The sequence below is a fragment of the Halorubrum pallidum genome (assembly GCF_055380345.1).
In genome coordinates this window covers 506,532-618,107 of sequence record NZ_AP043945.1, presented here as the reverse complement: position 1 = coordinate 618,107, position 111,576 = coordinate 506,532, and the positions used below count along the sequence as shown (strand labels likewise).

108 protein-coding genes, 2 tRNA genes and 2 pseudogenes (2 of these 112 running past the window's edge) are annotated in these 111,576 nt (G+C 64.9%); 68 read left to right on the top strand and 44 right to left on the bottom strand.

What is annotated here, in order from left to right:
• Positions 1 to 723, bottom strand: the 5' portion of a protein-coding gene (glpR, locus tag ACZ45C_RS04695) for an HTH-type transcriptional regulator GlpR (RefSeq protein ID WP_460559437.1). The gene continues 39 nt to the left of window position 1, outside the view; the window shows 723 of its 762 coding nt (coding positions 1-723); its start codon is at positions 721 to 723; its stop codon lies off the left edge, out of view.
• Between the two features lie 363 nt (positions 724 to 1,086).
• On the opposite strand from glpR, the gene ACZ45C_RS04690 reads away from it, so the two are divergent.
• Genes ACZ45C_RS04690 through ACZ45C_RS04670 form a run of 5 tightly spaced genes read left to right on the top strand, consistent with a single transcriptional unit; the run spans position 1,087 to position 5,179 of the window.
• Positions 1,087 to 2,241 (top strand): PTS fructose transporter subunit IIC, encoded by a 1,155-nt coding sequence (locus ACZ45C_RS04690; RefSeq protein WP_460559435.1) that lies wholly within the window; start codon positions 1,087 to 1,089, stop codon positions 2,239 to 2,241.
• A 53-nt stretch (positions 2,242 to 2,294) separates the two neighbouring features.
• On the top strand, positions 2,295 to 2,762 hold the full coding sequence (locus ACZ45C_RS04685) for a PTS sugar transporter subunit IIA (RefSeq protein WP_460559433.1): 468 nt from the start codon (positions 2,295 to 2,297) through the stop codon (positions 2,760 to 2,762).
• Positions 2,762 to 3,022, top strand: a complete 261-nt coding sequence (gene ptsH1, locus ACZ45C_RS04680; RefSeq protein WP_460559614.1) for a phosphocarrier protein HPr — start codon at positions 2,762 to 2,764, stop codon at positions 3,020 to 3,022. Before ACZ45C_RS04685 ends, ptsH1 begins: the two co-directional genes overlap by 1 nt.
• 4 nt (positions 3,023 to 3,026) lie before the next feature.
• Positions 3,027 to 4,715, top strand: coding sequence for a phosphoenolpyruvate--protein phosphotransferase (gene ptsP, locus ACZ45C_RS04675; RefSeq protein ID WP_460559431.1), 1,689 nt, complete (start codon positions 3,027 to 3,029; stop codon positions 4,713 to 4,715).
• Positions 4,712 to 5,179 carry a PTS fructose transporter subunit IIB gene (locus tag ACZ45C_RS04670; protein WP_460559429.1) on the top strand — a complete coding sequence of 156 codons (468 nt, stop codon included), beginning with the start codon at positions 4,712 to 4,714 and terminating at the stop codon, positions 5,177 to 5,179. Before ptsP ends, ACZ45C_RS04670 begins: the two co-directional genes overlap by 4 nt.
• A 264-nt stretch (positions 5,180 to 5,443) precedes the next feature.
• Here the strand turns inward: ACZ45C_RS04670 and ACZ45C_RS04665 are convergent, their stop codons facing one another.
• The 3 genes from ACZ45C_RS04665 to ACZ45C_RS04655 all read right to left on the bottom strand — a co-directional run bounded on the left by ACZ45C_RS04665 (position 5,444) and on the right by ACZ45C_RS04655 (position 9,168).
• On the bottom strand, positions 5,444 to 7,321 hold the full coding sequence (locus ACZ45C_RS04665; RefSeq protein ID WP_460559427.1) for an acyl-CoA carboxylase subunit beta: 1,878 nt from the start codon (positions 7,319 to 7,321) through the stop codon (positions 5,444 to 5,446).
• A 119-nt stretch (positions 7,322 to 7,440) separates the two neighbouring features.
• Entirely contained in the window at positions 7,441 to 8,361 is a 921-nt protein-coding gene (locus tag ACZ45C_RS04660) for a class 1 fructose-bisphosphatase (RefSeq protein ID WP_460559425.1), read from the bottom strand.
• Between the two features lie 3 nt (positions 8,362 to 8,364).
• The gene (locus ACZ45C_RS04655; protein ID WP_460559423.1) at positions 8,365 to 9,168 is read right to left on the bottom strand and encodes a class I fructose-bisphosphate aldolase; all 804 of its coding nucleotides are present in this window, start codon (positions 9,166 to 9,168) and stop codon (positions 8,365 to 8,367) included.
• Between the two features lie 249 nt (positions 9,169 to 9,417).
• Here ACZ45C_RS04655 and ACZ45C_RS04650 point away from each other — a divergent pair, with 249 nt between their 5' ends.
• The 4 genes from ACZ45C_RS04650 (at position 9,418) to ACZ45C_RS04635 (ending at position 13,540) form a co-directional block, all read left to right on the top strand.
• Positions 9,418 to 10,359, top strand: a complete 942-nt coding sequence (locus ACZ45C_RS04650; protein WP_460559421.1) for a UbiA family prenyltransferase — start codon at positions 9,418 to 9,420, stop codon at positions 10,357 to 10,359.
• A 103-nt stretch (positions 10,360 to 10,462) separates the two neighbouring features.
• Complete coding sequence (locus ACZ45C_RS04645) at positions 10,463 to 12,151, top strand: histidine kinase N-terminal 7TM domain-containing protein (protein ID WP_460559419.1); 1,689 nt, start codon at positions 10,463 to 10,465, stop codon at positions 12,149 to 12,151.
• 147 nt (positions 12,152 to 12,298) lie between these two features.
• Complete coding sequence (locus tag ACZ45C_RS04640; RefSeq protein WP_460559417.1) at positions 12,299 to 13,156, top strand: 3-hydroxyacyl-CoA dehydrogenase family protein; 858 nt, start codon at positions 12,299 to 12,301, stop codon at positions 13,154 to 13,156.
• Between the two features lie 123 nt (positions 13,157 to 13,279).
• The gene (locus ACZ45C_RS04635; RefSeq protein ID WP_460559415.1) at positions 13,280 to 13,540 is read left to right on the top strand and encodes a PRC-barrel domain containing protein; all 261 of its coding nucleotides are present in this window, start codon (positions 13,280 to 13,282) and stop codon (positions 13,538 to 13,540) included.
• Between the two features lie 73 nt (positions 13,541 to 13,613).
• Here ACZ45C_RS04635 and ACZ45C_RS04630 read toward each other — a convergent pair whose 3' ends face one another.
• The 4 genes from ACZ45C_RS04630 to ACZ45C_RS04615 form a co-directional block, all read right to left on the bottom strand.
• Positions 13,614 to 14,285, bottom strand: coding sequence for a phosphate ABC transporter permease (locus ACZ45C_RS04630; RefSeq protein WP_460559413.1), 672 nt, complete (start codon positions 14,283 to 14,285; stop codon positions 13,614 to 13,616).
• A gap of 67 nt (positions 14,286 to 14,352) precedes the next feature.
• On the bottom strand, positions 14,353 to 14,631 hold the full coding sequence (locus tag ACZ45C_RS04625) for a zinc ribbon domain-containing protein (protein WP_460559411.1): 279 nt from the start codon (positions 14,629 to 14,631) through the stop codon (positions 14,353 to 14,355).
• A 34-nt stretch (positions 14,632 to 14,665) separates the two neighbouring features.
• Entirely contained in the window at positions 14,666 to 15,979 is a 1,314-nt protein-coding gene (locus ACZ45C_RS04620; RefSeq protein ID WP_460559409.1) for an MFS transporter, read from the bottom strand.
• 157 nt (positions 15,980 to 16,136) lie between these two features.
• Entirely contained in the window at positions 16,137 to 17,939 is a 1,803-nt protein-coding gene (locus tag ACZ45C_RS04615) for a PAS domain-containing protein (protein WP_460559407.1), read from the bottom strand.
• 139 nt (positions 17,940 to 18,078) lie between these two features.
• Between ACZ45C_RS04615 and ACZ45C_RS04610 the strand changes: the two genes are divergently transcribed.
• From ACZ45C_RS04610 to ACZ45C_RS04595, 4 genes are all read left to right on the top strand, one after another.
• On the top strand, positions 18,079 to 19,575 hold the full coding sequence (locus ACZ45C_RS04610) for a DNA polymerase Y family protein (RefSeq protein WP_460559405.1): 1,497 nt from the start codon (positions 18,079 to 18,081) through the stop codon (positions 19,573 to 19,575).
• Between the two features lie 104 nt (positions 19,576 to 19,679).
• The gene (locus ACZ45C_RS04605; protein ID WP_460559403.1) at positions 19,680 to 20,123 is read left to right on the top strand and encodes a hypothetical protein; all 444 of its coding nucleotides are present in this window, start codon (positions 19,680 to 19,682) and stop codon (positions 20,121 to 20,123) included.
• Positions 20,124 to 20,145: 22 nt separating this feature from the next.
• Entirely contained in the window at positions 20,146 to 20,721 is a 576-nt protein-coding gene (locus ACZ45C_RS04600; RefSeq protein ID WP_460559401.1) for an NUDIX hydrolase, read from the top strand.
• 81 nt (positions 20,722 to 20,802) lie between these two features.
• Positions 20,803 to 21,822, top strand: a complete 1,020-nt coding sequence (locus ACZ45C_RS04595; protein ID WP_460559399.1) for a CPBP family glutamic-type intramembrane protease — start codon at positions 20,803 to 20,805, stop codon at positions 21,820 to 21,822.
• A 100-nt stretch (positions 21,823 to 21,922) separates the two neighbouring features.
• Here ACZ45C_RS04595 and sod read toward each other — a convergent pair whose 3' ends face one another.
• A complete protein-coding gene (gene sod / locus ACZ45C_RS04590; RefSeq protein ID WP_460559397.1) occupies positions 21,923 to 22,522 on the bottom strand; it encodes a superoxide dismutase in 600 nt (199 codons plus the stop codon).
• Between the two features lie 203 nt (positions 22,523 to 22,725).
• On the opposite strand from sod, the gene ACZ45C_RS04585 reads away from it, so the two are divergent.
• Complete coding sequence (locus tag ACZ45C_RS04585; RefSeq protein WP_460559395.1) at positions 22,726 to 23,493, top strand: pirin family protein; 768 nt, start codon at positions 22,726 to 22,728, stop codon at positions 23,491 to 23,493.
• Between the two features lie 16 nt (positions 23,494 to 23,509).
• On the opposite strand, the pseudogene ACZ45C_RS04580 reads toward ACZ45C_RS04585, so the two are convergent.
• Positions 23,510 to 23,827: pseudogene (locus ACZ45C_RS04580) on the bottom strand (DoxX family protein); the annotation flags it as partial.
• A gap of 183 nt (positions 23,828 to 24,010) precedes the next feature.
• Between ACZ45C_RS04580 and ACZ45C_RS04575 the strand changes: the two are divergent.
• Together ACZ45C_RS04575 and ACZ45C_RS04570 are read left to right on the top strand one after the other, a co-directional pair.
• Positions 24,011 to 25,021: a tyrosine-type recombinase/integrase gene (locus ACZ45C_RS04575; protein WP_460559393.1), complete on the top strand. Its 1,011-nt coding sequence runs from the start codon at positions 24,011 to 24,013 to the stop codon at positions 25,019 to 25,021.
• Positions 25,022 to 25,041: 20 nt separating this feature from the next.
• A pseudogene (locus ACZ45C_RS04570) lies at positions 25,042 to 25,161 on the top strand (IS5/IS1182 family transposase); the annotation flags it as partial.
• Positions 25,162 to 25,231: 70 nt separating this feature from the next.
• Here ACZ45C_RS04570 and ACZ45C_RS04565 read toward each other — a convergent pair.
• On the bottom strand, positions 25,232 to 26,155 hold the full coding sequence (locus ACZ45C_RS04565; RefSeq protein ID WP_460559391.1) for a hypothetical protein: 924 nt from the start codon (positions 26,153 to 26,155) through the stop codon (positions 25,232 to 25,234).
• Between the two features lie 390 nt (positions 26,156 to 26,545).
• On the opposite strand from ACZ45C_RS04565, the gene ACZ45C_RS04560 reads away from it, so the two are divergent.
• On the top strand, positions 26,546 to 27,178 hold the full coding sequence (locus ACZ45C_RS04560; protein WP_460559389.1) for a hypothetical protein: 633 nt from the start codon (positions 26,546 to 26,548) through the stop codon (positions 27,176 to 27,178).
• A gap of 325 nt (positions 27,179 to 27,503) precedes the next feature.
• On the opposite strand, the gene ACZ45C_RS04555 is transcribed toward ACZ45C_RS04560, so the two are convergent.
• The gene (locus tag ACZ45C_RS04555; RefSeq protein WP_460559387.1) at positions 27,504 to 27,929 is read right to left on the bottom strand and encodes a hypothetical protein; all 426 of its coding nucleotides are present in this window, start codon (positions 27,927 to 27,929) and stop codon (positions 27,504 to 27,506) included.
• Positions 27,930 to 28,292: 363 nt separating this feature from the next.
• Here ACZ45C_RS04555 and ACZ45C_RS04550 point away from each other — a divergent pair, with 363 nt between their 5' ends.
• Positions 28,293 to 29,108, top strand: a complete 816-nt coding sequence (locus tag ACZ45C_RS04550) for an IS5 family transposase (protein ID WP_464374304.1) — start codon at positions 28,293 to 28,295, stop codon at positions 29,106 to 29,108.
• Positions 29,109 to 29,781: 673 nt separating this feature from the next.
• Here ACZ45C_RS04550 and ACZ45C_RS04545 read toward each other — a convergent pair.
• From ACZ45C_RS04545 to ACZ45C_RS04515, 7 genes are all read right to left on the bottom strand, one after another.
• On the bottom strand, positions 29,782 to 30,264 hold the full coding sequence (locus ACZ45C_RS04545; protein ID WP_460561871.1) for a hypothetical protein: 483 nt from the start codon (positions 30,262 to 30,264) through the stop codon (positions 29,782 to 29,784).
• Positions 30,265 to 30,379: 115 nt separating this feature from the next.
• On the bottom strand, positions 30,380 to 31,225 hold the full coding sequence (locus ACZ45C_RS04540) for a DUF6036 family nucleotidyltransferase (protein WP_460561869.1): 846 nt from the start codon (positions 31,223 to 31,225) through the stop codon (positions 30,380 to 30,382).
• The gene (locus tag ACZ45C_RS04535; RefSeq protein WP_460561867.1) at positions 31,222 to 32,172 is read right to left on the bottom strand and encodes a helix-turn-helix domain-containing protein; all 951 of its coding nucleotides are present in this window, start codon (positions 32,170 to 32,172) and stop codon (positions 31,222 to 31,224) included. The genes ACZ45C_RS04540 and ACZ45C_RS04535 overlap by 4 nt, the downstream gene beginning before the upstream one ends.
• Positions 32,173 to 33,090: 918 nt before the next feature.
• A complete protein-coding gene (locus ACZ45C_RS04530; protein WP_460561865.1) occupies positions 33,091 to 33,636 on the bottom strand; it encodes a FliH/SctL family protein in 546 nt (181 codons plus the stop codon).
• A complete protein-coding gene (locus tag ACZ45C_RS04525) occupies positions 33,633 to 34,157 on the bottom strand; it encodes a DUF7437 domain-containing protein (RefSeq protein WP_460561863.1) in 525 nt (174 codons plus the stop codon). The genes ACZ45C_RS04530 and ACZ45C_RS04525 overlap by 4 nt, the downstream gene beginning before the upstream one ends.
• A gap of 1,242 nt (positions 34,158 to 35,399) precedes the next feature.
• Positions 35,400 to 36,215: an IS5 family transposase gene (locus ACZ45C_RS04520; RefSeq protein ID WP_128906796.1), complete on the bottom strand. Its 816-nt coding sequence runs from the start codon at positions 36,213 to 36,215 to the stop codon at positions 35,400 to 35,402.
• Between the two features lie 26 nt (positions 36,216 to 36,241).
• Entirely contained in the window at positions 36,242 to 37,324 is a 1,083-nt protein-coding gene (locus ACZ45C_RS04515) for a hypothetical protein (RefSeq protein WP_460561857.1), read from the bottom strand.
• A 119-nt stretch (positions 37,325 to 37,443) separates the two neighbouring features.
• On the opposite strand from ACZ45C_RS04515, the gene ACZ45C_RS04510 reads away from it, so the two are divergent.
• From ACZ45C_RS04510 to ACZ45C_RS04490, 5 genes are all read left to right on the top strand, one after another.
• Complete coding sequence (locus ACZ45C_RS04510) at positions 37,444 to 39,054, top strand: pentapeptide repeat-containing protein (protein WP_460561859.1); 1,611 nt, start codon at positions 37,444 to 37,446, stop codon at positions 39,052 to 39,054.
• A gap of 361 nt (positions 39,055 to 39,415) precedes the next feature.
• Entirely contained in the window at positions 39,416 to 41,326 is a 1,911-nt protein-coding gene (locus ACZ45C_RS04505) for a type I restriction-modification system subunit M (protein WP_460561861.1), read from the top strand.
• A 72-nt stretch (positions 41,327 to 41,398) separates the two neighbouring features.
• Positions 41,399 to 42,214, top strand: a complete 816-nt coding sequence (locus ACZ45C_RS04500; protein ID WP_464374304.1) for an IS5 family transposase — start codon at positions 41,399 to 41,401, stop codon at positions 42,212 to 42,214.
• A 321-nt stretch (positions 42,215 to 42,535) separates the two neighbouring features.
• Complete coding sequence (locus ACZ45C_RS04495; protein ID WP_460559359.1) at positions 42,536 to 43,864, top strand: restriction endonuclease subunit S; 1,329 nt, start codon at positions 42,536 to 42,538, stop codon at positions 43,862 to 43,864.
• Positions 43,864 to 46,824: a type I restriction endonuclease subunit R gene (locus ACZ45C_RS04490; protein WP_460559357.1), complete on the top strand. Its 2,961-nt coding sequence runs from the start codon at positions 43,864 to 43,866 to the stop codon at positions 46,822 to 46,824. Before ACZ45C_RS04495 ends, ACZ45C_RS04490 begins: the two co-directional genes overlap by 1 nt.
• 277 nt (positions 46,825 to 47,101) lie before the next feature.
• Here the strand turns inward: ACZ45C_RS04490 and ACZ45C_RS04485 are convergent.
• A tRNA-Arg gene (locus tag ACZ45C_RS04485) sits at positions 47,102 to 47,174 on the bottom strand.
• Between the two features lie 232 nt (positions 47,175 to 47,406).
• On the opposite strand from ACZ45C_RS04485, the gene ACZ45C_RS04480 reads away from it, so the two are divergent.
• Both ACZ45C_RS04480 and tgtA read left to right on the top strand, forming a co-directional pair.
• Positions 47,407 to 49,074, top strand: coding sequence for a PAS domain-containing protein (locus ACZ45C_RS04480; protein ID WP_460559355.1), 1,668 nt, complete (start codon positions 47,407 to 47,409; stop codon positions 49,072 to 49,074).
• Between the two features lie 123 nt (positions 49,075 to 49,197).
• Positions 49,198 to 50,679, top strand: a complete 1,482-nt coding sequence (tgtA, locus tag ACZ45C_RS04475; protein ID WP_460559353.1) for a tRNA guanosine(15) transglycosylase TgtA — start codon at positions 49,198 to 49,200, stop codon at positions 50,677 to 50,679.
• Between the two features lie 9 nt (positions 50,680 to 50,688).
• Here the strand turns inward: tgtA and ACZ45C_RS04470 are convergent, their stop codons facing one another.
• Positions 50,689 to 51,135: a pyridoxamine 5'-phosphate oxidase family protein gene (locus ACZ45C_RS04470; RefSeq protein ID WP_460559351.1), complete on the bottom strand. Its 447-nt coding sequence runs from the start codon at positions 51,133 to 51,135 to the stop codon at positions 50,689 to 50,691.
• A gap of 201 nt (positions 51,136 to 51,336) precedes the next feature.
• Between ACZ45C_RS04470 and arcS the strand changes: the two genes are divergently transcribed.
• Positions 51,337 to 53,139: an archaeosine synthase subunit alpha gene (gene arcS, locus ACZ45C_RS04465; protein WP_460559349.1), complete on the top strand. Its 1,803-nt coding sequence runs from the start codon at positions 51,337 to 51,339 to the stop codon at positions 53,137 to 53,139.
• 5 nt (positions 53,140 to 53,144) lie between these two features.
• Here the strand turns inward: arcS and ACZ45C_RS04460 are convergent, their stop codons facing one another.
• Positions 53,145 to 54,227 carry a pyridoxal-phosphate-dependent aminotransferase family protein gene (locus ACZ45C_RS04460; protein ID WP_460559347.1) on the bottom strand — a complete coding sequence of 361 codons (1,083 nt, stop codon included), beginning with the start codon at positions 54,225 to 54,227 and terminating at the stop codon, positions 53,145 to 53,147.
• Positions 54,228 to 54,346: 119 nt separating this feature from the next.
• On the opposite strand from ACZ45C_RS04460, the gene ACZ45C_RS04455 reads away from it, so the two are divergent.
• Positions 54,347 to 54,964, top strand: a complete 618-nt coding sequence (locus tag ACZ45C_RS04455; protein WP_460559345.1) for a metal-dependent hydrolase — start codon at positions 54,347 to 54,349, stop codon at positions 54,962 to 54,964.
• Between the two features lie 49 nt (positions 54,965 to 55,013).
• Here the strand turns inward: ACZ45C_RS04455 and ACZ45C_RS04450 are convergent, their stop codons facing one another.
• The 4 genes from ACZ45C_RS04450 to ACZ45C_RS04435 form a co-directional block, all read right to left on the bottom strand.
• A complete protein-coding gene (locus ACZ45C_RS04450; protein WP_460559343.1) occupies positions 55,014 to 55,976 on the bottom strand; it encodes a carbohydrate kinase family protein in 963 nt (320 codons plus the stop codon).
• A gap of 104 nt (positions 55,977 to 56,080) precedes the next feature.
• Complete coding sequence (locus tag ACZ45C_RS04445) at positions 56,081 to 57,364, bottom strand: DHH family phosphoesterase (RefSeq protein WP_460559341.1); 1,284 nt, start codon at positions 57,362 to 57,364, stop codon at positions 56,081 to 56,083.
• Positions 57,365 to 57,435: 71 nt separating this feature from the next.
• Complete coding sequence (locus ACZ45C_RS04440; RefSeq protein WP_460559339.1) at positions 57,436 to 57,900, bottom strand: universal stress protein; 465 nt, start codon at positions 57,898 to 57,900, stop codon at positions 57,436 to 57,438.
• Between the two features lie 136 nt (positions 57,901 to 58,036).
• Positions 58,037 to 59,650, bottom strand: coding sequence for a heme-binding protein (locus ACZ45C_RS04435; protein WP_460559337.1), 1,614 nt, complete (start codon positions 59,648 to 59,650; stop codon positions 58,037 to 58,039).
• A 191-nt stretch (positions 59,651 to 59,841) separates the two neighbouring features.
• On the opposite strand from ACZ45C_RS04435, the gene ACZ45C_RS04430 reads away from it, so the two are divergent.
• Positions 59,842 to 60,051, top strand: a complete 210-nt coding sequence (locus tag ACZ45C_RS04430) for a hypothetical protein (RefSeq protein WP_460559335.1) — start codon at positions 59,842 to 59,844, stop codon at positions 60,049 to 60,051.
• A gap of 58 nt (positions 60,052 to 60,109) precedes the next feature.
• Here ACZ45C_RS04430 and ACZ45C_RS04425 read toward each other — a convergent pair whose 3' ends face one another.
• On the bottom strand, positions 60,110 to 60,340 hold the full coding sequence (locus tag ACZ45C_RS04425) for a hypothetical protein (protein WP_460559333.1): 231 nt from the start codon (positions 60,338 to 60,340) through the stop codon (positions 60,110 to 60,112).
• 100 nt (positions 60,341 to 60,440) lie between these two features.
• Complete coding sequence (locus tag ACZ45C_RS04420) at positions 60,441 to 61,214, bottom strand: GTP cyclohydrolase III (protein ID WP_460559331.1); 774 nt, start codon at positions 61,212 to 61,214, stop codon at positions 60,441 to 60,443.
• 119 nt (positions 61,215 to 61,333) lie between these two features.
• Here ACZ45C_RS04420 and ACZ45C_RS04415 point away from each other — a divergent pair, with 119 nt between their 5' ends.
• From ACZ45C_RS04415 to ACZ45C_RS04390, 6 genes are all read left to right on the top strand, one after another.
• Complete coding sequence (locus ACZ45C_RS04415; RefSeq protein WP_460559329.1) at positions 61,334 to 62,113, top strand: HAD-IIA family hydrolase; 780 nt, start codon at positions 61,334 to 61,336, stop codon at positions 62,111 to 62,113.
• A gap of 321 nt (positions 62,114 to 62,434) precedes the next feature.
• Entirely contained in the window at positions 62,435 to 63,781 is a 1,347-nt protein-coding gene (locus ACZ45C_RS04410; RefSeq protein ID WP_460559327.1) for a DUF92 domain-containing protein, read from the top strand.
• Positions 63,778 to 64,287: a GNAT family N-acetyltransferase gene (locus ACZ45C_RS04405; RefSeq protein ID WP_460559325.1), complete on the top strand. Its 510-nt coding sequence runs from the start codon at positions 63,778 to 63,780 to the stop codon at positions 64,285 to 64,287. The genes ACZ45C_RS04410 and ACZ45C_RS04405 overlap by 4 nt, the downstream gene beginning before the upstream one ends.
• A gap of 115 nt (positions 64,288 to 64,402) precedes the next feature.
• Complete coding sequence (gene hisI / locus ACZ45C_RS04400) at positions 64,403 to 64,819, top strand: phosphoribosyl-AMP cyclohydrolase (protein WP_460559323.1); 417 nt, start codon at positions 64,403 to 64,405, stop codon at positions 64,817 to 64,819.
• Positions 64,820 to 65,995, top strand: a complete 1,176-nt coding sequence (locus tag ACZ45C_RS04395; protein WP_460559321.1) for a DUF7118 family protein — start codon at positions 64,820 to 64,822, stop codon at positions 65,993 to 65,995.
• Between the two features lie 127 nt (positions 65,996 to 66,122).
• The gene (locus ACZ45C_RS04390) at positions 66,123 to 66,521 is read left to right on the top strand and encodes a hypothetical protein (protein WP_460559319.1); all 399 of its coding nucleotides are present in this window, start codon (positions 66,123 to 66,125) and stop codon (positions 66,519 to 66,521) included.
• Positions 66,522 to 66,549: 28 nt separating this feature from the next.
• On the opposite strand, the gene ACZ45C_RS04385 is transcribed toward ACZ45C_RS04390, so the two are convergent.
• Entirely contained in the window at positions 66,550 to 67,902 is a 1,353-nt protein-coding gene (locus tag ACZ45C_RS04385; RefSeq protein WP_460559317.1) for a putative ATP-dependent zinc protease, read from the bottom strand.
• A 110-nt stretch (positions 67,903 to 68,012) separates the two neighbouring features.
• On the opposite strand from ACZ45C_RS04385, the gene ACZ45C_RS04380 reads away from it, so the two are divergent.
• The gene (locus tag ACZ45C_RS04380; protein WP_460559314.1) at positions 68,013 to 69,050 is read left to right on the top strand and encodes a succinylglutamate desuccinylase/aspartoacylase family protein; all 1,038 of its coding nucleotides are present in this window, start codon (positions 68,013 to 68,015) and stop codon (positions 69,048 to 69,050) included.
• A gap of 20 nt (positions 69,051 to 69,070) precedes the next feature.
• On the opposite strand, the gene ACZ45C_RS04375 is transcribed toward ACZ45C_RS04380, so the two are convergent.
• On the bottom strand, positions 69,071 to 69,655 hold the full coding sequence (locus ACZ45C_RS04375) for an NAD(P)/FAD-dependent oxidoreductase (RefSeq protein WP_460559312.1): 585 nt from the start codon (positions 69,653 to 69,655) through the stop codon (positions 69,071 to 69,073).
• A gap of 127 nt (positions 69,656 to 69,782) precedes the next feature.
• Between ACZ45C_RS04375 and ACZ45C_RS04370 the strand changes: the two genes are divergently transcribed.
• Positions 69,783 to 71,585, top strand: coding sequence for a S8 family serine peptidase (locus ACZ45C_RS04370; protein ID WP_460559310.1), 1,803 nt, complete (start codon positions 69,783 to 69,785; stop codon positions 71,583 to 71,585).
• A gap of 42 nt (positions 71,586 to 71,627) precedes the next feature.
• Here the strand turns inward: ACZ45C_RS04370 and ACZ45C_RS04365 are convergent, their stop codons facing one another.
• On the bottom strand, positions 71,628 to 72,515 hold the full coding sequence (locus ACZ45C_RS04365; RefSeq protein ID WP_460559308.1) for a hypothetical protein: 888 nt from the start codon (positions 72,513 to 72,515) through the stop codon (positions 71,628 to 71,630).
• 165 nt (positions 72,516 to 72,680) lie between these two features.
• On the opposite strand from ACZ45C_RS04365, the gene ACZ45C_RS04360 reads away from it, so the two are divergent.
• The 3 genes from ACZ45C_RS04360 (at position 72,681) to ACZ45C_RS04350 (ending at position 73,755) form a co-directional block, all read left to right on the top strand.
• Positions 72,681 to 72,754: transfer RNA gene (locus tag ACZ45C_RS04360), tRNA-Tyr, on the top strand.
• 173 nt (positions 72,755 to 72,927) lie between these two features.
• Complete coding sequence (locus ACZ45C_RS04355) at positions 72,928 to 73,176, top strand: hypothetical protein (protein ID WP_460559306.1); 249 nt, start codon at positions 72,928 to 72,930, stop codon at positions 73,174 to 73,176.
• A 381-nt stretch (positions 73,177 to 73,557) separates the two neighbouring features.
• Positions 73,558 to 73,755 carry a hypothetical protein gene (locus tag ACZ45C_RS04350; RefSeq protein ID WP_460559304.1) on the top strand — a complete coding sequence of 66 codons (198 nt, stop codon included), beginning with the start codon at positions 73,558 to 73,560 and terminating at the stop codon, positions 73,753 to 73,755.
• Here ACZ45C_RS04350 and ACZ45C_RS04345 read toward each other — a convergent pair.
• Positions 73,733 to 73,993 (bottom strand): hypothetical protein, encoded by a 261-nt coding sequence (locus ACZ45C_RS04345; protein ID WP_460559302.1) that lies wholly within the window; start codon positions 73,991 to 73,993, stop codon positions 73,733 to 73,735. The two genes, ACZ45C_RS04350 and ACZ45C_RS04345, sit on opposite strands and share 23 nt — an antisense overlap.
• Positions 73,994 to 74,156: 163 nt before the next feature.
• Here ACZ45C_RS04345 and ACZ45C_RS04340 point away from each other — a divergent pair, with 163 nt between their 5' ends.
• A complete protein-coding gene (locus tag ACZ45C_RS04340) occupies positions 74,157 to 74,636 on the top strand; it encodes a universal stress protein (protein ID WP_460559298.1) in 480 nt (159 codons plus the stop codon).
• 20 nt (positions 74,637 to 74,656) lie between these two features.
• On the opposite strand, the gene ACZ45C_RS04335 is transcribed toward ACZ45C_RS04340, so the two are convergent.
• Complete coding sequence (locus ACZ45C_RS04335) at positions 74,657 to 75,343, bottom strand: DJ-1/PfpI family protein (protein WP_460559296.1); 687 nt, start codon at positions 75,341 to 75,343, stop codon at positions 74,657 to 74,659.
• Between the two features lie 543 nt (positions 75,344 to 75,886).
• Between ACZ45C_RS04335 and ACZ45C_RS04330 the strand changes: the two genes are divergently transcribed.
• Positions 75,887 to 76,315, top strand: coding sequence for a desampylase (locus tag ACZ45C_RS04330; protein WP_460559294.1), 429 nt, complete (start codon positions 75,887 to 75,889; stop codon positions 76,313 to 76,315).
• 122 nt (positions 76,316 to 76,437) lie between these two features.
• Here ACZ45C_RS04330 and ubaA read toward each other — a convergent pair whose 3' ends face one another.
• Positions 76,438 to 77,292 (bottom strand): SAMP-activating enzyme E1, encoded by an 855-nt coding sequence (ubaA, locus tag ACZ45C_RS04325; protein WP_460559292.1) that lies wholly within the window; start codon positions 77,290 to 77,292, stop codon positions 76,438 to 76,440.
• A 229-nt stretch (positions 77,293 to 77,521) separates the two neighbouring features.
• On the opposite strand from ubaA, the gene ACZ45C_RS04320 reads away from it, so the two are divergent.
• Positions 77,522 to 77,785, top strand: coding sequence for a MoaD/ThiS family protein (locus tag ACZ45C_RS04320; RefSeq protein WP_460559290.1), 264 nt, complete (start codon positions 77,522 to 77,524; stop codon positions 77,783 to 77,785).
• Between the two features lie 37 nt (positions 77,786 to 77,822).
• Here ACZ45C_RS04320 and ACZ45C_RS04315 read toward each other — a convergent pair whose 3' ends face one another.
• Positions 77,823 to 78,842, bottom strand: a complete 1,020-nt coding sequence (locus ACZ45C_RS04315) for a PLP-dependent cysteine synthase family protein (RefSeq protein ID WP_460559288.1) — start codon at positions 78,840 to 78,842, stop codon at positions 77,823 to 77,825.
• Between the two features lie 151 nt (positions 78,843 to 78,993).
• Here ACZ45C_RS04315 and ACZ45C_RS04310 point away from each other — a divergent pair, with 151 nt between their 5' ends.
• The 8 genes from ACZ45C_RS04310 (at position 78,994) to ACZ45C_RS04275 (ending at position 84,749) form a co-directional block, all read left to right on the top strand.
• The gene (locus tag ACZ45C_RS04310; protein WP_460559286.1) at positions 78,994 to 79,293 is read left to right on the top strand and encodes a sulfurtransferase TusA family protein; all 300 of its coding nucleotides are present in this window, start codon (positions 78,994 to 78,996) and stop codon (positions 79,291 to 79,293) included.
• Between the two features lie 2 nt (positions 79,294 to 79,295).
• A complete protein-coding gene (locus tag ACZ45C_RS04305) occupies positions 79,296 to 79,631 on the top strand; it encodes a rhodanese-like domain-containing protein (RefSeq protein ID WP_460559284.1) in 336 nt (111 codons plus the stop codon).
• 95 nt (positions 79,632 to 79,726) lie between these two features.
• Positions 79,727 to 80,749: a beta-ribofuranosylaminobenzene 5'-phosphate synthase family protein gene (locus tag ACZ45C_RS04300; protein ID WP_460559282.1), complete on the top strand. Its 1,023-nt coding sequence runs from the start codon at positions 79,727 to 79,729 to the stop codon at positions 80,747 to 80,749.
• A gap of 82 nt (positions 80,750 to 80,831) precedes the next feature.
• The gene (locus ACZ45C_RS04295; protein WP_460559280.1) at positions 80,832 to 81,668 is read left to right on the top strand and encodes an RAD55 family ATPase; all 837 of its coding nucleotides are present in this window, start codon (positions 80,832 to 80,834) and stop codon (positions 81,666 to 81,668) included.
• A gap of 85 nt (positions 81,669 to 81,753) precedes the next feature.
• Complete coding sequence (locus tag ACZ45C_RS04290) at positions 81,754 to 82,659, top strand: hypothetical protein (protein WP_460559278.1); 906 nt, start codon at positions 81,754 to 81,756, stop codon at positions 82,657 to 82,659.
• Complete coding sequence (locus ACZ45C_RS04285) at positions 82,656 to 83,201, top strand: hypothetical protein (protein WP_460559276.1); 546 nt, start codon at positions 82,656 to 82,658, stop codon at positions 83,199 to 83,201. The genes ACZ45C_RS04290 and ACZ45C_RS04285 overlap by 4 nt, the downstream gene beginning before the upstream one ends.
• A 90-nt stretch (positions 83,202 to 83,291) precedes the next feature.
• Positions 83,292 to 84,377: a putative sulfate/molybdate transporter gene (locus tag ACZ45C_RS04280; protein ID WP_460559274.1), complete on the top strand. Its 1,086-nt coding sequence runs from the start codon at positions 83,292 to 83,294 to the stop codon at positions 84,375 to 84,377.
• Between the two features lie 42 nt (positions 84,378 to 84,419).
• Positions 84,420 to 84,749 carry a transcription factor S gene (locus ACZ45C_RS04275; RefSeq protein ID WP_460559272.1) on the top strand — a complete coding sequence of 110 codons (330 nt, stop codon included), beginning with the start codon at positions 84,420 to 84,422 and terminating at the stop codon, positions 84,747 to 84,749.
• 6 nt (positions 84,750 to 84,755) lie between these two features.
• Here the strand turns inward: ACZ45C_RS04275 and ACZ45C_RS04270 are convergent, their stop codons facing one another.
• Both ACZ45C_RS04270 and ACZ45C_RS04265 read right to left on the bottom strand, forming a co-directional pair.
• A complete protein-coding gene (locus ACZ45C_RS04270; protein WP_460559270.1) occupies positions 84,756 to 85,382 on the bottom strand; it encodes a CocE/NonD family hydrolase in 627 nt (208 codons plus the stop codon).
• Between the two features lie 34 nt (positions 85,383 to 85,416).
• A complete protein-coding gene (locus ACZ45C_RS04265; protein ID WP_460559268.1) occupies positions 85,417 to 85,815 on the bottom strand; it encodes a DUF5778 family protein in 399 nt (132 codons plus the stop codon).
• Between the two features lie 581 nt (positions 85,816 to 86,396).
• On the opposite strand from ACZ45C_RS04265, the gene ACZ45C_RS04260 reads away from it, so the two are divergent.
• From ACZ45C_RS04260 to ACZ45C_RS04250, 3 genes are all read left to right on the top strand, one after another.
• Positions 86,397 to 87,164, top strand: coding sequence for an IclR family transcriptional regulator (locus ACZ45C_RS04260; protein ID WP_460559266.1), 768 nt, complete (start codon positions 86,397 to 86,399; stop codon positions 87,162 to 87,164).
• Positions 87,165 to 87,332: 168 nt separating this feature from the next.
• Positions 87,333 to 89,060, top strand: a complete 1,728-nt coding sequence (locus ACZ45C_RS04255; RefSeq protein WP_460559264.1) for a Na+/H+ antiporter NhaC family protein — start codon at positions 87,333 to 87,335, stop codon at positions 89,058 to 89,060.
• A gap of 103 nt (positions 89,061 to 89,163) precedes the next feature.
• A complete protein-coding gene (locus ACZ45C_RS04250; RefSeq protein ID WP_460559262.1) occupies positions 89,164 to 90,165 on the top strand; it encodes an asparaginase in 1,002 nt (333 codons plus the stop codon).
• A 272-nt stretch (positions 90,166 to 90,437) separates the two neighbouring features.
• On the opposite strand, the gene ACZ45C_RS04245 is transcribed toward ACZ45C_RS04250, so the two are convergent.
• Positions 90,438 to 91,034 (bottom strand): methyltransferase family protein, encoded by a 597-nt coding sequence (locus tag ACZ45C_RS04245; RefSeq protein ID WP_460559260.1) that lies wholly within the window; start codon positions 91,032 to 91,034, stop codon positions 90,438 to 90,440.
• Positions 91,035 to 91,118: 84 nt separating this feature from the next.
• Here ACZ45C_RS04245 and ACZ45C_RS04240 point away from each other — a divergent pair, with 84 nt between their 5' ends.
• The 7 genes from ACZ45C_RS04240 (at position 91,119) to ACZ45C_RS04210 (ending at position 96,978) form a co-directional block, all read left to right on the top strand.
• Positions 91,119 to 91,778 carry a helix-turn-helix domain-containing protein gene (locus tag ACZ45C_RS04240; RefSeq protein WP_460559258.1) on the top strand — a complete coding sequence of 220 codons (660 nt, stop codon included), beginning with the start codon at positions 91,119 to 91,121 and terminating at the stop codon, positions 91,776 to 91,778.
• 90 nt (positions 91,779 to 91,868) lie between these two features.
• Entirely contained in the window at positions 91,869 to 92,927 is a 1,059-nt protein-coding gene (locus tag ACZ45C_RS04235; RefSeq protein WP_460559256.1) for an MBL fold metallo-hydrolase, read from the top strand.
• Positions 92,928 to 93,032: 105 nt separating this feature from the next.
• Entirely contained in the window at positions 93,033 to 93,374 is a 342-nt protein-coding gene (gene trxA, locus ACZ45C_RS04230) for a thioredoxin (protein WP_460559254.1), read from the top strand.
• Positions 93,375 to 93,404: 30 nt separating this feature from the next.
• Positions 93,405 to 94,517, top strand: coding sequence for an aminotransferase class V-fold PLP-dependent enzyme (locus tag ACZ45C_RS04225; protein WP_460559252.1), 1,113 nt, complete (start codon positions 93,405 to 93,407; stop codon positions 94,515 to 94,517).
• A 41-nt stretch (positions 94,518 to 94,558) separates the two neighbouring features.
• Positions 94,559 to 95,119: a class I SAM-dependent methyltransferase gene (locus ACZ45C_RS04220; protein WP_460559250.1), complete on the top strand. Its 561-nt coding sequence runs from the start codon at positions 94,559 to 94,561 to the stop codon at positions 95,117 to 95,119.
• A 78-nt stretch (positions 95,120 to 95,197) separates the two neighbouring features.
• Positions 95,198 to 95,704, top strand: coding sequence for a DUF5813 family protein (locus ACZ45C_RS04215; RefSeq protein ID WP_460559248.1), 507 nt, complete (start codon positions 95,198 to 95,200; stop codon positions 95,702 to 95,704).
• The gene (locus tag ACZ45C_RS04210; protein ID WP_464374330.1) at positions 95,701 to 96,978 is read left to right on the top strand and encodes an AGE family epimerase/isomerase; all 1,278 of its coding nucleotides are present in this window, start codon (positions 95,701 to 95,703) and stop codon (positions 96,976 to 96,978) included. The genes ACZ45C_RS04215 and ACZ45C_RS04210 overlap by 4 nt, the downstream gene beginning before the upstream one ends.
• Positions 96,979 to 97,188: 210 nt before the next feature.
• Here ACZ45C_RS04210 and ACZ45C_RS04205 read toward each other — a convergent pair whose 3' ends face one another.
• The gene (locus ACZ45C_RS04205; protein WP_460559244.1) at positions 97,189 to 97,785 is read right to left on the bottom strand and encodes a DNA-3-methyladenine glycosylase family protein; all 597 of its coding nucleotides are present in this window, start codon (positions 97,783 to 97,785) and stop codon (positions 97,189 to 97,191) included.
• Between the two features lie 73 nt (positions 97,786 to 97,858).
• Between ACZ45C_RS04205 and ACZ45C_RS04200 the strand changes: the two genes are divergently transcribed.
• Complete coding sequence (locus ACZ45C_RS04200) at positions 97,859 to 98,635, top strand: Nif3-like dinuclear metal center hexameric protein (protein ID WP_460559242.1); 777 nt, start codon at positions 97,859 to 97,861, stop codon at positions 98,633 to 98,635.
• A gap of 15 nt (positions 98,636 to 98,650) precedes the next feature.
• Here ACZ45C_RS04200 and mutL read toward each other — a convergent pair whose 3' ends face one another.
• The gene (gene mutL / locus ACZ45C_RS04195) at positions 98,651 to 100,384 is read right to left on the bottom strand and encodes a DNA mismatch repair endonuclease MutL (protein ID WP_460559240.1); all 1,734 of its coding nucleotides are present in this window, start codon (positions 100,382 to 100,384) and stop codon (positions 98,651 to 98,653) included.
• Positions 100,374 to 103,241 (bottom strand): DNA mismatch repair protein MutS, encoded by a 2,868-nt coding sequence (mutS, locus tag ACZ45C_RS04190; protein WP_460559238.1) that lies wholly within the window; start codon positions 103,239 to 103,241, stop codon positions 100,374 to 100,376. Before mutS ends, mutL begins: the two co-directional genes overlap by 11 nt.
• Positions 103,242 to 103,344: 103 nt before the next feature.
• On the opposite strand from mutS, the gene ACZ45C_RS04185 reads away from it, so the two are divergent.
• Entirely contained in the window at positions 103,345 to 103,944 is a 600-nt protein-coding gene (locus tag ACZ45C_RS04185; protein ID WP_460559236.1) for a J domain-containing protein, read from the top strand.
• A 135-nt stretch (positions 103,945 to 104,079) separates the two neighbouring features.
• On the top strand, positions 104,080 to 104,988 hold the full coding sequence (pdxS, locus tag ACZ45C_RS04180; RefSeq protein ID WP_460559234.1) for a pyridoxal 5'-phosphate synthase lyase subunit PdxS: 909 nt from the start codon (positions 104,080 to 104,082) through the stop codon (positions 104,986 to 104,988).
• A 4-nt stretch (positions 104,989 to 104,992) separates the two neighbouring features.
• Here pdxS and ACZ45C_RS04175 read toward each other — a convergent pair whose 3' ends face one another.
• Both ACZ45C_RS04175 and ACZ45C_RS04170 read right to left on the bottom strand, forming a co-directional pair.
• Positions 104,993 to 107,455, bottom strand: a complete 2,463-nt coding sequence (locus ACZ45C_RS04175) for a heavy metal translocating P-type ATPase (protein ID WP_460559232.1) — start codon at positions 107,453 to 107,455, stop codon at positions 104,993 to 104,995.
• 123 nt (positions 107,456 to 107,578) lie between these two features.
• Positions 107,579 to 107,776, bottom strand: coding sequence for a hypothetical protein (locus ACZ45C_RS04170; protein ID WP_460559230.1), 198 nt, complete (start codon positions 107,774 to 107,776; stop codon positions 107,579 to 107,581).
• A gap of 98 nt (positions 107,777 to 107,874) precedes the next feature.
• Here ACZ45C_RS04170 and ACZ45C_RS04165 point away from each other — a divergent pair, with 98 nt between their 5' ends.
• The 5 genes from ACZ45C_RS04165 to ACZ45C_RS04145 all read left to right on the top strand — a co-directional run bounded on the left by ACZ45C_RS04165 (position 107,875) and on the right by ACZ45C_RS04145 (position 110,911).
• Positions 107,875 to 108,048: a hypothetical protein gene (locus ACZ45C_RS04165; protein ID WP_460559228.1), complete on the top strand. Its 174-nt coding sequence runs from the start codon at positions 107,875 to 107,877 to the stop codon at positions 108,046 to 108,048.
• Between the two features lie 6 nt (positions 108,049 to 108,054).
• Positions 108,055 to 108,567 carry a cytochrome c oxidase subunit II gene (locus tag ACZ45C_RS04160; RefSeq protein WP_460559226.1) on the top strand — a complete coding sequence of 171 codons (513 nt, stop codon included), beginning with the start codon at positions 108,055 to 108,057 and terminating at the stop codon, positions 108,565 to 108,567.
• A complete protein-coding gene (locus ACZ45C_RS04155) occupies positions 108,564 to 110,357 on the top strand; it encodes a b(o/a)3-type cytochrome-c oxidase subunit 1 (protein ID WP_460559224.1) in 1,794 nt (597 codons plus the stop codon). The genes ACZ45C_RS04160 and ACZ45C_RS04155 overlap by 4 nt, the downstream gene beginning before the upstream one ends.
• Entirely contained in the window at positions 110,354 to 110,566 is a 213-nt protein-coding gene (locus ACZ45C_RS04150) for a CbaC protein (protein ID WP_460559222.1), read from the top strand. The genes ACZ45C_RS04155 and ACZ45C_RS04150 overlap by 4 nt, the downstream gene beginning before the upstream one ends.
• Before the next feature lie 78 nt (positions 110,567 to 110,644).
• On the top strand, positions 110,645 to 110,911 hold the full coding sequence (locus ACZ45C_RS04145; RefSeq protein ID WP_460559220.1) for a DUF7542 family protein: 267 nt from the start codon (positions 110,645 to 110,647) through the stop codon (positions 110,909 to 110,911).
• 28 nt (positions 110,912 to 110,939) lie between these two features.
• Here the strand turns inward: ACZ45C_RS04145 and glmM are convergent, their stop codons facing one another.
• On the bottom strand, positions 110,940 to 111,576 hold the 3' portion of the coding sequence (gene glmM, locus ACZ45C_RS04140; RefSeq protein ID WP_460559218.1) for a phosphoglucosamine mutase. 728 nt of this gene lie beyond the right edge of the window; the window shows 637 of its 1,365 coding nt (coding positions 729-1,365); its start codon lies beyond the right edge, outside the window — the gene reads right to left on this strand; it ends in the stop codon at positions 110,940 to 110,942.

Below are 111,576 nucleotides of genomic sequence, written 5' to 3'. Positions count from 1 at the left end.
CTGTTCGGCGAGGTCGGTCGGGACGTCGACATCGGTGACGAACACGTCGATGTCGGAGATGTCTGCGAAGCTGATGAAGCTCTGCTCACCCAGCTTCGATCCGTCGGCGACCAGCACGACCCGGTGTGATTTCTCGATCATCAGCTCTTTGATCCGTGCTTCATCCTCGTTAGGCGTCATGAGGCCCCCCTCCGCGTTGATGGCGTTCGTTCCCAAGAAGAGTACGTCGAACGTCATCCGCTCCATGAACCGCTCGGCGCTCGGCCCCACGAGCGCGCGAGTCGGGCGACGCAGAGACCCCCCGGTGAGCTTCACTTCGGTGCCATCGTCATCGAGTTGTATCGCCTGTAACGGGGAGTTCGTGACCGCCAGTACCGTGTCGTTGGCGGGCAGTTGCTTTGCGACCTGCATCGTCGTCGATCCGGCATCGAAGAACACCACCTGATTGTCGTGGACCTCCTCGACTGCTCGCTCGGCAATTTTGATCTTGGCGTCGAGGTTCTGGACCTCTTTCTGGCGGTAGGACTGTTCCTGACCTACCGAGGTCGCAGGGACGGCACCGCCGTGGGAGCGCTCAAGAAGTTGGCGGTCCGCGAGCTCATTGAGATCTCGCCGGATCGTCGCCTTCGAGCAGTCCATCTTCTCGGAGAGTTCTTCGACCGAACAGCCGTCCCGCTCGGAGACGAGTTCGACGATCTTTCGCTGGCGTACTTCCGGTAGCATGGGTTGTCCGCTCGTTCGACACGTTGGTACCCACTGCTATAACTGTTTATCACACTTTTCGACCGAATATGATTGGAATAAAATATCATCTGAACAAAGGGTGCTCAAATCGGATTATATGGGAACTGAACTGTCGATATAGCGTATGAGAGTGGTTGATTTTGCAGACTATGTCACATGGTATCTCTCCACTAGCATACAAACACTGCTCCCAGTCGGTCGAATAGCGTTCAAAACGTCATTTTAGAGGTTGGCGTGTCTCCACAATGATTGTTATCGCGCTGAACGGCCCCATTCCAGTAGAAAACAAGCACATTCGAAAATACTTTTTCACATGTGGAAGTAGTAGTGTTCAGAGCGACAATGGCAACAAAAGATCAGGCAGAAAGCAAGCTCCGTTCACACGTCACCTCGGTGAAGGAGGATCTCATGACAGGGGTTTCCTTCATGATTCCGTTCGTCACAATCGGCGGGATCTTCACCGCGTTGGCGTTCCTCGTGGAATCGCGCTTCGGACTTGTTGCGAGCAATATCGAGACCGCAGACGCGTTCGCGTCCGGCTCACTAGCATGGTACTTTGCTGAAATCGGAGGACTCGGCCTCACGATCATGATACCCGTTCTGGGCGCGTACATCGCGTACGCCATCGCCGATAGGCCCGGACTTGCACCGGGGTTCATCCTCTCGTATGCGATCCAACAACCCGCGATCATCGATGCCGCGGGCTCAACGGTCGGTATTTCCTCTGAGGGGGCCGTCGCAGGGTTCCTCGGGTCCATCGTGGCCGGGTTACTTGCCGGTTACGTGGCGAAGTGGATCAAAGGCTGGTCCGTCCCGTCGTCGCTCCAGCCAATGATGCCGATCCTCGTCATACCCGTGTTTACGACCGCGTTGCTCGCGCCCCTGGTCATCTTCGTGCTCGGCGTTCCCATCGCGCTAGTCGATTCCGCGCTGACCAATACACTCGAGGGGATGCAGGGAACCAACGCCGTTCTGCTCGGCCTGATCCTCGGCTCGATGATGGCCTTTGACATGGGCGGTCCCGTGAACAAAGTCGCGTACGTCTTCGGCACCGTACTAGTTGCAGACGGCATCTACGGCCCGATGGCCGCCGTGATGATCGGTGGGATGACGCCCCCGCTGGGACTGGCGCTGGCGAATTTCGTTGTGCCTCACAAGTTCGCGCCCGAGATGAAAGAAAACGCCGTCGCCGCCGTGCCGATGGGTCTCTCGTTCATCACTGAGGGCGCGATTCCTTACGCCGCCGCTGACCCGCTACGCGTGATCCCGAGCATCATGGCTGGAAGCGCGGTCGCCGCCGGTACCGCGATGGGCCTCGGCGTCGGGATGCCCGCACCCCATGGCGGCATCTTCGTGATTTTCGTCGCTGGGAACATCGTCGGCTTCCTCGCGTGCATCGCGCTGGGAACGCTCGTGACCGCGGGTGTCGTCGCGATACTCAAGCCCGATCACGAAGATGACGTTGCAGACGAACCGGAGGTCGACACTGCCGCCTGATCGAGACCATCTACCACAGTCCTATTTACACCATAACAACCCAGCACACACGTATGAACTCTAACTCGGAACACACCCCACTGACGACAGACCTGATCGCTCTCGAGGGCGCTCCCGCTGACAAGCGCGGTGTCATCGAATTCCTGCTTGATCTCGCGGTCGACGCCGATCGCGTTTCTGACCGTGATCAAGCCGTTGAGGACGTGCTCGCCCGCGAAGAGGAATCGACGACCGGCGTCGGTATGGGGATCGGAATTCCCCACGCGAAAAGCGGTGCAGTCCGCTCGCCGACGATCGTATTTACCCGCGTCTCGGACGGAGTCGACTTCGACGCCATGGACGGCGAGCCGGCGACACTGATCTTCATGCTTCTGGTCCCCGAAGAGGGCGGAGAGGCGCACCTCCAAATGCTCAGTTCGCTCTCTCGTTCACTGATGCATGAGGAAACGCGCGAGAACCTCCACGAAGCCGAATCGGAGGATCGCGTCCGAGATATCGTACTGGAGGCGGTCGAACAATGATCGAACGGACCGTTACGGTCGTCCCAGAAGACGGCCTGCACGCCCGTCCGGCCTCGAAGTTCGTCGAGACGGCAAACGACTACGACAGCGAGATAACCGTCGGTGCGAACGGCGATGACCCCGTCAACGCTGCGAGCATGCTCGCGGTTACCGGGTTGGGAGTCAAATCCGGCGAGGACGTCTTGCTCACGGCTGACGGCCCTGACGAGAAAGCCGCGATCGAGGCGCTCGAAGACGTCCTTACGACACCGGAGGAGTAAGAACATGAACCGGACCCTAGACGGCGTCGGTGCCACGCCCCTGTCTGGACTGGGAACCGCGCGCTGGTATCGCCCCAGCGATCATCCCGATCCGGAGGACGTGGCCGGCGCTGACCCCGAAACCGAATACGAACGGTTCGACGAGGCCCGCGCCGCGGCTCGCGAAGAGCTCGAAGCCGAGCGCGAGCGCACTGCCGAGCGCGTCGGCGAAGAAGAGGCCGCCGTGTTCGACGCTCACTTGCAGTTCCTCGACGACCCCCAGATTATCGACGGTGTCGAGGACGCGATAGAGGACGGCGCCGCGGCCGAAGCCGGTGTCGCCCGCTCGTTCGACGCCGCCATCGAGCAGTTCGAAGGGATGGAGGGAATGATGGCCGAACGCGCCGACGACATGCGAGATATCCGCGACCGGCTCCTCCGACTCCTCTCGGGCGGCGAGCGCGTTGACCTCGCGGAACTCCCGGAAGGCACCGTGTTGCTAGCCGAGCGGCTCACGCCCAGCGACACGGCTCGGCTCGACCCTGATACCTGCGCCGGCTTCGCGACGATGACCGGCGGGCGTACCTCTCATGCGGCGATCTTCGCGCGCTCGCTGGGCATCCCAGCCGTCGTCGGCGTCGGCGGCGACCTCGCGGAGATAGAGGGCGGCGCTGAGGTCGCCGTCGACGCCAATAACGACGCCGTGGTCGTTGATCCCGACGAGGGAACGCGCTCGCGCGTCTCGGCATCACGCGACGTTGAGGTCACAACCGAGCGCGTCGAGACGGCCGACGGTCGCGAGATAGAAGTTGCCGCCAACCTCGGAACCCCCGCCGAACTGGAGGGGGCCGACGCTCAGGGGGCCGACGGCGTCGGCCTCTACCGCACCGAGTTCCTCTTCCTCGATCGTGAGTCGCCACCCGACGAGAGCGAACAGGTCGAGACGTACGTGGAGGCGCTTGATGCCTTTCCCGAGGGTCGGGTCGTCGTCCGTACGCTGGATGTGGGAGGAGACAAGCCCGTTCAGTACCTCGATTTGCCCGACGAAGAGAACCCGTTCTTGGGCAACCGCGGCGTCAGGCGGTCGCTGAGCGATGACGACGATCTGTTTGAGACGCAACTGCGCGCGCTGCTCCGGGCTGCTGCCGAGGGAACCGGCACACTTTCGGTGATGTTCCCACTCGTCGCGACCGTCGAAGAACTCGACGCCGCGCTTGAACGGGTCGACGAGGTAGCGAGCGATCTCGACGACGAGGGGGTTCCCCACGCACGACCAGAACTCGGTGTCATGGTCGAGACGCCCGCAGCCGCGCTACTGGCCGATGAGTTCGCCTCGCGCGTGGACTTCCTCAGCATCGGGACCAACGACCTCGCACAGTACGTGATGGCCGCAGCGCGCGAGAACGACGCCGTGGCCCACCTCCATGACCCGCGCCATCCGCCCGTCCTGCGGGCGATCAACCGCAGTATCGAAGCCGCCCACGACAACGACGCTTGGATCGGTATGTGTGGAGAGATGGCCGGTGATCCCGAGCTGACGGAACTGCTTGTTGGGCTCGGTCTCGATGAACTGAGCATGAGTGCCGTAACGATTCCGGACGTGAAGACACGAATTGAGGCTATCGACACTGCCGACGCCCGCGATAGTGCCGACCGGGCCCTCGCGGCAAGCACTAAAGAGGAAGTACGCCGTATACTTGATCAAGAACCATGAACTTCGCAGCAGTCACCGCCTGTCCCACGGGCATCGCGCACAGCCAGATGGCCGCAGAAAATCTGAAGACCACCGCCGAGGAGCGCGGTCACGAGATCCACGTTGAGGTTCAAGGTGCGATGGGGACCGAAAACGAGATTCCCCCAGATGTAATTGCCGGGGCCGACGCCGTGATCATTGCGGCCGACACGTCGGTCCAGACCGACCGCTTCGACGGCAAGATCGTTGTCAAGGGCTCGGTGAAAGACGGTGTCAACGACGCCGGCGGGATGATTGACGAAGCCGTCGAGCGTGCGGAAAGCGAGGACGACGCCAGCGCCGGAACGAGCGACTCCGTCAGTGAAGCGGATACTTCCACAGTCGACACATCCGATACAGACGGATCGACTGCGGACTCGCAGTCCACCGATCGATCCTCGTCGGACGGCGGTCTTGTTGCCAGACTGAAGAGGTTATTCTCTTAACAGTCCAACCGATCGGTGACAAATCGAACGCGATCGGGACTTGGTAACTACCCAATCCTAAGCGCCTTCGACGGCTTGAGGGTGGCGTCGTCAATCGTCAATCTCTATTCGTCAATCTCTAAGTCTAAGTCTCCGGGTACGCGGGCGCGCGGGACCGGCGGTCGGAGTCGCGGTGGCATCGGGATCGGCGGCACAGTCGAGACTTCCGATACCGACGGTTCGCGGCGCTGGACGGCGGGACGCGTCCGCTTCCTTCGGATCGATTCAGAGGATCGTTCCGTGTTTCTTCTCCGGGAGATCCTTTTTTACGTCTGCATAGAAGGCGAACCGCGCTGCGACCTCGGCGCGAAGTTCCGAGGGTGGGACGATCTCGTCGATGACGACCTCGCTCGCCGCGCGGTGGATGTCGATGTCCTCGCGGTACGCCTCGCGGAGTCGCGCCTCGGTCTCGGCGCGCTCCTCCGGGTCGTCTATCGCGGCGAGCTTCCGGGCGTATACGGCGTTTATCGCGGCCTCCGGTCCCATGATCCCGATCTCGCCGGACGGGAGTCCGATCACGCTCTCGGGGTCGTAGGCGGGGCCGCCCATCGCGTAGATGCCCGCACCGTACGCCTTGCGGACGACGACGGTCTGTTTCGGGACCGTGGCCGAGGAGGTGGCGTAGATCAGCTTCTTGCCCTTCTCTAATATCCCGTCCCTCTCAACTTGGCTTCCGGCCATGAAGCCGGGCGTGTCACAGAGGTACAACAGAGGGATCTCGTAGGCGTCGCAGGTCCAGACGAACTCGGCCGCTTTCTCCGCGGCGTCCGGGAAGATCGCGCCAGACCGCTCGGTCGGCTGGTTGGCGACGACGCCGACGGGACGGCCGTCGATCCGACAGAACGCGGTGACGATCTCGGGACCGTACCTCGATTTTAGCTCGAAGACGGACTCGGCGTCCGCGATCCGATCGAGGAGGTCGCGCACGTCGTAGGGGCGGGTCGGCGACGCGGGGATCAGCTCGTCGATGCCCTCGGGCGAGAGTTTCGGCGGTTTGGTCTCGGATTCGGGCGGCTTCTCGCCGGCGTGGTCCGGGAGATAGGAGATCAGGTCGGCGACGAGATCGCGAGCGTGTTCCTCGTCGCGAGCGACGAGGTCGGCCGAGCCGGACTCCTCGGCGTGGACGCGCGGGCCGCCGAGATCGTCCATCTCGATCTCTTCGCCGGTGACCATCCGCACCATCCGCGGCGAGGCGATCGCCATCGCGGACATCCCTTCGACCATCACCGTGAAATCGGCGAACACGGGGGTGTAGGCCGCCCCGGCGATGCAGGGTCCGTAGAGGACGCAGATCTGCGGCACCGCCCCCGAGAGCATCGAGTGGTTGTAGTAGAACTTCCCGATCCCCTCGCGGTTGGCGAAAAAGCCCGACTGCTGGTCGATCCGTCCGCCGGAAGAGTCCATCAGGTAGAACACCGGCTTGCCGGTCTTCAGCGCGCGCTGTTGCATCCGGAGGAACTTCTCGACGCCCTTCGCCGCCATCGACCCCGCCTTCACGGTGAAGTCGTTGGCCATGAAGTGCACGTCGCGCCCCTCGAACTCGGCCGCACCGGTGATCAGGCCGTCTGCGGGGAGGCGGTCGGCGGGCTCATCCGGAACGGCGTCGGCGCTGTCGTCCGGAACGGCGTCGGCGCTGTCGTCGTCGCTGCCGACCTCAGCACCGTGATCCGGCGCGTTCGGGTGCCAGTCGTCGAAGGCGGCAAATCGTCCGTCTTCGAAGTGCACGCCTGCGGGGCCGTCGCGGTCGGTACCGTCCTCGGCGGCGCTCGCGTCGTCCGCGCCGCGAGTACTTCTTTCGCCCCCGAACCAGAGGTCGAGCCGGTCGCGGACGAACATCTTTCCCTGTTCGGCAAGCCGGTCGCGGTACTCCTCGGGGCCGCCCTCACGGATGTCGTCGATCTCCGCGCGGAGGTCGCGCTCGCGGTCGGTGGGTCCCAGATCGTCGTCCAGCGGGTACTCGGTGTCCGGCGGGTCGGCGCTCGCGGCGGGCTCAGTGGCGTCGCCCACGTGTACGTCGACGGCCACGCCGAGGTGGTCCGCGAGCGACCGGGCTATCGCCTCGGCCTCCGCTGCCGTCGCCGCCGCGCCGACAGTAACTCTCATGTGTGCAATACTTGCGGTAGAACCTAAACCATTTTCCATGAGAGATTCGGCCACTCTAGCCGGTTCCCGACGACTCGGGACGAGCCGAGCGTGCAAAACGAGACCGTCGCCGAGCGGTGTCAGCCGTCGAGTGATTCTTCCAGCCGCTTGATCAGCGTCTCGTTGCCGACGTGGAGCGGAACGCGGTCGTGGAGGCCCTTCGGTTCGACGTCGAGGATGTCGGACGCGCCGTCGGAGGCCGCACCGCCTGCGCGCTCGACGATGTACGCGATCGGGTTCGCCTCGAACTGGAGCCGGAGCTTCCCGTCCGGCGAGTCGGTCAGGGCGGGGTACGCGAACACGCCGCCGTAGGTGAGCATCTGATTCACGTCGCCGACCATCGCGCCGCCGTACCGCAGCTTCAGTTCGGATTCGATCTCGCGGGCGTAGGCGGTGAAGTCGTCCGGCCAGTCGGGCACGCGGCCGCCGAAACCGTAGACGGTCGGGTCGTCGGGGAGTCGGAGGTCGGCTTCGACGACCGTGCGAGTGGCCCTCTCTCCGTCGTCGCCCGGTTCGACCACTTCCTCGCGCACGCCCGATTCGTCGGCGACGACCATCGTCGTGATCGGGCCGTAGAGCACGTAGCCGGCGGCGACGAGATCTCGTCCGGTCGCCGGGAGCGGCGCGTCGTAGACGCCCACGACGGTCCCCATGGCGTTGTTCGACCGGAGGTTCGAGGAGCCGTCGAGGGGGTCTATCGCGACCGCGTACGCCCCGTCACTTCCGACCGCACCGCCGGCGTCGACGGCGGTCTCGCGCTCCTCGCTGACGAACGAGCCGACGCCGTCGACCGCGATGATCGCCTCGCCGAGCAGTTCGTCGGCGTACAGGTCCCCGGCCATCACGCTCTCGCCGGAGGCGTTCTCCGTGCCGCTCTTGACGCGGCGACCGGGGAGGGCGGCGCGTATCTCGGGGGCGGCGGCCGCGACCGCGTCGAAGACCGCGTCGACGACCGGGTCGTCCGGTTCGGCACCGCTCTCGGCGTCGCGAGCGTCGCCCATCGGTCACGCTCCCGCGTCGGTCTCGGCGATCGCCTCTTCGGTGGACGCGCCCTCGAAGACGACGAGTTCCAGCGCGTCGAGGATCGCCGTCGGGTTGTCGCGCTGGAACACGTTCCGTCCCACCGCGAGCCCGGACGCGCCCGCGTTCATCGCGGACTCGACCGTGCGGAGGAACGACTCGTCGTTCGTCTTCGACCCACCGGACATGACGACGTCCGTTCGCCCCGACATTCGGACCGTCTCGGCCATCGCGTCCGGCGATCCCGGGTACTTCACCTTCGCGATGTCCGCACCGAGCTCGTGTGCGATCCGGGCGGAGTAGGCGATCGTCCGATCGGCGGTGTCGTTGCGGACGCCCTGGCCGCGGGGGTACGCCCACATGACGACGCCCATGTCGTTTTCGCGTGCCCCCTCGTGTATCTCCCGGAACTCCTCTGCCATCTCGATCTCGTTGTTCGATCCGCCGTAAAGGGTGAATCCGACGGCGTCGGCTCCGAGTTCGGCGGCGTACTCGGGCGAGCAGTTGACCGGCGTGTCCGGCTCGCCCATCCAGAGGTTCGAGGTGCCGTTCATCTTCAAAAGCAGCGATACCGCGTCCTCGTAGTCCGGGTAGTACGCCTCCGCGATCCCCTTCTGTACGGCGATCGCGGTAACCGCGTCGTGCGTCGCCAGCTCGAACACCCGTTCCGGATCGGCGGTCGCCGGGTTCGGATCGAAATCGACCGGGCCGTGTTCGAGCCCGTGGTCGTACGCGAGAATGAGCGATTTCCCGTCTCGTGAGATGGGGTCGGCGGCGGTTGGAAGCATCACTCGTAGTTCCAGTCACGTTATCAAAAAGACCTATGGTCGATTCGAACAGGCCACGGACCTCGTCCGAGCCGTCCCCCGTGACGTCGATTCCGGCCGCGGTATCACGACCCGGATCGACGGACCTCTGCCGAACGGTCGACATATCGGCGTGTTCGGTGCTCGAACGGCGAAATCGACCCATCCATTGAGGATTTTTCGGGCGCAGGATCGACACGGCGGCCCTCCGAACCGGTCGCCGTCGAACCCATGGCTAGCAAAACGAACGATCCGGCGGCGCACGCGAACGATATCGCCTCGCGGCGCGACGAGGTGCTCTCGTCGATCGCGTCCGCCACCTCCCGGATCAAAGACGTTCTGACGTACAGTTCGGCCTACCTCGTGTTCATCGCGATGGTCGAGGTGTTGACCGTTCACGTGGTGTTATCGCTCCCGTTGAATCCGGCACCCGTCGTCGTCGGCCTCGTCACCTTCTCGGTGTACGCCGGCGACAGGGTCGCCGACGCCGACAGCGACGCGCTGTCGACCCCGGAGCGGAGCGCGTTCGTGACGCGCCACCGCGAGGCGCTGTCACTCCTCACCGCCGGTGCCTACGGGGTCGCGATCGCGCTCGCGATCACCGGGGGCCCGATCGCGCTCGCGATCACCCTGCTTCCCGGCGGGTTCTGGATCCTCTACGCCTCAGACTGGTTCCCGACCCTCGGTCGGCGGTTCAAGCGGCTGAAGCAGATCCTCGTGGTAAACTCGGCGATGGTTGCCTCGGCGTGGGCGATCGCGGTCGTCGGACTGCCGCTCGCGTTCGCCGAGGCCGCGGTCACGCCGCTGTCCGCAGTGGTGTTCGTGTACTTCCTCGTCGACACGTTCGTCAACACGGAGATCCCGAACGTGCGGGACGTGGAGGCCGACACCGCCGACGGCGTCTCGACGCTTCCGGTCGTCTTCGGGATTCGCCGGACGCGACACGCCCTGTACGGGCTGGATCTGTTCCTCGTCGCGTTCGTCGCCCTGACGCTCGCGTTCGGTCCGCTCACGGTCGCGCTCGCGGGAGCGATCCTCGTCGGACTCGGCTACGCGCTGGTCCTCGCGTGGTTCGTCGGGCGAACGAACGAGCCCGGACGGCTCGCCATCGCCGGCGAAGCGAAACACCTCGTGGTGTTCGCGCTGCTACTCGTCTCCACGACGGGGCTCTGAACGCGCGATCCAGCGACCCGGGCGGTCACACGAGGCTCCGCACCCGCTTTTTTGCTGTCGCTCGTCGGGTGATTCATATACTCCGGTGCCGTGTACACGTGACGTGTTGCCTCCGACGTCGATCGTCGTCCCGCTCCTGTTCGGCTCGGTCGCCATCGGGAGCGGTGCCGCGATCCTCGCCTGGCGGGAGCGGCCGAACCCCGGCGCGACTCCTCTCGTGTGGCTGCTCGGCGGCCAGTCGGTGTGGGCGACGTGTATCATCTTCAGTCTCTCCGCCGAGTCGGTCAGCGGAACGCTGACCTGGACGAAACTCGGCTGGATCGGCGTCATGACGGTCCCCGTCGCGTGGATCCTATTTTCGCTGGAGTACACGGGACGGGACCAGTACATCACGCGCCGAAACGTCGCGCTGTTGTCCGTCGTCCCCGTCCTCACCGTGTGTCTCGCCGTTACCGAGCAGTACCACGGGCTCCTCTACGTCCGGGTCGCGGGCGTCACCGCGGACGGCGCGCTCGTCGCGCAACAGGGCGGACCTTGGTACGGGGTCACCGCGGCGTACACCTACCTGCTCGGCGTGCTCGGAGTCGTCCCGATACTCGGGCTCGTGTCGAGCCGCGCGACCGCGTTCCGGGGCCAGAGCGCGGCGCTGCTCGTCGGAATCGTGACGCCGTGGACCACGAACATACTCTATAACGCGGGGGCGCTTCCCTCCGCGGGCATCGACCCGACGCCGATCGCCTTCGCAGTCTCCGGCGTCGCGTACCTCGGTGCGATCAGGCGGTTCAGAATGTTCGGGGCCAACCCGGCCCCCACGTGGCGCGCCAAGGAGTTCCTGTTCGATCACATCCACGAGGGCGCGATCGTCGTGGACGGTCACGACACGATAGTGGAGATCAACCAGACCGGTGCCGCGATCCTCGGCGTCGACGCGGATCGCGCGCTCGGCTCCGCGGCGTCCGAGCTGCTCCCCGTGAGCGGCCCGATACAGGCCGACGGCGGCCGCGACTTCCTGACCGTGGGGACAGAGTCGACGGCGCAGTCGTACGACGTGACCGTGACCGAACTCACCGACCGCCGCGATCGCACGCTGGGATACGTGTTCACTCTCCACAACGTCACGCGGTACCTCCAGCAACAACAGCGGCTGAAGGTGCTCAACCGGGTTCTCAGACACAACATCCGGACGGAGGCGAACATCATTCAGGGGTACGCCGAACGCACCACCGGCGAGACGGCCGAGACGATCAAACGGCGGACGATGCGGATCGTCGAACTCAGCGAGAAGGGTCGCGACGCGATCGGCCTGTTCGAGGACGCCGCCGGCGAGTGGACACGGTCTCCGCTCGATTCGCTCGTCGAGGACAGCCTCGCCGACGCTCGCGACGCGTTCCCGGACGTCACATTCGAGGTGAAACGGCCCGACGAGAACGCGATGGTCCCGAGCGGCGTCGCGATCGTGGTGAACAACCTGATCGAGAACGCGGCAGTTCACAACGACGGGATCGACCGGCGCGTGGCCGTCGCCGCGTGGGTCGACGGTGACTACGCCGTGGTGCGAATCGTCGACAACGGCCCCGGGATCGACGAATACGAAATCGAGATACTCGATTCGGGCACCGAAACCGCGCTTCGACACGGAAGCGGGCTCGGGCTCTGGCTCGTGAAGTGGGGCACGGAGATGATCGGCGGCTCGGTCGACTTCGAGTCCGCCGATCCGACCGGAACGATCGTCACGGTGACGGTCCCGTTGAGCGATTCTGACGGGAGGACGCCCGCACCGAGAGACGGGTGACGACCGGAGAGAGAAGGCGGGCGAGAGCGAGAGGCCACCAAGGCACGCGTGGTCCGGTCTCGCGGCGTCCGGATCGGCGCACCCGCCGCGCCGCACGCGTCAGTGCACCCCGCAACGCTTACGGCGGCGAGCGGGGCAGTGGGTCACATGCGAACGCTCTCCGAGATCGACGTCGTCGGCGTCGTCGGCGCGGGCACGATGGGCAACGGGATCGCGCAGGTCGCCGCGACGGCCGGCTACGAGGTCGTGATGCGGGACATCGAGACCGAGTACGTCGAACGCGGACTCGACGACATCGACGACAGCCTGTCGCGGCTCGACGCGAAGGACGCGCTCGATGAGGGAGCGGCCGCGATCCGCGAGCGCGTCGACGGGACGACGGAACTCGCCGACCTCGCGGCCGCCGATCTCGTGATCGAGGCCGCGGTGGAGGATCTCGACGTGAAACGCGAGATATTCGCGGATCTCGAGGGAGTGACCGACGGTGACGTGGTACTCGCGACGAACACCTCCACGCTGTCGATCACGACCATCGCGAGCGCGACCGACCGCGCGAGCGACGTGGTCGGACTCCACTTCATGAACCCCGTCCCGATCATGGAGGGCGTGGAGGTCGTGGTCGGCGAGCGTACCGATCCGGCGGTCGCCGAGTTCGCGCACGCGTTCGCCGAGGACCTCGACAAGACGACCTGGGAGTCCGACGACAAGCCCGGCTTCGTCACGAACCGCATCCTGATGCCGTGGATCAACGAGGGGATCCGGGCGTACGACGAGGGAGTCGCCGAGAAGCGAGATATCGACCGCGGGATGAAACTGGGCACGAACGTCCCGATGGGGCCGCTCGAACTCGCTGACCACATCGGTCTCGACGTGGTCCTCGACGCCAGCGAGACACTCCACGACGAACTCGGCGACCGCTACACGCCGGCGTACCTCCTGAAGCGCAAGGTCGCCGCCGGCGACCTCGGGAAAAAGTCCGGGCGGGGATTCTACGAGTACGAGTGAGTGATACGCGACTACCAAGCGGGACGTAACTACGTGGCTGCGAACCGAGGCGCACCGATGGCGATTACGCCGGCGATACGGTCATGATAACAACCCGTGGGCGAGGCGATGGTCCGATTCGCAATGGCACGAACACAGCCGACTTCGGCGGACGAAGGCAAGCGAGTGGTCGCGGCGAACAACGAGGCGGTCGGGACGGTGTCGGAGGTGACGGACGACACGGTGTACGTCGAGTCGGACCCGGCGCTCTCCGAACAGACCCGATCGAAACTCGGCGGGGTCGACGCGGACGCGACGGAGTTCCCGCTCCACCCGGACCGGATCGAGGAAGTGACCGACGACGAGGTGCGAGTCGCGGTCGAGTCGCCGGACGAAACGGCCTGACCGGTCGCGCCTACCGATCGTTTGAGTTGACATCACGGCGGCGAGCCGGTTCGCGGTCCGGGAGCGCCGCGGGTCAGGTGCGTTCGCCCTTTTCGGTGCCCGCCGTCCACCGCCGCGCGCCGGGCAGGAGCCCGACCAGCGAGGTCACGTACCCGAACCTGAACAGCCCGAGCTGTGAGAGCCCGCCGAGGACGAACACGGCGAGGAACGCGGGCGCGGTGAGATCGAACAGCAGCGGCTCGACGGTCGGCCCCGCGGCGGCCGTGTCGAGGCTCGCGGGCGTGATCGACCGGGAGGCGAACGCCGCGCCGATGAACGCCGTCGAGACGACGAGCGTCGTTCGACTCGCCACGAATCCGACGAGCGCGCCGACCGCGATCCCGGCCAGCGTCGCGCCGACGAGGAGCAGTGACCCCTCGATGCCGCCCGCGGTAGCCGCGTACGTCGGGCCGGCCGCGAACCGCCCGGCGAAGCCGCCGACGAGCCCGCCGATGGCGACGACCGCAAACGAGAGCCCGGCGTACGCGAGGAAGCCGCCGACCGCGGCACCGACCGCGACGGCCCCGCCGGTCAGGAGGACGCCGTCGACCGCGACGATGCCGAGGAGGCTCGGCGCGGCGACGTAGCCCGCGCCGCCGCCGACGAGGACGCCGGTCAGCGTCACCGCGTACACGGAGACGGCGGCACCGACGAACGCGAGCAGCATCCCGACGAGAACGAGTCCGGCGGTGAGTGGCGTGATCATGGGCGGACGTGGCTCCCGATCGGACTTAAATTGTCGCGGGTCGCCGCCGCTCTGGAGTCCGAGTGGCTCACCGCGCTCGCCTGCCGGCCTGCCGGTCGATGTGACGCGTGTAACCCCCGATGGCGAGACCGAAGCCGACCACGAGTAGGACGAACCCGAGCATGCGCGTCGTCCCGACGGTCATCACCGTGAGGATCACGCCGAACACGAACGCGAAGACGCCGGCGACGACGATGCCGGCGTCGACGAGCGGGGACGGCTGGACCGCCTCGCAGTGCGGACAGATCCGCGCGTCGCTCGGGATCGGCTCCCGGCAGTCGACGCAGTAGACGCGGTCGCGGGACACACGCGCGATTGTCGTCGGCGAGGTATATACTGTGTCAGTCGGCGGCCGCCGCCGCGGCGTCGTCGCTCGCGCCGAGCGTCTCCTCGACCTGCGTCACGACGCCGACGAGCGCGACGGCCGCGAGCACCGCGCCGACCGCGAAGGGGACGACGAACCCGAAGCCGACGAGCCACCCGGACGCGAGCGGGCCGAGCGCGATGCCGAATCCGAAGCCCATCGTGAGCACCGACAGGGTCGTCCCGGACTCGCCCTCTCTCGCGAGGTCGCCGGCGAGCGCCAGCGACGGCGCGAACACGAACGCGACCGCGACCCCCTGCCCGAGCCGGACGAGGGTCATCACGATCGGGTCGGTAACGATCCCCTGTAGGAGCGTCGTCGGGGCGAGAAGCACGAACCCGGCGAGCAGGAACGGCCGCCGCCCGATCCGGTCACTCGCCTGTCCCACGGGCACTTGTAAGAGGACGTTCGCGATCGTGACCGCCCCGAACTGGATCCCGAACCACACCGGTGCCTGGTCGAGACGGACGTTTATCTGGTTCTGGAGCGTGGCGAACATCGCGATACACAGCCCCATCGCGACGGTCGCCAGCCCGAGCGCGAACACAGGGTCGAACAGCCGGTCCTCGCCGCGCACCCGGATCGAGAGGTCGTCGCTCGCCGCGCTCGACTCGGCGGCGTCATGGACGAGCAGGAACACCAGAGCGAAGCTGAGGTACGCCCCCGCGCAGGCCGCCACGAACGCCGCGTCAAACCCGTCGACCGTCGGGAGCCCGACCGGCGAGAGGTCGTACGGTCCGCCCTCGACGACGGCACCGGCGAACACCGGGCCGAAGCCGAACCCGATCAGCCGGAAGGTGTTGTACACGCCGAAGTTCCCCCCGCGGTCGCTGTCGCTCGCGGCGTACTCGTTGACGAGCGCGACCGTCGCCGGGATGATGAGCGCCGCGCCGAACCCCTGTGCCGCCCGTAAGACGACGAGGTGCCAGTACGTCTCCGCGACGACGTAGAGCCCGCTCGCGGTGCCGAGGAGCAGGATTCCGAGCAACACGTACGGCCGCCGGACGCCCGACCGGTCGGAGAGCCGGCCGGTCAGCGGCTGGGAGACGCTGTTGAGAAAGCCGAAAAGCGAGAGCACGATCCCGATGAGGAGCGGTTCGGTCAGCGTCACCTCCGCAGCGCCGAACCCGACCGCGGAACCGATCAGGGCGTCGACGTCGATCAGGTCGCTCGCGATGTACAGCGGCAACACGACGATGAGAAACGAGTTCCCGGCCGCTCCGACCATCCGCGCGAGCGCCAACACGATGACGCGGCGATCGGTCGCTGCGGCCCGCGAGAGTAGCCCCATTCACTCGCGGTTCGGGAAGCTCGGCAAAGGCGTTTATGGCCTCCCGAGAATCGATCCGGTTTCGGGGGTGACGAGCGCGCAGCTGTCCGATCCGGTAGCCCGCGTGATCCGACAGACCGCGTGGTCGTGGTCCAACAGACCCCGATATCGGGGACTGTCAGGCGGCGTCACTGCGCTGTGTCACGCCGCGGACCTCGAACCGAGCACCGCCGCCGTCGGCGTCCGTCGCCGCCACGTCCCACCCGTGTGCGGTGGCGATCTCGCGGACGATCGCGAGACCGAACCCGGTGTTTCCGTCGACGCCGCTTTCCCCCGGCTCGAAGAGGTCGCCGCGAACCGACTCCGGGATACCCCGCCCGTCGTCTTCGACGTAGAACCCGTCGGAGAGGTCGCCGATGCGGATCGTGACGCCGTCGCTCCCGTTGCCGTCGGTCGCGTGTTCCACCGCGTTGCGGATCAGGTTCTCGAACAGGTTTCGCAGGCGGTCGGGGTCGGCACGCACCTCGCGGTCCGTCTCGACGTCGAGCGACGAGTTCCCGGTGTCGACCGTGCCCCAGCTGTCGGCGGCGACGGCGGCGAGCGAGATCGCTTCCGGGTCGCCGACGGACTCGCCCTCGCGGGCCAGCGTGAGCGTGTGATCGATGATGGTCTCGATGCGGTCGAGGGCGTCGGCCGCGACCGCGAGGTGCTCTGCGTCGCCGTCGCGGGTCTCCGCGGCGAGGTCGACGCGTCCCCGCGCGACGTTGAGCGGGTTCCGGAGGTCGTGACTCACGATTCCCGCGAACGAGTCGAGCCGATCGTTCTGTCGCTTCAGCGCCGCCTCGCGTTCCTTGAACGCGGTGATGTCCTCTTGGAATCCGACCCACTCCGTGACTCGTCCGTCGTCGTCTCGGATCGGCGCGATGCTGACGCGGTTCCAGAACTCGGTGCCGTCCTTGCGGTAGTTCAACAGTTCGACGCTCTCGGGCTCGCCGGCGTCGATCGCTCGCCGGAGCCGCGCGACTGACTCCCCGTCGGTGTCGTCGCCCTGCAGGAACCGACAGTTGACGCCGACGGCCTCCTCGCGGTCGTAGCCGGTCATCTCGACGAACCGGTCGTTGACGTACACCATCGGATTGTCGGGCAGGTCCGGATCGGTGATCGTGATACCGACCGGGGCCTCGTCGAGCGCGCGGGTCTTCGTCTCCAGTTCCTCGCGCCGCTCGTGTTCGTCGGAGACGTCCCGCAGAATGCCGACGCTCCCCTCGAAACACTCGCCCTCGTACGGGAGCGCGGCCATGTGATCGCGACACGGGATGGACTCACTCTCCTTGGGGACGATGTCGACGCCGAAGTGCTCGACGTCCGGGCCGGCGCTCGACAGGACGTTCCCCAGCCGGTTCTCGGCCTCGGCGACCGCCTCGGGGCCCTTTATCAGATCGGGCGTGCTGCCGAGTATCTCCTCGCGGTCGTACTCGGTGAGCGCCGCGAACGGCTCGTTGACGAACGTGAACACGCCAGTCTCGTCGACGACGTACACCGGGTAGCCGAGCGCGTCGATGACGGTCGAGTAGCGGTCGGCGACCTCACGCGTCCGATGTTCCTCGACCGCCTGTTCGACGCGGTTCGCGAGCCGCCGGAGCTGCTCGGGGCCGCCTTTCTGGAAGTAGCCCGTGACCCCGGCATTGAGCGCTTGGCTCGCGATCTCCTCCGATCCCTTCCCCGTGTAGAGCACGAACGGGACACGGCGGTCGCGCTCGCGGAGCGCGTCGAAGAACGTCAGCCCGTCCATGCCGGGCATGTCGTAGTCGCTGACGACGCAGTCGAACGCGCCCTCGGTCAGCCGGTCGAGCGCGGCCTCCGGGTCCGTGACGCTCGTCACCGCCACCGCCGCGGTCAGTTCGCGATCGAGGTACGCCGCCGTCAGGTCCAGCACGGACGGGTCGTCGTCGACGTGCAACACGTCGATCTGCTCGGACATACGGATCGATAGTGCGGCCGGTGATAAACGAATACCGGCCGGAGTATCGGTTCTGGACCGGACACGAGCAGGTCGGGCGAAGACCGCGTTCGCCGCGCGTGGCCGGTTCTTAAGGTCGACGAGCGCGGAGGGGCCCTCGATGGGTGGTGAGACGCTCCCCGGAACGGCCGCGGCCGCCGACGACGACGGGAGCGACCGCGTCGTGTGCCACGTGGACATGGACTGTTTTTACGCCTCCTGCGAGCGCCTGCGGCGGCCCGAACTTGCCGACGAGCCCGTGGTCGTCGGGATGGGATACGAGGACGGCGAGACCGTCGGCGCGGTCGCGACCGCGAGCTACGAGGCCCGCGCGTTCGGCGTCGAGAGCGCGATGCCGATTTCGGAGGCGCTGGAGCGACTCCCGCGCCGCGCCGACGCTGACCCCGACGATCCGGACGCGCCTGGCCCCGAGGAGACCGGCCGGTACCTCCCCGTCGACCTCGACTTCTACGCGGACGTCGCCGGCGAGGTGAAAGAGGTCATCCGCGACTGCGCCGACACCCGGCGCGAGGTGAGCATCGACGAGGCGTATCTAGACGTCACCGACCGTACCTCGTGGGCGGTCGCCGGCGGCGAGAGTGAGTCCGATACGGGGGATGACGACGGCGATAGTGGAGAGGTGGCCGGCGACGGCAATGGCGGAGGGGTGGCCGGCGACAGCGGTCCGCCGCCGAGCGCCGCGGCCGGTCCCGCGGACGCCCGGACGCTCGCCGAGGGGTACGCCCGCCACGTCAAATCGCGGATCGAGCGCGAGGCGGGGGTGCCGGCGAGCGTCGGCGTTGCTCCCAACATGTCGGCCGCGAAGGTCGCGAGCGACGCCGACAAGCCCGACGGACTCGTCGTCGTCCCGCCCGGGTCGGTCGCCGACTTCCTCGCGCCGCTGCCGACCGCCGACGTCCACGGCGTCGGGCCCGTGACGGAGCGGACACTCGCCGACATGGGGATCGAGACCGCGGGCGACCTCGCCGCCGCCGACCCCGACAGACTCGACGCGGAACTCGGCGACCGCGGCCGGGCGCTGTATCGGCGCGCCCGCGGGGACGACGACCGGGACGTGACGCCCACCGGCCTCCCGAAGAGTCTCTCGCGCGAGTCGTCGCTACCGGCCACCGCCGACGACGAGACGAAGCGGGAGACGGTGTCGGCGCTGGCGGCGGACGTGGCCCGCCGCGCCCGCGAGCGGGGCTGTCTGTACCGTACCATCGGTATCAAGGCCGTCGAGCCGCCGTTCGAGGTGAACACCCGCGCACGAAGCCTCCCCGGCCCCGTCGACGACCCCGATCTCGTCGAGGAGGTGGCGCTCGACCTCCTCGGCGAGTTCGCCGAGGTGCGGGTCCGCAAGCTCGGCGTGCGCGTCTCGAAGCTCGACTTCGCAGAGAGCGATCAGGCGACGCTCTCGGGGTTCGAGACGGCTGCTCGGTCCGACGACGGAGCGTCCGAGTCGACCGCCTTCCGATCGACCGCCGAGAGCGATGGTAGCAAGCTCACCGAATGGGTGGGCGCGGAGCCGACGGACGAGGAGCGCGGAGACGGCGGAAGCGCCAGTCGGCCGCGAGGCGTCGAAGAGGAGCAGGCGTCGCTCAGCGACTGGGACTGACCCCGGCCGACGGTCGACACGGCGGCCACTCGACCGCGGCTCGCCGACCCGCGGACCAGCCCGACGGGACGATATTTTTTGTGCCGCCGAGGAGATCTCCGAGTATGCCCTCCCTCCGCACGCTCCTCCTCGGTCCCCCGCGTGATCGCCCGCGTCCAGACCCGCGGCTCGCCGTGCCGCCGGCGTGTTTCGCGCTCGTCTTCACCGCCTACGCGGTCGGCGCATTCGAGATCTCGGGCGGCGTCGTGTTCCTCGCGGGGCACGCGGCCGCCGTCGGCGTCCTCGGGGCCGCGGGACTCGCGGTTCGCCGAGAAGGCCTGATCGCCGCGTGGGCGACCGTCTACGCCGCGCTGCTCGGATACAGCGCGAACCACTACCTCCTCGGCCTGTCCGGGAGGTCCCTCGTGGAGCGGATCGTCGCTCTGCTTGGCCTCGACGGGCTGGTCTACCTCGGCGTGCAGGCGCTCGTCTTCGGGACGCTCGCGTGGGCGATAGGGGTCGGTGGGGCGCTGGCGGTCGGGCGGCTCCGCGAGCGTGCGGCTATTTAGCCCCGAGCGCCGATCGCGACTCATGGACGAGTCCGCTGCCGATCTGTCGTGGGAGACGCTCGACACCGAGATCGACTACCGCTGTCCCGGGTTCGACGTGCGCCGCGACGAGGTTCGGTTCCCGGACGGCGAGACCGACGGGTTTCACTACGTCGACGAGCCGCCGGCGGTCGTGGTCCTTCCCTTTACCCCCGACGGCGACGTGGTCGTGATCGACGAGTGGCGACAGGCGGTCGGGCGGGTGAACCGCGGGCTCCCCGCGGGGACGGTCGAGCCCGAGGACGACGGAGACCCCGGCGACTCCACCGACCTCGAACGCGCGGCCGCCCGCGAACTCGCGGAGGAGACCGGCTACGAGGCGGCCGCGTTCGAGCGGCTGACAACTGTCGAGCCGACGAACGGGATGGCGAACGCGGTCCACCACCACTTCCTCGCGACGGGCTGTGAACCGACCGCCGACCGCGACCTCGACCACAACGAATCGATCGCGGTGGAGACGGTGCCCTACGACGACCTCCTCGAAGCCGTCGTCGACGACGGGCTCCGAGACGGCCGCGCCGTGACCGCCGTGTTGTGGTACGAACTGCTGCGACGGTGAGCGGGCGGCTCCCCCACCCCGCGGGCGCGGGATGCCGTATCGACGAACAGGCCTATGCGTGACCGGTTCCTATCCCGGGTAATGACCGATCCCTCCAGCGGCGATCCGGACGACCCGGCCGCCGAGACGGGCGGCGGATCGTCGACCGACGGCGGATCGCCGTCTGACGGCGGATCATCGACCGACGGCGGATCACCGACCGACGGCGGATCACCGACCGACGGTACCGCACCGCCCGGCGGCGGCTCCGACGGCACCGTTTCGACCGGCGGTACCGCGTCGACCGACCGCGCCGTGCCGAGCGATGACGGTCCGGCGATCGGTGGCGATTCCCTCGCGAGGACTGTCGGCTCCGCGGTCGGCGTGGGCGTGCTCGGAGTCCTCGCGTACGTCGCCGTCTCGATCGTCTTCGCGCAGGTCGGCCAGTTGATCGGCGGCTTCTCGCTCGGAGTCTCTCTCGCGCTCTCGCTCGTCGTGGGGCAGTACGTCGCGTTCGTCGGGACCGGGCTCGCGTACCTGCGACTCCGCGGGTTCGGCCGGGAGCGGATCGTCGCGTACCTCGGAATCGAACGTCCGAGCCTCCTCGGACTCGTGATCGCCGTCGTCGGGGCGGTGGCGACGTTCGCGGTCGCGCTGACGCTGTCGGCGGTCGTGGCGTCCTCGGGCGTCGAGCCCGCGCAGAATCAGGGCGCGGCGGTGGCGATGCAGAACCCGGCTATCATCCCCGCGATCGTCCTCGCGATGTTCCTCGTCGTCGGCCCCTGTGAAGAGTTCCTCTTCCGCGGGGTCGTCCAGAGCCGCCTGCGCGAGGCGCTGCCGGCCGCCCCGGCCATCGTCGTCGCGAGCGCGGTGTTCGCTCCCGCGCACGTCATCTCGCTGTCCGGCGGCGGCGCGTCCGGCGTGTTGATCGCCATCGGTCTCCTCGTGTTCCCGAGCCTCCTGTTCGGCGTGGTGTACGAATACACCGGGAACCTCGTCGTCGTCGCCCTGATGCACGCGCTGTACAACAGCATCCTGCTGTCTCTCCTGTACATCGTCATCGCGTACGGCCCGGAGCTGGAGAGCGCGGCCGCCGGCGGGGCGGCGGTGCTGCCGGTCTGAGCGAGGCAACGAGGTCGAAATACGAGGCGGTCCCCGCTCGGAACGGACCGAGCCGCCCACGGGAGAATACCTGAACCACGGCCGTCCGGGGGGTCCCCGATTACTCGAAGCGTTCGACGGCCTGTTCGTAGCGTGCGGCGGGCTCGGCCCAGTCGACGACGTCGAAGAAGTTGTCGACGAACTCGCCGCGGGCGGGGCCGTAGTCGTGGTAGTAGGAGTGTTCCCACACGTCGAGCGCGAGGATGGGATGGCCGCCCCAGATCGCCCCCTGGTCGTGTTTGTCCACTACCACGTTGCGCAGTTGGTTCGAGAACGTGTCGTATACGAGCAGCGCCCAGCCGCCCGCTCCGGAGACCGCGGCCTCGAACTCGCCTTTCCACGCGTCATACGAGCCGAAGTCCTCCTCGATCCGGTCTGCCAGAGCGCCCGAGGGTTCGTCGCCGCCCTCGGGACTCATGTTCTGCCAGAACAGGTCGTGCAGAATGTGCCCCGACGAGTTGTGCGTCACGTTCCGAATCGCGCCCGCGGACGACGAGAAGTCCCCCGCCTCGCGGTTCGCCTCCAGCGTCTCCTCCGCGGAATTCCAGCCGTTCACGTACCCCTGATGATGGGTGTCGTGATGCCATTCGAGCACCTGCTCGGAAATGTGCGGCTCCAGCGCGTCGTACTCGTACGGTAACGGATCGAGTTCGTAGCTCATGTCGACATCGCATCGTATGGCCCCGGCCGATATGAACGTTCTCTGTAGCGGATTTCAGTAAGGATAGACACCTATCTCGAAATACCACCTAACGTCTCTTGGTGGCTACTTTATCGAATATTTCAAAGAAATCATGCTTATTCTGATATATCTTCACTACCGGCTCCACGGGACTTATCAGTCGCTGAACCCTCAGATGAGCTATGACATCTGACGCGGCGTCCGACGAGCGGTCCGCGGGCGAGGGCGACGGGCCGGTGGCCGGCCAGCCGGTGCGACACGGGACCGGCGTGAACTCGACCCGGGCGTTCCCGACCGAGGCGCATCCGAGCAGCCTCGACCCGTTCGTGCTGTTCGAGCGGTTCTACATCGACCCGGACACCGGGTTCCCGATGCACGAACACCGCGGGTTCGAGATCGTTTCGTACATGCTGGAGGGCGGGATGGACCACGCCGACTCGCTCGGCGTCGAACACACCGCTCACGAGGGCGAGGCCATGCGAATCACAGCCGGCGACGGGATCCGCCACTCCGAGTTCCCCGCCGACGGCGACGCCTGTAGCGGCCTCCAGCTCTGGGTGAACCTCCCGCAGAGCGAGAAGGAGGCCGAGGCGGACTACGTCGACGCGAGCGCCACCGAACTGCCCACGGAGTCGCTCGACGGCGCGACGGTCACCACCGTCGTCGGGGACGGCTCGCCGATCGATCTCCGGACGCCGATGACGTACCTCGATGCCCGCGTCGACGGCGTGTGGACGTGGTCGGTCCCGGACGGCTGGTCCGGCTTCCTCTACGGCGTCTCCGGGGCGGGGACCGTCGGCGGCGACGCGTTCGCTGAGGGCGACGTGCTCCCCGTCACCGAGGCGCGGGACGTGCGGGTCGAAGCCGGCGAGGACGCCCTCCGCGTCGTCGCGGTCGCCGGCCGCCCGCACGACGAACCGATCCAGTTGCGCGGGCCGTACGTGTTGTAGGCGGCCGATTCCGCGATCAGTCGTCGCCGTCCCGTCGATTCTCTGCGCTGCGGTCGGCCGCGTCGAGGAACACGAGCGCGCCGCCCAACAGCGCGAGGTTCTTCAGGAAGTTGATCTTGTTGCCCTGTCGCTCTTTGCCCTCCATCGTCCAGAAGTCGTGGATGGCGGGCGTCGTCCCGAGGAAGAAGACGACGAGCGCGCCCGCGGCCGCTCGCGGCAGCTTCCAGAGGACGATCCCGAGGTTGGCGACGACCAGCATCCCGGTGACGAGCGGGACGGCGACCTCCGGCATCGGGACGCCCTTTTCCTCGGCGATCTCGACGCGCTTGTTGTCACAGATCACGGTCGTTCTTTATAAGGAACGTACCGCCGTCTAGCGGATTTGAATCGTTATGAATTGGAACGGGCGCGACGAGCGCGCGTTCCCGCTCGTAACGAATCGACCTTTCGGGGCTGTACGGCCTGATTTCGGGGACTTCAGATCGGGGGTCTAATCGCGGTTCGCGCTAGCAAGCCGATGAACCTCGAACCAATCGACCCGGAAACAGCTGTAGAACTGTACCTCGCCGACCGCGAAACAGAGGTGGCCAAGGCAACGCTGTACTCGCACAGCTCTCGCCTCGGTCACTTCGTTCGCTGGTGCGACGAGGAGGACATAGAGAACCTGAACGAGCTGAGTGGACGGACCTTACACGAGTACCGCCTGTGGCGGCGTCGCGAGGGCGACCTTGCACCCGCCACGGAGAAGACTCAGATGGACACGATTCGTGTCTTCGTGAAGTGGTTAGAGAGCATCGACGCCGTCGTCGACGACCTCCACACGAAGGTGCGGTCGCCCGTGTTGCGAGACGGGCAGAACGTACGCGACGTGATGCTCGAGTCCGACCGTGCTGAAGAGATTCTCGAATATCTCTCAAAGTACGAGTACGCGTCACGCCCTCACGTCGTGCTCACACTGATGTGGCACACGATGATGCGGACCGGTGCGGTACACTCGCTTGACGTCGACGATTACGATCCGGAAGGGCGGTACATCGCCGTCGTCCACCGTCCTGAGACGGGAACGACGATCAAGAACGGGACCGATGGAGAACGGTTGATCGCGTTATCGAACACGGTGTGCGGGCTTATCGACGACTGGATAGCGAATCGGCGGCCCGATGTTGACGACGAGTTCGGCAGGCGACCACTCGTGTCGACATCGAACGGGCGTGCACATCGATCAACGCTTCGAGGAGATTGTTACAGGAACACAAGGCCTTGCGTTTCTACTGGAGAGTGTCCCCACGATCGTGATCCAGACGATTGTGATGCGATGGAATATACCGCTGCATTCGACTGTCCCTCAAGCGTGAGTCCACACGCTCTCCGGCGTGGTGGGATCACTCACCATTTGAACAGTGATGTTCCGAAAGAGGTTGTTAGTGACCGTGCAAATGTGACAGCAGGCGTTCTCGACGAACACTACGACCGGCGGAGTCAGCACGAAAGGATGGAACAGCGACGGGGGTATCTCGACAACATCTAAGACGTACTCAGTAACTGCCACTGGTCGTCGCCAAGCCGATCTGGATAATCGGTGTCAACACCTACGACATGCTTGATATCGAGTATAGGGTCGAAGACGGTCCCGATAACCACAGCGAAGATACCCTGTTGAAATCCTCAGCGGGTGTCACATTTTGACTTGCTGTGGTCAATACAGGAAATTCACGTATCAATCTGTCCGTGAGGCTGATTAGTCGTTATCCAATTTCACTCTATTTGCTTCGTATGTATCCTTCATCCATTTCCATAGCTTCTTTGATGGTGTGTTGTATGGGCAGTTCTCGGAGAAATCCTGATCTCCAATATCATCTATAGTTTCCTTGATAGTCTCGTTGGCAGATCGAGCTTTTTGTAAGTCCTGTTCTGCGCTTACTATACGCTTATCTCCTAAATTATTTTGTACTGCATCTTCTAATAAAATACTGTAGGCGTTTCTTACGGCGTTGTTCTCGGGACTTTCGAACCCGATATAATAATGGCCACATCCATAGCTTTCTAGATCGGCTATGAATTGAGTATAATCGTTCTCTTCCTTTTTTAGTATACTATTTGGGTCTATGGAACTATTTCTCAAATTCCTGTTCAATGTAACGAGATCAAATACCACATTAGCAATTGGTCCTTCTTTCATGGACTTATGTGCTGTAGGACGGTTTCCTGTTTCATAATCTCTCAAATCAAAATCGTCAATAAATTCCTGCCTTTTTTGTCTCCAAGACCTATTTGAATCAATAACAGTTTGGCATTCATCTTCTAAAAACAGATGGTTTTTGATAAGGTCAATATACATTTTCGTTGTATCCTCTACAATTCCAGAGTCAACAGGAAAAGGATAATCTTGGTTACGTTTTTTATCATATTCTAGAGAAATATGGCAATTGGATATAATTGTGCTGTCCGAGTTCTTCCACAAATCAACTAAAGAATTGAGCTGTTGAGCGTGGATTGCCGAAGATGTACCAATTTTTTTATTAGCCAAAATTCCCATATCGGGGAATATTTTAAATGTGATTTTGATAACTAGAATAGCAATAGATGCAGCGAGTGTAGCTAAAAAGGGCCATATAAATGCACTCGGTAATTGATGCCAATAATCGATCAGCCATCCGACCATAGCCTCACTTACAATCAAATTGGATTTAAAAATGAGGATGTAATTCATCGATCAACTGCATAGCTACAACTGAGGACATATTGGCTCTTTTGAAATCCTTCAATAGAGATATATCCTGACCGGTCGCGTTCAATATTGGTTACACAATTACCGCGCCCACCGACTACTTCTCAGAAGTCTATTAGGAACGCCGTGCAAGATACAGAGTGTGGGTTCAGCAGTCGGCCCTCGTTGGTTTCAAACCGACTTGGATGGATCAGTCGGTCAGTAGACTTGGGCACTTTTCATAGGATTCACCCTGTAGCAGTGGATTCATGATTCTGTAGACTCCCTAGACCCTCTGGCTACGACCCCCTTCAATCATATGTCTATAGACCTAAGTCATCGCCTATGTCCACAGATGAGAGGTCAATTAAGGAGTTTAACGCCAACCGATCCCTTGGCGACCGAACCCTTGGAGGGACCCTCACCATCACTTCCGAAGCCATCGAATTTACCCCGAATAAAGTCGACGAATCTCAGGGAAAACACGTTGTCAACATCCCCTTCGACGAAATTCTAGACGTGGATGTTGAGGAGAAGTTCAGTGGCGGATTCCGAGAGACAGTGTTTGGTGGTGGTCTCCGAGATCGGTTGCGGATTGAGATGGAAGATGGTACAGAAGAATTGTTCGTCGTGAACAACCTTGGCGAGGTGGTGAGCGAACTGGAGATACTTGCTGACGAGGATGATAGGGCGTCGGCTGCGGAGATGGTGAGGCAAAAGAACCAATCGAAAACTCTCGTAGATAAACTTGCAACTGGCGTGGCGTACGTCCTTGGTGCTATAGCTCTTCTCCTCGGGATTTCGTATCTCGTCACAGCGGATATCGCCGTGGCTGCTCTCCTTCTCATATCTGGGGTGATTGGTTTTCCACTGACAAGGTCTCTCATAGGGGACTGGTTTGGAGCGAAGATTGGACGATGGGTTGCTACGGCCGTATTCGTGGTTTGTTGGTTGTCCGCGTCGGCACTTCTCGGGTAGCTGTGATTCGTGGGTAGTGTCGTGGGAGTCTATTTTATTCACACAATTTGCGGTTAATTAAATTCTTTGGGGTTCACCTACATCGGCTGATTCCAACAGCACTGATTCCGACCCTCATGGTGACCGATACGCGTCCTGCATCTCGCACGGCTATCAGGACATCTCTCTGAACTGGTAGGAAATCCGATAGTCAATACGCAGTTCTCATCGACCGGCTGTTTCAGGCGAGAATCTGTCTGAAGAATAGGATTTCAACAGAGTCGAGATATTCGGAACGGTTCCCAAAGTGTACTCGCTGGAGGAGTCGTTATATCTCTATTTTTTCTCAGCTACAGGCGATTGGGTCGGAGAAAAATCGCCGTAACGCAAACGCAACAGTAAATGATACAGTCCCTATTGGGACGCCATACAAAATTGCTGTCCCCACACCGGTAAAAAGTCCATAGTCAGGTTGGGGATGAGTAAGAGCGGTGACACCGTACAGGGAATAGCCGCTCATGATGATCACGGCGACGGCGATACTCAGCAGTATTCCGTCGTTGCGATATGTGTGTATCCCTGCCAGAATCATCGCTGCTACTGTAACTCCAAGTGGACTCATAAGCAAACCAGATGAGTTTCCCATCTCGGCATTTCCAACAAGATAGAGTTGAGCGAATAATAAGACCATGAGAATGACGGAGTACCCCAGATACCGAAGCGATAGGTTCAACGACTTCCCTAGAAGGAACGATTCTAACCGCGATTCCATATATCTCGATGGGTCACTGATTGTATAAGCTTTTCATCGAGAAGGATCTCGAGAAATTAGACATATAGATAGTAGAGGCTCTGTTACAATCTACAGCAGTTGATATTTTTACACTCACAACGCTCAGTACAGAAGGAATACTTAATGTTTCACAGTCATATTTCAGTTCCCAGTCACCGTGATGGCATATTCGTAGTCATCTGAGTTCCGATCGCCGATCGTCTCCCTAACGCTAAAACCGTATTCGTAAGTGCCGGTTTCGGCATCAGGATGCCTTGTTTTGCCGCCTAGTGACGACGTTCTCAGACGCTCTTACTGTAATATTCCGTTAGATTAACCCGGAAATGGACGCCGTCTGGCGATATGGCATCGCTCAGACGGCTTGCTTGGATGTGTCGAGATCTTGCCAAACAGCATGTTGATGATCCGGACGTACCCGCCGCGCCGGACGGCGCGGACGGGTACGCCGAGTGGGTGCAGATCGCGTTGATCCTGTACCGCGTCGAACTGGAGAAGAGTCTCCGTGAGACCGAAGACTACCTCAACGAAATGCCCGGCGTCCTCGCCGTGTTTGATCTTGACGACGCACCGCACTACAGCTCGTTTTGTCGGTGGGAAAAGGAGTACCGAATGCGTGAACTCCGCCGCCTGCTCCGCGCTTCGGCGGAGCAGGCGGGCTGGAGTGGTGAAGCCGCAATTGACGCAAGCGGCTTTCAACGCGATCAAACCAGCTACCACTACCGCGACCGCGCAGACTTCTCGTTTCAGTCGATGAAGACGACGATTTTGATCGACGTGAATTCGCTAGCGATCAAGGACGTTCATTTCACGACGCAGAAGGCATGGGACGGTCATATTGGGATGCAGGTCTTCCGCCGGAACGCGGAAGACCTGCGCGTGTTATCTGCCGACGCAAACTACTCATGGAGCGATCTCCGTGAGGAGTGTCGCTCCAACTCAACGCGACCACTGATCAAGCACAGAGAGCAAACACCGCTACAGAAGGCTCACAACGCCCGGATGAATGAGGATTACAACCAGCGCTGGATGAGTGAAACGGGCTTCTCGCAGTTGAAGGAAGACGACGGCGAGAAGCTACGCTCCCGGAGCTGGCACGGCCAGTTCCGGGAGCTCACGCGGAAGTGCATCATCCATAACCTAACGCAGGCGGCGAGTTAGGGCTCGCCGCCTGCTCCCCCTTCTCCGGACATATTTGGGAGAGGCATCGCCATCGTCATCTGATCAAGGGAGTAAGATGGCATAGTTTTGACTCTTCGAGCAACACCGTCAGCGGCAGCTACTACATCTTCTGAGTGTAAGAACCGTGCTTTAACGCCGTGAAACCGTGAGTTACCGACCCTACCCCGACGCTGTCTTGCGTTCAACAAGGCACATCAGGATCAACTTGAACTGGCACATCTATCGTCACACGTGTACAGTCATCCCAGATCCATATTGGCGGGCAGGAGTCAAGTTGAGCATCTATCGCTGGTGAGGTGTCGACATCCCCAAATCTGACTGGCGCATCCGTACCGCATGAATACAACCGTGGGTCGAACGAGAATCCAGTAATGCCGTCTACCTGTATCTCGAAGGATGCTGAGTCGCCCGGTTTGAGTTCCAATTCCTCCACTTGGACATTCGGTGGCCAGTTATCCTCTCCCGAACAAGACGGACCGCTCCCAAGGCATCCGCCCAAACCTACGGATGCCGTGGGTACAGTTCCGGCGAGGAATTGGCGTCTTTTCATTGGGTCAGAATGACTTGACTGAGAATAAGTGTTTTCGGGTGAGACAGTGTTGCAAAATGGACAGACACTCTACGACTGTACTCAGTAGAGGCTGTTCAGTAATCAAGCCGACCGTATGCGCGTCGCCATCCATTGGATAACAGACCCCGCAACGTAGCCGGTCGTTCCGACGATGACTGCAAGCGCCAGCCCAAAATTAACACTTGTTTCGAGTCCCCCGAGTAATTCGGCGCGGGCAGACCCGTATGCGAACCCCAGCATTCTCGGCGAGGTGTACCGGCCTGCCCCCATCCACTCACCGGTGAGATACCCGACGAGTGGTGGAAAGACGTACCCCCAGAGGCTAATCAGCCACAGCGAGCCGACAGTTGGGACGAAGCCCGCACCGAGAATCCCCGCAATGACAGCAGTTCCCGGAACAATCACAAGCCAGCCCCAGAACTCATAGAGGCGAACACCCATCCCGAGGAGGAACCCGACAGACGCGAGAGCCAAGAGACTGACAACAGAACCGATAACAGTCCAACGAGGAAGACGATCACCGAAGAGATACCTCCAGACCTGACCATCGCCGATATATTCCATACCTGTTATTTGCCTACCGTATTGTTAGTTGCTCGGCCAACTACGCAGTCTTTAGCGAACTGGTGTTTCAGACGACAATCTATCCGAAATATAGGATTTCAACAGAACTATCTGCTTACGATCGTGTAAATTCATCGTGCTTGCCAGTATCCCGAATTCCTTCAGAAGTTCTCTCAGCGAATCCGTACTGATTGAGATACTCGTATCGACGTTCGATCTCTTCGTCTGAAACTCCCAACTCAGCGGCTAGTTCGCTCACGGATTTGGGTGTTTCCTCGTCCAACTGTATTCGGAGTTCGTATCCCTTCATATACTGCTGATAGTACTCTCGAACGACATCATCAAGTGGCGTTTGGATACCTTCGCTCTCATCGAGCCGCTCTAGAGACTCAGAGACAGCCGTGACGAAGAACTCTCCACCCAAGAGCTCTACCTGACGTTCGAGTTCGTTTGAGATGACGTCGAAGTCGAGATCCGTTTGCACGAGCGTAGCCATGTCACCGATGTCGTCCGGACGCTCTGCGACGGCCTTGAAAAGAAAAATGTCCTCGAAGGAAACGAGGCCGACGGAGAAGTATTCCGAAGAAAGAAACTGTTGGCTCCGTGCTTGCATTCCATTGCTGAAGAACAGCTTATCGGCAATCTGTCGATAAAAGACGTCGAACTGGCACCCGGCATCGTTCCGTACGCAATGGCGTGCCCCCAGCCGATCGTACTCGTCACCGAGATCGGTAACCTCCTCATAGCCAAGCTCGTCGAGTACACCCATCAGACGGCTGAGGGCCGTCTCATCCACGACAACGAGATCGATGTCCTTGGTCGTGTCCTTGAGAGACGGTTGGTGAAGTGCCATCGCCCCACCACCGATGAGATACGCCTCGACCTCTGTCTGGAGATGATCCGAAATCTTCCGAAGTTCAGCCTCAATATAACCACCGTCGAATCGCTTCCGAGAACTCATAGAGTGACCTCATACTCTGTGGCTGTTTGTTTGAACTCTTCCCATTCGGGGAGCTGCTCAGCCGTCGTTTCCCCATTTGTCTCCAAGTATTCAATGAGTCCGTCGACGATAGCGCGTAGATCGATCGTCGCCTCAGGATGATAGTATTCAGCGCGGTCTCGTAATGCCGTTCGATCGATATCCTGCTTCTGTATCAGTAACAGACAGTACGTTCTGTACCGAGAGCCATCATCGATCAAGAGGGCATGACAGACCAACTCGACAGGGTCGACCTCGGTGAGTCGATCGGTTCGGAAGTAGTGCCGGCGGTCACGAGTGAGCAGTGGAACCCCAAACTCACCGAACAGCGCTGGTCCGGTTAGATGAAACCCTTCAGCGCTGATGTCGCTGTCACACGCAAAGAGATACTCGTCGTGTGTTTCCCAGAGAAAATTGAGCCCAACAGCGTGTTCTCCTGCTTCACGACGATGTTTCTGATGGAACAGTCCTCGTGCGATTGAGACCAATACGGTAAATGGCTCGTTGAGGCGATACCGGGACTTCGATTTCCCGATGACACCAACCAGCTGGAGATCGTCTAACCGGCGGTATACTGTTGCCTGACTCACGCCACTTCGCTCGGCTAATTCGGTTGCGGTCCGTCCTTGATCGAGATAATAGAGGATCTGTAGCCCAGAGCCGGCGATGAGGGCCGGTAGGTCCATGTGGCGATATTCCGTGAGAAGTGCCTCGAGTTGCTCTATCGGTTCGATTTCCGTAAGAGAAACCAGCTTTTCTCGACCGTTTTGGTTGGTTTGGACGCAGCCGTAGGCTTCTAATTCGGAGACGATGCGTGAGGCATGGCTGGTGCTCCATTCGAGTTGAGCGGCGAGCGCACTAACACTCAGCTCCGGATCACACCCATCTATGAGATGAGAAATCACCTGAAAATGGCTTTTTGATATCATGTTGTCTCAAATAGCGCAATGGTTTTATAAAACACTTTCGAGAATTGAGACGAAAGATAATATTTCCAATGATATGATCACTGTAGTATGTTGGGAGGCGGTCCCATAGTGCTGATCTCGGCGGTCAGTGAGCGTTTCCGCCATCTCCGTCGCTGGGCGCTCAAAGTTATCGCCCTTCGGCGTGGTGGGATCATTCACTTCACCAGTCTGCATGGGATTTTAATAGAATCAGATCGGCAGAAAGCAGTCAGATATTGTATGAACCCCACCCACGATCTGAAGCTTCTTGACAAAGTTCCGCTGAAATGTTAACCGTTTCATGGTCACTAATACACGAAATGACTGCAGCCCCTTGTTCAGTCTCCTTAAGATCGTGTACTGATTCAAGATGTTGGATGATACCCATCCGAAGTCTGGCCTCACCCAATTTTGCTCCCTTTGCACCACAGTACGGACGTTGACGACCGCAGATGGGGCATATTAGTAGGACTGCTTCTCTGTGATATTCTTTGTTCTTTTCAGCTTCAAACTCATTTGGATTACACGATTTACACTTCCACTCTGAACCAATTTTGACCATCATTGAGCCACATTCATTACAAAATTCCATATGATTCTACCACTCAAATTCGCTTTGCGCAGGCAATATCACTTGGAATTACTCGAAGTTGCCCGTCTCTCGTCTGAATTTTAAGCAGATCGCTCTGATTGCGGCTATTGATATCTACTACTTCTCCCTCCCCACGAAAAAATGAGACGTCGTCCCCGATCTCGACATGACATTCAGACATATTGAGACAGTAATATCCCTTCTGTGAAAAACATTATTCAACTTTCAAGAGTGCATGGCTCATCTGTGTTTGGGGGTTTCGGTATTAGTGTAGAAATCTTTTACAACATCCAAGGAATGTAGCTGACTCAGTCAAATTCGGGGACGAAATCCTCGCCGAGTTCATCAGCGAACTCGCCACCACGAAGCCACGTGATTTGCTCGTTGTCGACTCCATATTGAGGAAGTAGCGATTCAGCTGCTTTGCCGAGTGGGATATCGTTCGTTACCAGTATAACCCGACCTGCGGTATCAGTAAGAAGGAATTCGAGCGCCAATCCAACCATTTCTGTATCCGCTTTTTCGATGATATCTTCCGACCGGCCGCTGGCACTGGCAATGAAGCTCCGTGCCTGATCCATCACCGTTGAGATATCCGAGTCAGAATAGGACGGGCTTTCTGTGACCTTCATCCATCCCTCTTGGAGTGCTTTTTCAACAGCAGAATCACTGGTTGTGTACTCGTCGAGAGATGAGTCTCCAGCCACCTCTGCATACACCTGCGGCGAAATTCGAAAGACTGTATCACGCTGGCGAGCTTCCCGAGCAAGCGCCTGAAACCGTGTGCTCTCACGCCGGCCACAACTGATGAGGACAGACGAGTCGATGAAAACGACGGTATCGTCGTGTGTCATTCCGAGCTAGTCTCAACGACAGGTCGGAGTGCGTCCAGAATAACGCCTGCTTCGAGCGGTGAGAGCTCTTGCTCCCGGGCCATGATCTGATGCGTGACAGATCCATCAACGTATTCACGGGCGTATTCCAGCGCGACGGCGAGCCCGTCCAAGCCATGTCGATCGATGTACGTATCGATATCTTCGTCCCGAGTTCGTCGAGCAACCGCTTCAACTAACTCAGGTGTGATCTGCCGTTTGGTGTCACCGTCTGTCAACTGGAGATTGATATCACGAGCCGTGTATTCTGCAGGGCGGCCATCGTTTGGCTGATGAATAAAGTCTGCACCTTCGAGATCGTCGATATAATCGTAGACCGTTCGCTGCGGAAGATCAAGGGCCTCAACTAGATCTTGAATTGTTGACGATGGATGGTGGCGAATGTATGTATAGATCCATGCTTTACGGGCGTTTTCGAGGAGTTCGAATACCTCACCGCCCGTGCCGAGGGGAGTGCCCCAGTTTGCTTCTTTGGTTGCCATTGTCACAAGCAGATTGTGTACAACTCGCAATAAAGGTTGTTGAGACAATGATACCACGTTAACTTACCGAGCCGCGGTAAATACGGGGAGGGGTGATTTATTCGATCTCTTCGATTGTTTCCTTCGTAAATATCCTTTTCAAATTTTCTTTACTATACAATTCTAAGAGTGGTTCTGCGATATCAGTGTGGTTCGATTCGTGTGTCTCATCTAAAATAGCGGTACACACCGTCCACCAGTTTGCACCTTCGGTGGACTTCTCAATTGACTTGACTTGTCTTTTGAACTCATCTCTACCGATTTTGTCAAGTGAATAATCGGTGACTGGGTCCGACAATCTGTAACCTATATCGACCATATATTCCCTATTGATATTCTATCCATATTCCCTTTACTGCTACCAGCACGCGATCTATAATTTGAACACGCAAGTTAACTATACAGTATCTGTCTTAGTGGTTACACAGATTGGTGAATGTATTGAGTTAAATTAAAAACATTTTTTCGATACATCAGGATCGTTTGCGATCTCGACATACTTCCGCCAAACATGCCTAGATGTAACCTCGCTTTCTGTGTCATCTATTTTATTAATTAAAGAATTGAGAGAGTAATTTTCTCCTTGGGATTTAACAATACGATCAAAATGCTTTGAGAACAGATTGAAGGCCTCATCCTCTCGGTCAAAATCTCTTACAACGGTATTACCACACCCTGAGCTAGGACATTTCCAGCGATATTGGGTTTTAGATCTTCCTCCACCACCCATTGCGGCACTATTACGGGAGCGAGCAGATGAGATGCCGCTTACCTTAGTTTCATCTCGATTCATAGGCGATTGACATTCAATACAAAGTGGTTCATTAGATACACTGATTCCATTTATCTCGCCACTTCTGACTTCAGCAGTACCTTTCCAGAGAGTACCTCTTACTTCTACACAACCTTCGAGCGAACTGAATGTAGTAGAAGAACCGGTTGATGTATATCTGATGTGAGCATACCATCCGATCAAAAGACCAAGCAGAATGCCTTGTTGAACGCAAGACTGCGTCGGGGTAGGGTCGATAACTCACGGTTTCACGATGTCAGAGACTGGTTCTTACACTCAGAAGATGTAGTAGCCGCCGCTGGCGGTGGTCGTCAAAGGGTCAAAACTATGGTATCTTACTTCCTTGATCAGGTGACGACGGCGATGCCTCTCCCAAATACGTCCGGAGAAGGGAGAGCAGGCGGCGAGCCCTAACTCGCCGCCTGCGTCAGGTTATGGATGATGCACTTCCGCGTGAGCTCCCGGAACTGGCCGTGCCAGCTCCGGGAGCGGAGCTTCTCGCCGTCGTCTTCCTTCAACTGCGAGAAGCCGGTTTCACTCATCCAGCGCTGGTTGTAATCCTCGTTCATCCGGGCGTTGTGAGCCTTCTGTAGCGGTGTTTGCTCTCTGTGCTTGATCAGTGGTCGCGTTGAGTTGGAGCGACACTCCTCACGGAGTTCGCTCCATGAGTAGTTCGCGTCGGCAGATAACACACGCAGGTCTTCCGCGTTCCGGCGGAAGACCTGCATCCCAATGTGGCCGTCCCACGCCTTCTGCGTCGTGAAATGAACGTCCTTGATCGCTAGCGAATTCACGTCGATCAAGATCGTCGTCTTCATCGACTGAAACGAGAAGTCTGCGCGATCGCGGTAGTGGTAGCTGGTTTGGTCGCGTTGAAAGCCGCTTGCGTCAATTGCGGCTTCACCACTCCAGCCCGCCTGCTCCGCCGAAGTGCGGAGCAGGCGGCGGAGTTCACGCATCCGATACTCGTTTTCCCACCGACAAAACGAACTGTAGTGCGGTGCGTCGTCGAGATCAAACACGGCGAGGACGCCGGGCATCTCGTTGAGGTAGTCTTCGGTCTCACGGAGACTCTTTTCGAGTTCGACGCGATACAGGATCAACGCGATCTGTACCCACTCAGCGTACCCGTCCGCGCCGTCCGGCGCGGCGGGTACGTCCGGATCATCAACATGCTGTTTGGCAAGATCTCGACACATCCAAGCAAGCCGTCTGAGCGATGCCATATCGCCAGACGGCGTCCATTTCCGGGTTAATCTGGCGGAATATTACAGTAAAAGCGTCCCAGACCGTCGTCACTAGGCGGCAAAACAAGGCATTTGGGCAAGTAGATACGCATCCAATCGGGACAAACCTCGAAGTCAATCTTATCTCCCGTGTGCATATCAACTCCCGCAATTGTATAGTAGTCCTCTTCCATTTCGTCAACGACCCCCCAGAGACGGAATGGATTCGTAGAGGAGAATAGTTCATCAACGAACTCTCTAAGGTTCTCAATCCGACGATTGAAATCAATCAAGAGCGGATGACCATCAATATGAGTCCCACTTCCCCTCTGCTCAGTGTACATACTGTACTCATTTTCGACTTTATCTAATATGTTATAGTATTTCTCCATCACGTCGTGGACTTGGCTAAAGTGACCTTCGACTGACTCACCTCTTGCAGTGAACTTTGACTGGTATGTGATATCGCTCAAAAGAACGCGCTCCCCGTACTCTTTCTTAATCCCGACGTTAGAGAGAGAGGTAGACCCGCTAATATTCTCGTTCGTTCTTAGCGTATCCAATACTTCGTCGGCACTATTTCCCCACAAGCGCATAGAGAGACCCTCAACTCCACCTTCATTAGCCATTATGTCGTGGAATTCGTCTTCAAACTTAACTGAGAACGCTCGGAAGATCGCCTCTGGTTGCTTACCGATATCCTCGAGGAATCCGTTTGAGAGCCAAGGATAGTCTAGTTCCGTGAACCTAGGGAAAATAATTCGTTTGATTATCTTGTCGCTCACTGTTGCCTTCGCAATCGTATGGATAGACCAGAACCGGTCGTTCAGTTTATCAATGAAAAAGTAAATCCGTCCGTCATCAGTTTGAGCACTTGCACGCACAAACCCTCTCTCCTGAGTATCAGAGATATACAGTTGCTGATCTCCAAGAGAGACCGTCCCCTCAGTAAATGCGTCTCTGTTCGATTCAATCAGATATGACTTCAAATACGTCTGTCCGTCATCAAGTTCTTGATTTTCAGCAATAGAGTCGTATGATTCGACCATCCGCTCTCGAAGTACTTCTTTTAGTTCCCGTCTGGTATCGACGTACTCGAAAGCGGGCACGATGAAGTAGACTTCTTGGCACTCTCTCTTAAAACTTCATACGTAGATTTAGAAAACCGGCTGACGACGGCTGTAGAAAGATATGTAAAGGCGTGATGAGGTGTTTGGTTTGTCCCTGTATGACAAACAATCAGTGTCAGTATCGGTTTACTTGGTCCGACGAGAAAGAGCGATCTTTCAGCCAGTATGGGGACATAGAGCGCAACGGAAGACCCGGAACATCTGCTCAGGTAGTCGGCGTAATTGACAATCAGCGGATTCTAGAACATTCCTGTTCCAGAGAGGCGGAAGGCGGGACGAACCTCTGTATCTGGCACAGTGAGCGAGAAGATAAGACTACAGATGAACTTAAGGCGGCACTCTCGGAGAATGGCGAAACAATCTGTGAGCCATATCTAAGCGATGCCACGCTCGAAGATCTTGATTTCTCAGAATACATCATTCTTTGGGGAAGATTTGAAGACTCAAACTTAACTCGGATTGATTTGTCGTTCACTACCCTTTGTTTGTCTAATTTTGACGATGCAACCCTCAAAGAGGTGAATTTCACAGGGACGAATCTCTCAGGAACACGCTTTGTCGATGCAACATTCAAAAAACCTAGCTCTGGCAATCGGAATACCACGTTTTCCGATTCAAACTGTGCCGGTACCAACTTCATTGATGCAGACTTCGACACACCACCCATATTCGAAGGAACTCAATTTGACCGCTCAACTCAATTATGCAGAAATCTAATTGATGCGAGGCTAAATAACGCGGACCTGAGTGAAACAGAGTTCACAGACTTGATCCTCACGGGGGCAAACCTCAAAGAAGCAAATCTCTCTAGTGCAGAAATAGAAGCGGATTTCACTAATGCTGACTTGAGTAATATCTACGCGTTCGATGCAGACCTGAGCAATTCGAGACTTGAACGTACTGTGCTTGATGGAGCGAACCTCCAAAGTGCGGACTTGCGAGGAGCAAAAATTCATTCTGCCGTAATTTCAGACGCCGTCATTGACCACGATACTACATTTGATAGAATATCTCCGTATGAAGAAATGGGACGAGAAGAACGGGATTTAGATTCTAAGATTGAGCATATCAACCGAGCGATTTGGTCGTATAACTCTCTCTCAAGACTGAGTAAAGAAAATGCGCTTTCGAAACAAGCACAGCAGTACTATATTAAAGAAAAAGATCTGAAACGGAAGCTCAGTTGGTTAGAGCTGTGTGGGCCTGTTTCATCTAGCTCCGACGGGCGTGTCGGTACAATAAAGGCGAAAATGGGCCAGTTTCAGAATCTCCTCGCAATTTCGAACACACCCGAGAAGCAATTTCGAACACGGTTTGTGAATCAATTCCGACTGTTACTCAAGTCACTCAAAGCGGAAATCTCCCGCCGTACAATCAGATACGGCGAAGGTCACTGGAATGTTTTGTTCTCATTGGGCGTCGTAACGCTACTCTATTCGCTTATTTACCCGATATGGGGCATTCAACAAGGGGATAAGGTGCTGAGATATTCAGTGACTCTGAATGGCATACTTTCTGGGGATCTCTATATCGACTGGGAGATCTGGGTCAATAGCATATATTTCAGCGTGGTCACTTTCACTACTCTCGGATACGGTGATATCCAACCGGTCGGGTTTGCAAAATACATTGCTGCAAGTGAGGCCGTTATTGGAGCTTCGCTAATGGCTCTTCTCGTGTTTGTTTTAGGGAGAAGAGCAACTTGGTAATAAAAAGACTAAGACGGTCTACTCTCTATGACTTATATTACAGCAAAGAAAATGAAGGGTCGGTGATAGTTCAGCCTCGGCATTCGGAGGCCTAGCTAGCAGCTAGAATCGTCTCTGCCTTCTCGTTCCCTATCCCGTCTATTTGCATCAGGAATTCTTTATCAACATTCAGGTCAGCAGGTTTTTTATGACTCCTTCAACCAGTGAGTCGGCGATAGTCTCACCAATACCATTGACGTCTTGGAGAGCTTTCTCACACCTCTGCCGGAACAATTCGGGTTGATCAACTAATCCGCGGTAATTATCCACGCACGCGTCGGTCCAAACTATTATTCAGACGTGGTTTCTCGTCTCGACATAGATGGTCGACAACTTCAATGAGAAGGCGGATTTTATTTGGTCGATTGCCGACCTCCTCAGAGGAGATTATAAGCAGTCGGAGTATCAGAAGGTCGTTCTCCCGCTGACGGTACTCCGTCGTCTTGACTGTGTAACTGAACGGAACAAAGATGAAGTCTTAGAGCGCCACGATCAGCTTCAAGAGCAAGGTATCGAGAACGTTGCGCCGTCGCTCAAGAAGGCGGCCGATGCCGAGGTGTACAACACCAGCGAGTACACGTTCGAGTCACTCTGCAACGACCCAGACAACATCGCGGAGAACCTCCAGTACTACATCAACCAGTACGACGACGAGACGAGAGAGATATTCGAGAAGTTCGACTTCGATCACCAGATTCAGCGACTCGACGACGCCGACCTCCTCTACAAGGTCGTCCGCCAGTTTGCGGAGATCGACCTCCATCCCGACGAGGTCGCGAACGAAGAGATGGGGTACATCTACGAGGAACTCATCCGGAAATTCAACGAGCTCAGCAATGAGACCGCTGGTGAGCACTTCACTCCCCGCGAAGTCATCGAGCTGATGGTGAACCTCATCTTCCAAGAGGACGACGAGGCGCTGTCCGAGCAGGGCGCGGTTCGAACTGTTTTCGACCCGGCGTGCGGGACCGGCGGGATGCTCAGCGTCGCCGAGGAGTACGTCCGCCAGCTCAACAACGACGCGCGGCTTCACGTCTTCGGGCAGGAACTGAACCCCGAGTCCTACGCGGTCTGTAACTCGGACATGCTCATCAAGGGGCAAGAGCCCAACAACATCGTCTACGGCAACTCCTTCACTCAGGACGGGTTCAAAGGCCGGCAGTTCGACTACATGCTTTCGAATCCGCCGTTCGGGGTCTCGTGGAAGAAGGTGAAAGAGAAGATAGAGAACGAACACGATGAAGAGGGGTACGCCGGACGGTTCGGCGCTGGGACGCCCCGGACTAACGACGGAGCGTTTCTCTTCCTCCAGCACATGATCAGCAAGATGAAGCCGCCCGAGAAAGGGGGCTCTCGGATCGCGATCGTGTTCAACGGCTCGCCGCTGTTCAACGGCGGTCCGAACAGCGGCGAGTCGGCGATCCGGCGGTGGATCCTCGAAAACGACTGGCTGGAGGCGATCGTCGGCCTGCCGGAGAACCTCTTCTACAACACGGGTATCCGCACCTACATCTGGGTGCTCTCGAACGACAAGCCCGAATCTCGCGAGGACAAGGTCCAGTTGATCGACGCGCAGGACCTCTACGCGGAGATGGACGAGAGCCTCGGGGAGAAGCGTCACGAACTCGGGCAAGAGCACATCGACGAGATCTCACGTATCTTCGGCGACTTGGAGGCGAACGGGCGCTCGAAGGTCGTTCCCACGGAGGAATTCGGCTATCGGCGGATCGTCATCGACCGCCCGCTCCGGATGAGTTTCAGGGCGACGGAAGAGCGCATCGAGAGCCTCGACGACGAGCGTGCGTTCACGAACCGCGACGAAGAGACACAGGAAGCGGTGAAGGAAGCGCTGCGGACGCTTGACGACGAGAAGCAGTGGATGGACCGTGACGAGTTTATAAATGACGTGGAGTTGGCTTTCAACATGCAGAGCGTCGACGTGCGCAACAGCGTCTATAATGCGATCGAGCGTGCCCTAGGCGAGCAGAACGACGACGCGGAGATCGTGACTGACGGAAACGGTAATCCTGAGCACGATACCGATCTGCGGGAACGGGAGCGGGTACCACTAGGTACAGACCCCCGAGAGTACTTTGAGAGGGAGGTAGAGCCGTATCTCAAGAACGCGTGGATCAACGAGAGCAAAAAATACCACGACGACAAGGATGGAGAGCTTGGGGTTGTTGGGTACGAAATAAATTTTGATAGTAGATTGCCTTGTTTTGCCGCCTAGTGACGACGGTCTGGGACGCTCTTACTGTAATATTCCGCCAGATTAACCCGGAAATGGACGCCGTCTGGCGATATGGCATCGCTCAGACGGCTTGCTTGGATGTGTCGAGACCTTGCCAAACAGCATGTTGATGATCCGGACGTACCCGCCGCGCCGGACGGCGCGGACGGGTACGCCGAGTGGGTGCAGATCGCGTTGATCCTGTACCGCGTCGAACTGGAGAAGAGTCTCCGTGAGACCGAAGACTACCTCAACGAAATGCCCGGCGTCCTCGCCGTGTTTGATCTTGACGACGCACCGCACTACAGCTCGTTTTGTCGGTGGGAAAAGGAGTACCGAATGCGTGAACTCCGCCGCCTGCTCCGCGCTTCGGCGGAGCAGGCGGGCTGGAGTGGTGAAGCCGCAATTGACGCAAGCGGCTTTCAACGCGATCAAACCAGCTACCACTACCGCGACCGCGCAGACTTCTCGTTTCAGTCGATGAAGACGACGATTTTGATCGACGTGAATTCGCTAGCGATCAAGGACGTTCATTTCACGACGCAGAAGGCATGGGACGGTCATATTGGGATGCAGGTCTTCCGCCGGAACGCGGAAGACCTGCGCGTGTTATCTGCCGACGCAAACTACTCATGGAGCGATCTCCGTGAGGAGTGTCGCTCCAACTCAACGCGACCACTGATCAAGCACAGAGAGCAAACACCGCTACAGAAGGCTCACAACGCCCGGATGAATGAGGATTACAACCAGCGCTGGATGAGTGAAACGGGCTTCTCGCAGTTGAAGGAAGACGACGGCGAGAAGCTACGCTCCCGGAGCTGGCACGGCCAGTTCCGGGAGCTCACGCGGAAGTGCATCATCCATAACCTAACGCAGGCGGCGAGTTAGGGCTCGCCGCCTGCTCCCCCTTCTCCGGACATATTTGGGAGAGGCATCGCCATCGTCATCTGATCAAGGGAGTAAGATGGCATAGTTTTGACTCTTCGAGCAACACCGTCAGCGGCAGCTACTACATCTTCTGAGTGTAAGAACCGTGCTTTAACGCCGTGAAACCGTGAGTTACCGACCCTACCCCGACGCTGTCTTGCGTTCAACAAGGCATAGTAGATTCTACCAGTATGAATCGCCTAGAGACCCTGAAGTAGTCTCTAAAGAGATTGAAGAGATCTCCGAAGAGATTGAAAGCTTGATCTCTGGAGCTTCATGGTAATGAGATCTAAATCAAAACCTGAGTGGATAGCGGGACTGCCAGAGGATTGGGAATTGAGTAAGGTCCTCTGGCATTACGATGTGCAACTGGGAAAGCAATTAAAAGAGGATGAAATAGAGGGCGATCATCTTGCACCATATCTGAGAAACCAAGATGTACAGTGGTGGGAGGTGAATACCGAGGACCTACCTAAAATGGATTTCCATCCTCGCGAGCGGAGTAAATATGAATTACATCAGGGGGATGTGTTGGTATGTGAGGGTGGAGAGGTCGGCCGAAGCGCGGTTTGGGATGAAGAGAATATGGAGTGTTATTTCCAGAAGGCTCTCCACAGAGTACGACCACATTCGAGTGAATACGACCCGCGTTTTTTCTGCTATTTCATGGAGTTCGGCAAAAAGTCGGGTCTGTTCTCCGCAGGTACCAATCAGAGTACTATTGAGCATCTAACCGCGGAAAAATTGAAACGCCAAGTCATACCGATACCGCCTGTTGACGAGCAAGAGCAGCTTGCGGACTATCTTGATGAAGAACGTGAAACAATAAATCGGCTCCAGTCAAATTATGAAGAACTGATTTCTAGAGTATTAGAGCTAATAAATGTCAAAATCAGAGACACAGTCACTGGCGGTATCAACCACTCAAATAAAAAAGAATCCGGAGAAACATGGATCGGGGAAATCCCCGAACACTGGGACGTAGTCCGTACCCGCTTCGTCGCTGAACTCCACTCTGGCCACACGCCTGACCGCTCCAACGACGAGTACTGGGAAGACACCGATATCCCATGGGTCACCACCTCCGACATCAAGCCGTTCCGCGAAGGTCGAAAGCGCTACCTCCACGAAACCGATAATCAGATCAGCGAGATTGGGATGGAGAACTCCGGAGCGCACCTCCTCCCGGAGAGAACGGTGTTCCTCTCACGTACTGCATCAGTTGGCTTCTCCGGCATCATGAGTAAGCCGATGGCGACCTCACAAGACTTCGCGAATTGGGTCTGCGGCGAGGAAATCATTCCCGAATATCTACTCTATGTATTCCGCTCTATGGATCAGGAGTTTGATCGACTGATGCAAGGATCCACCCACAAAACCATCTACATGCCGGATATCAAGTCGTTCAAAACCCCGCTCCCGCCGATTGAGGAGCAGCGCGAGATCGTCGAGCACATCGAAACCGAGACCGAACAGCTCTGGGAATTGATCGATCGCGTCGACGAGGCGATCGACCTCCTCGAAGAGAAACGCCAAGCTCTCATCACCGCCGCAGTTACGGGTCAGATTGATATATCTAAGGAGAAAGGTGTCATTCAAGGCGACGATTAATGAGCAAGCCCTACGACGAGAAGGCCTTCGAGAACGAGATCGCGGCTGCCCTCCTTGAGCGCGACTACGTTCGCGTTCCGAGCGATCGATTCGACGCCGAACGCGGCCTCTTTCCGCAGCAGATCGTCTCGTTCGTGAAGGAGACGCAGCCGGAGGCGTGGGACAAACTAGAAACCGCCCACAAGGGCAACACCCGCCAGCGCTTCCTGCAAGAACTCACCAGCGCACTCGAACGGCAGGGAACGCTCGAATTGCTGCGACACGGCCTCCGAACCACCGGGACGAAGATCGACCTCGCGACGTTCCAGCCCAACACGGGAATCAACCCCGAACTCCAGCGGAAGTACGACGCCAACGTCCTCGGTGTCACCCAGCAACTCCACCATTCTGCGACGAATCCGGACCGGAGCGTCGACCTCGCGTTGAGTCTCAACGGGATCCCGGTCGCGACCGCGGAACTGAAAAACACTTTCACCGATCAGACGACGCAAGACGCCCGCGAACAGTACAAGAACCGCGACCCGAGCGAGCCGGTCCTCCGGTTCAAACGCGGCGCACTCGTCCACTTCGCGATCGACCAGAACGAGGTGTACTACACGACTGAACTCGACGGCGACGACACGAAGTTCCTCCCGTTCAATAAGGGCCACGAGAAGGGCGGTGGCAACCCTCCCCGGGAGGACGACCACCGGACCGCCTACCTCTGGAAGGAAGTCTGGGAGAAAGACAGTTGGATGGACATCATCCAGCGGTTCATTCACATCGATACTGAGGAGATCAAGAAGGACGGAATCACCGTCGAGGAAGACGAGACGCTGATCTTCCCGCGGTACCACCAGCTGGAGTGCGTCCGTCAACTCGTCGACAGCGCGAAACGCGATGGGTCCGGTGAGGACTACCTCATACAGCACTCCACCGGAAGCGGGAAGAGCAAGTCCATCGCGTGGCTTGTGCATCGCCTCGTCTCGCTTCACAACGACGACGATGAGGCAGTCTTCGACGGCGTCGTCGTCGTCACCGACCGGACGATTCTGGACGAACAGCTCCGGAACACGATCTACGAACTCGACCACAAGACGGGAGTCGTCCACGGAATCACCGGCGAGAAGGGACCGAAGTCGGAGGAGCTCGCGGACGCGCTCGAAGCCGGTAAGCCGGTCATCATCACGACCCTCCAGACGTTCCCGTACGTCATCGAACACACGCAGTCGCTCCCCGAGCGGGACTACGCGGTCGTCGTCGACGAGGCGCACAGCAGCCAGACGGGCGAGATGTCGGCCGAAATGAAGGGGATCCTCTCCGGTGTGGACGAGCAGGAGATCGACGACGCCGAAGACGCGATCGTCGCCAGCGCCGAAGCCCGAAGCAAACAGCCGAACCTCAGCTTCTTCGCGTTCACGGCCACGCCCAAGGCGAAGACGCTCCAGATGTTCGGCGAACCCGACGGCGACGGCGGCTACGAGCCCTTCCACCTCTACTCGATGCAGCAGGCCATCGACGAGAGGTTCATCCTCGACGTGCTCAGGAACTACACGACTTACAAGACGTTCTACAACGTCGCGAAGATCGTCGAGGAGGACCCGCAAGTGCCCGAAAAGAAAGCAGTGAAAGCCATCTCGCGGTTCCTGAAGCTTCATCCCCACAACGTTTCACAGAAGGTCGAGATCATCGTCGAGCACTTCCGGAACAGCACGCAGCACAAGATCGGTGGAAAGGCGAAGGCCATGATAGTCACCTCCTCACGCTCTCACGCGGTCCGATACAAGAAGGCCCTCGACGAGTACATCGAGGAGAATGGCTACGATCTCAGCGCGCTTGTAGCGTTCTCAGGGACTGTCGAGGACGACGGCCAGAGCTACACCGAGGAAGGGATGAACGACGGGATCAAGGAGTCAGAACTTCCGAACGCCTTCGACAGCCAAGCCCACCAGATCCTCGTCGTTGCCGACAAGTACCAGACCGGCTTCGATCAGCCGCTACTCCACACAATGTACGTGGATAAGAAGCTCTCAGGGATTCAGGCGGTCCAGACGCTCTCCCGTCTCAACCGGACCCACCCGGGGAAAGAAGACACCTTCGTCCTTGACTTCGAAAACGAGCAGTCGGAGATTAAGGAGGCGTTCGAGCCGTTCTACGGCAAGACAACTGTCACAGAGGAGACCGACCCGCAACACCTCCAGCAGCTTGCAAGCGAGCTGAAAGCGTTTCGCATCTATGACCAGAGTGACGTAGATCGGTTTGCTGAGGTGTTCTTTGACCCTGAGAACACAGGGACTGAGGGCGCACACGCAAAATTGAGCAGTTTGGTGCAGCCGGCCCGTGACGAGTTCATGGTTTCGAACGAAGAGACCCAAGAGGAGTTCCGGTCGACACTTCGCTCGTTCCTCCGTCTCTACAAGTTCCAGTCCCAGATTGTCAGCTATGCGGATACACACCTCGAAAAGCTGTACACCTTCGGCCGGTTCCTCTACAAGGAACTCCCCAAGGGATCAGGCCAGTCTGCTGTTGAGTTCGACGACGAACTTGCACTACAGTACTACCGGCTCGAAAAGTCGGAGGAAGGAGAGATCAAACTGAACGAGACCAACGGAGAGGTACAGGGACCAACAGAGACGGGAACTGGCGGGGGAAGTGAGGACGATGAAGTTGAACTCTCGACCATCGTCGAGAAAATCAACGAGAAGCTGGGAACCGACTTTACCGAGGCTGACCAGCTATTTCTCGAACAGCTGAAGGAGGATGCACTCGAAGACGATCACCTACGACGGTCTGCGAGGGTCAATAGTCGCGAGAACTTCGCTCTGGAGTTCGATAGTGTGCTCACCGAGATGTTCATCGATCGGATGGACCAGAATCAAGAGTTGTTTGCCGAGTTCATGGATAACGATGAAGTGCAGGAAGTGATCACAGAACACCTTCGGCACCAAGTGTATCAAGAAAGCCAACAAGCCGAAGGATGATTCTAAGCAAGGCATTCCGAAATCGGTAGTTCCCATAGCCGGTCCACCGTGGTCATAGTAGACGACGGTGTCCGTACAGAAACGAGAATTCTGAATTAATTCTCACGTAGGAACCAACCGACCAATTCAATACCTCTCACCACCGTTTGGATGTACGCGAATCGCAGGAAGGCTTCGACCCCCGTTACGCGACGTAACGAAATCACTTGCAGATCGCAGTACCCCTTTATAGGGAACGTACTGCCGTCTGTCGGATTTGAATCGTTACGAAATGGAACGGGCGCGACGAGATTTGAACTCGCGGCATCTTGGTCCGGAACCAAGTGCTCTGTCCACTGAGCTACGCGCCCACACGACCGGATACCAGTGGCGGGCGTTTAACCTTTCTGACTCCGAATCTTTGCTAGGCGGGAGTGACACGCAGAAGACATTCACCGTCTGTTGAGTTCGGACATGTCCGATGAAGTGTCATTGGTGCGATCTACGTTCCGCGGTACGTCTGCCAAATGTCCTCGATGATTATCAGATATGATTTTCAAGACGTGCGGATTTATCTATCACAGATCGTAGTCCGTGGCAAGCGTGACCTCCCGACCGACCGACGAAACGCGAGGCAGAGGACCGTATAGCGGTACCGGACGCCTCCATGCGGACGGATCGCGGAAGGATCGGGACGCCGACGAGACGGTCGTCGCCCACAGTCGGCGCGAACCTCCGACAACGAACGGTTCGACCGCCGGTGGCGGTCCGATCGCTTCCGACGCCGATCGGTTCGTCACCGCGGTCGCGGTCGACGGCGAGGTGCTGTTCGCGGGGCCGTCCGTTCCGGCGGTGCTCGGCGTCGAGCGGGGAACTCTGACCGGTGATGACCTGTTGGCGTACGTTCATCCGAACGACCGCGACGCCGTCTCGGACGCGCTCTCCGCGGTCGCGACCGACCGGACCGTCACCCATCGTATCCGACACGCGAACGGCGGGTTCGTCTGGGTCGAGTCGGTCGTCGACGAGGAACTGGCACCCGAGTTCGGCGGTCGTGTCGTCACCGCGCGTCGCGTCGATGTCGACCGGGCGTTTCCGGAGCGGTTCCGGCAGTTTCTGGAGTACGGTACCGACCTCGTGACCGTCGTCGACGGGGACGGCCGAGTCAGGTATGAGAGCCCGTCGATCGAGGAGGTGCTTGGGTACGAACAGGGATCGACCGTCGGGCGATCCCCACTCGGCTACGTCCACCCGGACGACCGCGAGCGCGTGACCGAACAGTTCTATCACGCGCTCGCCGACCCCGACGCGGCCCCGACGCTGGAGTATCGGTACCGCACCGCCGACGGCGACTGGGTCTGGCTGGAGTCGCAGACCCGGTCTCTTCCGGGCGATGATGTCGACGGGCGGCTCCTCCTCAATTCGCGAGACGTTAGCGACCGCAAGGCGCGAGAGCGTCGACTCACCGACCGCAACGAGCGTCTCGACCGATTCGCGAGCATCGTCTCGCACGACCTGCGGAACCCGCTGTCCGTGATCCGCGCGTCGATGGAGATGGCACAGCTCAAAGACGACACGACGCCGCTCGCTCGCGGCGAGCGCGCAGTCGACCGAATCGACCAGCTCGTCTCCGAGCTGTTGACGCTCGCGCGACAGGGGTCGGGGATCGACGAGCCGACCGAGTTCGCGCTCGACGGGGTCGTCCGCGACGCGTGGGGGACCGCCGGACGCTCGGACGCGACCCTTCTCGTCGACGCGGACGCGCGGGTCCGAGGCGACCGTAGCCGCCTGCGGCAGGTGTTCGAGAACCTGTTCCGGAACTGCATCGAGCACGGCTCGGCGGAGAGTCAGACGGGAGCGATCGCCGACGGTCCCGCGGCCGCAGAAGCGGGACAGAGCGAACGCGGGACGGACCGAACTGGCCCCATCGTCGTCGTGGCCACGACTGAGACGGGGTTTCTCGTCGCTGACGACGGGCCGGGCGTCGATCCCGAATACCGCGAGCGCGTGTTCGATCCGGGCGTCACCACCCGAGTGGACGGAACGGGGTACGGTCTCGATATCGTCCGAGAGATAGTGGAATCACACGGCTGGGAGGTCGTGCTCCGAGAGGGTCCGATCGATATCGGGAGAACGCGCGACGCGAATGACCGTGAGGTGACCGACGGCGAGAGCGCCGTGATGGTGGACGACATTGACGGCGCGTGCTTCGAGATCCGCGCACCGAGACCCGCTGATGTCGCCGAGACCGACCCGTGGATCGATCGGTGAGCCGGCCCGCCAGACCGCGGATCGGATGGAAATTCCCGTGCGCGACGTCCCGTCCGTGAGCGACGATACGACCGAACCGACTCCGAACGCAACTCTTACCGCCCGTCTTCCCGCAGGTCGGATATGCGCGACCACTTCGAGATTCGGGACCACGACGCGGCCGGGCGGATCGGTCGGCTGTCGGTCCCGAACGCGGGCGTCACGGTCGAGACGCCGGCGCTCCTGCCCGTCGTCAATCCCAACGTGCTCACGATCGAGCCGCAGCGGCTCCGCGAGGAGTTCGGCGCTGAGATGCTGATCACGAACTCCTACATCATCCGGAGCACGGACCGGATCCGCGATCGCGTGCTTGAAGAGGGACTTCACGACTTTCTGGACTTCGACGGCGCGATCATGACCGACTCCGGCTCGTTCCAGCTCGCCGAGTACGGCGACATCGACGTGACCACGGCCGAGATACTCGACTTCCAGCGTCGGATCGGCAGCGACGTGGCGACTCCTGTCGACGTGCCCACGCCGCCGGACGTCGACCGCGACCGCGCGGAACGGGAGCTTTCGACCACGAGACAGGCGCTCGCCGACGCCGAGACCGCGGACACCGGAGAGATGCTAGTGAACGCGCCCGTACAGGGGTCGACGTTCCCGGAACTGCGGGAGACCGCGGGTCGGCACGCGTCCGCGACCGATCTCGACGTGTTCCCCGTCGGCGCGATGGTTCCCCTCCTCAACGCCTACCGGTACGCCGACGTGGTCGAGCAGGTCCGGGCGGCGAAACGCGGGCTCGCCCCCGACGCACCGGTGCACCTGTTCGGCGCGGGCCACCCGATGATGTTCGCGCTCGCGGTCGCGGCCGGCTGCGACCTGTTCGACTCGGCCGCCTACGCGCTGATGGCCCGCGACGGGCGGTACCTCACCGTTTCGGGGACCGAACACCTCGACGAGATGACGTACTTCCCGTGTTCGTGTCCGGTCTGCGCGGATCACACGCCCGAGGCGGTCCGCGATCGCGACGACGGAGAGACCGAGCGGCTGCTCGCCGAACACAACCTCCACGTCACCTTCGAGGAGATCCGCCGCGTGAAAGCCGCGATCCGCGACGGGACCCTCATGGAACTCGTCGACCGCCGCGCCCGCGGGCACCCCGCCATGCTCGACGGCTACCGCGCGCTGCTCGACCACGCCGACGAACTGGAGCGGACGGACCCGGTCTCGAAGGACGCGTTCTTCTACACCTCCCACGAGGCGGCGCGACGCCCCGAGGTCCACCGGCACCACGACCGGCTCGCACGACTGGCGGTTCCGGACCGGCTGCTGCTCACGGAGTCGAACGCGCCCTCTACGCACGACTACGACGCCGTCTGGCGTGTGAAACCTCCCTTCGGTCCGTTCCCGCGAGCGCTCTCCGAGACGTACCCGCTCACTGCGGAGACTCCGGACAGGCTCGACGACGCGGCGCAGGTCGCGGCCGCAGAGGGAGTCGCTGCCCTCGCCGACGCCAACCCCGAGACGGCGATCACCCTCGGACACGACGGCTGGTGTGCCGAGGCGCTCCGGAGCGTTCCAGACGACGTCGACACGGAGAACCTCCGGACGCTCGGCCGGTGAGACGGCCGGCTATTCGTTTCCCCGTCCCATGCGCTCGCTGTAGTCCCACGCGTGGAGCCGTTCGGGGTCGATCCGGATTCGGACTTCCTCGCGCTCCGGCCGGAGGAGCCGGTCGCCGACGGGGTTGTCGATCCCGTCGAGATATCGGACGAGGAGGGCGGAGAGGAGTTCCTTCTCCTCGTCTGGTGCGACCGACGCGCGTCCGCGGCCTCTGACGCCCTTGTACGGCGGGTCGTTCGTCGACACCTCGAAGGAGACGTGAGCGTCGTATTCGAGAAACTCGACGAGGTCGGCGTTCGCGCTCGTCGCGCAGTGGACCGCGCCGTCCCACGTGAACCACAGCGAGACGATCCACGGCGCGTTACTCGGGGTGCGACAACCGATCCGAACCGGCACGCGTGCGTCGGTCAAGAACTCGTCGACGCGACCCCGATCCCACGGGCCGGTGATCTCCATGCGACCGCTTCGGACGGAATCAGCCTAATGGTTCCGACGGTCTCTCGGCGCGTTCACCGCAGCGGCGGTCCGGGGCGTAGACGCGCCGATCGCGCCGAGCCTCAGGCCGCGGGAACGCCGAGCGTCACCGTCGTTCCGGTCCCGCCGTCTGAGTCATCCTCGGAACACAAGAAAGTTGACCGTCCCCACGCGAGGAGACGTATGACCGAGTATTTCGAGGTCCACGAACGCGACGGCGCGGCCCGGATCGGGGAGCTACGTCTCGCCGAGCCGGTGACGACGCCAGCGCTCGCGGACCCGTTCCTCACGGACGCGGGCAGCCTCTGGGCCGCAGACCGCGAAGTGCCCGACGGTGACGACCACGCGCTCACCCTCCTGCCGCACCGGGCGTTCCCGTCGGGTACCCGCGAGGAGGTCCGCGAGTCGTTCGCGGTGGACCACCCCGACGTCGCGTTTCCGGCGGCGGTCGTCGTCGACAGCGAGAGCGCCCGCGACCTCGGTGCCGACGCATATCTGCTCTCGGACGCAACCGGCTTCGTCGGCCATGGCGAGGGGTTCAGAGACGCGATCGTCCGGGCGAAGTCAGCGCTACCGGACGACACCGCCCTCGGCCTCTCCGGCGTTGCGACCCCCCGGAACGTCGCGCTCCTCGCGTACGCCGGCGTCGACCTCGTGGACGCGACGCTCGCGCGGACGAAAGGGACACAGGGGATGTATCTCACCGGCGACGCCGAGCACTTCCTCGCGGACCTCGACGAGCTACCCTGCGCCTGTCCGGCCTGTGAACAGCCCCGAGAGTCGTTTTCCCGCGCGGACTGCGCCGACCACAACGTGAACGCCCTCCGGGCCGAGCTTCGGCGCGTCCGCGAGCGGATCCGGTCGGGTCGCCTCCGCGATTACATCGAGGGGCAGACCCGCCACGAGCAGTGGCTCACGGCGGCGTTCCGGGAGTTCGACGACCAGTGGTCGTACCTCGAAGAACGGACGCCGCTGATGCGTGACGCGGAGGTGACGGCCGCGAGCGCGGAGACGCTCGACCGCGTCGAGATCCAGCGGTTCGCCGACCGCGTGACGAGCCGGTACCGGAACCGATTCACCGACCAACCGCTCGTATTGGTGCCCTGTTCGGCCGCCAAGCCGTACAGCGACTCCCAGAGTCACCGCCAGTTCCACGACGCGATACAGTGGCGCGGCCACACCGTCTCGATGACCTCGCCGATCGGCGTGGTCCCGCAAGAGTTGGAGACGACCTATCCGGCGCAACACTACGACGCGGTCGTCACCGGGGACTGGTCGGAAGACGAGATCGGGTTCGTCGCGGAGGTCCTCCGGCGGTACCTGGAGCGCAACGACTACGCCCGCGTCGTCGCACACGTCCCCGAGGGCGGCTACCGAGAGATCTGCGAGCGCGTCGAGCGCGACCCCGCGATCGACGTCCCCTTCGAGTACACCTGTGTCGACCACCCGACGACCGACGAGTCACTCGGCGAGCTGAACGCGACCCTCCAGGGCGAACCAGCGTACAGCAAGCGCGAGCGCGAGCACAACACCGTTCGGGCGATCGCCGACTACCTGTTCGGCGACGGCGCGGGCGACGACCTGTTCGGCGGACCGGGCGATGCCGACGTCCGCACCACCGGCCGCTACCCCAAACTCCAGGTGTGGGGCGACGACCCCGACGCCGGCCGCGATGGCGAGCCGGGCGAACAGCTCGCGACGATGGTGCCCCAGTACGGCACCCTCTCTTTCACTCTCGCCGGCGCGCGCCGGTGGGTCGCGAGCGACGCCCCCACGAAACGGGTCGAGATCGACCCGTTCGTCCCGCACGGCTCCGTCTTGGCGCCCGGTGTCGTCGACGCGGACGACGACATCCGCGTCGGCGACGAGGTCGTCATCGAGGGGCCGAAGGCGTTCGCGGTCGGCCGCGCCGAGATGTCCGGCCCGGAGATGGTCGGATCGACGCGTGGCGTCGCGAGCGAGGTCAGACACGTCGACGAGCGCTGAGTAACCTATTCGTCGAGGACGGCGGCGAGCGCGTCCATCGCCTCGTCGACGCGCTCCGTCCGAGCGTTATGGCCCATGTGACCGATCCGCAGGATATTGTCGGCGAACTCGTCGAGTCCCGTCGCGACGGTCACGTCGTGGTCCTCACGGAGCGCGCGCTGAAGCCGCTCGGCCCGTCCGGGGACGTGAAACGCCGTCACGGTCGGCGAACTCCGCGCCGGGTCGGGGTACGGGTCGAGCCCCAGTGCGGCGCCGCGCTCGCGGCAGCGGGCCGCGGCCGCCTCGTGGCGCGCGTACGCGTCGTCGATCCCCTCGTCGAGCAGCAGCGAGAGGGCCGCGTCGAGCGCGACGACGTTCGTGGTGAGGTGGGTGTACGGGAACCCCCCGGACGTGTCGCGCCACGGGAGGAGGTTCGTGTACAGCGAGTCGGGGTCGCGCTCCTCCATCGCGGCCCACGCGCGGTCGCTGATCGCGGCGGTAGCGAGTCCGGGCGGCGCGCTGAAGCACTTCTGGGAGGCACCGAGACAGACGTCGATCCGCTCCGTGGGGACGGGAACGCCGCCGAGCGACGAGACGGCGTCGACGACGGTGATCGTCTCCTCATCTGCCGCCTCTAGGCGGTCGAGCACGGGGCCGAGTTCGTTGAGGGTCCCCGTCGGCGTCTCGCAGTGAACCGTCGTCGCCACGTCGAACGCGTGGTCGCCGTCGTCGAGGACGGCGTCGAGGTCGTCGAGGGGAAGCGGCTCGTCGTACTCCGCCGAGACGAGCGTCGCCTCGCCGCCGTACGACTCGACGAATTCGGCGAACCCGTCGCCGTAGAGTCCGTTCGAGAGGCACAGCACCTCCGTCCCCGGTTCGACCAGCGAGGCGATCGCGGCCTCCAGTCCGAGGATGCCCTCGCCGCCGAGGACGGCGATGTCACGCGGCGCTCGGCCGTCCTCCGCGACGCCGTACACCCGTTCTAACCGGTCGACGAGGTCGGCGTAGATCGCGTCGAACTCCGGGTCGACATCGGGGTTGATCAGCTCGCGGCTCATCGCGTCGCGGACGGGCACGGGGACCGCGGTCGGTCCCGGCGTCATGAGCATACCCGTTCACGCGCGCCGAGCGACATAAGCGCGCCGCGACGGCGGGAGATTTGGTCCGTGACGCCGATCTGTTGTCCGGCGATACGTTCTTGTATTTCCGTTGCTTCGATACGGACACGATGATGCTTCCGACCCACGTGCTCGGCGGGATGCTGCTCGCCGCGCCGCTGGTCCGCGTGGCTCCGGAGTTCGCGACCGTCGGGTTCGTCGCGGGATTTCTCGGCGGGCTCTTCCCGGACCTCGACATGTACGTCGGCCACCGGAAGACGCTTCACTATCCCGTGTACTACACCGCGGCCGCGGGGCTCGCCCTCGTCGCCGCACTGGTGTCTCCGTCCGCGCTCACCGTGGCTCTCGCGCTGTTCCTGCTCGGCGCGGCGGTCCACAGCCTCGCCGACGTGTACGGCGGAGGGCTGGAACTCCGGCCGTGGGAGGGAACCTCGGACCGCGCGGTGTACGACCACTACCGGAAGCGGTGGGTCGCGCCGCGCCGCGGGGTCAGGTACGACGGGGCCGTCGAGGACCTCGCGCTCTCGGTCGGGCTGTCGCTGCCGCTTTTACTCCTCGTCGACGGCCCGCTCCGTCTGGTGGTGGTCGCCACGCTCGCGGTCGCCGGCGTGTACACCGCGCTTCGCCGCCACCTCGCCGAACTGGCGGCGTACGCCGTCTCGTTCGTCCCCGCCGCGGCGACGCCCTACCTCCCCGACCGGTACAGAAACGACGACCCGCCGCGGTGAGGCTCCGCACGGGATCGCGACCGGCGACGGTCGACGCGCGGCCGCGCGGCTACCGCTCGCTCTCGCGGAACGCCTCGACAGTCTCCCGGTTCGGGAGCGCCGTCATCCCGCCGCGGTCCTGCACCGAGAGCGCGGCGGTCGCGTTGGCGAACTCGAGCGCCGCGTCGAGGTCGGTGACGCCCGCGGCGAGTTGGGCGATCAGACCCGAGGTGAACGCGTCGCCGGCTCCCGTTGCATCGACCGCGTCGACGGAGAACCCGTCGTGTCGCGCCGTCACGTCGCCCCACGGGGCGTCCGCCGATCCGACGGCGAGCGCGCCCGCCGCGCCGAGCGTGACCACGACCGTATGCGGACCGAACGCCAGCAGGTCGCGCCCCAGCGCTGCTCCCTCTCGAGAGGAGAGGCCCGCCGGCTCGACGTCCTCGTCGCTCGCGAACGCCACGTCGCTGTCGGCGAGGACGGCTCGGATCGCGTCGCGGACCGCCTCGCGCTCCCCCTCAGACACCAAGTCCGGTCGGTAGTTGACGTCGAACGAGACGGTACAGCCGCGTTCGCTGGCGGCCGCGGCCAGCCTCCGCATGGCCGCGCGCCCGTCAGGGTGCGTCAGACCGACGCCGCCGAGGTGAACCCACGAGCAGTCGTCCAGCGCGGCGGTCGGAATCGCGTCCGCATCGAACCCGAAGGTCACGTCTCGAGAGCCATAAAACCGGAATCGCCGGTCGTCGACGCCCGGCGGGGAGACCACCGCGAGCGTCGTGTTGCCCGCGACGCGCTCGACGTGCGTCGACTCGATTCCCTCGTCGTCGAGGGTGTCGCCGAGGAACCCACCGAAAGGGTCGGTTCCGAGGCGGGTCCAGAACGACGGAGCGGCACCGAGCCGCGAGAGACCGACGGCGACGTTGGCGGGCGCACCGCCGGGGCGGTGACTGAATCCGTCGACGTCGTGGAGCGTCTCGCCCGGGTCGGGGAGCAGATCGACGAGCGTTTCGCCAGCGACGAGGATGTCGGCCATTGGCTACAGGAGGGCTGTCGATCGGTATCAAGGTGCGGTTCTGCGCCGGCCGCAGGGGGAGATCCGGTGTCGCGGTCGACGGTGTCCGATGTCGGAGCCGACGCCTACTTGGCCTCGGCGTCGTCGGACTCGTCTGTCCCGTCAGTTTCGTCGGTTCGTTCCGCAACCTCCTCGGCGACCGCCTCGAACGCCGCGAGGATCACGCGCTTGCAGGCCTGTCCCTCGGTGGTCCAGTGCTGGGCGTAATCCAGCATGTCGTCGTAGATGTCCGGCTTGCAGCCGGCCGCCTGCGGGTGGCCCCCGCCGTTCACCTTCCCGGCGACTTCGTGTGCGTGTCGGAACGTCTCGGAGCCGCGGATCGACGCGGAGCCGGCCGGCTTGACGATCACGGCCGCGTCCGCCCCTCCCTCGCGCAGCGTCTCCGCGACTTCGTTCTGCGAGCACCGGCCGTACGTCACCGCGACGGTCCAGTCCCCGACCGCGTGGGCGACCGCGCGGTCGACGGCGGCGTCGATCCGCGCCTCCTTCTCGACGCGGCGCTCGGCGACGAACGCCTGCACGGTTTCGGGGAGGTCGGCCCCGTAGGCTCCGATGACCGTCGTATACTCCTCGGGGCCGGCCCAGTAGGAGTAGTCGGCCACGTCGTCGGAGCGCGGGTCCTCTTTGATCCAGAGGTCGTGATCGCGGGTGACGGCCGCCAGCTCCGACCAGCGGTCGGCGAACTCGTGGTCGAGCGAGCGCAGAGTCACGTCGGCGGTACACTCCTCGTCGGACTCGCCGACGACGAGGTCGACGCCGACGTCTCGAACGGACTCGGCCGTCTCCGGGTCCCACTGGTGGTGGTCGAACCAGCGGATCGACTCCGTCGTCTCCGCGAGCGCCTCCAGGGGCTCTGCGATCCACTCGTAGTCGTCCGGACAGAGGTCACAGACGAAGAGGTCGATCCCGTCGTCGGCGTACGCGAGCACGCGCTCCAGCGATGTGTCGATCGAGTAGGGACCCGCCGAGACGAGTCCGACCGGCGACTCGGCGTGTGCATCGGCGGTCGGATCGTCGCGGTCGTCCTCGCCGTCGTCCATGTCGTCGACCGCATCGACGCCGTCGTCAGCCTCCGTGTCGTCGCTGCTCTCCAGCCGGGCCGCGATGGCGGCCTCGAAGTCTGCGACGTCGAGCGCGGCGTCGTACGCCTCTCGAATCATCGCCGCACAGGCGAGTCCGTCGGCGTCGCCGTCGGCGATGACGACCGCCTCGCTGCCCTCGATCGCCTCCGCTGCCCGCCGTTCGGCGCGCTCCTCGTCCAGCGAGTCCGGGTAAAAAAATCCCTTGCCGGGCAGGCGAGTGTATCGGGATCGGGGAGTGTCCCCCTCGTCGATGAGGTCGTCGTCCATACCGACGACGCGAGCGGGAGCGGGAAAACTCCGCCGCTCTCGGATCGGACACGCTCGGGGCGCGGCTCCGGTCAGATCGTCGTCCGCCGGGGATCCTCGTCGGTGAGCTGGCGGACGGTGAGGACGGGGACCGGACAGGTCCGGACGACGCGCTCGGCGACGGATCCGATGAGAAAGCGGTTCTCGCCGTGTCGCCCGCGCGTTCCCATCGCGACCACGTCGGCGTCGACCTCCCGGGCGTAGCCGGCGATCTCGGCGGCGGGACGTCCCTCGCGCACGTCGACGGTGACGTCGAGTTCGGGGTCGCGGGCGACCGCGGCGTCTTCCACCTCCGCGAGCGCCGACTCGCCGTGGTCGTCGAGCGCGTCGCGGAGGTCCTCGCGGACCTCGTCGGGCGTGGACTCGACCTCGCCGCTGTCGACGACGTAGACGGCGTGGACCTCCGCTTCGAACCGCGCGGCGACGTCGACCGCGACGTCGACGGCCCGGCGGACGCTGTCGGAACCGTCGGTCGCGACCACGATCGTGTCGAACATAGCCGGCCGTTCGGCGCAACGATACCTAAAACCCGGCGGTCGCTCGCGGCGGTGCACCGGAGACCGCGACCGCAGCGAAGTGGAGGACCGCGACCGCGGCGAAGCGGGGAATGCGACCGCCCGTCGCCGACCCGACTCAGGCCAAGAAGACGTGTCGCGGCCGGTCGGCGAGTACTTCACGACCCCACTCGACCGTCTCGCGGAACTCGTCGGAGCCGAAGAAGGCCATCGCGTCGTCCTTCGCCTCCCACTGGCTGGCGATGAACATGTCGTTTTCGTCCTCGACGTTCGTCATCAGGTCGGTCTCCACGTGGCCGTCCATCCCCGAGAGGATCTCGCCGACGTCGTCGAAGGTGTCGCCGAACTCCTCGCGGTAGTCCGGCTTGACGGTGTAGAACATCCCCATCGTGCCGAAGCCGGACTCCTCGCCCGCGCGGGCGACGATTCCGGGCAGCTCAGAGAGGAAGCCGGCGGCGGTCTCGGCGGCGGAGGCCGTATCCCAGATGGAGACCACCGCGGCGCGGTCGGTCGCGCGCCCCTCGTAGACGGCCGTCTTCACGTGCGTGCCGTAGTGGTCGAAGTTGCCGCGGAGCCCCTCGACCTCGTCGAACAACCCGTCGACGTCGGCCTCGCTGTACAGCACCGTCGCGTACACGTCCTCGCCGTGGGGCTTCCCGGCGTAGATGTCGAGGTCGGCGAGTTCGCCGCGAATGTCCTCGTCTGCATCGCCGTGGTGCTCCCCGTCCTCGTCGCCGTGCGGGTGATCTCCCTCGCCGCCCGCGCCCTCCTCGCCGTGCGGGTGGTCGCCGTGTGCTGAGCCGCCCCCGGCACCGGAGCGGTCGTGGCCCTCGCCGCGACCGCCGTCACCGCCGTGGTGGCCTCCCTCGCCGTGGCCGCCGCCCTCGCCGTGGTGGCCTCCCTCGCCGTGGCCGCCGCCCTCGCCGTGGTGGCCCTGCGCTTCGCCGCCCTCGCCCGTCGGAACCGTCTCACCGGCGAGGAACGCGCCGAGGTCCGCGGGCGGGAACCGCCGCCCGACGTAGAACTCGCCGAACTCGCCGTACCGCGAGGAGGCGGGATCGAAGCGCATCTCGTAGACGATGTCCTTGATGTCCGTGGGGTCGGAGCCGAACAGGGTGACGCCCCACTCGTGGCTGTCGAAGCCGACGGAGGAGGCGATCACCTGCTTGATCTTGCCGGCGTACTCGCGCCCGACGTCGCCGTGGTCGGCCATGAGGTCGGCGCGGTCTGAAAAGGAGAGGTCGTACCAGTTGTACTCCTCGCCCCGGCGCTTGCTCATCGGATAGAAACAGACGTACTCGTCGTCGGGGATCTCGGGCGTGAGCTTCCCCTCGATGTAGCGGCGGAGCCCCTCGTCGACCGATTCGGGATCTTCGAAGTACTCGTCGGAGACGTAGCCGGAGACCTCGGTGACGGAGACGTACGAGGTCGTCCGCTCGGTGAATCGCGCGAGCGCCGTGTCCTCGAACCGCCGCTCGATCGCGGAGAGGTCGTCGAGGCTCGGGCGGAAGTGGACGAAAAGCAGGTCCGCTTTGTGCCCGAGAACGGAGAACAGTCCGGAGTCGCCCTCGGCGGCGTCGGCGACCTGTTCGTGCCGGTTCAGGAAGGATCGTCCCTCCTCGATCGCCCGCCGTCGCTCGCGTTCGGGCGCGTCGCGCCACGCGTCCCAGTCGATCGACCGGAAGTCGTGCAGCGCGAACCAGCCCTCCTCGGTCTGTGGAGCTTCGACCATACGCCGACTTGGGTCGCCGCGACTTAGGGGTTTGTGAGTCGTCTCGGAGGGCGGAAACGCGACGCGGCGCGCGCCGACCGCGACAGAGACGAGCGCTCGGCGCTGCCGCGTCGCAACGTCGCCGTCGTATCGCGTCCCACGACGCCGTCGCTCCCGAAGGTTGATACCGGCCACCCGCGACTACCCGGACGATGGCTAGTGACGACCCGTCCGTCCCGATCGTGTGTACCGAGTGCGAGACGGAAACCCGCGTCCCGCTGTCAGACGTCGAGAGCGCACTCACCAGACACAACGACGGAAAACACGGCGGCGAGGAGGTCGCAGAGGTCGATCCGGCCCTGAAAGATCAGCTCGCCGACCTCGTCGCGGACGACCTCGGACTGTTCGACGAGACGGAGTAGGCGGGTCTCCTCGACGGTCGGATGTCGACGACGGGCCGCGCCTTCGTCGAACCCCGACTCAGTCGTCTTGGGCGAGCGCGCCCCGCGGGTGGCCCTTGTGCTGGAGGTTTCGGTTGTCACGCGACCGAGTCGCCGTCGCCGGAATGACCTCCGTCACCTCGGAGCGCGGACATCCCGTGTAGCCGTGGCCCGGATGCTCCGCGCAGTGGGCCATCGCGTCGTGAGAGCCCTCCCACGGCCCCGCGTCACAGTCGTCTGCGGTACAGACGAACACGATGTGTTCGGACATGTTGTCCGGCCGTTCTCTCGGACCGTATAAAAACGCTACACACCAATTATCAGAACAGATACCCCCAGATCACCGCGTTCGGCGGCCCGCGAGCGTCGTGTCAGTCGCCGAGCGCGGGCGCGCCGAACAGCTCGACGCTCGTTCCGTCGCGCCGACAGTCCTCCAGTGCGTGCTTGGCCGCGAAGCCGGCCTCGTGTGCGGACGCCCCGCTGCCGACGCCGACCTGTAGCTCGACGCCGACGTCGTCTTCGACGTGTGCGACCGCGTCGGTGAAGTCGCGTTCGGGGAGGTCCGGACAGACGGAGATTATGTTATCGCCGCCGACGAAAAACGAGAGCGCTCCGTGTGTCTTCCGGAGGTAGTGCATCAGCGAGGCGTACGCCCGTTCGACGTTGATGAACGTGTCGAACTCGTTGATCTGGTCCGTGTACTTCCCGGTGACGTTGACGACGTCGAAGTGCGCGATCTGAAGGTCGGCGTCCGTCGTCTCCGTGAGGTACTCGCCGGCGAGCACTTCGGTTCGGTTTCTGTCTTGTGCGCTCCCCTCGGTCTGGAGCCGACGGTTCGCCGCCGACAGCGCGTCGACGGGCCGCTCGGCGACCGCGGTGCCGAGGCTGATACTGACCGGATATCGGTTCCCGATCGACTCCTGAAGCGCCGCGTGTGCGGCGTCGTCGACGCCGTTGGTCACCGCGATCATGTTGTCGAAGCGCGTGAAGAAGACGTACGCGTCGCGGTGGCCGACGAACTGCGCGATGTCGGCGAAGAGCCGGGACTGAAGCGTCTGGAGGTCCATCTCCCGACGCGGCTCGGGGGTCACGGTCCACGGCCCGTAGTTGTCGATCTGGACGAGGGTCACCTGGGTCGTCGTCACAGTGGACATCGATACGGAGTCGTGCCGCTTTATGCTTCCGTTATCCCGAACGTGGTACTGGTACCGTATCTGGAACGGTAGGGCGCAATCCATAGGGCCGTGGGGACCCGACGGCGACCATGACACTCAGCGGAGCCGTCCTCGACGTGGACGGGACGGTCGTGCGCGGCGACGACCCGATCCCCGGTGCGCCGGCGGGGTACAGACGGTTGCGGGCGGCCGGAGTCGAGACGTTGTTCGTCTCGAACAACCCGACGAAGACGCCGCCGGCGTACGTCGACCGCCTCGGTACCGCGGGCTACGACGTCGATGCCGAACAGGTGTTCACCGCGGGGACGGTGACGACGCGCTACCTCCGGGACCACCACGCGGCCGACGAGTTGTTGTGTATCGGCGACTCCGGACTGCTCGCCCAGTTCGCCGACGCGGGCCTCACGACCACGGACGACCCCGCGGCCGCGGACGCGCTCGTGGCCTCTATCGACCGCGAGTTCGGCTACGACGACCTCTGTACCGCGCTGTGGACCTTGGATCGCGGCGTCCCGTTCGTCGGGACCGACCCCGATGTCGTCATCCCCGCTCCCGAACGCGACGTTCCCGGGTCCGGAGCCGTGATCAACGCGATCGCCGGCGTCGCCGGGCGCGACCCCGACGTCGTGCTCGGCAAGCCCTCCGACCCCGCGATCGAGATGGTCCGCGAACGCCTCCCCCGTCCGCCCGAGGAGTGTCTCGTCGTCGGCGACCGCCTCGACACCGACGTCGCGCTCGGCGAGCGCGCCGGGATGACGACCGCCCTCGTACTCTCCGGCGTCACCGACGAGGCGGCGGTCGCGGACGCCGCCGTCTCGCCCGACTACGTGCTCGACGACCTCGGCGAGATAGACCGGGTGCTCGACTGAGCGAGGTGGGTTCGACCGATCCACGGTCTGGTCGAGCGGCCCTGCAGCCGACCGCTCACTTTCGCTGTACGGCCAACGTTTATATACCATACCACCGTTCCTCCGCGCATGGGTGTGGGTGACTCGCACGAGAACGGAACCGACGACGACGAGGACCCGGAAGGGTCCGTCCGCCTCATCGAGGGGCACGCGGTGCAGTTCAACGAGTACCGGTACTGAGCCGCACGCGTCAGCCGGTCGCTCTCCTGATTCCGCCGAGCGTCGCCGCGCCGAGCGACCGCTGTCGGGACCGTTAAGTGCGCGTCCCGGGTAGCCGAGAGTGTGACACGGAGGCTCCGACGCGCGGGCGTTTTCGCCGCGGTGGCCGCGCTGGCGGTCCTCGCTCCGACGCTCGGCGACGCCGCGGTCGCGCCGTTTCTCGCCGTCGCCGGTCTCGCCTTCTTCGGCGTCCGAGACGGCGAGTGGTTCGAGACGCTCGCGCTGCCCGGCGACCGGGACGACGACCGACTCTACGGGCTCGTCTCCTTCTCGCTCGCCGCGGCCGGGCTCGCACTGTTCGCCTCCCTCCCTCGGGCTCCGCTCCCCTACGTCTCGTTCGCCGCGGCGACGCTCGCAGTCGGCGGCGGCCGCCTCGGCCGCGAACTCGTCGGCTCCCGCTCGACCGACGAGTTCGCGCTCGTCGCCGGCTACGTCACCGGCGGCACGCTGGGCGCGATCGCCGGACAGTTCGGCGTGCTGGCTCAGACCGGCGGACCGGAGATCACCGGCGCGGCCGGCGGCGTCAGCGCGACGCTCCCCGGCGTCGTCTTTCTCGCCGCGGCCGCCGCGCTGACGGCCGCGCTCGTCCGGTCGCTGGTGTTCGCCCGCGACGCGCACATCACGGTCGCCTTCGTCGCCTTCGCCGTCTGGGGGTTCGTCGCGCTCGACCCGAACGTGACCGTCGCGCTCGTCGCCTTCGGGCTCGGCGTGACCGTCGCGCTCGGGTACGTCTCCGTCGCGCTCGGCACCGCGTCGGTCCCGGGCATGTTGACCGGGGTACTCTCCGCGCTGTTGGCCGTCGTGCTCGGCGGCGTCGGGTGGTTCCTCACGCTCATGTCGTTTTACGCCGTCGGCGGGCTCGCCTCGAAGTACCGGTTCGACGAGAAGGCGGAACGCGGCGTCGCTCAAGAGAACGAGGGGGCTCGCGGCACGGGCAACGTGCTGGCCAACTCCGCCGTCGCGCTCGCCGCGGTGGTCGGATACGCGGCGACCGCGCACGTCGACGTCCCGGCGGCCCCGTTCGCGCTCGCGTTCGCCGGCGCGACCGCGACCGCGATGGCCGACACTCTCTCCTCTGAGATCGGCGGACTGTACGACGGTCCGCGTCTCGTCACGACGCTGCGACCGGTCGATCCGGGGACGGACGGCGCGGTGACGTGGCAGGGCGAACTGGCCGGCGGTGCCGGCGGGCTCCTCGTCGGCGGGCTCGCCGCGGTCGGCATGCCGATCGGCGACCCGGTCACGGGGGGTGCGGTCGTCGTCTGCGCCGGCGTCGTCGGGATGACCGCCGACAGCCTCCTCGGCGCGCTGATCGAGGGCGACGCGGTCGGAAATCAGGCTGTCAACTTCCTCGCGACGCTGTCCGGCGCGGCGGCCGCGGTGGCGCTCTGGGCGGTGGTGCTGCGATGACCGGACAACCCTCGAACCCGGGGAACGAGGGACCGGCAGGCTCCGACCGGCCGCCCGCCTCCCCGACCCCTCGGCTCCGCGATGCCCGGCCGGCCGACGCCGAGCGCATCCGCGAGCTACAGTCGCACCTCCGACAGCCGAATCCGGACCTGCTGGAATACGGGCTCGCGGTGGAGTCCGTCCGGGTGAGCGTCGCCGGCGACGAGGCGGCGAGCGGCTCCGCGCCGACCGGACGGGTCGTCGGATACCTCCTGCCGGTCGACGCACCGGGGCGTCCGGGCGTCCACCTCGCGGAACTCGTCGTCTCCCCCGCCCACCGTCGCGAGGGGCGAGCGAGCGAACTGCTCCGTCGCGTCGTGCGCGACGCGTCCGGCCCGGTGACGCTGCAGGCGCACCCTGACAACGAGGCCGCGCTGGCGCTGTACGACGCCGCCGGCTTCGCGGTCGTCGACCGTCGGCCGGACGCGTACGACGACGGCGACGCACTGGTGTTACGGCTGGGCTGACGGGGACCCCGTCCCGGTCGAGTTCTCGCGTGACGTGCCGACCCGCGATACGCCCGCTGATCCTCGGGCCCGTACAGACAAAAGGCCTATTCGAGTTCCGCGCGTCCGGCGAGACATGAGCGATGTCGATGCGGACGCCGGAGAGGAACGCGGGGACGGGACGGGCGTGGCCGGGCCGATCGACGTCGATTTCGGCGACGACGGCCTCGTGCCCGCGATCGCCCAAGACGCCGAGTCGGGAGAGGTGTTGATGCTCGCGTACGTCTCGCCGGAGGCGCTCGAACGGACCCGCGAGACCGGCGAGGCCCACTACTACTCGCGCTCTCGCGACGAGCTGTGGCACAAGGGCGGGTCGTCGGGACACACGCAAGCGGTTCGCGAGGTGCGCGTCGACTGTGACGCCGACACGCTGTTGTACCTCGTCGACCAGAACGCGGGCGCGTGTCACACGGGCCACCGGTCGTGTTTTCACCGCACTATCGACGGCGAGAACGTCGGTGAGCGCGTGTTCGACCCCGACGAGGTGTACTGAATGGTCGCTCCGGAGGCGAGCGGGACGGACGGCGCTGCGGAGGTCGGCGACGGCCCGGTCGCCGAGGCGGGCGAGGCGGCCGCGACTCTGCGAGAGCGATACGACGAGCTCCGCCGGATCGAATCCCGCATCGACGACCTCGGCCGGGACCGTATCGAGGCCGCCGCGGACGCCTATCGCCGAGCGAATCGCGTCCTCGACCAGTACGAGGAGGACGCCGTCGGAACCGGCGACTTCGGTTCGTACGTCCAGTTCCGCGGGGAGTTCGCAGACGCCGTAGACGTCGGTGACGACGCGCTCGCGGCCGACGCGTTCGCCGCCGCCGACGATGCGGTCGACAAGAAGCGGCTCTCCGAGAGCGACTTCGCGGCCGCTCGCGACGCGCTCGACCCGGCGGGCGAGTACGTCGACCTCCTCGGCGACTACGACGACGCCGTCGACGCGTACCGGGCCGCTCGCAAGGAGGCGAAGGCCGCCCGCAAGGCGCTCGACTCGCGGATCGAGGAGCTTCGCGCGGTCGCGGAGATGACCGACGCCGACCTCGACGCCGACGTCGACCGCCTCCGTGATCCGATCGAGTCGTACAACGGGGCGATACGAGAGGCGTTCGCGTCGTTTTACGCGTCGGCGTCCGCCAGCGAGGTGTTCGCCTTCCTTGAGAGGGCCGACGGGACGCCGTTTGTCGACGTCGACGTACCGCCGACCGACCTGGCCGACTACGTCGCCGACTACGAGGCGGGCGAGGAGCCGCTGCCGACGCTCTTGGAGTACGCCGACTACTCCAACTCGAAGCTCGACCACTACGTCGAGGACCCCGGCGCGCTCCGGACCGCGGTCGCGGTCCATCGCACCTACATCGAGCGGCTCGACGGCGAGCCGCTAACGCTCGACTGGCCGCCGGCCGGCGGCGACGAACTCGGCTACGAGATCGACGAGCTGATCCCGCTCGTCTCGCGGGTTGCCGCTGACGAGACGGTCGCGACGCTGCGGTCGGTTCGGGAGCTCGCTCGCGACGAGGAGTACGAGCGGCTTCGGCGCGCGGCCGAGGTTCGCGACGCGCTCGACGACTCCGCGTTGGATCTCATCGAACGCGGGGTCGTCGACGAGCGCGTGCGGGAGGCGGAGCGGACGCGGTCGATCGTCGAGGACGTGCTGGCGGAGACGGAGCGGTCGTGAGTCTGTCGCGGTCGGTGAGCGATCGGTCGCGTGCGTGAGTGTCGGAGAGATTTGTCGCGTCGTGAGTGTCGGAGAGTCGTCGCGCGTGTGACCGCTTTTTAAGGGACGTCGGGGACGAAGATGGTGCATGACCCGATTCGACGCCGCGACGGAGTCAGAGCGGCTGAAGCTGTTCGCGGACGCCGCGGCCGCACACCGGAGCCGGTCGAGCGACGTCATGACCGTCGACGTCGACCCCGACAGCGACGGGACCGACGGCGGCGAGGTCCCGCCGTGGATCCAGCTCGCGGGCACGGAGGTCGTACTCGACTGCACCGACCCGGAACTGGAGCGGCTGAAGGATCTGCTCGGTGAGTTCCCGGAGTTCCGTATCGACGAACTCGTCAGCCCGGAGGAGGCCGAGGGAACGAACGCGGTGATCACCGCGCGGTCCGACGCGAACCGCGTGGCCGGGTTCATCGAGCGCGCGTTCCGCGAGGTGTACGGACTCGACGACGACTACCGGGCGTGGGTGACAGCGGTCTGACGCGTCGGGCGGAGGCGACCCGACCTCGCTACTCTTCTTCGAGGATCTCGCCGCCTTCCGCGCGTTCGGCCTCGTCGGCGTCCGCGCGCCGGCGCACGTCGACGCGGTAGTCGCTGAGGATGTCGCGGCCCAAGAGCAGCGGGTATTCCATGTGTCCGCGGTCCTCGACGCTCGCGGTGACGGTGTGCTGGTTCCCGCCGATTCCGATGACAAGGTCGACGACCGGGCGCGCTTTCCCGCCCTTCATGCTGCCCGACTTCACGCGCGTCATGCTCTTTATCGGGCCCGCACCGATTTCGGCGGCGAGCTGGGTATCGATGCTTGTCCGCGTCGCGCCCGTGTCAGACTTCGCGAGCGCCTGCGTGGAGCCCGAGGTTCCCGTTACGACGACCTCCTCGATGTAGCCGATGTCGGGCTGCTCGGCGCTGGTCGTCTTCGGAATCGGGGCACAGGAGGGCCGCGAGTCGTCGAGCGTCGCGGAGATGCGCTCGACTGCGTCGTCGTCGACCTCGCCGCCGACCGTCTCGATCGCGAGCTTCGCGATGTGCGGGGCGGGGCTCGTGCCAGTCGCCTCGAACAGGCCCTTGAACCCGGCCGTCGGGTTGACTTCGAGGACGTACCAGCCGTCGTACCCCTCGACGAGGTCGACGCCGGCGTAATCGAGGCCCATCACTTCTGCCGCGTAGAGGGCTGTCTCGGCCGCCTCCTCCGGCATATCGTCGGCCGCGTCTTCGACCGCGCCGCCGAGCGCGACGTTGGTCCGCCAGTCGCCCTCCGGTGCGTAGCGGTACATCGAGCCGACGATCTCGTCGCCGACGATGTACACGCGCAGGTCGCGGTGCTGCTCGTCGTCTCGGTCGATGAGCTTCTGGAGGAACGCCTGCCGATTCCCCACCTTGGGGTTCACCCGTTCGGTGAGGTCGACCTTCCACGTGCCGCCGCCGTGGGTGCCGATCGCGGTCTTGTACACGCCGACCTCGCCGAAGCGCTCGCGCCCCTCGTTGAGCCGGTCGTTCGAGAGCGCGAGCAGGGCGTCCGGCACGCGGATGTTCCAGTCGGCGAGCGTCGCGGCCGTCGCGAACTTGTGGATCGCGGCGAGCACGGCGTCCGGCTCGTTGAGCATCGGCCGAATACGCTCGAAGGTCGTCGCGAGCCCCAGAAGCTCCGCGGGCTGGTCGGTGTTCGAGAGCAGCAGCCGGTTCGCGATCACGTCGACGGCGGGCTCGACGGAGACCTCGCCGTCTTCGACGCTTATCGCGGCGTTCTCCTCGCGCAGCCACACCGGCTCGTGTCCGAGGTCCTCGACGGCGTTGCAGATCGCCTTCGTCTCCTTGCTGTTGTGCAGCGACAAGACTCCCACCCGTACCGAGTCCGAACTCATGCCTGTGCCTGCGCGGGCCGACGTAAAAGGCGCGCCGATCGCTCCGGCGGCTATCAGCGCTGAGTCTCGCGGTCGCCATATATATACCCCGGCCCCTGCTCCGCTCAGACATGAGCGACGACCGGGTGTTCACGTACAACGGCGGCGCGGTGTCGCCCGGCGAGACGCAGAACATCCGCTACGGTATCAGCGAGACGTACCTCGGCGACCCGGTCCGGATCCCCGCCACGATCGTCAACGGCGAGCGCGACGGCCCCACCGTCTTCCTCACCGCGGCCGCCCACGGCGACGAACTCAACGGCATCGAGGTCGTCCGCGAGGTCGCCCACGAGTGGGACCTCTCGACGCTCGCCGGGACGCTCGTCTGTCTCCCGGTGCTCAACGTCCCCGGATTTCTCGCCCAGCAGCGGTACCTCCCCGTCTACGACCGCGACCTGAACCGCTCGTTCCCCGGGAAAGCCGGCTCGACCAGCTCGAAGCGCATGGCCAACCGGATCTACGAGAACTTCATCGCGCCCTGCGACTTCGGGCTTGACTTCCACACCTCCACCCGCGGCCGGACGAACATGCTCCACGTCCGCGGAGACATGACCGAAGACGGCGTTCACCGCCTCGCGATGGCGTTCGGATCGAACGTGATCATCGACAGCGACGGCCCGAGCGGCACCCTCCGCGGTGAGGCGACCGCCGACGGCATTCCTACGATCACGATCGAGATGGGCGAGGCGCACCGGTTCCAGCGCGGATTGATCGACGACGCGCTCGGCGGCGTCCGCTCGGTGTTCGCGGAGTACGACCTTCTCTCCGCCGACACGGTTCGCTGGCCCGGCTGGCGGACGATCGTCGCCGGCGCGGGCGAGAAGACGTGGCTTCGCGCCGACTCCGGCGGTATCGTCGACACGCACTTCGAGAGCGGCTCGCTCGTCCGCGAGGGCGAGCGCATCGCGACGATCACCAACCCGTTCAAGGAGGACGCCGTCGGCGTCGAGGCCCCCTTCACCGGGCTGTTGATCGGGCTCTTGGAGAACCCGGTCGTCTACCCGGGGAACCCCCTGTGTCACCTCGTCGAACTCGACGAGGCGACGCGGCGCGCGATCGAGGCCGGCGACGCCCCGAAGCCCGTGGGACAGCCGGACTCCGCGAACTGAAGGGAGCGCGCGGACGGTCGCTACTCGTCGTCGATGAGGCCGCCGAACACCGAACTCGCGGTGTCTGGCACGTCGAAGTCGTGGTAGTGCTCCCCCTTCTCGGCCGAGAGGATGTTGAGCGCGGCGGCCGCACCGTCGCCAGCGGAGATGACCGCCTGCCACTCCTCCGCCCGGACCATCGCACCGGTCGCGTACGCGCCCGCGACGCTCGTCTCCATCGAGACGCCGACGTCGACGAGGTCGCCGTCGAAGTCGCAGCCGAGCGACTCCGCGAGGTCTCGGTTCGCCCCGGTCGCCAACACGACGTAGTCGGCGTCGTACTCCCCGTCCTCGGTGGTCACGGTGAAGCCGTCGCCCGACGACGCAACGTCGGTGACCTTCTCCCCCTGGTGGCGGTCAACGCCGAAGTCGTCGACCTGCTGTCGGGCGGTGGCCATGAACTCGCTGCCGCCGACGGAGCCGACGCCGAGGTAGTTGAACAGGTGTGCCTTGTGCATCCACGTGCCGTCGGTGTCGAACAGGACCGTGTCGAGGCCGTTCTTGCTCGCGAACAGTCCCGCGCTGAGTCCTGCCGGTCCACCGCCGACGATTGCGACGTCTACCATAGATGATGTATCGGGGCCACGTCAATAAGCGTTGGCGGAAGCGGCCACGCGCGAGGCTGATAATTCGACCGCGCGCGTCGACCGCGCGAGCCGAAGCTATTTGTCTCGCCCTCTCGGCAGGTCGACCATGAGCAACGGGCGGGAGGCGAAGCCGGCGGACTCGACGCGTTCGCTCCGCCCCCTCACCGCCGTCAGAGCGGTCGGAACGGCGGTTCTCGTCACACTCCTCGCCGGCGTACTCCTCGTCGCGCTCGCATCTTCGGGAGCCGCCGCCGTCGACGCCGCGGGCGTGAACGCGGTGGGTGCTCCCGACGACGCGCACGGCGCGAACGAGACGACGCCGCTCGACGGCACGAACGAGACGATAGAAGTCGTGGTCCGGTTCACGCCGATCGAGAACCCCGACGACCTCGGCACGGTCGACGCCGACGGCACGGCTGACACGACCGACACGTCTGGCACGGGCAACACGTCCGGTACGGCCGCCACGCCCGACGACCACCGAGACGCCGTGGTCGACGACCTCCGCGAACACGCGACCTCCGAACAGGACGCGTTCGACGAGTTCGCCGCCGCACGCGAGGGGGTCACGATCGAGCGCGACCTGTGGCTGGCGAACGCGATGGTCGTGACCGTCGACGCCGACGCGGTGTCGGCGAGCGCGCTGCTGTCGGTCCAGAACGTCACCGCGGTCCACGAGAACGTCGAGATCGAACCGGTCGGCGGCGCGTCGTCGACATCGCACGGCCCCTCGGCTGCACCTCCGCCGCGCACCGCCGCTCCCGCCCAGATCACCGCTGACCCCAGCGGCCGGGCCACGGCGGGACTTCGACAGATCGACGCCCCGACCGCGTGGGAGCGGTTCGGGACCCGCGGCGCGGGCGCGACGGTGGCCGTCATCGACACCGGTGCCGACCCCCGTCACCGGGACATCGATCTCGACGGGTGGGCCGCGTTCGACCAGCGGGGTGCGCTCGTGAGCGACGACCTCGCGGACGCGAGCGACTCGGACGGCCACGGGACGCACGTCGCCGGCACGGTCGCGGGCGGGAACGCGTCCGGAACGCACATCGGCGTCGCTCCGGCGGCCGACCTCCACGCGATCGACGTGTTCGCCGAGAACGAGACGGCGACGTTCGCGGGCGTGATAGCGGCGATGGAACACGGGACGACGGACGGCGACGCCGACGTGCTCCAGATGAGCCTCGGCGCGCCGGGCGCGTTCCGCGAGTTCGTCGCCCCGGTGCGGAACGCCCGCGCCGCCGGCGCGGTCGTCGTCGTGGCCGCCGGCAACGAGGGCGAGAACACCTCGACGAGCCCCGGAAACGTCCACGACGCCCTCGCGGTCGGCGCGGTCGACGGCGACGGAGCGGTGCCGCCGTTCTCCAGCGGGGAGTCGGTCGACGCGGCCGCGGCGTTCGAGACGTACCCGGACGACTGGCCCGACCGGTACGTCGTTCCGGACGTGACGGCCCCGGGCGTCGGCGTCGTCAGCGCCGAGGCGAACACGACCGCCACTTACGTTCAGCGTCAGGGAACCAGCACGGCGGCCCCGCACGTCTCCGGCGTCGCGGCGCTCGCGGTCGCCGCGACCGACGGACGGGTCGACGACGCGACGCTGCAGGCCGCGATCGTCGAGACCGCGGTCCACCCCGCGAACGCGACCGCTTCCGACGACCGATACGGCCACGGCGTCGTCGACGCGCCGGCCGCTGTCGGGGCGGCGGTCGAGCGGACCCCGCCGGAACCGAGTGCGACCGACGGAGACAACGAGACCGACGGTAACGGTAGCAACGGCGAGACCGATTCAGATCCCCCGGACGGCGGTCCCGCGACTGACGACGCGACGCGCGGGTTCGGCACCGCCCCCGCGCTCGCCGCGCTCACGATCGCCGCGGCGCTCGCGTCCGTCGCGGTGCGGGATCCGTGAGCCGCGAACGCGTGTCCGACGGGCGTTCGCGACGCGTTCGGTTCATTCGGAGAAGTCGGACAGCGAGCCGCGGGAGTCGCCGTCGCCGGCGTCGCTTCCGCCGCTCTCGTCTGTGTGGCCGGTCTCGGTTCCGGTCTGGCCCGGATCCCCCTCGTCGACGATGGTCTCGGGTTCGGTCCAGGGGTCGTCGGGGTCGACCGGCTCGACGGCGCGGTCGAGTTCCGCTTCGGTGTAGTCGTGGTCCTCGTCGAGCAGCATTGCGAGCCGCTGCCATCGGGCGCTGTGCTCGCCTTCGCCCTCCGGACCCACGCGAGCCCCGCGCGTTTTGAAGAACTCGGTGCCGCGACCGAGACGCGACCCCTCGCCGGTGTGGCCGTCGAAGACCGCGTCGAACTCGCCGCCCGGTTCGAGGTCGCCGACGGGAAAGTCGTGTGCGGGCTCTTCGCCGCGTTCGCGGGCTTCGGCGCGGCGGTCGGCGACGGCCCGAAAGTACTCGTCGGCGTTCGGCCCCTCGCGGGTCGACCGCGCGCGGGCGGCCGCCAGCGCGGCGTGGATCGCACAGAGCCGCCCCTTCCACTCGGCGGGCTCCCACCGTTCGGTCGCGAGCTCCTCGTAGCGCTGGATAGTGAGCGCGACCTCGCTACCGGCGCGGAGGTCCTCGACGACGTACAGCGTCAGGCGGTCCCAGAGGTTCCACGCGTAGCCGGAGCGCGCGAGTTCCCACGCGGCCCACGCGGCGACCTCCTCGTCGGAGCGCCGCACGGCCTTCTGGAGGAGGCTGGAGACGGCGTAGCGGTTGTAGCCGCCGTCGGTCTCGTTCGGCTCTTTCGGCTCGCCGAAGTCGTTCTCGCCGGTCGCGTCGGGCGTCGTGTCGGTCTCCAAGCTCCCGTCGGCCCCGAACGTCGCCTGTCTGTCATCGCCGTCGACCATACGTCCGCTCCCTCCGCGAGCGACTTAAAAACCGCGCGCGGTGGAGGACGCTGCTACCGCTGTGTCGACGGCCGTCGCGTCACCGGATCCCAGCCGCGACACGAGGGATCACACCGGGGGCGAAAGAGAACTCTTAAGTCGGATCCGGCGGGAAGAACGAGGTGCCCGCCCTTAGCTCAGCCTGGTAGAGCAGCCGACTGTAGATCGGCTTGTCCCCCGTTCAATTCGGGGAGGGCGGACTGGAATTTTCAGTCGATTCCGGGTGCACTTCGGAATCGGCGTTTTCGTCCCTCAGAAGACATGAGCGGTTAGTCTACGTTTTCAGAAGACGCCCCGAAAAACCGGAGTGCAACAAGGTAGATCACGCCCCCCGACGCAGTCCGGCGAATTTCGTAGTGGACGGGGGTGCGGCATGAGTGCAGAACGCGACAGCGACGAGGAGGTACAGATCGCTGTCGACCTCGACGGCGACGTAGTCGAGATCGAACGCGAGCGGATCGAGACGATCCGGATCGACCAGCTCTTTCAGCCGATCGACGACGACAACTGCGACGGGCGTCTCCAACTCTGGAGCGACAGCGGTGGCTGGAGTGGCTACGAAAGACGTGGCGACGAGTTATACCACGTCAACGTTCTGACTGAGACGACTATCGAAGGGTGATCTGTTCGACCCCGAAGAGGGGCCGGACGGGGACGCCCTCGCGCCACACCACTTCTACGTCGGCGTAGCGCTGACGCTGTTCGGTTTCGCGTCGGTCTGACCCTACTACCCGGCGACGGGTGCCGGCTTTGCGTTCATCGGCCTGCTCGTCGCTCTGGATGACGTGATCGAGTACATGACCGGCTTTCCGACGCCGCTGGGCAGGTATGGAAGCGCGTGGTCTACCCGATCCTGCAACGCATCGAGGGGCAGTCAACGGATGCCAGTAACGTCGAGGAGTAACTGCACGCCGCCCAGGCGGTACTCTTGGTGTCTCAACACGGGCCGGGGTAATGCGAGTCGGAGAAACGACTTTCCGTACCTGTTGCATATTCACTCTCCATGGAGCGCGAGACACAGCCCTCCGAGGAGACGATCCAACAGAGTGAGCAAAATTTTCAGAACGATGACTATGAAACTCTGAAGGCGGATGTGGTTTTAGCGGAAGAGACCGGTAAACCGCGTGATGACTTCTCTGCTGACGGATACGAATTGCCTGATTTTGAGGACTTGGAAGTCATTCCAGAGGAAGACCAGTAACCCAGACGAACGATTTCATTTCGGGGTACGTGTGTTCGTCGATCACAGCGTTGATACCCTCGGGGTCTGCCATCACCTCGTGAAGCGCCTCGCTCGTCACCATCAACTCGTTCATCTCGTCGGCCTCGTCGATCCCTTCCTCCCACGCCTCGCACTCACCAGGTGCGAAGACACCACGCTCGTCGAGCCGAGCAACAAGCTCGCGGAGATCGTCGCGATAGGCTTCGATCAGGGTCATCAGAAGCCACCTCCGTTTCCGTTATCGACTTCGCTCTTTCGTCGATCAACCTCTTTGCGTACCGCCGCCTCAACGAGTTCGAGCCGCTCCTCACGCTGGTAGGTCGTAGTCGTCCCCGTCCGCACCGACAGCGTATTTATGCCGGGCATTCAACGCTTCTCACATGACCCTCGTCGTGGTCCCGGTTCGGTTCCCGCCGTCGTCGCATTCGGAGACGACGTTGCGGGAGGCCGCCCGCATCGCGGAGGAACGCGACGCCGACCTCACCATCCTCCACGTGGACCTCTATCAGAACTCCGGCGGCGTCTCTCGCAGCGATCTCAAACGCGCGGTCGAACAGCGCCTCGGCCGGCTGGACCGCGCGCGATACGTCGTCCGCCGAGGGTTTCTCGTCGAGGAGACCATCCTCGAAGAGATAGTCGCCGAGGGGGCGGACATCGTCGTCATCGGCTCGAAGCAGGCGGGACGCTGGCGGCGCATGGTCCAGAAGCTGCTCTCCGACCCCGATATCGACTCGTTTCTCCGAAGTGAACTCGACTGTACCGTCATCACCGTCGACGCCGACGGCGACACCACGAGCAACGAACCGGGAGAGGGCCCCGGTGACACCGCGCCGCTCCCCGACGACGGCACCGACGACTGACCGCGTACCGCTGTTCCGGGCTACTCCTCCCGCCCGGCGACGTCGTAGCGTCGCTCGTACTCGATCACGGTCGCGACGCGTGTTGCGATCGATTCGCCGAACGCTCGCTCGACGAGGTACAAGGCGAGATCGAGTCCGGAGGTGACTCCGCCTGCGGTGAGCAGGTCGCCGTCGTCGACGACCCGCGCGTCGACGACGTGCGCGCCGGACTCCCGGAGTTCGTCGAGCGCGGCGGCGTGGGTGACCGCACGTCGCCCGTCGGTGACGCCCGCCTCGGCGAGCAGCATCGAGCCGGTGCAGACGGACGCAATTCGGACGCCCGCGTCGTGATACCGGGCGAGCGCGTCGGGCACGTCGCCTCGCTGCGCTTCGGCCCACGCGCTCGCCTCCTCGTCGCGTGCGCGCCACCCGCCCCCGGGAACGACGAGCAGGTCGGGCGCGGCCGTGGCAGTCGGATCCGGAAGCACTCCGTCGACGCCGACTCGCGTCCCGTGACTCGCCGTCACCGCCTCGCTCTCGTCGAGTGTCACGTACCGGATACGCCCGAGCCCGCTCGGACCGTCCGCGGTCTCGTCGAGCGACCCGTTCCCCTCATCGCGCTTCGCTCGATTCTCGGATGCGAACCCGAACGCGTAGTCGAACACCTCGTAGGGCCCGATTCCATCCAGTTCGTCGAAGCCGTCGTACACCAGTACATCGACGTTCATACCACCCGTGGGACGGGGAGTGGCATGTGCGTTGTCCTCACGCGAGACGGGCCCCTCCGATCCACCGCTCACCTGCTGGTGTTTCCCAGCGAACCACAAAACATGGATGATAAAACAATATATAATGGATTTTTTGCGACGATAAATTTGTATTTCGAACTCCTTATCCGTATACGAGCACGATCATCTACTGTAATGGAAATTAATAAGACGAATATCGAAAGTGGTCCCGAACGACTGAAAGACACCCCGCGACTCGAAGATCTCGAGGCGGCGACCAGCCCGGCTGCCCGCCTGCTGGCATGGCTGCGCTCCTGAGTTTCCCTCTCTCGTTTTGAACGGCCGTTGTGATCGCCGGTATCGACCGGTTCTGGTGGATTTTTGAGACGGTCATTCGACCGTCGTCAACACCGACGTGCGTCGTGTGCGAAAAGGCGTCACGTCCCTCTCAGTACCGCACACAACGCCTGCCGCTATCGCGGACGCGGCACACCCTTTGCCGGTCGGGACGGACTTATCGGGTGGACGCCCCTCTCTCGCCGTATGATCGAACTCTCGCGGGCGGTCTACGACGACATCGTGTATCACGCCTACAGCGGCGGAGAAGCCGAGATCTGTGGCGTGCTCGCCGGCACCCACGGCGACGACGGCGATCCGAACGTCGTCACCGAGACCTACGAGGCCGAGAACGTCGCGGAGACCCCCGAGATCAGGTACCTCATCGACCCGGAGGAGCAGTTCGAACTGATCGAGTCGGTCGAGGCCGACGGGCTCGACCTCGTCGGGTTCTACCATTCGCATCCGACCGGGCCGACGCATCCGAGCGAGACGGACGCGGCGCGGGCGACGTGGCCCGACCACTCGTACGTCATCTGCGCGCTCGACGGCTACCCGTTCGTCGGTTCGTGGCGCTGGCGCGGCGACAAAGAGGAGTTCGAACAGGAGACCGTTTCCGTGCGCAGCGAGCGGTAGAACCGGAAGGTACGACGTTTGTTTATAAACTGCATCGCTGACGCTCTTCCATGTAAATACGATGTCGCTATCGGCGATCGTGCGGGAACGCGGAAAAGCGGAAACGCACCGAGTGTCCGGCCTCAGTCGCTCGCTTCGATCTCCGCCTCATCCCCGCCGACGTCGATCGCACAAGAGGCGGTGTACTCCACGTCGTGGACCGACTCGATGGCGGGGTCGTCGCCGCACACCGGACAGTCGTCGCGTTTGGGAATCTCGACTTTGTCGAACTCCATGTCGAGCGCGTCGAAGAAGAGCATCGAACCGTCGAGGCTCTCGCCCTCGCCGATGAGGTGTTTGACCGTCTCCGTGGCCTGCAGACACCCCACGGTTCCGGGGAGGACGCCGAGGACGCCGGCGGTCGCGCAGTTCGGAACCATCCCCGCGGGCGGCGCCTCGGGGAACAGACAGCGGTAACACGGCGAGTCGTCGCCGCCCGCGAACGTCGTCACCTGCCCCTCGAACTTGAAGATGGATCCGTGCGAGAAGGGAATTCCGGCGAGCGTACACGCGTCGTTGACGAGGTACCTCGTGGCGAAATTGTCGGTCCCGTCGACGACGAAGTCGTAGCCATCGATCAGTTCCTCGATGTTGTCGGGGGTGACCCGAAGTTCGTGTTTCCGCACGTCGATGTCGGGATTGAGCTGGGCGACGAAGTCGGCAGCGGAGTCGACCTTCTTGCGGCCCACGTCGTCGCTCCCGTGAATCACCTGTCGCTGGAGGTTCGACAGCTCCACCTCGTCGTCGTCGGCGATACCGAGCGCTCCGACGCCGGCGGCCGCGAGGTACTGGACGATCGGCGCGCCGAGCCCGCCGGCACCGAGCACGAGCACCTCGGCGTCGAGCAGGGCCTTCTGTCCGTCGGGCCCCACGTCGTCCATGATGATGTGTCGGGAGTAGCGGTCGAGCTGGGTCGGATCGAGATCGAGATCGCTCATTGTCTTCCCGTAGCAGCTACGAACGCATAAGCCGGGCGTCCACCGGTGTGATCTGCCGCGATCTCGGAAACGCGTGACGAACGCACGACTGGGGAGAGATTGAACGTGCCGAACACGTGATACCCTCGCAGAGCAGCCCGGCGGTCCGCCGACGGAGACGGTCATCAGAGACCGTGGCCGACGTTGCCGTCGGCGGACGGCTTTTTGCGATGAGTCCCGAATCGGACGTATGGCCACGATCAAGCTGCCGGCCGTACTCGTCGGCGGATCGTCGACCTCCGAGGTCCGAGTCGACGGCGACACCGTCGGCGACCTGTTCGAGAACCACGCCGCCGAACACGGCCCGGAGCTCAAAGACAGCGTCGTCGAGAACGGCGAGATCAAGGAGTTCATCAACGTCTACGTCGACGGTACGCCCGTCGATGGGCTCGACGCCGAGGTTCCCGCCGACGCGCAGGTCCGCGTCATCCCCGCGGCTAGCGGCGGTCGGTGAGCGGTTCTCTTTCGGTCGTCTCGTCGGTCTCGCGCGCCTACAGATACTCCTCCCACAGCGGGATGTCCGCGTACTTGTCGCCGCGGTCACACAGCATGAATACGACCACGTCGTCGTCCGCGAGGGCACCTCCCTCGTCGAGCGCAGCGACGGCGGCCGCACCCGCACCCGCGGAGGTGCCGACGACGAACTGGCCGTCGACGCGGAGGTGCTCGCGAACGGTTTCGAGCGCGTGCTGGCCGGGATCGGCGACCGGCACCGCCTCGTCTTGGTACCAGTCACGGAGCGCCCGTGCTCGGTCGTAGGCGTCGCCGGTCGAGACGTACTCCCGCCGGTCGAGCACCGACTCGTCGTACGTGTCGGGGTGGTAGTGGTCGCCCGTTTTGAGGTATTTGAGTCCGTCGATGGCGTGGAGCGGCTCGTCCGGCTCGAAGCCGACGACCTCGACGGCGTCGTCGGTCAATTCGGTCAGTCCGCGGCCGGTGCCCGTGATCGTCCCTCCAGTGCCGACGCCCGCGACGAAGTGGGTCACGTCGCCGTCGGTCGCCTCGTGGATCTCCGGGGCGGTCGTCCGCTCGTGGGTGCCCGGGTTGTCCGGGTTCTCGTACTGGTTCGGCCGGTAGTAGGCGTCCGGATCGGCGGCGACGATTTCCTCGCAGCGCTCGATGACCGCGTCGTAGCCGAGGTCGGCGTCGACGAAGTGGATCTCCGCGCCCGCGTCGCGGACTGCCTCGACCTTCCCGCCCGCGGCGTTGTCGGGCATGACGATCTCGACTGCGTAGCCGCGGGCGCTCGCGAGTCGGGCGATTTCGCTTCCGGTGTTGCCCGAGGTGGGCTCGATCACGGTGTCGCCCGGAGCGAGGTCGCCGCGCGCCTCCGCGCCGTCTAGCATTCCCTTCGCGATCCGAGACTTGACCGACCCGCCGCCGTGCGGGGCGTCGTAGAGGTTGAACCACTCGACTTTCGCGTACACCGTCGCGTCCGACCGGAGTCCGAGGTCGACCTCGACGAGGGGCGTTTCGAATATCGTCGACTCGTCGGCGACGTGCTCGCTCATACGTCCCGTAGGTCACAGCCCGATAAGAGTCCGACGGAAACGGCGGCCTCGGCGGTTGTCGCGGTCGAAGTCGGTGTATCGTCCGTCAGAGATACGGGAGAACTCTGCCGGTCACGTAACCCGTTAACCGGCGAGCGGACAACTACGACGTATGAGCCAACCATCGTGGGACGACGTCGTCGAGATGCCGGACGAGCTCGACGACGAGACGGCCGAAGCCCTGCTCGACGACGCGACGGAGGTACAGGACATGACCGGCGAGGTGTGTCCCTATCCTCAGGTCGAAGCGAAGAAGGCCATCTCCGGGCTCTCCCCGGGCGACGTACTCGTCCAGAAGACGGACCACGTGCCGAGCACGGAGAACGTCCCGAAGGCGGTCGGCGACGACGCCACCGCGAAGGTGTGGAAGTCGGGCGACGGCCGCTACCGCATCTTCCTGCGGAAGGAGTAACCATGGTCGAGGAACTCACCCCCGCGGAAGTCAACGATCGCGTTCAGGCGGGCGACGTCCGCGTCATCGACACGCGATCGCCCGAGGAGTACGAACGAGGCCACATCCCCGGCGCGATCAACGTCCCGCTCGGCGACCTTCCGTCGCGCGTCCCCGACATCGACTGGGACGACACCGACGTGGTCTGTGCCTGTCCCGTTGGGCAGTCGTCGAAGCAGGCCGCGATGCTGATTCAGAGCTACGAGGGCGTCGAAGAGGACGTGCTCGTCGCGAGCATGGCCGGCGGGTACGAGGAGTGGGAGTTCGACCTGGAAACCGGCTCGTCCGCAGACGCGTGACCGGGGCTCGCGGTGACGGCTCCGTGGCCGGTCCGGGCAACGACCGCCACGGCCACGCACCATTTAGCGTTCGGGCGTGAAGCGGGGACTAACCCATGGCACGCGCGAGCGCCGGAGCCCGGCTCCACTTCGGTTTCTGTAACCTCAGCCTCTCACACCAGCGTCTGTACGGCGCGCTCGGACTGGGACTTCGCGAGCCGCGCGTCGTCGTCGACGCCGACCCGGCCGAGGGCGTGAGCGTCGCGATTGCGGACGAAACCGGCGAACGGATGGAAGATAGCGCGACTGATACCGCTATCGCGAGCGACCTCCGTGCTCACGCGCGCACGGCCGTCGACTGCCTCGGCGTCGACGGCGCACGGGTCGTCCTCCGCGAGTCGCTCCCGCGGCACGCCGGACTCGGGAGCGGCACGCAACTCGCGGCGGCGACGCTCGCGGCGGTCGCGGCCGCCCACGGCGAACCGGCCCGCGTCCGCGAGCGCGCGCCGCTGTTCGGACGGGGCGGGCGCTCCGGCGTCGGCGTCGCGACGTTCGAGGACGAGGGGTTCGTCCTCGACGCCGGCCATCCCACCGCGCGGTTCACGACCGATCGCCCCGACGACGGCGAGTGGACGGTACCGCCGGTGGCGGCCAGACATCCCGTGCCCGACGACTGGCGCTTCCTGCTCGTGCGGCCGGACGCCGACCCCGGACGGAGCGGCGACAGCGAAGACGGCGCGATGCGCGCGGCGGTCGAGCGGGCCGAGCCCGGTCTCGCCGACCGGATCGGCGGCATCGTCACGCGTCGCGTGCTCCCCGCCGTCGCGACCGGAAACGCCGAGCGGTTCGGTGCCGCAGTCGCGGAGATCGGTCGGCTCAACGGCGCGTGGTACGCCGACGAACAGGGCGGTGTCTACCGCCCGCCGGTCGGTGACGTGGTGGCGTCGCTGTCGGCGGCCGCGGGCGTGTTCGGAGCCGGACAGTCCTCGTGGGGGCCGACCGTCTACGGCGTCACCGACGCGGACCACGCCGGGGCGGCCGCCGAGGCGGGCGAGCGCGCGCTCGACGAGGCGGGCGTCGAGGGATCGGTGTCGGTCGTTCGGGCGGCGACGCGGGGCGCGCGCGTGACGCGCGAGTGACGCGAGAGCCGCTCACGGGTGACCCGCGGCGGGGAGGCCGACGAGCAACAACACTAAGCGGAGCGACGACTCCATGAGTGACATGACGAGCCTTCCGTTCGGCGTCGCTCGCCTCGACTCGATCCTCGACGGGGGCGCACCGCCGGGGAGCGTCGTGTTGCTCGCCGGTGAGTCGGGGGCCGGGGCGCGAGAGTTCCTCTACACGAGCGCCGCGATGAACGCGCTCGCTCGCGCCGACGAGGAACTGTTCGACCTGTACTACGGCGACCTCCCGGCGGGAGCGACGCTCCCCGATGAGGTGCACTACCTCTCGTTTACCGCCGGGACGGGCCCGATCACGCGGGAAATGGGATACACGATGGTCGACGAGATCGTCGACGCCGCCATCGACGAGATCGCGTTTCGCGACCTCTCCGCGGAGTACTTCCAGCTCAGTCCCATCCCGCGGGACTGGTACGAAGACGAGACGACGTCGATCACGGACCTGGGCGATCGCGGCGAGTACGAGGACGTCCTCACGGCGTTCGGCGATTACCTGTCCGCGAACGCGGACGGGAGCCTCGTCTGTGTCGACTCCGTGACGGACCTCGTCTCGATGGTCTCCGGCGACACCGAGTGGAGCGACATCGCGGCGGTGATGAAGGGACTGAAGAAGGCTGCCTACGAGTGGGGCGGGCTCATCCTCGTGTTGGTGAACACCGACTCGATAACCGATCGCGAGTTCGGCGCGCTGACCGACGCCGCCGGCGGCACCTTCCAGTTCGCGTGGGAGAGCGGCGGATCGAAACGCGCCCGAACGATGTTCGTCCGCGAGTTCCGCGGGGTGCTCTCGCGGCTGGAAGCGGAGAACATCGTGCGGTTCGAGACCGAGATCCACGACGGCGGCTTCGACATCAGCGACGTTCGGAAGATCCGGTGACGCGACGAGTCTCGATTTCGAGAACGACGCGGCAGATTACTTAAGGCTCCCTCCTCTACGAGCCGTAGATGACGGGGGATCCGCCATGAGCGACCTCGATCCGGCCGACGGTATCGGCGACGAATCGAGCGTCAGCGACGGATCCGGCGTCGACACCGAACCGAGCGCCGAGGGCGGCTCGGACGGCGACCTGCGGGACCGCGCGGTCGAGGCCGCGGCCGACGAGGTCGATATCGACCGCGAGGAGCTGTTGAAACGCGCCATCGTCGGACTCGCGGAGTCCGAGGGGATCGCGGTTCCGGACGCGGCGGAGGTCGAGTCGATACGGACCCGCCTCGACGAACTCGACGCCGACGTCGACGAGAGGGTGACCGACCTCAGAGAGCGGTTCGTGACGCTGTATCAGGATCTCGAATCGAAGGCGTCGGCGGACCACGTCCACGGGGAAACCGTCGACCGGCTCGATTCGGTCGAGGCCGGCCTCGACGACGTGGCGACGGAACTCGACTCGATGGAGGGAGACCTCGACGCGGCCGCGGCCGATCTGACCGGCGTAGAGGATCGTCTCGCCAACCTAGAGTCGCAGGTCGGTGACCTCGACGTCGGGGAGGTCGAAGACAAGCTCTCACGGGTCGCGAGCGCGGTCGTCCGAGCCCGTCGGCGGCTGGAGACGCTCGAAGGCGAGCGGGACGATCGCGGTCGGATCGAGGCGCTGACGGCCGCCGCCAACCGCCACGGCGTCGAGACGGCGGCGTGTGGCGACTGCGGAGAGACGGTCAGTCTGGGACTGCTGCGGGCTCCCGAGTGTCCCCACTGTGGCCGCGGGTTCGTCGACATCGAGCCGAAGACGTGGTTTTTCGGAAGCTCTCGGCTCGTCGTCAACGAGCCGCCTGCGCTCGACGGCGACGTGGGCGGAGCCAGAAGTGACGACACGGACGGACCCGGAGACGCGAGAACCGACGCGAGACGCGACAGGGGCGGCGGTCGATGACGGACGAAACGACTGACGGCCGACCCGGTGACACAGACGGAGACGCGTCCGGCGAGACGAGCGGAGAGACACCGGGCGGCGCGGTCGACACCCCCGTGTCCGACCGGGACGGACGCGAGTCCGACTCGGAGCTGGGATCGAACGAGCCGGTGGATCCATTCGACGAACTCGGTCCCGCCACGGGAGAACGAGCCGACGTCGACGATTTCGACGAGATCGACGACGCGTTCGAACGGATGGACGTCAGTGGCCTCGGCGACGGGGACGTCTGGGAGTCGCTCGACGAGGACGCCGACGCGATCGGCGGAGCGTCCGCCGCCATCGCGGACCGCGACCGCACTGCTCACGATCACGCCGACCGCGAGGTCGACAAGCGCGCGTACTGTCAACAGTGTCCGCACTTCTCTGCGCCGCCCGAGGCCGTCTGCACGCACGAAGGGACGGAGATCGTCGAAGTCGTCGACGTCGACGAGTTCCGCGTTCGCAACTGCCCGATGGTCTCCAAAGCGGATCGAGCGGCCGAGTCGGCGCGCGACACGTAATTTATTTCGGTTATACTCAGCTGGCGTGAGACGACCAACGATTTCTGAACACACTCAAGAGCGTTCAGCTCCGAACGGCGTTCGTTCGTGTTGAAACCGGAAACACAACGGTATCACGAGGTCCGGTTCGATCGCCGAGAGGTCACCGGCGCGATAGGAGATTCGATTACTGTCGTTCCCCTCGTCGTCGCACTCGCGCTTTTGACTGACGTGTCGCTGCCGCACGTGCTCGTCGCGTTCGGCGTCTTTCAGGTCGTGTGGGGCGTCAGGTACGGGCTCCCGATCTCCGTCGAGCCGATGAAGGCGCTCGCGGCGCTCGCGATCGCCGGGGCGTTGACGTACGCGGAGCTGGCGCTCGCCGGGCTGGTACTCGGGGCTCTCTTGCTCGTTATCGGTCTCACTGGGACGCTCGCACGCGTCGAGCGGTGGATCGGCGAGCCGGTGATCCGCGGCGTCCAGTTCGCGGTCGGGCTGATCCTCCTCCAGACGGGTGTCGATCTGGCGCTCGGCGATCCGGCGTTCGCGCTCGTCGGCGTGGCGATCGCGGTCGTCGCGGCGCTCGCGGGCCACCGGAAGGCGAGCGCGCTCGCGGTGGCGATCGCCGGCGTGCTCGTCGCGCTCGCCGCCGCGGGGATCCCGACGCCGCGGCTTCCCGGTGTGCCGCCGCTGCCGGCGTTCGGCGAGGCCGTCACTCGGAGCACGCTCGACGGGGTGTTCGCGCAGCTCGCGATGACGATCGGCAACGCCGCGCTGGCGACCTCGCTGCTCTTCGCCGACCTGTTCGACGCCGACGTGACGGCGGACGAACTGTCGACGAGCATGGGCGTGACGAACCTGCTCGCGGTGCCGATGGGCGGGATACCCATGTGTCACGGCTGCGACGGCGTGGCCGGCAAGCACGCGTTCGGGGCGCGAACCGGCGGCGCGAACGTCGTGCTCGGGGCCGGCTACCTCGCCGCCGCGCTGTTCGCGACGCCCGCGCTGCTCGCCGCGTTCCCCGTGGCGATGCTCGGCGCGCTGCTCGCGATCGTCGCCGTCTCGCTCGCGCGCAACGTCACCGACTCCGGGAACCTCGCGATCTCGGTCGGGATCGGCGTGCTCGCGCTGGCGACGAACCTCGGCGTGGCGTTTCTCCTCGGCGTGGTGGCTCACCTCGCGTGGGAGCGCGTGGAGTGAGTCACGGGAGCTATACCGCTCGACGCCGTACCGAGAGCGTATATGCAGTTCTGTGACGACTGCGGCTCGATGATGGTCTCGGTCGAGGGCGAGATGGTGTGTCAAAACGACGACTGCGGCGCGACCACGGAGCGCGACGAGGAACTCGCCGCGCAGTTCGAGTCCACCGCCGAACAGACCGGCGACGAGGTGATAGAGACCGAGGAGGGCGCGAACTTCGAGGGGAAGCCCACCGCGACCGACATCGTCTGCGACGAGTGCGGCCACGGCGAGGCGTGGTACACGATCAAACAGACGGGCGCGGCCGACGAGCCGCCGACGCGGTTCTTCAAGTGCAAGGAGTGCGGGCGGCGCTGGCGCGGCTACAACTGATCCGAGTCACCCTGACCCGTCCAGCCGCGGTCCGAAAAACACCGCGGCCGCCTCGCCGACCTCCCCGGCGCGCCCCACGAAGAAGTGGTCCGATTCGAACGCGACCGTCTCGATCCCCAGTTCTCGCGCCCGCTCCACGACGGGCTCCCAGTCGGCCGTGGAGTCCCGGGTCGCATAACAGATCCGGGCGGGCACGCCGAGCCGGTCGATCTCGGAGAGCGCGCTTACGGCGTCGACGTCGGGGTTCAGCCGCGCGGTGGGAGCGAGCGCGCAGACTCCCGCCAGTTCGGGGCGCGCGGCCGCGACCGCGAGCGCGACTGTTCCACCGAAGGAGAACCCGAACAGTCCGACGCGGTCGTAGCGCTCGGTGGCCCACCCGACCGCCTCGTCCGCGTCCGTGCTCTCGCCGTACCCCTCGTCCCAGTCGCCGTAATCGAACCGGAGGCAGTCGACGCCTCGCTCGGCCACGGCGTCGCTCACGGCGACCAGCCGCTCGTCGCCGCGGTGGCCGCGCTGCTGCGGGTGCGGCGGACAGGCGACGACGACCCGGTCCGACCGGCTCCCGTCGCTCGCGGCGACGTCGAGCGTGGCGCGCACGTCGCGGCCGCCGGGAAGCAGAACGGTGTCGGTCACGCGTGAGACACCGAGCGTCGCAGTCGCGGGGCGTTCACGGGACCTGCGTCACGCGGTCGACGCCGTCCAGTGCAGTCAGATCGTCCGCGAGCGCCTCCTGGTCGACGCCCGCCTCGTAGTAGAACACGATATCGAAGGTGCCGTCGCGGAGCAGCTGCTGACACTCCCAGACGAACGCCTCGTCGTCGAGCGTGCGCCCCTGAAACTGATTCGACGAGAAGTCGGTGTCGTCGTTGCCGGCCTCGATGTACGCCTCCCCCTTCTCCGCGTGCTCGGCGATGACGTCGTTCGTCGCGACCGTCAGCTCGTGCATCTCCAAGTCCTCCTCGCCGCCGAGAGTGGTGTGGACGATACAGCCGACGAGGTCGATATCGCCGGGTTCGAGCAGGGCCTTCGTCCGCGCGTAAAGGTCGGCGTCGACGGTCTCGCTCATACCTATTCGTTCACCTCCATTTATAAACGAATGACGGTTCGCGCGGCGGACGAACCGGACGAGTCACACGCGACTCACGACAGGTCTGATCGAAATCTTCGTTCCCCAATATCATCATATTTTCTATATACATTGTAATAAGATAGGTTATCTGCACAGTCTCGACTCAGAGAGGACTATCACCGATCGTGTCGCCTTGTCTCCGTGACTCATTCGTCCCGGACTATTGAAGTGATTCCATGAATTCGGGAACACAATGCGTTCGTTCTGAGAGCGACACGGCGGATTGCCCGTGCTGTCTGCAGTCCATATGAGCGGTTCGCTCACTCACTCATTACGGACCTACATTTGTAACACATCTCGCTCGATGAGTGCAGTCTCTATGCACGGTTATCGGCGTACTTGACGGTCTGAATCACTCAGAGGATCGATTTCGGGAATTCACTAGTGACAGACGAGGCGACCGCGACTTCCCTCGATGAGGTGGGAACACACCACGGCGAACACGGCACGGATCTGCCTTTTCCTTGTCTGTGTTCTATGATACGTAGATTTATGTACCACCGGCAGAGTCGCCGTGTATGACCGAAGACAGTCAACTGCTGCGGACGACGGAAACGTCGCTCCGCGTGATCGAGGCGATGCGAGAGGGCGGCGACGTGACGCCGGCCCAGCTCGCATCGACGCTCGACCTATCACGGAGCACGGTGTACAAACACCTTCACACGCTCGGCAAACACGGGTACGTCGTCGCCGACGGCGCGGAGTATCGACTCGGCGGGAGGTTCTACGACATCGGGATGTTCGTCAGAAACCGCGAGAAGATCCACGAGTTGGCGGGCAAGTACGTCGTCGAGATCGCCGATCAGGCGAACGAGGAGTCGGACTTCGGCGTCGAAGAGAACGGCCGTGTCGTGACGCTTTTCGACTCGGTCGGACCGTCGGCGCAGCCGAGCAGTCGCATCGAGAACTACGAGTACATGCACACGACCGCGATCGGGAAGGCCGTCCTCGCGCGGCTCCCCGAGTCCCGCGTCGACGAGATCGTCGATCGGTGGGGGCTGCCGGCCGTCACCGATCGAGCGATCGCCACACGCGACGCGCTCGAAACGGAACTGGCCGCGGTCCGGGACCGGGGATGCGCCGTCAACGACGAGGAGTCGATCCCGGGAAAACGCGTCGCCGGTACGGTCGCCGAGGATTCGGCGGGCGACATCATCGGCGGGTTCACCGTCTCCGGCCCGGCGTACCGGATCGAGGACACCGACCTGCACGGTGAGTTCCCCGACATCCTCGATCGCGTCGTGCCGGAGTTCGAGGCGGAACTCGCCTCACAGGACCTCGTGTAAGCCGATACGCGGCGACGTGCCAGCCGACTGACTTCGACGAACGACGGTGTCTCGTCCCCGAATGTGCGTGATGAGCGGTGAATTGGTCCGAGTTTCGACCGAACGATCGCTTCGAACTCGACAGAGGTGAAAACAGTTAAGTACCATCTCTCTACAGGTAGGTAGCGTATGACATATCAGGCGCTCCCGTTCGCGGCGCTAGCGCTAGCGCCGCCGCTGCTCGCTATCGCTCTCGCAATGTACACCCGGCAGGTGCTCGTTTCGCTGTTCGCCGGCGTCTGGGCCGGTGCATTACTGATCGCCGACTTCAATCCGATAGCGGCGACGGCGCTGTCGATGGACTGGCTCGTGGAGGTGGTGCGGTCGCCGTTCGACACGAAGTTCCTGATCCTCATCATGTTCATGGGGGCCGGCGCGGCGTTCATTTACAAATCGGGCGGGATCCTCGCGCTCGAAAACTGGATCGGCCACAGGGTGAACACCGCCCGCGACTCGCAGGTGTTGACGTGGGTGATCGGGGTGTTCATCTTCTTCGATTCGTACACGAGCACGATCGTGACCGGCAACGCGACCCGCGACCTCTCCGAGGAGAACAACACCTCCCGAGAGATGCACGCGTACGTGCTCGACTCCACCACCTCGCCCGTCACGACGTTCGGGCCGGTCTCGAACTGGATCGGCTACCAGGTCTCGATGATCATCGTCGGCTTCGAGGCGGCCCGTTTCAGCGCCGAGGAACTCGGAATCACGGCGTTCGGTCTCTTCTTACAGAGTATTCCGTGGAACATCTACTGTTTCCTCGCCTTCTTCATGGTCGGATTCATTTCGCTCACGCAGCGCTTCTACGGACCGATGCTCGACGCCGAGTGGCGATCGCGCTCGACGGGACAGAGCCTCCGAGAGGACGCGACGCCGCTCTCTGACGTCTCGACCGACGTCGGCGAGCCGAGCGAAGCCAACCCGTCGCTCGTGAACTTCTTCGCTCCGATCCTCTCGCTTCTCGTGGTCGGGATCGTCTCGATGTGGTGGCTCGGCGGTGGGCACCAGCCCGGCGTCGACATCGCGACGGCGTTCCAAGAGACCGACGTTGCACTCGGACTCCTCTACGGGTCGTTCGCGTTCCTCGCCGTCGGAATGATCGGTGCGCTCGGACTCGGCACGATGGACATCGAGGAGGCGAGTGACACGGTCATCGACGGGTTCAAGACGATGATGATCGCCGCCGCGATCATCGTGCTCGCGTGGAGTATCGGCCACGCGGCCGAGCAGGTCGGCACCGCCGAGTACATCGTCGACATGATGGTCGGCAGCGGCGTGCCCGGTTCGCTGTTGCCGCTCATCGTGTTCGTCGCCGCCATGTTCATCGCGTTCACCACCGGCACCTCGTGGGGGACGATGGCGATCCTGACGCCGCTCGCGATCCCGCTCGGCTACGAGCTGGTCGGGCCCTCCGTGCTCCCCGTGCTGATGGGCGTGCTCTTCGGCGGGGCGATCTGGGGCGACCACGTCTCGCCGATCAGCGACACGACGGTCATGTCCTCGATATTCGCCGGGTCCGATCACGTCGACCACGTGAACACGCAGATCCCGTTCGCCATGACGGCCGCGGGCGTGACGGTCCTCGCGCTGCTGCTTTACGCCGTCGGGATCACGTCCGCGTTCGTGCTCCTCCCGCTGTCCGTCGTGTTGGTCGCGGTCGCCGTGCTCGGGCTGAACAAGTTCGACGCCAACCGAAAGGGGCTCCCGGAGGTGATGCCGACCGCCGACGCGATCGGTGACGACGCCGATCGCGTCGAGGGGAGCTACGACTACCTCACGTCGCTCCCGCTGATCGCGCTCACCGTCGTCGCCGCGTACCTCGCGCTCGTGTTCGCGTTCGTCTCCTTCGGCGGCTGATCCGCGGAGGCGACGTTCCCGACACGTGAAGCGAGGCGTTGACTCGCCCGCGGCGCGACCGGAGTTGTTATCAACGGCTCCGAGTTACACGGAACCACCACACATGCCATCCGTTCACGTTATCGCCACCGGAGGGACCATCGCGGGGACCGACGGCGACCGCGGCGTGTCGCCGAGTCGGTCGGGTCGTGACCTGATCGAAGAGGTCCCGCAGCTGTCAGACCGATTCGACGTGACCGTCACGCAGGTCACACAGCGTCCCAGCACGGCGCTTTCGACGAGCGACCTCCTCGCGATCGCCGAAACGGTCCGTCGCGTCGCGGAGAGCGCCGACGGCGTCGTCGTCCTGCACGGGACGGACACGATGGCCGAGACGGCCTACTACCTCGATCTCGTCGTCGGCTCGGCGACGTCCGTCGTCCTGACGGGCTCTCAGCGGACGGCGACAGACCCGAGTCCCGACGGCCCCGCGAACCTCGTCGGCGCCTTCGAGGCGGCGACACACGCGAAGGTCGAAACCGGCGCGTACGTGTTCTTCAACGACCGGCTTCACGCCGCGCGCGGGGTCAGGAAGCAGCACACGAGCAACCCCGCCGCGTACGACTCCGGACGCTACGGGCCCGTGGCCGAGCGAACCCCCGAGGGACTGTGGTTCTACCGCCGCCCGCAGAGTCTGTCCCCGACGCTACCGTGCGGCGAACTCACCGCCAGCGTCGACGTGGTGACGACGTCGGCTGGCACCGACGGCGACGGACTCCGACGCGCCGTCGACAGCGGCGTCGACGGCGTCGTGGTCGAGGCGTCAGGGATGGGCAACGTACCGCCCGACGTCGCCGACGCAGTCGAGACCGCCACCGACGAGGGCCTCCCGGTCGTGGTCACGACTCGCTGTTCGGACGGCACGACGGCACCGGTGTACGGCGGCCGCGGGGGCGCGGCAGCGCTGGTCGAGACCGGCGCGGTCCTCGGCGGCGACCTCGACGCGCACAAGGCGCGGATAACGTTGCAAGCGGCGCTGTCGGCCCCGGACCGGACCGCCGTCGAGTCGCTGTTCGACCCACCGCTCTCCGGACGAGACGATCTCTCTACCGCCGGCGGGAACTGACCCGGGACAAACGCCGAACAGCGGAGAGCCGCGATCCACGCCGCCTTCGATCACCGCTCTGTCAGCGTGCCCTATATATGTTTGAAATATGACTGTAATAAGATCATACCAGAAATTTTTACTTTTATCTTTCATCTGTCCCTCGATCCGACGCTATCGTGCCGTCGCGCTTCACCCGCGTTCCGGACGTACAACTGGAGGGAGATAGCACCTTCCGCCACCCCATCGCGGCCCGGTCTGAATCGGCTCCGATCCGGTTCGAGACGTGGCCCTCACCGGTCACCACGCGTTCGCTCGACGGCCGTTCGGACCGTCCGCAGGCCGACGAACCGCGGGACTCGGGCGACGTACTCGTCGTACGGGTCGCCGAACTCCGCGCGGAGGTGCGGCTCCTCAGCGCGCGGCAACAGCAGCACCCACCCCACGTGAGTCGCCGCGAGCGCGGCCACGAGCAGCGAACCGGAGAGGACGGCGAAGCCGGTGACACCAGCGATCATGCCGAGGTACTGCGGGTTTCGAGTGTACGCGTAGGGGCCGTTGGTGTAGAGGTCGCCGGTCACGCCCATGGTCTCGTCGGAGGCCATCGGCCGTGCGCCCCACGCGAACACGGCGGTCCCGACGAGCGTGAGACCGCCACCACCGACGACCCGCACCGGACCGGCCACTGCCCACTCGCCCCACGTGAGGACGGCGGTCGCGACGAGCGAACAGTTGAACGCGGCCACGAGCGCCCAGTGGCAGTAGTACGCCAGCGTCGTGTCGCCGGGGGGCCACCAGTCGCGGTCGGTCAGAATCGTCACGAGGACCATCGCGGCGACGCCGGCGGCCGAGGACAGACCGACGCCGAACGCAACTCCTGTCGGTGACATACGAGTCGCGTTTGCGGCTCGATACGGACCGATGTGCTGCCTCACGACTGAGGTTTTTATTTATCTATACTCAATTGGCACCCGATGAAGTACGCTCGTCTTCGCGTCCACCACACGGCCGAGGCGCGTCACCCGATGCACGCCTTCGAGATGGACCACGAGGCGATCGACAGCGCGGAGCTTCGCCACTGGAACACGGTCCTCGACGACACGAACACCTTCGTCTTCCGGGTCCGAGGCGATCCCGATCCGTTTCGCGCGAAACTGGAAGCGCGACCGTCGACGGTCGAGTACAGCCTCACGCCGGTGTCCGACGGCGCTTTCGACTGTTGCGTCCGCGAACGAGCGACGGCGACGGACGAGGGGTACATCGATGCCTTCGCTCGGGGCTCGCTCGTCGTGATCCCGCCGATCCGTTTCAACCCCGACGGGACGACCGATCTGACCGTGGCGGGACCCCCCGCGGACGTGAGCGGTGCCGTCGCGGATCTCCCCGACGGAATGCGGGCGACCGTCCGGTCGGTCGGCCCCTATCGCCGCCGAGCGGGATCGCCGGCGGCGCGGCTCACCGACCGCCAGCGAGCGATCGTTGACGCCGCCGTCGAGCGCGGCTACTACGACTCGCCGCGCGACTGTACCGTGGCCGACGTGGCCGCCGGATTCGACATCTCACCGGGTACCGCCGCCGAACACCTCCGGAAGGCGGAGGCGACGGTCGTGCGACACGCGCTCGATCGCGCGTGACTCTCTCGGGTCGCGTGTGTCCCACGGCCGTGTGTCGGTTCGCGGTTCCGCGGGAGAAATACTCAAGCGGACCGCTGTCAAGGAGTAGGCGTGAACCGCATCCAACTGGGAAACACGGTCTTCGAGGGCGCGAACAACGTCTATCTGCTCGACGGGCCGACGACCGCGCTCGTCGACACGGGAGTCGCGCTCTCCGACGTTCGCGACGAGTTGCGATCGGGGCTCGCCGATCACGGGATCGGATTCGGCGACGTCGACGACGTGGTGCTGACGCACTGGCACCCCGACCACGCCGGACTGGCGGGCGAGATACAGGCCGAAAGCGGGGCCGACGTGTTCGTCCACGAGGCCGACGCCCCCCTCGTCGACGGGAGCGTTCCCCCGCTGATGGTGGACCCCGACCTGCAGCGAGAGACGTTCGAGGCGTGGGGGCTGCCGGACGACGCCCGCGAGGAGCTGACGGACTTCTTCGCGTCGGTCAGCGCGGACGTCTCGGGCTCGCCCGCCGACGTGACGGCGCTGTCGGACGGAGACGAACTCACGGTCGGGGGGGTGACGCTCGAAGCCGTCCACCTCCCCGGTCACACGGCCGGTCTCACGGGGTTCGCGTTCGACCCGTCGGAGACCGTCACGGCGGAGACGGACGAGACGAGGCCGACCGGGACCCGGACCGAGGGGCTGTTCTCGGGTGACGCCGTCCTCCCGACGTACACGCCGAACGTCGGCGGGGCGGACGTCCGGATCGACGAACCGCTGGCCGCGTACGTCCGGAGCCTCGTTCGGGTGATCGAACGCGACTTCGCGGTCGCGTATCCGGGCCACCGCGACCGGATCGACGAGCCCTCGATCCGAGCGGCGACCATCCTCGAACACCACCGGACGCGGACGCGGCGGGTGGTAGACGTCCTCGACGATGGCGGCCCGGCCACGCCGTGGGAGGTGTCGGCGGAGCTGTTCGGCGCACTCAGCGGGATCCACGTCCTCCACGGGCCGGGAGAGGCGTACGCGCACCTCGATCACCTCGCGGCCGCCGGCGTCGCCGAGCACGACGGGAGACGCTACCGACTCGTCGATTCGGCGATCGACGTCGACTCGCTGTTCCCGGCGACCGGTCTCGAACGGGCCGTTCACGACACCGGTGACGAGTGATCGGCCGCGACCCGCCGAGTCAGATCGAGTGCAGTGTATTCGAACGCAGTGTATTGTGCGATACGTCCAAAACTATTATCCCCCCGGGGGACGTACCGTTAGGTGATGAGTTCCACCGAATCCGTCCCCACGGAACCGATACAGCTTGATTCCGCCGCCGATTTCGACGACCTCGTGGCCGACCACGACACCGTTCTCGTCGACTTCTACGCCGACTGGTGTGGGCCGTGCCAGATGATGGAGCCCGCGGTGGAGTCAGTCGCGTCGGACACCGACGCGGCGGTCGTGAAGGTCGACGTCGACCGGCATCAGGCGCTTGCCGGCGAGTACGGCGTGCAGAGCATTCCGACGCTGCTCGTCTTCTCGGGCGGCGAGATGGTAGAGCAGATGGTCGGTGCACAGTCCGAGTCGGCGCTTCACGGCGCGGTCACAGAGAACATCGCCTGAATGTCGCGTGCCCATACCGACTCCGAGGGCATGACGCCGCGCGAGCTCCGCGCTGACGTCCCGGCGCTGTCCGAGTCGGCGTACTTCAACTTCGGCGCGCACGGTCCCAGTCCCCGTTACGTCGTCGAGGCCGCCTCGTCGTTCATCGAGGACCACGAGTTCGGCTCGGGGACGACCGACCCATACGAGTACGCCTTCGAGACGTACGACACTGTCCGCGAGCGAATCGCCGCGTTCGTCGGAGCCGAGCCGGACGAGATCGCGCTGACGGAGAGCACGACGGACGGGATCACCCGGATCGCCGGCGCGATCGACTGGGATCCGGGCGATGTGGTCGTCCGGACCGACCTCGAACACCCCGCCGGAGTCCTGCCGTGGAAGCGGCTCGAACGCGAGGGCGTCGAGGTCCGCGTCGTGGAGACCGAGAACGGTCGGATCGACCGCGAGGCGTACGCCGACGCGGTCGCCGACGCCCGGCTCGTCTGCTTCAGCGCGATCACGTGGACCCACGGGACCCGACTCCCAGTCGCCGACCTCGTGGAGATCGCCGACGACGCGGGCGCGTTCACGCTCGTCGACGCGGTGCAGTCTCCCGGCCACGTCCCGATGGACGTGTCGGCGTGGGGGGCCGACGCGGTCGCCGCGGCGGGACACAAGTGGGTCCTGGGGCCGTGGGGTGCCGGATTCCTCTACGTCGACCGCGACGCCGCGACCGACCTCGCGCCGCGAGCGGTCGGGTACCGCAGCGTCGAGGACGCCAGCGCCGACGAGATCGCGTACGCGGACGGCGCGAGGCGGTTCGAGATCGGAACGACGACGGCGGCCGCACACGTCGGGCTCGTCGAGGCGCTCGGCGCGATCGACGCGGTGGGACTCGACGCGATCGAATCGCGGATCGAGTCACTCACCGACCGACTGAAAGACGGGGTGCCCGACGACCGGCTGTTGAGCCCCCGCGAGTACGAGACCGGACTCGTCACGATCGACGTCGACGACCCCGAGGCGACCGTCGACCGGCTCGCCGAGGAGGGCGTCGTCGTTCGGTCGCTCCCCCGTCCGGACGCGATTCGAGCGTCGGTCCACGCCGTCTGCGCGGAGTCGGAGGTCGACCGGCTCGTCGAGGCGCTCGATGAGGAGTGGTGACTGATCGGACGCGTTTTAGCACTCGGCGCGCAAGACCGGACATGGGTTTCCACACGTTCGATGTCGAGAAGGCCGACCGGCTGGAGCGCCCCGGCGTCCGATACCGCTGGGTGTCGGCCGAGGAAGTGATCGGCGGGCTCGACCCCGCCGCCGACGCCGCGGTCGCGGACCTGGGCAGCGGTACCGGATTTTACACCGACGACGTCGCCCCGCACGTCGGGAGCGTCTACGGCGTCGACGTGCAGACCGAGATGCACGACCGTTACCGCGAGAAGGGAGTCCCTGAGAACGTCGAGCTGGTCGCGAGCGACGTGGCCGACCTCCCGTTCGACGACGACGAACTCGACGGCGCGTTCTCGACGATGACCTTCCACGAGTTCGCGACGCCCGCGTCGATCGCCGAACTCGCGCGCGTGCTCCGAGGCGGGAGCCGTCTCGCGATATTCGACTGGTCTGCCGACGGCGACGGAGACGACGGGCCGCCGGTCGACGAGCGGTACGACGCGAGCGACGCGGTCGAGATGCTGGAGACGGCGGGCTTCGCGATCGACTCCGCGTCGACGCGCACGGAGACGTTCGCGGTCGTCGCTCGCGCACCCTGAGCCTCGTTCGTCCTCGCGCACCCCGAGCCTCGGCTTCGACGCAACGCGTTTTTACTCGCGGATCGCCTCGAGTCGGGTATGACCGAGACCGACGCCGACGCCGAACCCCCGGCCAGCCGGGCGTTCGACGCTCACGACGCGTTCGAGCCCGCAGAGGACGCCTGGCGCGTCGTGACGACCGCCTTCGACGCCGCGGTCAGCGCCGAGCCGGCGACGGACGAGCAGCTGCGGCTGTGGGTGACCGTCACCGTTCCGACGCTCTCCGCCGTGACGGTCGACTCCGTCGCAGACGTGGTCGAAGACGGGTGGGCGGAGACGTTCGAGCGCCGCGTCGTCGACGTCGGCGGCGTCACGCGCGGCGACGGCGAGTTCGACCCTCGCGTCGCGGTCGGAGACGACGGGATAACCGTCACCTTCGAGCTGCGCGACGGGAACGCGGCCCGCGCCGTCGACGACGCCAAGGCGCTCGTCGACTTCGTCGAGGGGACCTACGTCCAGGGCGTCATCCCCGGCTACGAGTACACGGATCCGGTCTCAGACCTGCTCTCTGCGGCCCGCAGACAGGGCAACGACGGGGCGGTATGACCGGGAGACGAGCCGCCGAACGCCGAGCGCGGACGAGCCGCGCGCGGCTGTTGGCGACGCTCCGCGTTCAGTATCCCGACGCGCTCGCCGAGCGCGGCTACCGGCTCTTACATCCCGAGACGGGCGACCGCTACACCGGCGAACGGCGGCACCTCGTCGCCACCTGTCGGTCGGTCGCGAACTTCGCGGCCGGGGCGCTCGCCGACGGTCCAGACTGGTGTCTCGAGGCCGCGGATCACGGGCTGGCGTTTCTCCGGGAGGCACACGAGGGCGACGACGGCGGGTACCGGCTCGTCGTCGAGGCCGACGGGACGCCGGTCGACCGGACGCGGTCGGCGTACGGACACGCGTTCGTGCTGTTGGCGTACGCCCGCGCGACGGCTGCCGGAATCGACGGCGCGCGCGAGCGGCTCGCTGCGACCCACGACCTCGTCGACGACCGCTTCCGCGACGAGGCGGGGCTCCTCCGGAGCGACTGCGACGCCGACTGGACCGAACTGGAGCCGTACCGCGGCCAGAACGCGAACATGCACGCCTGCGAGGCGTACATCGCGGCCTACGAGGCCACGGACGAGGCGACCTACCTGAAGCGGGCGCGCCGCATCGCCGAGGCGATCACCGTCGACCTGGCGGCCGAGACCGACGGACTGCTGTGGGAACACTACACGGCCGACTGGGAACACGACTTCGGGTACAACGCGGACGAGCCGCGCCACCAGTTCCGCCCGCCGGGCTACCAGCCGGGCCACCACGCCGAGTGGGCGAAGTTCCTCGCGCTGCTCGACCGGTACGACGCTGACGCTCCGAGTTCCATCGACGAGGGGGCGGCCGGCGGGCGCGACGGCGTCACCGATCCCGCCGACGGCTGGTACGGGCGCGCGCTCGAACTGTTCGACGCCGCCGTCGACCGCGGGTGGGCGGAGAACGGGTTCGTCTACACCCACCGGGCGGACGGCTCGCCGCTCGTCGAGGACCGGTACGGCTGGGCGCTCGCCGAGGGGATCGGCGCGGCCGCGGCGCTGACCGAACGCGCGGTCGCCCGCGGCGACGGGGAGACGGCCGCGCGGCTCCGCGACTGGCACCGGCGCCTCCTCGTGTGTACCGACCTGTTCCGCGGTCCGGCGGGCGTCTGGTACGAGAAGCGCCTCCCGCCGGACGCCGACGGCGACCTCGTCGCGCCGGAGCCCCCGGGCGTCGAACCCGACTACCACCCCGCGAGCGCGGCCTTCGAGAGCTGGCGGTCGGCGCGCGCGGAGACGGACGACGCGCCCTGACGATCACGAACGACGCGCCCTGACGATCACGAACGACGCGCCCTGACGATCACGAACGACGCGCCCTGACGATCACGAACGACGCGCCCTGACGATCACGAACGACGCGCCCTGACGATCACGAACGACGCGCCCTGACGATCACGAACGACGCGCCCTGACGATCACGAACGACGCGCCCTGACGATCACGAACGACGCGCCCTGACGATCACGACTCGTACTCCGCCCAGACGTATCTGGTTCCGTAGCTTCGATACGGCCGCCACGCCTCGGCGATCTCGCGCATCGCGACGCGGTCGAGGTCGTCGCCGTCGGCGTACACCTGCGAGATCCCCTTGCGCACCGCGAGATCGCCGAGCGGCAGCACGTCCTCGCGGCCGAGCGCGAATATCAGGTACATCCGCGCGGTCCATTCGCCGACCCCCCGGATCGCGGTGAGCGCGTCCACGACGTCGTCGTCGGTCGTATCCGCGAACCCCTGGCGCGTGAAGTCGCGCTCGCCGTCCCGAAACGCCCGCGCCGCGGACCGCAAGTAGTCGACTTTGGTCCCGCTGAGTCCGGTCTCTCGGAGGCGGTCCTCGTCGGCCGCGAGCACGCGGGACGGGGTCACCTCGCCGCCGAGGCAGTCGAGGAACCGGTCGTGGATCGCCGTCGCCGAGGCGGTCGAGAGCTGCTGGTTCACGATCGACGTGCACAGGCGAGCGAACTCGTCCGGCGCGGGCTCCACGGTCAGCGGGCCGTGTCGATCGACCAGCGTCGCCATCGTCGGGTCCGCACACAGCGTCTCCGCGATTCGGTCGTCCATCGGTCCGCGATCGGGGCCGAACGCACCTGTAGGTTTCCCGCCTTTTTACGGTGCGGCCGGCGTATCGTCGCGCATGGAACTCACCGAGTACGCACGGCGGCTCGACGATCGGCTCGACACCGCGGCCTACGCCGACGTCGACGCCAGCGCGAACGGCCTTCAGGTCGGTCCGGCCGACGCCGAGATCGAGCGCGTCGCGTTCGCGGTCGACGCCGCCGCGGCGACGATCGAGGCCGCGGCCGAGGCGGACGCGGACGCCCTAGTCGTCCACCACGGGCTCTCGTGGGGCGGGATCGAACGCGTCACGGGCACCACTTACGACCGTGTCGCGGCGCTCGCGAACCACGACGTCGCGCTGTACGTCTCGCACCTCCCGCTCGACGGCCACGCCGACCTCGGCAACGCGGCCGGCGTCGCGGAGGCGATCGGACTCGCCGACCGCGAGCCGTTCGGCACTCTCGGCCCGGTCACGATCGGGGCGATCGGCGAGACCGAGACGCCGCGATCGACCGCGGCGCTGGCCGAGACGCTCGACGCGTTCGAGGGCCAGCCAGACGACGAGAACGCGCCGACGCGGGTCATCGACGCCGGTCCGGACCGAATCGAACGGGTCGCGATCGTCACCGGCTCGGGCGCCGACTGGCTCGGAGAGGCGGCAGAGCGCAACGCGGATGCGCTCGTCATCGGCGAGGGGAAGGGGAAGGTGTACCACGAGGCGCGCGAGGCCGGGATCACGGTCTTTCTCGGAGGACACTACGCGACCGAGACGTTCGGCGTGCGGTCGCTGCAGGCGCTCTCCGAGCAGTGGGGCCTGGAGACGACGTACCTTCCCCACCCGACCGGGCTGTGAGGCGGACCGATCGGGTCAGCGATCCCGCCCGAACGCCGCCGCGAACGTCGCCTCACCGACCGCGAGTACGGTCGGCCGGCCGTGTGGACACGCGTAGGGACGCTCGCACTCGCCGAGGCGATCCAAGAGCGTCCGCTGTTCGTCCGGGCTCAGATCCTCGATATCGCCGCGCTTCAGCGACGGGTGACACGCGAGGTCCGCGAGCAGTGCCTCGCGCGCGTCCCGCGGCGTCTCCCCGCCGCTGAGCGCGGCGAGCGCCTCGCGGAATCCGTCGCCGTCGAGGGGGCGTCCGAACGGGGCAGGAACCGATCGAAGCCTGACCGTATCGCCGCCGAACGGCTCCGTCTCGAAGCCGAGCGCGTCGAGGGCGTCATCGTGTGCCGCCGCTGCCGCGGCCTCGTCGGCCGACAGCGAGAGCGTTACCGGCGGATCGATCGACGCCGTCGAGACGGGCTCGCCGTCGAACGCCCGGGAGAGTCGCTCGTAGTTCACCCGTTCGTGGGCGGCGTGGCCGTCGATCACGAGCAGTTCGTCGCCGGCCTCGACGAGGAGGTACAGGTCGCGGAACGCGCCGATCGGGTCCGCGTCCGCGAACGCCGCCGAACGAGCGCCGTCGTCGTCGCCCACCGGCTCCAGCGCCGAGTCGATCCCCGTCTCGATCTCCGCCCGCCGCCGCAGGTCCGCGCCGGTGAGCGCGTCCGAGACGGCGGCCTCGACCACGTCGGCGACCGCGTCGCCGTCGCGGAGTCCCACCTCGCGTTTCGCCGGGTGAACGTTCGGGTCCACGCGGGCCGGCGGGAGCGAGACGTCGATCGCAGCGACGGGCTCCCGTCCGTCCGGAAGCAGCCGACCGTACCCCGCGCGGACCGCGGCCGAGAGGCGGTCTGTTCGAACCGGTCGTCGGTTCACCGAGGCCCGGACGTGGTCGCGCGAGGCGCGGGTGACCGAGGGGTACGCGAGCACGCCGGTCACCGCGACCGAGACGGCCCCGTCCCCGCCGCCGAGATCGATCTCGGCGCTCGCGTCGAGCGCCGTCGACCGGCTCGCGGTCTCGCGGTCGTACACACCCAACAGCGCGTCGGTGATCCCGGACCCCGACGTCGACAGCGTCCGCGAGCCGTCGTGGTCGAGCGCGAACGCGACGGCGGGGTTCGCGAGCGCGTAGTCCGCGACGAGCGAGGAGATCCGCGCGAACTCGGCGGCCGCCCCCGCGAGCGACTCGCGGCGCGCGGGCCGAGTCGCGAACAGGTCCTCGACGACGACGGTGGTGCCGCGGGCGCGGCCGGCGTCCGAGACCGCCGGCTGTTTTCCCCCCGAATCGGCCGACTTCGCCGTCCCGCCGGCGACGATCCGCGTGCCGAGCGCGCCGCCGTCGCTCGTGACGAGTTCGAGCCGCGCGGCGTCGGCGATCGCCGCCAGCGCCTCGCCACGGAAGCCGAGCGAGTCGACGCCGACCGGGTCGCCGCCGGGCGCGAGCTTGCTCGTCGCGTGGCGTTCGACGGCTCTGCGGGCGTCCGCCCGCGTCATCCCGTGGCCGTCGTCCGCGACGCGGACCCGGTCGGTCCCGTCGCCCGCGACCGCGACCTCGACGCGGGAGGCGTCGGCGTCGAGCGCGTTGTCGATCAGTTCGCCGACGACGCGGGCCGGACGGGTGACGACCTCGCCGGCCGCGATCCGGTCGACCGTGGCGGGATCGAGCCGGCGGACGGCCGGCGCGTCCGCGTCGGGATCGACGTCCTCACTCGTCATCGTCGGCTCGGGACCGGAGGTCGTGTAAGGCGTTCAGCGCCTCGATCGGCGTCATGCGCGCGAGGTCGAGATCGCGGAGGTCGGCGACGATATCCGGTGTCTCCTCGGCGTCGCGTGTGGCGCCGCCCTCGTCGCCCTCGTCGCCATCCGGCGGACCGCCGGCCGCATCTTCGGGTTTCCCGGCGTCTCCGGCGGCCTCAGAAAACCCGTCGAGAGAGGCGTCGGCGTCCGGTGTGTCGACGGCCCGTCGACCGTCCCCCTCGTCGGCCACGATCGACCGGGCCCGCTCGACGACGGGTGCGGGAACGCCGGCGAGTTCGGCGACTTCGACGCCGTACGACGACGAGGAGACGCCGGGAACGACCCGGTGGAGGAACGTCACGTCGCCGTCCTCTCGGGTGGCGGCGAAGTGGAGGTTGCGGACGCGGTCGAGCCGGTCCGCGAGGTCGGTGAGTTCGTGGTAGTGGGTCGCGAACAGCGTCGTCGCTCCGAGCTCGTCGTGGACGAACTCGACAGCGGCGCGGGCGATGGCTCGCCCGTCGGTCGTCGCGGTGCCGCGGCCCACCTCGTCGAGGAGGACGAGCGAGTCGGGGCCGGCGTCGTGGAGGATCTCCGTCAGTTCGCTCATCTCGCGCATGAACGTCGACTGTCCCCCCGCGATGTCGTCGGAGGCACCGACGCGAGTGAACAGGCGGTCGAAGACGGGCAGGGTCGCGGCCTGCGCGGGGACGAACGAGCCGGTCTGCGCGAGCACGACCGCGAGCGCGACCGAGCGCATGTACGTCGATTTCCCGCTCATGTTCGGACCGGTGATCACGGTGACCGACCCCCTGGGGAGGACGGCGTCGTTCGGGACGAACGACGCCTCGGCGCGCTCGACGACCGGGTGTCGCCCGCCCTCGATCTCGATGCCCGCGTCGGAGTCGTCGACGATCTCCGGGCGGACGTACCCGCTCTCGACGGCGACCGTCGCGAGCGAGGCGAGCGCGTCGATCTCGGCGAGCGCGTCCGCGAGCGCTTGGACGCGCTCCGTCTCGTTCGCGACGCGCTCGCGGACGTCGACGAACAGCTCGTACTCCATGGCGTCGGCCCGCTCCGCGGCACCGACGATCGCGTCCTCGCGCTCTTTCAGTTCCGGCGTGACGTACCGCTCGCTGTTCTTGAGCGTCTGCCGTCGTCGGTAGTCGTCCGGTACCCGATCGAGGTTGGCGTCCGTCACCTCGATGTAGTAGCCGTGGACCTGGGTGTGGCCCACCGACAGCGAGTCGATCCCGGTCCGCTCGCGCTCGCGCGCCTCCAAGTCCGCGATCCACTCGCGCCCCTCGCGCTCCGTCGCCCGCAGGTCGTCGAGATCGGCGTCGAATCCCTCGCGGATCACGCCTCCCTCCGTGATCTCCTGTGGCGGGTCGACGGAGATCGCCGCGTCGATCAGCTCTCGGATCTCGGACAGCTCGTCGAGCCGACCGTGGAGGTCTCGGAGGTGCTCGGTCCGGGGGAGCGCGTCGGGGTACGCGTCAACGTCGGCGGACGCGTCGCCGCCTCCGATCGCGTCGCCGTCGTCTGACACGCCCGCGAGCACCGACTTCACCTCGGGCACGACCGCGAGCGTCGCGTGTAGCGATCGGAGGTCGCGGGCGTCGGCGCGACCGCGGGAGACGCGACCGACGAGCCGTTCGAGGTCGTAGGCCGCAGCGAGTGCGTCGGCGACCGCCTCACGGACCAGCGTGCGGTCTGCGAGTTCCTCGACCGCGTCGTGCCGCCCGCGAATTGCGTCGGCGTCGACGAGCGGCCGGCGGAGCCAGCGCTCCAGACACCGGCGACCGAGCGCGCAGTTCGTCTCGTCGAGGGCGTCGAACAGCGTGTCGCTCGCTCCCAGCCCGCGGTTCTCGAACAGTTCGAGGCTGCGCTGGGCGGCCGCGTCGAGTCGCAGCCGATCTCTGGGGTCGTACCGCCGGATCCGGGTGACGTACGAGAGCGGCCCGTCGTCGCCCTGCGTGTACTCGGCGTACGCGAGCACCGCGCCCGCCGCGCGGAGCGCCGCGTCTTCGTCGAAGCGCCGGTCCGGCGCGGGGAGGTACGGCTCCAGCCGATCGGTCGCGGCCCGGCGCTCGAAGATCGCTGGGTCGTGGTCGTGCGTCGTCCAGCCGCGGTCGGCGTCCGCGGGCTCGAACGCGGGCGCGTCCGGCCCGGCGATGAGCTCCGCCGGCGCGATCCGGTCCAGCTCCCCGGCGATCGCCTCGGAGTCACCGGCGGTGACGAGACACTCCCCGGTCGAGACGTCGACGGCGGCGAGGCCGACACGGCGGCCCGACCGATCGTCGGTCGTCCCGTCTCCACCGATCGTCTCGTCTCCGCCGGTCGTCCCGTCGCCACCGATCGTCTCGTCTTCGACGGCCGCCTCGTCGCCGCCGGCCACCGCCGCGACGTAGTTCGTCGTTCCCGACTCCAGCAAGTCCGCCTCGACGACCGTTCCGGGCGTGATAACCTCGGTGACGGCGCGGTCGACGAGCCCGGACGCCTGTTCGGCGTCCTCCACCTGATCGCCGAGCGCGACGCGGTATCCGGCGTCGAGCAGCGTTTCGAGGTACGGGCCGGCGTTGTCGATCGGAACTCCGGCCATCGGGTACTCGCCGGTCGAGTCGGACCGTTCGGTGAGCGTCACCTCGCAGACCCGCGCGACCGTCTCGGCGGCCTCGCAGAACGCCTCGTAGAAGTCGCCGACCTGGAACAGCACGAGCGCGTCCTCGTGGGCGGCACACAGGTCCGCGTACTGCGAGAGCATGGGGGTAAGCTCCTCGCGGGCCGCGGCGATCCCCGGCGGGAGCCCCGTCACCGTCTCTCGGTCCGCCGTTGGCATACCACGAACCCGGACGTCCTCGGTCATAAACCGTGCGGAGGCGGTCTCCCTCTCGACGGCCTCTCCCCGAGAGTTTTACACGCATGCGTCCCCGATCACGGCCGTGAAGAACCGCTCGATCGTGGTCGGGATGGCCGCGACGTTCGTCGGACTGACGGCCCTGCTCGTCGTCTCCGGGATCGTCGTCTCGCCCGTCCTGCTGGCCGTGGCCCTCCCGTTCGGGCTCGTCTCGTACTTCCTCTGGTACCAGGCGAGCGGCCGGCTCCGCGACCGCGTCCGCCGCGAGGCCGGGCGCATCGGTCCGGCGGAGCGCGAGCGCGCTCGACAGCGCGCGAGGGCCGCCGAGCACCGCCGGGCGGCACATCGGCGCGGCGGCGCGACCGACGGCGGTTTCGGGAACAGCCGCGGGTCCGACCGGACCGGAACGGGACGTGGCGGGGGCAGCCGGGCCCGCCGAGGGTCCGCCGACGGTCGTCGCGGGGCAGGTGCGGCCGGCGGCGACCCGCGTGACCGCGCGCCGCAGGCGAGCGGGATGTCCGAACGGGAGGCCTACGAGACGCTCGGGCTCGACCGCACGGCCGATCGGGAGACGGTCCGATCGACGTACCGAGAGCGAGCGAAGCGGCTCCATCCGGACGGTGAAGACGGCGACGAGGAGGCGTTCAAGAGGCTGAACGAGGCGTACGAAGTGCTGAAACGATAGCGGTCGGCAGCCCGGCCGAAACGGCGATCGCCAGGACCGAAACCGGCGGTCGCGACCGGTGAGACGCCCTCCGCCGTGCCGCCGATTGACGGCCGAAAGCGACCCGTTAAGTGGCCGGCCGCCCTCTCGTTCGGTATGGCAGAGGCCACGGATCTGGAGGATCTGAAGCGAGGGACCGACCTGGTCAAGCGCGGCTTCGCGCAGATGCAGAAGGGCGGCGTGATCATGGACGTCGTCACCCGCGATCAGGCGCGGGTCGCGGAGGACGCCGGCGCGGTCGCGGTGATGGCGCTGGAAGCGGTCCCGGCCGATATCCGCAAGCGCGGCGGAGTCGCCCGGATGCCCGATCCACAGAACGTCACCGAGATCATCGACGAGGTGTCGATCCCGGTGATGGGGAAATCGCGGATCGGCCACCGCAAGGAGGCGGAGATTCTGGAGTCGCTCGGCGTCGACATGATCGACGAGTCGGAGGTGCTCACGCCCGCCGACGACGAGTACCACATCGACAAGCGCGAGTTCGCGTCTCCGTTCGTCTGCGGTGCTCGCAACCTCCCCGAGGCGCTGCGGCGGATCCGCGAGGGCGCGGCCATGATCCGGACGAAGGGCGAGGCCGGCACCGGCGACGTGAATCAGGCCGTCCAACACCAGCGCACCATCAAAAACCAGATCCGTACGCTCACCGGCCTCAACTACGAGGAGCGCGAGGCGTGGGCGCGCGATCACGGCGCCCCACGCGACCTGGTCCACGAGACCGCCGAGGCCGGGCGGCTCCCGGTCGTCAACTTCGCCGCGGGCGGCATCGCGACGCCCGCCGACGCCGCCCTCATGATGCACCACGGCTGTGACGGCATCTTCGTCGGGTCCGGCATCTTCGGCGCGGAGGACCCCGACGAGATGGGCAACGCGATCGTCGAGGCCGTCAACAACTGGGACGATCCCGACGAGCTGGCCGACATCGCGAGCGGGATCGGCAAGGGGATGAAAGGGCAGTCGAACGCCGACATCCCCGAGGAAGAGCAGTTGCAGGGTCGCGGCGTCTGAGGGGTCAGTCCGAGACCACGCTGCGGGCGGAGTTCGTCACCACGAGGAGACTGCTCGTCGCCATCGCGAGCGCCGCGAGGAGCGGGTTGAGCACGCCAGCGACGGCCATGGGGATCGCGACCGCGTTGTAACAGAACGCCCAGCCCAGGTTCTGTTTGAGCCGGCGGTTCGTCCCGCGCGTGACCGCGAACAGCTCCGGGATGGCCGAGAGCCGGTCGTCGAGTAAGACGGCGTCGGCGGCGTCCGCCGCCAGATCGGTCCCGCTCGCGATCGAGACGCCGATGTCGGCGGCCGCGAGCGCCGGCGCGTCGTTGCTCCCGTCGCCGACCATCGCGACGCGCTCCGTCGCGGCGAGCCGACGAACCGTCTCGGCTTTCGCCTCCGGCGGGACCTCGGCGAACGTCTCGTCGACGGCCGCGTGCGCGTCGAACCGCCGGGCCGCCTCTGGCGCGTCGCCGGTGAGAACGACGACGCGCCGACCGTCGGCGGCGAGGTCGTTCACCACGTCCTCCCACCCGTCGCGGACCTCGTCGCCGACGACGAGGACCCCGCGAACGGCCCCGTCCCAGCCGACGTACGCCGGGACGTTGCCCGCGCGTTCGGCCGCCTCGCCGGCCTCCAAGAGCGCGTCGGGAACCCGCCACGACTCCCCCGCGAACAGCGACCGGTGGCCGACGACGATTTCGGTGTCGTCCACGCGGCCGGCGACCCCGCGGTCCGTCACCTCGACGTCGGCGGCAGGCGGGGCACCCGACCGCTCGGGGTCGACGGGATCGCCCGTCTCCGCCGCGGTCGTCCCGCCGTCTGCGACCGGGTCTCGCCCGTCCGCGGTCGCCGACTCGCAGCCACTCGCCGCGACCCCCTCGACGATCGCCTCGGCGACCGGGTGCGGAGAGGCGCGCTCGACCGCCGCGGCGCGGCGGCGGACTTCGGTGGCGTCGGCCGTCTCGGCATCTCCAGGGAGTGAGTCGCTCCCGCCGAGCGTGACCGTGTCGAGCAGCCGCATCTGCCCGTCGGTGAGCGTCCCCGTCTTGTCGAGGACGACCGTGTCGACGTCGGCGGCGTCCTCGAAGACGGCGTCGGAGACGATCACGATCCCGCGGCGCGCGGCGTCGCGGATGCCGGCGGCGATCGCGAGCGGCGTCGCGAGCCCGAGCGCGCACGGACACGAGACGATGAGTACCGTGAGCCCGACGAGCGCGGACTCCGTCGGCGACGCGCCGAGCGCGGCGGTCGCGAGCGTCGAGAGGGCCGCGACGACGACGACGAGCGGGACGAACACGGTCGCGACCTTGTCGACGAGCCGCTGGATGCCGGACCGGGAACTCTGGATCTCCCACAGCAGTCGCACGAGGGTGTCGAGCGTGCTCGTGGCGTCCGCGCCGGTCTCGACGACGATCGGCGCGTCCGTGACCACCGTGCCGCCGCGCACGGCGTCGCCCTCGCGTTTCGTCGCCGGCAGCGACTCGCCCGTGATGAGCGCCTCGTCGACGGCGGCGCTCCCCTCGACGACGGTGCCGTCGACCGGCACCCGCTCGCCCGGACGCACGAGGAGTCGGTCGCCGGGACCGATCGCGTCCACCGGGACCGTCTCGCCGGACTCGGTGCGGGCCTCGCGGTCGGTCGCAGTCGTCAGGTCGCTGAGCGCACCGGTCGCCCGCCGCTTGATCCGCGACTCGTAGTGGTTCCCGGCGGTGACGACGAGAACGACAGCGATCGTCACGTCGAAGTACAGGTCGGTCCGGCCGAGGAACATCGCGAGCGTGCTGTACGCGTACGAGCTCGTCGCCGCTAGCGACACCAACAGGTCCATGTTGGGCTGACGCGCGCGGAGGCTAACGTACGCCCCCCTGAGGATCGGATACCCGGTGTAAAACAGCACGATGGAGGCGAACACCCACACCTGCGCGAACAGGTAGGTCCCCGAGACGCCGCCGATGTCGAGGATCGGATCGAACCCGAAGTAGGTCGGATACAGGACGAGGACGTACCACAGCATCGCCATCATCCCGAAGAAGCCGCCGCCGATGAGGAACCGGACGACCGCCGCGCCGTCGCCGTCGGGGTCCGGGTCCGCTCGGTCGCTCGCGGTGTACCCCGCGACGGACAGCCGGTCGGGAAGCGCCTCGGCGGACACCGCGTCGGGGTCGTAATCGACGCGGATCGTGTCCGTCGCGTAGCTCGCCTCGGCCGCCGCGACGCCGGGCTGATCGCCCGCCGTCATCTCTAAGAACGACTCGCAGGTCGCACAGTGCATCCCGTCGACGTGGAGGAACGCCGTCTCCCCGTCGAACTCGTCGTCGGGCTCCGCGTCCGGCCGGCGCTCCTCGATCTCGTCGAGACCGTCGACGTCGTCGAGCGAGCGCGCGACGGCGAGACACCCCCGACAGCAGAACTCGCCGTCGACGTCGGGGGAAGTGTGAGGATCGGCTCCCGTCGGCAGGTCACAGAGCGTGCAAGTTGTCATTCAGGCGTGTCGCCGCCGGCGCGTCGTTCCGATCGGCACGGCTTCGTCGCGAGTGTGTCGCGGGCGGTAGGGGCCGGCCGTTCGTAGTGGTTCGCTACCACGCGTCGCTGTTTCGAGGTGTCGTCACGCGTCGTCCGCGTCCGCAGTCCCGCCCATCGGACCGAAGCTTCCGCCGGTGGCGATCCGGAGGCTCCCCCAGATGAGAAGCACGTTCACGAGCGTGATCGCCACGACGAGTTCCGCGCGGTCGGCGATGAACACCACGGCTGGAATGAGTCCACCCAACACGAGCAACAGCGCCTGTTGGAGCGAGAAGTCCATGCGAGAAGGCGGGGCGCGACCGTCATAGGTAACGGCAAAGTTCCCACATCGTGAGAACGAGTCGATCGTATATGTCCGGATGCGCGTAACCCAACTCCATGGGTCAAAACGAGACCGCACACGCCGCAGACGACGTGGGCGGTGACGACGCGGAGTTCGATCCGGTCGGCACGCTCACGCTCATCGGGATCTACTTCGCGATCCTCGTGTTGTCGTGGGTGTACATCTACTACATCGAGTTCCTCGGTCGCGATCTCGTCGTGGTGGGGTGACGATCTATGCACATTCACGCCTACGAGAAGCTCTGGCTCGCGTGCTCGGTCCTGTTGATCCTGTTTCTGATCGGCACGGTCACGTACGGCGCGGTCGGGCCGGGCGTCGCGATGGTGGCCGACAGCGAACAGCCGATCGACGCACAGAACCTCGACGAGGACGATCGGTTCTCGGACCCGCGCGTCGAGCAAGTGGGCGAAAACGAGTACGCGGCGTACGTCGTCGCCTACCAGTTCGGATTCAGCCCCGATCCGATCGTCGTTCCCGAAAACAGCAGGGTGACGTTCTACGTCACCTCGCGGGACGTGACTCACGGCTTCGAGGTCGCAGGGACGAACGCGAACACGATGGTGATCCCGGGCGAGGTGTCGAAACTCACCGTCGAGACCGACGAACCGCAGGAGTACGGGCTCATCTGTAACGAGTACTGCGGGGCGGCTCACCACGCGATGGAGGGGAAAGTCACCGTGGTCAGCCAGTCCGAGTTCGAGTCCCAGCAAGGGGGTGACAGCGAATGAGCGAGGCCATCGAAGGCGATCGGACCTTCGTTGACGAGTTCCCCGAGGAGGCGCGGATCGTCAGATCCGCGCTTCTCGGGTCCTTCCTCGCGCTCTTTTTGGGCGCGGTGTTCGGGATCATCCAGACGCTCCACCGGACCGGGGTCTTCCGGGGGATCATCTCCTCGACCGACTACTACACCTCCCTGACCGCCCACGGCGTGTTCCTGGCGATCAGCTTCACGACGTTCTTCCTCGTCGGACTGTTCACCTGGGCGCTCGTTCGGAGCCTCGACCGGCCGCTCATCGACATCCGAATCACGTGGACCTGGTACGCCATGATGGCGATCGGGATGACGATGACCGGGGTCTCGATCCTCGCCGGCTTCGTCGACTCGATCGACATGAGCGCCGACGTGCTGTTCACGTTCTACGCGCCGCTTCAGGCGCACCCGCTGTTTTACACGGGGCTCGCCGTGTTCATCGTGGGATCGTGGATCGCCGGCGCGGACTGGTTCCGGACGTTCCTCGCGTGGAAGCGCGAGCACCCCGACGAGCGCATCCCGCTGCAGACGTTCATGGTGCTGACGACGATGGCGATGTGGTACATCGCGTCTTCGGCCGTGGCCGCCTCAGTGCTGATCTTCCTGCTCCCCTGGTCGCTCGGGTTTATCGATCAGGTGAACCCGACGCTCACGCGGACGCTGTTCTGGTTCTTCGGCCATCCGGTCGTGTACTTCTGGCTGATGCCGGCGTACCTGCTTTGGTACACCGTCTTACCCAAGCTCGCCGGCGGGCGGCTGTTCAGCGACCCGCTCGCGCGGGTCGTGTTCGTGCTGTTCCTCCTGCTTTCGACGCCGGTCGGGATCCACCACCAGTACCTCGATCCGGGCATCGCGGAGGGGTTCAAGTTCATCTCGATGACGAACACGATGTTCCTGCTGCTTCCGAGCCTGCTCACGGCGTTCACGGTGGTCGCGAGCGTCGAGTACGGTGCCCGACAGCGCGGCGGGACCGGCCTGCTCGGTTGGCTCACCGATCTCCCGTGGCGCAAGCCGGAGTTCACCGGGATGATGCTCGCCGGACTGATGTTCGCGGCCGGCGGCTTCTCGGGGATGGTGAACGCCGGGATGAACATCAACTACATGATCCACAACACGATCTGGGTCCCGGGACACTTCCACCTCACCGTGGGGACCGCCGTGGCGCTCACGTTCATGGCGGCGACCTACTGGATCTGGCCGCAGATCTCGAACAAGCCGATCTACAGCCGAACGATCGGACTGTTCCAGGTCGTCCTGTGGTTCATCGGCATGGCGCTCATGTCCAACGCGATGCACGCGCAGGGGATCCTCGGCGTTCCGCGCCGGACCGCGGAGCCGGAGTACTCGGGCTTCGACTACCCGACGATGTTCGGGGGCTTCGAGGAACTCAACGTCCAGATCGCGATCGGCGGGACGCTGCTCTTCGTCTCGACCGTGCTGTTCATCGCGAACCTCGTGCTCACGATGGGTAATCCGAGAGTCTCCGGGCTCGCCGAGTCGCTTCCCCCGGCGCTCTCCGGCCCCGACGACGCGCCGCAGGTGCTCGACAGACTCCGGCTGTGGGTCGGGATCGCGCTCGCGCTCGTCGTCCTCGCGTACGCGCTGCCGCTCGCGGCGATCATCAACCGCGGCGGGCTCCTCGGGTCGGGCGTCGGCACTTACCCGGTGTGGCTCGCACCCCTGCTCGACGCGCTGGTGGGCGCCGTGGCCCCCCTCGCCGACGCGGTGAGCGACGCGACGGCCGCGCTCGTCGGGGTGGTCCGATGACCCTCGACGTGAGTCGCGGCGGCCTCCTCGTGACGCTCGCCGTCTTCGGCGTGATCGTCTACGAGATGCGGACCGTGCTCGATTTCGTCGGCATCGAACTGCCGCTCATCCCGTACATGGCCGCCGTCTTCGCGCTCGCCGGGCTGACGGTCTGGATCGTCTCGCTCACGGGCGGGTGGCGGACCGAGCCGAGCGACGACCCGGCGTAACGCCGATCGTCCACGCCGCCCCGTATCCCGGCTCGTGCATCGACAACCGTAGGTACCCCCAGGAGCTACCGATACCGCATGGACCGGACCCGCGTCACCGTCACGTGTGTCGACTGCTCGTTCGAATCGAGATACGACGGGCTCCCCAGCGCGCGCGTCGCGCTCGACGATCACGAGTCGACGACGGGTCACGACACGACGTGGACGATCGGCGCGCTCGCGGACGGCGTGACGCGGGCCGGGGCCGACGCGGGCGTCTGCGGTCGGCCGGAGTGTACCAACGAAGCCTCGCCGCTCGTCGATCCGTCGCGGCCGAACTCGTGGGACAACGACAACGAGTCGTAGTGGAGACAGGAGACGTTCGCGACGGGTGTTACCGACCGCTCTCGACGGCGACCCGCATGTCCATCGCGAGCCGTTCGGCGCGGTCGGCGTCGGCCGATTCGGCGTAGATCCGGATCTTCGGCTCCGTCCCCGAGGGGCGCACGAGCACCCACGCGTCGCCGTAGTCGAGCCGGTAGCCGTCGGTGGTGTTCGGCTCGGCGTCCGCGGTCTCCACGTACGCCCGCGCGGCCGAGAGCATCTCGTCGCGCTCGTCGCCGTCGGCGTACTCCACGTTGAGCCGCACGAAGTGGTAGTCGGTGTAGGGGTCGACGACATCGCTTACCGGCGCGCCGTCGGCGGCCGCGAGCAGTTCGAGGAACCGCGCGCCGATGTACGGCCCGTCGCGGGAGAGCCGATACGGCGGGAAGAACACGCCGCCGTTGCCCTCGCCGGCGATGGGGACGGTCGTCCCCTCGGCGTGTAGCTCTCGCGTGCGAGTGATGATGTTCGTCGCGCCGATGGGAGTGAGTTCGAGGTCGGCGCCCCTGTTCGCACACACGTCGACGAGCCGCTGGGAGACGTTGACCGCGCTGACGACGGCGTCGCCGGGGTCGAGGCAGGCGTCGGCCATCGCCGCGAAGGAGGTGTCGCCGTCGACGAACGCTCCCGTCTCGTCGACGAAGACG

Bases quoted from the DNA above. Each gene is read 5' to 3' on its own strand.
- ACZ45C_RS04690 (WP_460559435.1), top strand. From the start codon at position 1,087: ATGGCAACAAAAGATCAGGCAGAAAGCAAGCTCCGTTCACACGTCACC.
- ACZ45C_RS04685 (WP_460559433.1), top strand. From the start codon at position 2,295: ATGAACTCTAACTCGGAACACACCCCACTGACGACAGACCTGATCGCT.
- ptsP (WP_460559431.1), top strand. From the start codon at position 3,027: ATGAACCGGACCCTAGACGGCGTCGGTGCCACGCCCCTGTCTGGACTG.
- ACZ45C_RS04670 (WP_460559429.1), top strand. From the start codon at position 4,712: ATGAACTTCGCAGCAGTCACCGCCTGTCCCACGGGCATCGCGCACAGC.
- ACZ45C_RS04665 (WP_460559427.1), bottom strand. From the start codon at position 7,321: ATGAGAGTTACTGTCGGCGCGGCGGCGACGGCAGCGGAGGCCGAGGCG.
- ACZ45C_RS04660 (WP_460559425.1), bottom strand. From the start codon at position 8,361: ATGGGCGACGCTCGCGACGCCGAGAGCGGTGCCGAACCGGACGACCCG.
- ACZ45C_RS04655 (WP_460559423.1), bottom strand. From the start codon at position 9,168: ATGCTTCCAACCGCCGCCGACCCCATCTCACGAGACGGGAAATCGCTC.
- ACZ45C_RS04650 (WP_460559421.1), top strand. From the start codon at position 9,418: ATGGCTAGCAAAACGAACGATCCGGCGGCGCACGCGAACGATATCGCC.
- ACZ45C_RS04640 (WP_460559417.1), top strand. From the start codon at position 12,299: ATGCGAACGCTCTCCGAGATCGACGTCGTCGGCGTCGTCGGCGCGGGC.
- ACZ45C_RS04635 (WP_460559415.1), top strand. From the start codon at position 13,280: ATGGCACGAACACAGCCGACTTCGGCGGACGAAGGCAAGCGAGTGGTC.
- ACZ45C_RS04630 (WP_460559413.1), bottom strand. From the start codon at position 14,285: ATGATCACGCCACTCACCGCCGGACTCGTTCTCGTCGGGATGCTGCTC.
- ACZ45C_RS04620 (WP_460559409.1), bottom strand. From the start codon at position 15,979: ATGGGGCTACTCTCGCGGGCCGCAGCGACCGATCGCCGCGTCATCGTG.
- ACZ45C_RS04615 (WP_460559407.1), bottom strand. From the start codon at position 17,939: ATGTCCGAGCAGATCGACGTGTTGCACGTCGACGACGACCCGTCCGTG.
- ACZ45C_RS04610 (WP_460559405.1), top strand. From the start codon at position 18,079: ATGGGTGGTGAGACGCTCCCCGGAACGGCCGCGGCCGCCGACGACGAC.
- ACZ45C_RS04605 (WP_460559403.1), top strand. From the start codon at position 19,680: ATGCCCTCCCTCCGCACGCTCCTCCTCGGTCCCCCGCGTGATCGCCCG.
- ACZ45C_RS04600 (WP_460559401.1), top strand. From the start codon at position 20,146: ATGGACGAGTCCGCTGCCGATCTGTCGTGGGAGACGCTCGACACCGAG.
- ACZ45C_RS04595 (WP_460559399.1), top strand. From the start codon at position 20,803: ATGACCGATCCCTCCAGCGGCGATCCGGACGACCCGGCCGCCGAGACG.
- sod (WP_460559397.1), bottom strand. From the start codon at position 22,522: ATGAGCTACGAACTCGATCCGTTACCGTACGAGTACGACGCGCTGGAG.
- ACZ45C_RS04585 (WP_460559395.1), top strand. From the start codon at position 22,726: ATGACATCTGACGCGGCGTCCGACGAGCGGTCCGCGGGCGAGGGCGAC.
- ACZ45C_RS04575 (WP_460559393.1), top strand. From the start codon at position 24,011: ATGAACCTCGAACCAATCGACCCGGAAACAGCTGTAGAACTGTACCTC.
- ACZ45C_RS04565 (WP_460559391.1), bottom strand. From the start codon at position 26,155: ATGGTCGGATGGCTGATCGATTATTGGCATCAATTACCGAGTGCATTT.
- ACZ45C_RS04560 (WP_460559389.1), top strand. From the start codon at position 26,546: ATGTCCACAGATGAGAGGTCAATTAAGGAGTTTAACGCCAACCGATCC.
- ACZ45C_RS04555 (WP_460559387.1), bottom strand. From the start codon at position 27,929: ATGGAATCGCGGTTAGAATCGTTCCTTCTAGGGAAGTCGTTGAACCTA.
- ACZ45C_RS04550 (WP_464374304.1), top strand. From the start codon at position 28,293: ATGGCATCGCTCAGACGGCTTGCTTGGATGTGTCGAGATCTTGCCAAA.
- ACZ45C_RS04545 (WP_460561871.1), bottom strand. From the start codon at position 30,264: ATGGAATATATCGGCGATGGTCAGGTCTGGAGGTATCTCTTCGGTGAT.
- ACZ45C_RS04540 (WP_460561869.1), bottom strand. From the start codon at position 31,225: ATGAGTTCTCGGAAGCGATTCGACGGTGGTTATATTGAGGCTGAACTT.
- ACZ45C_RS04535 (WP_460561867.1), bottom strand. From the start codon at position 32,172: ATGATATCAAAAAGCCATTTTCAGGTGATTTCTCATCTCATAGATGGG.
- ACZ45C_RS04530 (WP_460561865.1), bottom strand. From the start codon at position 33,636: ATGACACACGACGATACCGTCGTTTTCATCGACTCGTCTGTCCTCATC.
- ACZ45C_RS04525 (WP_460561863.1), bottom strand. From the start codon at position 34,157: ATGGCAACCAAAGAAGCAAACTGGGGCACTCCCCTCGGCACGGGCGGT.
- ACZ45C_RS04520 (WP_128906796.1), bottom strand. From the start codon at position 36,215: ATGGCATCGCTCAGACGGCTTGCTTGGATGTGTCGAGATCTTGCCAAA.
- ACZ45C_RS04510 (WP_460561859.1), top strand. From the start codon at position 37,444: ATGACAAACAATCAGTGTCAGTATCGGTTTACTTGGTCCGACGAGAAA.
- ACZ45C_RS04505 (WP_460561861.1), top strand. From the start codon at position 39,416: ATGGTCGACAACTTCAATGAGAAGGCGGATTTTATTTGGTCGATTGCC.
- ACZ45C_RS04500 (WP_464374304.1), top strand. From the start codon at position 41,399: ATGGCATCGCTCAGACGGCTTGCTTGGATGTGTCGAGACCTTGCCAAA.
- ACZ45C_RS04495 (WP_460559359.1), top strand. From the start codon at position 42,536: ATGAGATCTAAATCAAAACCTGAGTGGATAGCGGGACTGCCAGAGGAT.
- ACZ45C_RS04490 (WP_460559357.1), top strand. From the start codon at position 43,864: ATGAGCAAGCCCTACGACGAGAAGGCCTTCGAGAACGAGATCGCGGCT.
- tgtA (WP_460559353.1), top strand. From the start codon at position 49,198: ATGCGCGACCACTTCGAGATTCGGGACCACGACGCGGCCGGGCGGATC.
- ACZ45C_RS04470 (WP_460559351.1), bottom strand. From the start codon at position 51,135: ATGGAGATCACCGGCCCGTGGGATCGGGGTCGCGTCGACGAGTTCTTG.
- arcS (WP_460559349.1), top strand. From the start codon at position 51,337: ATGACCGAGTATTTCGAGGTCCACGAACGCGACGGCGCGGCCCGGATC.
- ACZ45C_RS04460 (WP_460559347.1), bottom strand. From the start codon at position 54,227: ATGCTCATGACGCCGGGACCGACCGCGGTCCCCGTGCCCGTCCGCGAC.
- ACZ45C_RS04455 (WP_460559345.1), top strand. From the start codon at position 54,347: ATGATGCTTCCGACCCACGTGCTCGGCGGGATGCTGCTCGCCGCGCCG.
- ACZ45C_RS04450 (WP_460559343.1), bottom strand. From the start codon at position 55,976: ATGGCCGACATCCTCGTCGCTGGCGAAACGCTCGTCGATCTGCTCCCC.
- ACZ45C_RS04445 (WP_460559341.1), bottom strand. From the start codon at position 57,364: ATGGACGACGACCTCATCGACGAGGGGGACACTCCCCGATCCCGATAC.
- ACZ45C_RS04440 (WP_460559339.1), bottom strand. From the start codon at position 57,900: ATGTTCGACACGATCGTGGTCGCGACCGACGGTTCCGACAGCGTCCGC.
- ACZ45C_RS04435 (WP_460559337.1), bottom strand. From the start codon at position 59,650: ATGGTCGAAGCTCCACAGACCGAGGAGGGCTGGTTCGCGCTGCACGAC.
- ACZ45C_RS04430 (WP_460559335.1), top strand. From the start codon at position 59,842: ATGGCTAGTGACGACCCGTCCGTCCCGATCGTGTGTACCGAGTGCGAG.
- ACZ45C_RS04425 (WP_460559333.1), bottom strand. From the start codon at position 60,340: ATGTCCGAACACATCGTGTTCGTCTGTACCGCAGACGACTGTGACGCG.
- ACZ45C_RS04415 (WP_460559329.1), top strand. From the start codon at position 61,334: ATGACACTCAGCGGAGCCGTCCTCGACGTGGACGGGACGGTCGTGCGC.
- ACZ45C_RS04405 (WP_460559325.1), top strand. From the start codon at position 63,778: ATGACCGGACAACCCTCGAACCCGGGGAACGAGGGACCGGCAGGCTCC.
- hisI (WP_460559323.1), top strand. From the start codon at position 64,403: ATGAGCGATGTCGATGCGGACGCCGGAGAGGAACGCGGGGACGGGACG.
- ACZ45C_RS04395 (WP_460559321.1), top strand. From the start codon at position 64,820: ATGGTCGCTCCGGAGGCGAGCGGGACGGACGGCGCTGCGGAGGTCGGC.
- ACZ45C_RS04390 (WP_460559319.1), top strand. From the start codon at position 66,123: ATGACCCGATTCGACGCCGCGACGGAGTCAGAGCGGCTGAAGCTGTTC.
- ACZ45C_RS04385 (WP_460559317.1), bottom strand. From the start codon at position 67,902: ATGAGTTCGGACTCGGTACGGGTGGGAGTCTTGTCGCTGCACAACAGC.
- ACZ45C_RS04380 (WP_460559314.1), top strand. From the start codon at position 68,013: ATGAGCGACGACCGGGTGTTCACGTACAACGGCGGCGCGGTGTCGCCC.
- ACZ45C_RS04375 (WP_460559312.1), bottom strand. From the start codon at position 69,655: ATGGTAGACGTCGCAATCGTCGGCGGTGGACCGGCAGGACTCAGCGCG.
- ACZ45C_RS04370 (WP_460559310.1), top strand. From the start codon at position 69,783: ATGAGCAACGGGCGGGAGGCGAAGCCGGCGGACTCGACGCGTTCGCTC.
- ACZ45C_RS04365 (WP_460559308.1), bottom strand. From the start codon at position 72,515: ATGGTCGACGGCGATGACAGACAGGCGACGTTCGGGGCCGACGGGAGC.
- ACZ45C_RS04355 (WP_460559306.1), top strand. From the start codon at position 72,928: ATGAGTGCAGAACGCGACAGCGACGAGGAGGTACAGATCGCTGTCGAC.
- ACZ45C_RS04350 (WP_460559304.1), top strand. From the start codon at position 73,558: ATGGAGCGCGAGACACAGCCCTCCGAGGAGACGATCCAACAGAGTGAG.
- ACZ45C_RS04345 (WP_460559302.1), bottom strand. From the start codon at position 73,993: ATGACCCTGATCGAAGCCTATCGCGACGATCTCCGCGAGCTTGTTGCT.
- ACZ45C_RS04340 (WP_460559298.1), top strand. From the start codon at position 74,157: ATGACCCTCGTCGTGGTCCCGGTTCGGTTCCCGCCGTCGTCGCATTCG.
- ACZ45C_RS04335 (WP_460559296.1), bottom strand. From the start codon at position 75,343: ATGAACGTCGATGTACTGGTGTACGACGGCTTCGACGAACTGGATGGA.
- ACZ45C_RS04330 (WP_460559294.1), top strand. From the start codon at position 75,887: ATGATCGAACTCTCGCGGGCGGTCTACGACGACATCGTGTATCACGCC.
- ubaA (WP_460559292.1), bottom strand. From the start codon at position 77,292: ATGAGCGATCTCGATCTCGATCCGACCCAGCTCGACCGCTACTCCCGA.
- ACZ45C_RS04320 (WP_460559290.1), top strand. From the start codon at position 77,522: ATGGCCACGATCAAGCTGCCGGCCGTACTCGTCGGCGGATCGTCGACC.
- ACZ45C_RS04315 (WP_460559288.1), bottom strand. From the start codon at position 78,842: ATGAGCGAGCACGTCGCCGACGAGTCGACGATATTCGAAACGCCCCTC.
- ACZ45C_RS04310 (WP_460559286.1), top strand. From the start codon at position 78,994: ATGAGCCAACCATCGTGGGACGACGTCGTCGAGATGCCGGACGAGCTC.
- ACZ45C_RS04305 (WP_460559284.1), top strand. From the start codon at position 79,296: ATGGTCGAGGAACTCACCCCCGCGGAAGTCAACGATCGCGTTCAGGCG.
- ACZ45C_RS04300 (WP_460559282.1), top strand. From the start codon at position 79,727: ATGGCACGCGCGAGCGCCGGAGCCCGGCTCCACTTCGGTTTCTGTAAC.
- ACZ45C_RS04295 (WP_460559280.1), top strand. From the start codon at position 80,832: ATGACGAGCCTTCCGTTCGGCGTCGCTCGCCTCGACTCGATCCTCGAC.
- ACZ45C_RS04290 (WP_460559278.1), top strand. From the start codon at position 81,754: ATGAGCGACCTCGATCCGGCCGACGGTATCGGCGACGAATCGAGCGTC.
- ACZ45C_RS04285 (WP_460559276.1), top strand. From the start codon at position 82,656: ATGACGGACGAAACGACTGACGGCCGACCCGGTGACACAGACGGAGAC.
- ACZ45C_RS04275 (WP_460559272.1), top strand. From the start codon at position 84,420: ATGCAGTTCTGTGACGACTGCGGCTCGATGATGGTCTCGGTCGAGGGC.
- ACZ45C_RS04265 (WP_460559268.1), bottom strand. From the start codon at position 85,815: ATGAGCGAGACCGTCGACGCCGACCTTTACGCGCGGACGAAGGCCCTG.
- ACZ45C_RS04260 (WP_460559266.1), top strand. From the start codon at position 86,397: ATGACCGAAGACAGTCAACTGCTGCGGACGACGGAAACGTCGCTCCGC.
- ACZ45C_RS04255 (WP_460559264.1), top strand. From the start codon at position 87,333: ATGACATATCAGGCGCTCCCGTTCGCGGCGCTAGCGCTAGCGCCGCCG.
- ACZ45C_RS04250 (WP_460559262.1), top strand. From the start codon at position 89,164: ATGCCATCCGTTCACGTTATCGCCACCGGAGGGACCATCGCGGGGACC.
- ACZ45C_RS04245 (WP_460559260.1), bottom strand. From the start codon at position 91,034: ATGTCACCGACAGGAGTTGCGTTCGGCGTCGGTCTGTCCTCGGCCGCC.
- ACZ45C_RS04240 (WP_460559258.1), top strand. From the start codon at position 91,119: ATGAAGTACGCTCGTCTTCGCGTCCACCACACGGCCGAGGCGCGTCAC.
- trxA (WP_460559254.1), top strand. From the start codon at position 93,033: ATGAGTTCCACCGAATCCGTCCCCACGGAACCGATACAGCTTGATTCC.
- ACZ45C_RS04225 (WP_460559252.1), top strand. From the start codon at position 93,405: ATGACGCCGCGCGAGCTCCGCGCTGACGTCCCGGCGCTGTCCGAGTCG.
- ACZ45C_RS04220 (WP_460559250.1), top strand. From the start codon at position 94,559: ATGGGTTTCCACACGTTCGATGTCGAGAAGGCCGACCGGCTGGAGCGC.
- ACZ45C_RS04215 (WP_460559248.1), top strand. From the start codon at position 95,198: ATGACCGAGACCGACGCCGACGCCGAACCCCCGGCCAGCCGGGCGTTC.
- ACZ45C_RS04210 (WP_464374330.1), top strand. From the start codon at position 95,701: ATGACCGGGAGACGAGCCGCCGAACGCCGAGCGCGGACGAGCCGCGCG.
- ACZ45C_RS04205 (WP_460559244.1), bottom strand. From the start codon at position 97,785: ATGGACGACCGAATCGCGGAGACGCTGTGTGCGGACCCGACGATGGCG.
- ACZ45C_RS04200 (WP_460559242.1), top strand. From the start codon at position 97,859: ATGGAACTCACCGAGTACGCACGGCGGCTCGACGATCGGCTCGACACC.
- mutL (WP_460559240.1), bottom strand. From the start codon at position 100,384: ATGACGAGTGAGGACGTCGATCCCGACGCGGACGCGCCGGCCGTCCGC.
- mutS (WP_460559238.1), bottom strand. From the start codon at position 103,241: ATGCCAACGGCGGACCGAGAGACGGTGACGGGGCTCCCGCCGGGGATC.
- pdxS (WP_460559234.1), top strand. From the start codon at position 104,080: ATGGCAGAGGCCACGGATCTGGAGGATCTGAAGCGAGGGACCGACCTG.
- ACZ45C_RS04175 (WP_460559232.1), bottom strand. From the start codon at position 107,455: ATGACAACTTGCACGCTCTGTGACCTGCCGACGGGAGCCGATCCTCAC.
- ACZ45C_RS04170 (WP_460559230.1), bottom strand. From the start codon at position 107,776: ATGGACTTCTCGCTCCAACAGGCGCTGTTGCTCGTGTTGGGTGGACTC.
- ACZ45C_RS04165 (WP_460559228.1), top strand. From the start codon at position 107,875: ATGGGTCAAAACGAGACCGCACACGCCGCAGACGACGTGGGCGGTGAC.
- ACZ45C_RS04160 (WP_460559226.1), top strand. From the start codon at position 108,055: ATGCACATTCACGCCTACGAGAAGCTCTGGCTCGCGTGCTCGGTCCTG.
- ACZ45C_RS04155 (WP_460559224.1), top strand. From the start codon at position 108,564: ATGAGCGAGGCCATCGAAGGCGATCGGACCTTCGTTGACGAGTTCCCC.
- ACZ45C_RS04150 (WP_460559222.1), top strand. From the start codon at position 110,354: ATGACCCTCGACGTGAGTCGCGGCGGCCTCCTCGTGACGCTCGCCGTC.
- ACZ45C_RS04145 (WP_460559220.1), top strand. From the start codon at position 110,645: ATGGACCGGACCCGCGTCACCGTCACGTGTGTCGACTGCTCGTTCGAA.